The organism is Kingella negevensis, assembly GCF_030177895.1.
Classification (GTDB): Bacteria; Pseudomonadota; Gammaproteobacteria; order Burkholderiales; family Neisseriaceae; genus Kingella_C; species Kingella_C negevensis.
The window spans coordinates 1,017,688-1,132,169 of the sequence record NZ_CP123448.1 but is presented as its reverse complement, the minus strand read 5'-3'; the positions used below and the strand labels follow the sequence as shown (position 1 = coordinate 1,132,169).

Annotated in this window: 110 protein-coding genes, 8 tRNA genes and 1 pseudogene (2 of these 119 only partly in view); 67 read left to right on the top strand and 52 right to left on the bottom strand. The window is 46.6% G+C overall.

The features are described 5' to 3' along the window. The 6 genes from QEO93_RS06295 to QEO93_RS06270 all read left to right on the top strand — a co-directional run. Positions 1–427 carry the 3' portion of a 4Fe-4S dicluster domain-containing protein gene (locus QEO93_RS06295; protein ID WP_032137268.1) on the top strand. Its footprint begins 203 nt before the window's first position, so 427 of the gene's 630 nt are visible here — the last part of the coding sequence; its start codon lies beyond the left edge, outside the window; it ends in the stop codon at positions 425–427. Positions 428–444: 17 nt separating this feature from the next. Then, on the top strand, positions 445–2,073 hold the full coding sequence (locus QEO93_RS06290; protein ID WP_032137267.1) for an FAD-binding protein: 1,629 nt from the start codon (positions 445–447) through the stop codon (positions 2,071–2,073). Further along, entirely contained in the window at positions 2,066–2,191 is a 126-nt protein-coding gene (locus QEO93_RS06285; protein WP_257874985.1) for a hypothetical protein, read from the top strand. Before QEO93_RS06290 ends, QEO93_RS06285 begins: the two co-directional genes overlap by 8 nt. A 36-nt stretch (positions 2,192–2,227) precedes the next feature. Continuing rightward, positions 2,228–3,490 carry a complex I 51 kDa subunit family protein gene (locus QEO93_RS06280; protein WP_032137266.1) on the top strand — a complete coding sequence of 421 codons (1,263 nt, stop codon included), beginning with the start codon at positions 2,228–2,230 and terminating at the stop codon, positions 3,488–3,490. Positions 3,491–3,868: 378 nt separating this feature from the next. Continuing rightward, entirely contained in the window at positions 3,869–5,443 is a 1,575-nt protein-coding gene (locus tag QEO93_RS06275) for a DASS family sodium-coupled anion symporter (protein WP_032137265.1), read from the top strand. A 263-nt stretch (positions 5,444–5,706) separates the two neighbouring features. Next, complete coding sequence (locus QEO93_RS06270) at positions 5,707–7,191, top strand: DASS family sodium-coupled anion symporter (RefSeq protein WP_032137264.1); 1,485 nt, start codon at positions 5,707–5,709, stop codon at positions 7,189–7,191. 46 nt (positions 7,192–7,237) lie between these two features. On the opposite strand, the gene QEO93_RS06265 is transcribed toward QEO93_RS06270, so the two are convergent. Beyond that, positions 7,238–8,122 carry a LysR family transcriptional regulator gene (locus tag QEO93_RS06265; protein ID WP_032137294.1) on the bottom strand — a complete coding sequence of 295 codons (885 nt, stop codon included), beginning with the start codon at positions 8,120–8,122 and terminating at the stop codon, positions 7,238–7,240. Positions 8,123–8,248: 126 nt separating this feature from the next. Between QEO93_RS06265 and hslO the strand changes: the two genes are divergently transcribed. Next, positions 8,249–9,145, top strand: a complete 897-nt coding sequence (gene hslO, locus QEO93_RS06260; RefSeq protein WP_032137263.1) for an Hsp33 family molecular chaperone HslO — start codon at positions 8,249–8,251, stop codon at positions 9,143–9,145. A 75-nt stretch (positions 9,146–9,220) separates the two neighbouring features. Here the strand turns inward: hslO and yidD are convergent, their stop codons facing one another. Beyond that, positions 9,221–9,673 carry a membrane protein insertion efficiency factor YidD gene (gene yidD / locus QEO93_RS06255; RefSeq protein ID WP_052368747.1) on the bottom strand — a complete coding sequence of 151 codons (453 nt, stop codon included), beginning with the start codon at positions 9,671–9,673 and terminating at the stop codon, positions 9,221–9,223. 91 nt (positions 9,674–9,764) lie between these two features. On the opposite strand from yidD, the gene QEO93_RS06250 reads away from it, so the two are divergent. Continuing rightward, positions 9,765–11,435, top strand: a complete 1,671-nt coding sequence (locus QEO93_RS06250; protein WP_032137262.1) for a formate--tetrahydrofolate ligase — start codon at positions 9,765–9,767, stop codon at positions 11,433–11,435. Positions 11,436–11,592: 157 nt separating this feature from the next. On the opposite strand, the gene QEO93_RS06245 is transcribed toward QEO93_RS06250, so the two are convergent. The 4 genes from QEO93_RS06245 to QEO93_RS06230 all read right to left on the bottom strand — a co-directional run bounded on the left by QEO93_RS06245 (position 11,593) and on the right by QEO93_RS06230 (position 14,213). After that, positions 11,593–12,474 carry a tyrosine-type recombinase/integrase gene (locus QEO93_RS06245; protein WP_032137261.1) on the bottom strand — a complete coding sequence of 294 codons (882 nt, stop codon included), beginning with the start codon at positions 12,472–12,474 and terminating at the stop codon, positions 11,593–11,595. Between the two features lie 51 nt (positions 12,475–12,525). After that, on the bottom strand, positions 12,526–12,771 hold the full coding sequence (locus QEO93_RS06240) for a BolA family protein (RefSeq protein ID WP_032137260.1): 246 nt from the start codon (positions 12,769–12,771) through the stop codon (positions 12,526–12,528). 121 nt (positions 12,772–12,892) lie between these two features. Beyond that, entirely contained in the window at positions 12,893–13,891 is a 999-nt protein-coding gene (gene mltG, locus QEO93_RS06235; protein WP_032137259.1) for an endolytic transglycosylase MltG, read from the bottom strand. A gap of 118 nt (positions 13,892–14,009) precedes the next feature. Continuing rightward, entirely contained in the window at positions 14,010–14,213 is a 204-nt protein-coding gene (locus QEO93_RS06230; protein ID WP_032137258.1) for a cold-shock protein, read from the bottom strand. A gap of 211 nt (positions 14,214–14,424) precedes the next feature. Between QEO93_RS06230 and clpS the strand changes: the two genes are divergently transcribed. Together clpS and clpA are read left to right on the top strand one after the other, a co-directional pair. After that, positions 14,425–14,730, top strand: a complete 306-nt coding sequence (gene clpS, locus QEO93_RS06225) for an ATP-dependent Clp protease adapter ClpS (RefSeq protein WP_032137257.1) — start codon at positions 14,425–14,427, stop codon at positions 14,728–14,730. Next, positions 14,727–17,003, top strand: a complete 2,277-nt coding sequence (clpA, locus tag QEO93_RS06220) for an ATP-dependent Clp protease ATP-binding subunit ClpA (RefSeq protein WP_032137256.1) — start codon at positions 14,727–14,729, stop codon at positions 17,001–17,003. The genes clpS and clpA overlap by 4 nt, the downstream gene beginning before the upstream one ends. A gap of 44 nt (positions 17,004–17,047) precedes the next feature. Here the strand turns inward: clpA and QEO93_RS06215 are convergent, their stop codons facing one another. Beyond that, entirely contained in the window at positions 17,048–18,241 is a 1,194-nt protein-coding gene (locus tag QEO93_RS06215; protein WP_085815659.1) for an amino acid aminotransferase, read from the bottom strand. A 166-nt stretch (positions 18,242–18,407) separates the two neighbouring features. On the opposite strand from QEO93_RS06215, the gene lnt reads away from it, so the two are divergent. The 4 genes from lnt (at position 18,408) to QEO93_RS06195 (ending at position 23,442) form a co-directional block, all read left to right on the top strand. Continuing rightward, positions 18,408–19,952: an apolipoprotein N-acyltransferase gene (gene lnt / locus QEO93_RS06210; RefSeq protein WP_032137254.1), complete on the top strand. Its 1,545-nt coding sequence runs from the start codon at positions 18,408–18,410 to the stop codon at positions 19,950–19,952. Between the two features lie 436 nt (positions 19,953–20,388). Next, entirely contained in the window at positions 20,389–21,159 is a 771-nt protein-coding gene (locus QEO93_RS06205) for a (Fe-S)-binding protein (protein ID WP_032137253.1), read from the top strand. Then, on the top strand, positions 21,156–21,845 hold the full coding sequence (locus QEO93_RS06200; protein ID WP_032137252.1) for a LutC/YkgG family protein: 690 nt from the start codon (positions 21,156–21,158) through the stop codon (positions 21,843–21,845). Before QEO93_RS06205 ends, QEO93_RS06200 begins: the two co-directional genes overlap by 4 nt. 148 nt (positions 21,846–21,993) lie before the next feature. Beyond that, complete coding sequence (locus tag QEO93_RS06195; protein ID WP_032137251.1) at positions 21,994–23,442, top strand: LutB/LldF family L-lactate oxidation iron-sulfur protein; 1,449 nt, start codon at positions 21,994–21,996, stop codon at positions 23,440–23,442. A gap of 63 nt (positions 23,443–23,505) precedes the next feature. On the opposite strand, the gene gyrB is transcribed toward QEO93_RS06195, so the two are convergent. From gyrB to QEO93_RS11670, 5 genes and pseudogenes are all read right to left on the bottom strand, one after another. Next, complete coding sequence (gyrB, locus tag QEO93_RS06190; protein WP_032137250.1) at positions 23,506–25,920, bottom strand: DNA topoisomerase (ATP-hydrolyzing) subunit B; 2,415 nt, start codon at positions 25,918–25,920, stop codon at positions 23,506–23,508. Positions 25,921–25,998: 78 nt separating this feature from the next. Continuing rightward, positions 25,999–26,877, bottom strand: coding sequence for a carbohydrate kinase family protein (locus QEO93_RS06185; RefSeq protein ID WP_032137249.1), 879 nt, complete (start codon positions 26,875–26,877; stop codon positions 25,999–26,001). A 220-nt stretch (positions 26,878–27,097) separates the two neighbouring features. After that, the gene (locus tag QEO93_RS06180) at positions 27,098–27,634 is read right to left on the bottom strand and encodes an HNH endonuclease (RefSeq protein WP_032137248.1); all 537 of its coding nucleotides are present in this window, start codon (positions 27,632–27,634) and stop codon (positions 27,098–27,100) included. 26 nt (positions 27,635–27,660) lie between these two features. Next, positions 27,661–28,170 carry a pantetheine-phosphate adenylyltransferase gene (gene coaD / locus QEO93_RS06175; protein WP_032137247.1) on the bottom strand — a complete coding sequence of 170 codons (510 nt, stop codon included), beginning with the start codon at positions 28,168–28,170 and terminating at the stop codon, positions 27,661–27,663. Positions 28,171–28,279: 109 nt separating this feature from the next. Continuing rightward, positions 28,280–28,390, bottom strand: a pseudogene (locus tag QEO93_RS11670) (alcohol dehydrogenase AdhP); the annotation flags it as partial. A gap of 149 nt (positions 28,391–28,539) precedes the next feature. Here QEO93_RS11670 and QEO93_RS06170 point away from each other — a divergent pair. The 3 genes from QEO93_RS06170 (at position 28,540) to QEO93_RS06160 (ending at position 31,623) form a co-directional block, all read left to right on the top strand. After that, positions 28,540–29,946 carry a dihydrolipoyl dehydrogenase gene (locus QEO93_RS06170; protein ID WP_032137246.1) on the top strand — a complete coding sequence of 469 codons (1,407 nt, stop codon included), beginning with the start codon at positions 28,540–28,542 and terminating at the stop codon, positions 29,944–29,946. 143 nt (positions 29,947–30,089) lie between these two features. Beyond that, entirely contained in the window at positions 30,090–30,728 is a 639-nt protein-coding gene (locus QEO93_RS06165) for a trimeric intracellular cation channel family protein (protein ID WP_032137245.1), read from the top strand. A 169-nt stretch (positions 30,729–30,897) separates the two neighbouring features. Continuing rightward, positions 30,898–31,623, top strand: coding sequence for a metal ABC transporter ATP-binding protein (locus QEO93_RS06160; RefSeq protein ID WP_032137243.1), 726 nt, complete (start codon positions 30,898–30,900; stop codon positions 31,621–31,623). A gap of 56 nt (positions 31,624–31,679) precedes the next feature. On the opposite strand, the gene QEO93_RS06155 is transcribed toward QEO93_RS06160, so the two are convergent. The 3 genes from QEO93_RS06155 to QEO93_RS06145 form a co-directional block, all read right to left on the bottom strand. Then, positions 31,680–32,624 (bottom strand): MetQ/NlpA family ABC transporter substrate-binding protein, encoded by a 945-nt coding sequence (locus tag QEO93_RS06155; protein ID WP_044250208.1) that lies wholly within the window; start codon positions 32,622–32,624, stop codon positions 31,680–31,682. 86 nt (positions 32,625–32,710) lie between these two features. Then, positions 32,711–33,376, bottom strand: a complete 666-nt coding sequence (locus QEO93_RS06150; protein ID WP_032137242.1) for a methionine ABC transporter permease — start codon at positions 33,374–33,376, stop codon at positions 32,711–32,713. Between the two features lie 49 nt (positions 33,377–33,425). Beyond that, the gene (locus QEO93_RS06145; protein WP_044250206.1) at positions 33,426–34,163 is read right to left on the bottom strand and encodes a methionine ABC transporter ATP-binding protein; all 738 of its coding nucleotides are present in this window, start codon (positions 34,161–34,163) and stop codon (positions 33,426–33,428) included. Positions 34,164–34,536: 373 nt separating this feature from the next. Here QEO93_RS06145 and QEO93_RS06140 point away from each other — a divergent pair, with 373 nt between their 5' ends. Continuing rightward, positions 34,537–35,286, top strand: coding sequence for a glutathione peroxidase (locus QEO93_RS06140; RefSeq protein WP_032137241.1), 750 nt, complete (start codon positions 34,537–34,539; stop codon positions 35,284–35,286). A gap of 165 nt (positions 35,287–35,451) precedes the next feature. Here QEO93_RS06140 and QEO93_RS06135 read toward each other — a convergent pair whose 3' ends face one another. From QEO93_RS06135 to QEO93_RS06120, 4 genes are all read right to left on the bottom strand, one after another. Further along, positions 35,452–35,913, bottom strand: coding sequence for a chorismate--pyruvate lyase family protein (locus QEO93_RS06135; RefSeq protein ID WP_032137240.1), 462 nt, complete (start codon positions 35,911–35,913; stop codon positions 35,452–35,454). A 77-nt stretch (positions 35,914–35,990) separates the two neighbouring features. Next, a complete protein-coding gene (gene clpP, locus QEO93_RS06130; RefSeq protein WP_032137239.1) occupies positions 35,991–36,620 on the bottom strand; it encodes an ATP-dependent Clp endopeptidase proteolytic subunit ClpP in 630 nt (209 codons plus the stop codon). Positions 36,621–36,704: 84 nt separating this feature from the next. Beyond that, positions 36,705–38,012: a trigger factor gene (gene tig / locus QEO93_RS06125; RefSeq protein ID WP_032137238.1), complete on the bottom strand. Its 1,308-nt coding sequence runs from the start codon at positions 38,010–38,012 to the stop codon at positions 36,705–36,707. A 252-nt stretch (positions 38,013–38,264) separates the two neighbouring features. Continuing rightward, the gene (locus tag QEO93_RS06120) at positions 38,265–40,508 is read right to left on the bottom strand and encodes a nitric-oxide reductase large subunit (protein WP_032137237.1); all 2,244 of its coding nucleotides are present in this window, start codon (positions 40,506–40,508) and stop codon (positions 38,265–38,267) included. Positions 40,509–40,902: 394 nt separating this feature from the next. Between QEO93_RS06120 and nirK the strand changes: the two genes are divergently transcribed. Continuing rightward, the gene (nirK, locus tag QEO93_RS06115; protein ID WP_032137236.1) at positions 40,903–42,420 is read left to right on the top strand and encodes a copper-containing nitrite reductase; all 1,518 of its coding nucleotides are present in this window, start codon (positions 40,903–40,905) and stop codon (positions 42,418–42,420) included. Between the two features lie 406 nt (positions 42,421–42,826). On the opposite strand, the gene QEO93_RS06110 is transcribed toward nirK, so the two are convergent. Continuing rightward, complete coding sequence (locus QEO93_RS06110) at positions 42,827–43,786, bottom strand: class 1 fructose-bisphosphatase (protein ID WP_032137235.1); 960 nt, start codon at positions 43,784–43,786, stop codon at positions 42,827–42,829. Positions 43,787–44,099: 313 nt separating this feature from the next. Between QEO93_RS06110 and QEO93_RS06105 the strand changes: the two genes are divergently transcribed. Next, positions 44,100–44,945, top strand: coding sequence for a substrate-binding periplasmic protein (locus QEO93_RS06105; RefSeq protein WP_085815658.1), 846 nt, complete (start codon positions 44,100–44,102; stop codon positions 44,943–44,945). Positions 44,946–45,026: 81 nt separating this feature from the next. On the opposite strand, the gene QEO93_RS06100 is transcribed toward QEO93_RS06105, so the two are convergent. From QEO93_RS06100 to QEO93_RS06090, 3 genes are read right to left on the bottom strand one after another with little or no spacing between them, the layout of a single operon-like run. Then, positions 45,027–45,164, bottom strand: coding sequence for a FeoB-associated Cys-rich membrane protein (locus QEO93_RS06100; protein ID WP_143445763.1), 138 nt, complete (start codon positions 45,162–45,164; stop codon positions 45,027–45,029). Next, positions 45,161–47,032: a ferrous iron transporter B gene (gene feoB / locus QEO93_RS06095; protein WP_085815656.1), complete on the bottom strand. Its 1,872-nt coding sequence runs from the start codon at positions 47,030–47,032 to the stop codon at positions 45,161–45,163. The genes QEO93_RS06100 and feoB overlap by 4 nt, the downstream gene beginning before the upstream one ends. Before the next feature lie 2 nt (positions 47,033–47,034). After that, positions 47,035–47,310, bottom strand: a complete 276-nt coding sequence (locus QEO93_RS06090; RefSeq protein WP_085815655.1) for a FeoA family protein — start codon at positions 47,308–47,310, stop codon at positions 47,035–47,037. 164 nt (positions 47,311–47,474) lie between these two features. Here QEO93_RS06090 and QEO93_RS06085 point away from each other — a divergent pair, with 164 nt between their 5' ends. From QEO93_RS06085 to QEO93_RS06070, 4 genes are all read left to right on the top strand, one after another. Beyond that, positions 47,475–48,731 (top strand): lipoprotein-releasing ABC transporter permease subunit, encoded by a 1,257-nt coding sequence (locus tag QEO93_RS06085; protein ID WP_032137290.1) that lies wholly within the window; start codon positions 47,475–47,477, stop codon positions 48,729–48,731. Beyond that, positions 48,724–49,416, top strand: a complete 693-nt coding sequence (gene lolD, locus QEO93_RS06080; RefSeq protein WP_032137231.1) for a lipoprotein-releasing ABC transporter ATP-binding protein LolD — start codon at positions 48,724–48,726, stop codon at positions 49,414–49,416. The genes QEO93_RS06085 and lolD overlap by 8 nt, the downstream gene beginning before the upstream one ends. 100 nt (positions 49,417–49,516) lie before the next feature. Further along, positions 49,517–49,592, top strand: a tRNA-Thr gene (locus QEO93_RS06075). Between the two features lie 23 nt (positions 49,593–49,615). Continuing rightward, positions 49,616–49,691 (top strand) — tRNA-Thr (locus QEO93_RS06070). Positions 49,692–49,839: 148 nt separating this feature from the next. Here QEO93_RS06070 and QEO93_RS06065 read toward each other — a convergent pair. Both QEO93_RS06065 and rfaE2 read right to left on the bottom strand, forming a co-directional pair. Then, positions 49,840–51,072, bottom strand: coding sequence for an aromatic amino acid transporter (locus QEO93_RS06065; RefSeq protein WP_032137230.1), 1,233 nt, complete (start codon positions 51,070–51,072; stop codon positions 49,840–49,842). 238 nt (positions 51,073–51,310) lie between these two features. Continuing rightward, positions 51,311–51,802 (bottom strand): D-glycero-beta-D-manno-heptose 1-phosphate adenylyltransferase, encoded by a 492-nt coding sequence (gene rfaE2 / locus QEO93_RS06060; RefSeq protein WP_085815654.1) that lies wholly within the window; start codon positions 51,800–51,802, stop codon positions 51,311–51,313. 57 nt (positions 51,803–51,859) lie between these two features. Here rfaE2 and QEO93_RS06055 point away from each other — a divergent pair, with 57 nt between their 5' ends. Both QEO93_RS06055 and QEO93_RS06050 read left to right on the top strand, forming a co-directional pair. Beyond that, a complete protein-coding gene (locus QEO93_RS06055; protein ID WP_157686313.1) occupies positions 51,860–52,018 on the top strand; it encodes a hypothetical protein in 159 nt (52 codons plus the stop codon). Positions 52,019–52,248: 230 nt separating this feature from the next. Then, complete coding sequence (locus tag QEO93_RS06050) at positions 52,249–52,932, top strand: response regulator transcription factor (protein WP_032137228.1); 684 nt, start codon at positions 52,249–52,251, stop codon at positions 52,930–52,932. Positions 52,933–52,964: 32 nt separating this feature from the next. Here the strand turns inward: QEO93_RS06050 and QEO93_RS06045 are convergent, their stop codons facing one another. Then, entirely contained in the window at positions 52,965–53,135 is a 171-nt protein-coding gene (locus QEO93_RS06045) for a hypothetical protein (protein WP_245190650.1), read from the bottom strand. On the opposite strand from QEO93_RS06045, the gene QEO93_RS06040 reads away from it, so the two are divergent. The 5 genes from QEO93_RS06040 (at position 53,067) to radA (ending at position 59,783) form a co-directional block, all read left to right on the top strand. Next, a complete protein-coding gene (locus QEO93_RS06040; RefSeq protein ID WP_245190649.1) occupies positions 53,067–54,470 on the top strand; it encodes a sensor histidine kinase in 1,404 nt (467 codons plus the stop codon). The genes QEO93_RS06045 and QEO93_RS06040 overlap by 69 nt on opposite strands. Position 54,471: 1 nt before the next feature. Then, entirely contained in the window at positions 54,472–55,236 is a 765-nt protein-coding gene (gene yaaA, locus QEO93_RS06035; RefSeq protein WP_032137227.1) for a peroxide stress protein YaaA, read from the top strand. A 286-nt stretch (positions 55,237–55,522) separates the two neighbouring features. Further along, positions 55,523–57,736, top strand: coding sequence for a RelA/SpoT family protein (locus QEO93_RS06030; protein WP_085815653.1), 2,214 nt, complete (start codon positions 55,523–55,525; stop codon positions 57,734–57,736). A gap of 153 nt (positions 57,737–57,889) precedes the next feature. Further along, complete coding sequence (locus QEO93_RS06025) at positions 57,890–58,318, top strand: hypothetical protein (RefSeq protein ID WP_032137226.1); 429 nt, start codon at positions 57,890–57,892, stop codon at positions 58,316–58,318. An 82-nt stretch (positions 58,319–58,400) separates the two neighbouring features. Next, the gene (radA, locus tag QEO93_RS06020) at positions 58,401–59,783 is read left to right on the top strand and encodes a DNA repair protein RadA (RefSeq protein ID WP_085815652.1); all 1,383 of its coding nucleotides are present in this window, start codon (positions 58,401–58,403) and stop codon (positions 59,781–59,783) included. 390 nt (positions 59,784–60,173) lie between these two features. Here the strand turns inward: radA and vapC are convergent, their stop codons facing one another. Both vapC and vapB read right to left on the bottom strand, forming a co-directional pair. Then, positions 60,174–60,575 carry a type II toxin-antitoxin system tRNA(fMet)-specific endonuclease VapC gene (gene vapC / locus QEO93_RS06015; protein ID WP_032137224.1) on the bottom strand — a complete coding sequence of 134 codons (402 nt, stop codon included), beginning with the start codon at positions 60,573–60,575 and terminating at the stop codon, positions 60,174–60,176. Positions 60,576–60,577: 2 nt separating this feature from the next. Then, positions 60,578–60,802: a type II toxin-antitoxin system VapB family antitoxin gene (vapB, locus tag QEO93_RS06010; protein WP_032137223.1), complete on the bottom strand. Its 225-nt coding sequence runs from the start codon at positions 60,800–60,802 to the stop codon at positions 60,578–60,580. 143 nt (positions 60,803–60,945) lie between these two features. Here vapB and rfaD point away from each other — a divergent pair, with 143 nt between their 5' ends. Further along, positions 60,946–61,947, top strand: a complete 1,002-nt coding sequence (rfaD, locus tag QEO93_RS06005; RefSeq protein ID WP_032137222.1) for an ADP-glyceromanno-heptose 6-epimerase — start codon at positions 60,946–60,948, stop codon at positions 61,945–61,947. Here the strand turns inward: rfaD and QEO93_RS06000 are convergent. Beyond that, entirely contained in the window at positions 61,933–62,115 is a 183-nt protein-coding gene (locus QEO93_RS06000) for a hypothetical protein (protein WP_032137221.1), read from the bottom strand. The genes rfaD and QEO93_RS06000 overlap by 15 nt on opposite strands. Positions 62,116–62,233: 118 nt before the next feature. Between QEO93_RS06000 and QEO93_RS05995 the strand changes: the two genes are divergently transcribed. Both QEO93_RS05995 and QEO93_RS05990 read left to right on the top strand, forming a co-directional pair. Continuing rightward, positions 62,234–62,425, top strand: a complete 192-nt coding sequence (locus QEO93_RS05995; RefSeq protein WP_143445762.1) for a hypothetical protein — start codon at positions 62,234–62,236, stop codon at positions 62,423–62,425. A 61-nt stretch (positions 62,426–62,486) separates the two neighbouring features. Further along, positions 62,487–63,431, top strand: a complete 945-nt coding sequence (locus QEO93_RS05990) for a class I SAM-dependent methyltransferase (protein WP_032137219.1) — start codon at positions 62,487–62,489, stop codon at positions 63,429–63,431. 128 nt (positions 63,432–63,559) lie between these two features. Here QEO93_RS05990 and aat read toward each other — a convergent pair whose 3' ends face one another. Beyond that, positions 63,560–64,279, bottom strand: coding sequence for a leucyl/phenylalanyl-tRNA--protein transferase (gene aat, locus QEO93_RS05985; RefSeq protein WP_085815651.1), 720 nt, complete (start codon positions 64,277–64,279; stop codon positions 63,560–63,562). A 168-nt stretch (positions 64,280–64,447) separates the two neighbouring features. Between aat and murB the strand changes: the two genes are divergently transcribed. From murB to radC, 3 genes are all read left to right on the top strand, one after another. Beyond that, entirely contained in the window at positions 64,448–65,479 is a 1,032-nt protein-coding gene (gene murB, locus QEO93_RS05980) for a UDP-N-acetylmuramate dehydrogenase (protein WP_032137217.1), read from the top strand. Positions 65,480–65,716: 237 nt separating this feature from the next. Continuing rightward, a complete protein-coding gene (locus QEO93_RS05975; RefSeq protein WP_032137216.1) occupies positions 65,717–66,370 on the top strand; it encodes a TetR/AcrR family transcriptional regulator in 654 nt (217 codons plus the stop codon). A gap of 16 nt (positions 66,371–66,386) precedes the next feature. Further along, positions 66,387–67,073, top strand: a complete 687-nt coding sequence (gene radC / locus QEO93_RS05970; protein ID WP_032137215.1) for a RadC family protein — start codon at positions 66,387–66,389, stop codon at positions 67,071–67,073. 42 nt (positions 67,074–67,115) lie between these two features. Here radC and QEO93_RS05965 read toward each other — a convergent pair whose 3' ends face one another. Genes QEO93_RS05965 through QEO93_RS05955 form a run of 3 tightly spaced genes read right to left on the bottom strand, consistent with a single transcriptional unit; the run spans position 67,116 to position 70,049 of the window. Then, entirely contained in the window at positions 67,116–68,006 is an 891-nt protein-coding gene (locus tag QEO93_RS05965) for an ABC transporter permease subunit (protein ID WP_032137214.1), read from the bottom strand. Continuing rightward, a complete protein-coding gene (locus QEO93_RS05960; RefSeq protein ID WP_032137213.1) occupies positions 68,006–68,923 on the bottom strand; it encodes an ABC transporter permease in 918 nt (305 codons plus the stop codon). The genes QEO93_RS05965 and QEO93_RS05960 overlap by 1 nt, the downstream gene beginning before the upstream one ends. A 16-nt stretch (positions 68,924–68,939) precedes the next feature. Next, positions 68,940–70,049, bottom strand: coding sequence for an ABC transporter ATP-binding protein (locus QEO93_RS05955; protein ID WP_032137212.1), 1,110 nt, complete (start codon positions 70,047–70,049; stop codon positions 68,940–68,942). A gap of 354 nt (positions 70,050–70,403) precedes the next feature. Here QEO93_RS05955 and trkA point away from each other — a divergent pair, with 354 nt between their 5' ends. Further along, positions 70,404–71,822 carry a Trk system potassium transporter TrkA gene (gene trkA, locus QEO93_RS05950; RefSeq protein ID WP_032137211.1) on the top strand — a complete coding sequence of 473 codons (1,419 nt, stop codon included), beginning with the start codon at positions 70,404–70,406 and terminating at the stop codon, positions 71,820–71,822. A gap of 8 nt (positions 71,823–71,830) precedes the next feature. Here trkA and QEO93_RS05945 read toward each other — a convergent pair whose 3' ends face one another. Continuing rightward, positions 71,831–71,986: a hypothetical protein gene (locus QEO93_RS05945; protein WP_157686311.1), complete on the bottom strand. Its 156-nt coding sequence runs from the start codon at positions 71,984–71,986 to the stop codon at positions 71,831–71,833. Between the two features lie 11 nt (positions 71,987–71,997). Here QEO93_RS05945 and QEO93_RS05940 point away from each other — a divergent pair, with 11 nt between their 5' ends. Next, positions 71,998–72,777 (top strand): TrmH family RNA methyltransferase, encoded by a 780-nt coding sequence (locus QEO93_RS05940; protein ID WP_085815650.1) that lies wholly within the window; start codon positions 71,998–72,000, stop codon positions 72,775–72,777. 39 nt (positions 72,778–72,816) lie between these two features. Then, positions 72,817–73,671 carry a prolipoprotein diacylglyceryl transferase gene (gene lgt, locus QEO93_RS05935; protein WP_032137209.1) on the top strand — a complete coding sequence of 285 codons (855 nt, stop codon included), beginning with the start codon at positions 72,817–72,819 and terminating at the stop codon, positions 73,669–73,671. A gap of 184 nt (positions 73,672–73,855) precedes the next feature. On the opposite strand, the gene QEO93_RS05930 is transcribed toward lgt, so the two are convergent. Continuing rightward, positions 73,856–75,253, bottom strand: coding sequence for a DHA2 family efflux MFS transporter permease subunit (locus QEO93_RS05930; protein WP_032137208.1), 1,398 nt, complete (start codon positions 75,251–75,253; stop codon positions 73,856–73,858). A gap of 112 nt (positions 75,254–75,365) precedes the next feature. Continuing rightward, the gene (locus tag QEO93_RS05925) at positions 75,366–76,217 is read right to left on the bottom strand and encodes a transporter substrate-binding domain-containing protein (protein ID WP_032137207.1); all 852 of its coding nucleotides are present in this window, start codon (positions 76,215–76,217) and stop codon (positions 75,366–75,368) included. A gap of 257 nt (positions 76,218–76,474) precedes the next feature. Here QEO93_RS05925 and ispE point away from each other — a divergent pair, with 257 nt between their 5' ends. From ispE to QEO93_RS05900, 5 genes are all read left to right on the top strand, one after another. Further along, positions 76,475–77,323, top strand: coding sequence for a 4-(cytidine 5'-diphospho)-2-C-methyl-D-erythritol kinase (gene ispE / locus QEO93_RS05920; protein WP_032137206.1), 849 nt, complete (start codon positions 76,475–76,477; stop codon positions 77,321–77,323). Between the two features lie 80 nt (positions 77,324–77,403). Beyond that, positions 77,404–77,479: transfer RNA gene (locus QEO93_RS05915), tRNA-Gln, on the top strand. Between the two features lie 34 nt (positions 77,480–77,513). Then, positions 77,514–77,589, top strand: a tRNA-Gln gene (locus QEO93_RS05910). Positions 77,590–77,939: 350 nt separating this feature from the next. Continuing rightward, positions 77,940–78,920, top strand: coding sequence for a ribose-phosphate pyrophosphokinase (locus tag QEO93_RS05905; RefSeq protein ID WP_179184688.1), 981 nt, complete (start codon positions 77,940–77,942; stop codon positions 78,918–78,920). 124 nt (positions 78,921–79,044) lie between these two features. Then, positions 79,045–79,611 (top strand): 50S ribosomal protein L25/general stress protein Ctc, encoded by a 567-nt coding sequence (locus QEO93_RS05900; protein WP_085815649.1) that lies wholly within the window; start codon positions 79,045–79,047, stop codon positions 79,609–79,611. An 80-nt stretch (positions 79,612–79,691) separates the two neighbouring features. Here the strand turns inward: QEO93_RS05900 and QEO93_RS05895 are convergent, their stop codons facing one another. Genes QEO93_RS05895 through QEO93_RS05885 form a run of 3 tightly spaced genes read right to left on the bottom strand, consistent with a single transcriptional unit; the run spans position 79,692 to position 81,565 of the window. Further along, a complete protein-coding gene (locus QEO93_RS05895; protein ID WP_032137203.1) occupies positions 79,692–80,639 on the bottom strand; it encodes an SPFH domain-containing protein in 948 nt (315 codons plus the stop codon). 47 nt (positions 80,640–80,686) lie between these two features. Further along, positions 80,687–81,100, bottom strand: coding sequence for an NfeD family protein (locus QEO93_RS05890; protein WP_032137202.1), 414 nt, complete (start codon positions 81,098–81,100; stop codon positions 80,687–80,689). Between the two features lie 48 nt (positions 81,101–81,148). Then, on the bottom strand, positions 81,149–81,565 hold the full coding sequence (locus QEO93_RS05885) for an OsmC family protein (RefSeq protein WP_032137201.1): 417 nt from the start codon (positions 81,563–81,565) through the stop codon (positions 81,149–81,151). Between the two features lie 265 nt (positions 81,566–81,830). Between QEO93_RS05885 and QEO93_RS05880 the strand changes: the two genes are divergently transcribed. From QEO93_RS05880 to ppc, 7 genes are all read left to right on the top strand, one after another. Continuing rightward, the gene (locus tag QEO93_RS05880; RefSeq protein ID WP_032137200.1) at positions 81,831–82,502 is read left to right on the top strand and encodes an HAD family hydrolase; all 672 of its coding nucleotides are present in this window, start codon (positions 81,831–81,833) and stop codon (positions 82,500–82,502) included. Between the two features lie 33 nt (positions 82,503–82,535). Next, the gene (locus QEO93_RS05875; protein WP_032137199.1) at positions 82,536–82,913 is read left to right on the top strand and encodes a hypothetical protein; all 378 of its coding nucleotides are present in this window, start codon (positions 82,536–82,538) and stop codon (positions 82,911–82,913) included. A 63-nt stretch (positions 82,914–82,976) separates the two neighbouring features. After that, the gene (thrC, locus tag QEO93_RS05870; protein ID WP_032137198.1) at positions 82,977–84,386 is read left to right on the top strand and encodes a threonine synthase; all 1,410 of its coding nucleotides are present in this window, start codon (positions 82,977–82,979) and stop codon (positions 84,384–84,386) included. A gap of 288 nt (positions 84,387–84,674) precedes the next feature. Next, complete coding sequence (gene ccoG, locus QEO93_RS05865) at positions 84,675–86,105, top strand: cytochrome c oxidase accessory protein CcoG (RefSeq protein WP_032137197.1); 1,431 nt, start codon at positions 84,675–84,677, stop codon at positions 86,103–86,105. A gap of 3 nt (positions 86,106–86,108) precedes the next feature. After that, a complete protein-coding gene (locus QEO93_RS05860) occupies positions 86,109–86,654 on the top strand; it encodes a FixH family protein (protein WP_085815647.1) in 546 nt (181 codons plus the stop codon). A 212-nt stretch (positions 86,655–86,866) separates the two neighbouring features. Next, the gene (gene hpnC / locus QEO93_RS05855; protein ID WP_032137195.1) at positions 86,867–87,685 is read left to right on the top strand and encodes a squalene synthase HpnC; all 819 of its coding nucleotides are present in this window, start codon (positions 86,867–86,869) and stop codon (positions 87,683–87,685) included. Between the two features lie 483 nt (positions 87,686–88,168). Further along, positions 88,169–90,871, top strand: coding sequence for a phosphoenolpyruvate carboxylase (ppc, locus tag QEO93_RS05850; protein ID WP_085815646.1), 2,703 nt, complete (start codon positions 88,169–88,171; stop codon positions 90,869–90,871). Between the two features lie 53 nt (positions 90,872–90,924). Here the strand turns inward: ppc and QEO93_RS05845 are convergent, their stop codons facing one another. The 5 genes from QEO93_RS05845 to QEO93_RS05825 form a co-directional block, all read right to left on the bottom strand. After that, positions 90,925–91,629 (bottom strand): 5'-methylthioadenosine/adenosylhomocysteine nucleosidase, encoded by a 705-nt coding sequence (locus tag QEO93_RS05845; protein ID WP_167331711.1) that lies wholly within the window; start codon positions 91,627–91,629, stop codon positions 90,925–90,927. Between the two features lie 11 nt (positions 91,630–91,640). After that, entirely contained in the window at positions 91,641–92,120 is a 480-nt protein-coding gene (locus QEO93_RS05840) for an S-ribosylhomocysteine lyase (protein WP_032137192.1), read from the bottom strand. A gap of 64 nt (positions 92,121–92,184) precedes the next feature. Beyond that, positions 92,185–92,844, bottom strand: coding sequence for a YbaN family protein (locus tag QEO93_RS11615; protein WP_342446730.1), 660 nt, complete (start codon positions 92,842–92,844; stop codon positions 92,185–92,187). A 3-nt stretch (positions 92,845–92,847) separates the two neighbouring features. Continuing rightward, a complete protein-coding gene (locus QEO93_RS05830) occupies positions 92,848–93,423 on the bottom strand; it encodes a DUF1415 domain-containing protein (protein ID WP_032137191.1) in 576 nt (191 codons plus the stop codon). Positions 93,424–93,536: 113 nt separating this feature from the next. Further along, a complete protein-coding gene (locus QEO93_RS05825; RefSeq protein WP_085815645.1) occupies positions 93,537–95,525 on the bottom strand; it encodes a transglutaminase TgpA family protein in 1,989 nt (662 codons plus the stop codon). A 196-nt stretch (positions 95,526–95,721) separates the two neighbouring features. Between QEO93_RS05825 and QEO93_RS05820 the strand changes: the two genes are divergently transcribed. Further along, positions 95,722–97,110: an MFS transporter gene (locus QEO93_RS05820; protein WP_032137189.1), complete on the top strand. Its 1,389-nt coding sequence runs from the start codon at positions 95,722–95,724 to the stop codon at positions 97,108–97,110. Between the two features lie 4 nt (positions 97,111–97,114). After that, positions 97,115–97,624 carry a single-stranded DNA-binding protein gene (locus QEO93_RS05815; protein ID WP_032137188.1) on the top strand — a complete coding sequence of 170 codons (510 nt, stop codon included), beginning with the start codon at positions 97,115–97,117 and terminating at the stop codon, positions 97,622–97,624. 110 nt (positions 97,625–97,734) lie between these two features. Here QEO93_RS05815 and QEO93_RS05810 read toward each other — a convergent pair. Next, positions 97,735–97,812: transfer RNA gene (locus tag QEO93_RS05810), tRNA-Pro, on the bottom strand. Positions 97,813–97,957: 145 nt separating this feature from the next. On the opposite strand from QEO93_RS05810, the gene QEO93_RS05805 reads away from it, so the two are divergent. After that, on the top strand, positions 97,958–99,244 hold the full coding sequence (locus QEO93_RS05805; protein ID WP_052368751.1) for a M23 family metallopeptidase: 1,287 nt from the start codon (positions 97,958–97,960) through the stop codon (positions 99,242–99,244). Positions 99,245–99,410: 166 nt separating this feature from the next. Here the strand turns inward: QEO93_RS05805 and QEO93_RS05800 are convergent, their stop codons facing one another. The 5 genes from QEO93_RS05800 to htpX form a co-directional block, all read right to left on the bottom strand. Further along, positions 99,411–100,739, bottom strand: a complete 1,329-nt coding sequence (locus QEO93_RS05800; protein ID WP_032137187.1) for an MFS transporter — start codon at positions 100,737–100,739, stop codon at positions 99,411–99,413. Between the two features lie 256 nt (positions 100,740–100,995). Then, positions 100,996–101,976 carry a DMT family transporter gene (locus tag QEO93_RS05795; RefSeq protein ID WP_081906935.1) on the bottom strand — a complete coding sequence of 327 codons (981 nt, stop codon included), beginning with the start codon at positions 101,974–101,976 and terminating at the stop codon, positions 100,996–100,998. Between the two features lie 140 nt (positions 101,977–102,116). Further along, entirely contained in the window at positions 102,117–103,247 is a 1,131-nt protein-coding gene (locus QEO93_RS05790) for a serine/threonine protein kinase (RefSeq protein ID WP_032137186.1), read from the bottom strand. Between the two features lie 329 nt (positions 103,248–103,576). Further along, positions 103,577–104,701 (bottom strand): bifunctional 3,4-dihydroxy-2-butanone-4-phosphate synthase/GTP cyclohydrolase II, encoded by a 1,125-nt coding sequence (ribBA, locus tag QEO93_RS05785; RefSeq protein ID WP_425337438.1) that lies wholly within the window; start codon positions 104,699–104,701, stop codon positions 103,577–103,579. 67 nt (positions 104,702–104,768) lie between these two features. Continuing rightward, entirely contained in the window at positions 104,769–105,644 is an 876-nt protein-coding gene (gene htpX / locus QEO93_RS05780) for a protease HtpX (RefSeq protein ID WP_032137184.1), read from the bottom strand. A gap of 240 nt (positions 105,645–105,884) precedes the next feature. Here htpX and QEO93_RS05775 point away from each other — a divergent pair. The 6 genes from QEO93_RS05775 (at position 105,885) to QEO93_RS05750 (ending at position 109,603) form a co-directional block, all read left to right on the top strand. Continuing rightward, positions 105,885–105,962: transfer RNA gene (locus QEO93_RS05775), tRNA-Pro, on the top strand. A gap of 33 nt (positions 105,963–105,995) precedes the next feature. Further along, positions 105,996–106,072, top strand: a tRNA-Arg gene (locus QEO93_RS05770). An 8-nt stretch (positions 106,073–106,080) separates the two neighbouring features. Further along, positions 106,081–106,156, top strand: a tRNA-His gene (locus QEO93_RS05765). Between the two features lie 77 nt (positions 106,157–106,233). Further along, entirely contained in the window at positions 106,234–106,866 is a 633-nt protein-coding gene (locus QEO93_RS05760; RefSeq protein WP_032137284.1) for an HI_0552 family protein, read from the top strand. 57 nt (positions 106,867–106,923) lie between these two features. After that, entirely contained in the window at positions 106,924–108,981 is a 2,058-nt protein-coding gene (gene ppk1, locus QEO93_RS05755) for a polyphosphate kinase 1 (RefSeq protein WP_085815644.1), read from the top strand. 76 nt (positions 108,982–109,057) lie between these two features. Continuing rightward, a complete protein-coding gene (locus QEO93_RS05750; RefSeq protein ID WP_085815739.1) occupies positions 109,058–109,603 on the top strand; it encodes a nitroreductase family protein in 546 nt (181 codons plus the stop codon). A gap of 134 nt (positions 109,604–109,737) precedes the next feature. Here QEO93_RS05750 and QEO93_RS05745 read toward each other — a convergent pair whose 3' ends face one another. After that, positions 109,738–110,199, bottom strand: coding sequence for a low molecular weight protein-tyrosine-phosphatase (locus QEO93_RS05745; protein ID WP_032137182.1), 462 nt, complete (start codon positions 110,197–110,199; stop codon positions 109,738–109,740). Between the two features lie 94 nt (positions 110,200–110,293). Between QEO93_RS05745 and QEO93_RS05740 the strand changes: the two genes are divergently transcribed. Together QEO93_RS05740 and dapD are read left to right on the top strand one after the other, a co-directional pair. Beyond that, on the top strand, positions 110,294–110,608 hold the full coding sequence (locus QEO93_RS05740) for a hypothetical protein (RefSeq protein WP_085815643.1): 315 nt from the start codon (positions 110,294–110,296) through the stop codon (positions 110,606–110,608). A 93-nt stretch (positions 110,609–110,701) separates the two neighbouring features. Continuing rightward, positions 110,702–111,523 (top strand): 2,3,4,5-tetrahydropyridine-2,6-dicarboxylate N-succinyltransferase, encoded by an 822-nt coding sequence (dapD, locus tag QEO93_RS05735; protein ID WP_085815642.1) that lies wholly within the window; start codon positions 110,702–110,704, stop codon positions 111,521–111,523. A gap of 173 nt (positions 111,524–111,696) precedes the next feature. On the opposite strand, the gene QEO93_RS05730 is transcribed toward dapD, so the two are convergent. Further along, positions 111,697–112,191 carry a universal stress protein gene (locus tag QEO93_RS05730; RefSeq protein WP_032137282.1) on the bottom strand — a complete coding sequence of 165 codons (495 nt, stop codon included), beginning with the start codon at positions 112,189–112,191 and terminating at the stop codon, positions 111,697–111,699. Between the two features lie 234 nt (positions 112,192–112,425). Here QEO93_RS05730 and QEO93_RS05725 point away from each other — a divergent pair, with 234 nt between their 5' ends. The 4 genes from QEO93_RS05725 to QEO93_RS05710 all read left to right on the top strand — a co-directional run. Next, positions 112,426–113,211: a tRNA threonylcarbamoyladenosine dehydratase gene (locus tag QEO93_RS05725; protein WP_032137179.1), complete on the top strand. Its 786-nt coding sequence runs from the start codon at positions 112,426–112,428 to the stop codon at positions 113,209–113,211. Between the two features lie 188 nt (positions 113,212–113,399). Then, a complete protein-coding gene (locus QEO93_RS05720; protein ID WP_245190646.1) occupies positions 113,400–113,525 on the top strand; it encodes a lipoprotein in 126 nt (41 codons plus the stop codon). A gap of 5 nt (positions 113,526–113,530) precedes the next feature. Continuing rightward, positions 113,531–114,256 carry an endonuclease/exonuclease/phosphatase family protein gene (locus tag QEO93_RS05715; protein WP_032137281.1) on the top strand — a complete coding sequence of 242 codons (726 nt, stop codon included), beginning with the start codon at positions 113,531–113,533 and terminating at the stop codon, positions 114,254–114,256. Beyond that, positions 114,246–114,482, top strand: the start of a protein-coding gene (locus QEO93_RS05710) for a glycosyltransferase (RefSeq protein WP_157686309.1). It continues 732 nt past the right edge of the window; the window shows 237 of its 969 coding nt (coding positions 1–237); its start codon is at positions 114,246–114,248; its stop codon lies off the right edge, out of view. Before QEO93_RS05715 ends, QEO93_RS05710 begins: the two co-directional genes overlap by 11 nt.

Genomic DNA, 114,482 nt, shown 5'->3' with positions numbered 1-114,482 from the left:
AACCAAAATTGAACCTGGTATGCAAGTGAGCTTTTTGGACTACTTCTTGCCTGAACACGTTCATTATTACGATGTGCAAAGTGCTGGCGATGGCTGGAACTGGTTGGAAGAAGTCGATGAAACGTTCCCAGAAGCAAAAAACTGCCGTCATTGCGGTGGCTGCGACACAGCGTGTCCAAAAGGCTTACAAGTGCAAAACGGCGTGGCGCAAGTGGTGGCTGGCGATTTTTCTACTGCGGCAAACACGTTTGATGAATGCGTGATGTGCAATCTGTGTACTTTGGCTTGTCCTGAAAACATCCGTCCGAACCACGTTGGCTTGTTTGCGCGCCGCATGAAAGCCGCTTGCACTTTGCGTCCTGTGGATTTAATGCGCCGCTTGCAAGAAATCGATACTGGCAAAGTTTCTGTGAACACTGATATTTAAGAAAGGCAGCCTGAAAAATGAGTAAACAACAAAAATTCACTGGTGTTCCTTACGAAACCGCGTTGGCAAACTTGCGCGCGAAAACGCCAGAATTAAACGGCACGCTGCCTGAAAAAGAAGTTTTGCTGAAAAACTTCCACCCAGACCATTCAGAATCGGCACACACCACTTTAACCGTGGGCGCAAACGTGGGCGATTCATGCCACCCAGATTTGGCAAAATTATTGACTGCACACCCATTGATTGAAGATGCCGATTTAGCAGGCGCGGAAAACATGGTTACAGATGTGTTAGTCATCGGCGGTGGTGGTGCAGGTGCAGCAGCAGCTTTGACTGCGGTTGAAGAAGGCGCACGCGTCATCATGGCGAACAAATTGCGTATCGGCGACAGCAACACCGTGATGGCAGAAGGTGGCATTCAGGCTGCCGTGGGCGCAGATGATAGCCCACAACGCCACTTTGAAGACACATTCAAAGGCGGTCATCAAGTGGCGAACAAAGAATTGGTTGCTCAAATGGTGATGGACGCACCAAGTGCAATCCGTTGGTTGATTGGCTTGGGCATGGATTTTGACACGCAAGGCGGCGACCGCAACGGCTTGTTAGTCCGCAAAAAAGCAGGCGGCACAACCGCACAACGCATTCTGTGCCACCGCGACTTCACAGGCTTGGAAATGATGAAAGTGTTGCGCGAAGCGGTAGACATTGAGCCACGCATCACGCAACTGAACCGCCACCCAGCCGTAGAATTGTTGTCAGACGGACAAAGTCGCTGCGTGGGCGCAGTTTTGTATGATTTGGAAAAACGCAAATTAGTTACCGTACACGCCAAAGCCGTGATTTTGGCAACAGGCGGTTCAGGTCGCTTGCACTTGCAAGGTTTCGCCACTTCAAACCATTACGGCGCAACCGCAGACGGCTTGGTGTTGGCGTATCGCATGGGCGCGAAATTGCGCGATGTAGACAGCTTCCAATACCACCCAACAGGCGTAGCGCACCCACCACACTTGGCTGGCGCGTTGATTTCTGAAGCGACACGTTCTGCTGGTACAAAATTGGTAAACGGTTTGGGCGAACGTTTTGTGGACGAATTGCAACCGCGCGATGTGGTTGCCGCAGCGATTTTGCGCGAAGTGCAAGAAGGTCGCGGCGTGGAACGTGATGGACAAGTGGGCGTGTTCTTGGATACGCCACGCATCATCGCCGAGCAGCCTGATATTTTGAAACGCTTGGTAACTTTGGGACACGTTGCCCACAAATGTGGCGTGAACCCAGCCGAAGAACCGTTGATTATCCACCCAACGCTGCACTACCAAAACGGCGGCGTAGAAATCAATCGCGATTGCGAAACAGCCGTACAAGGCTTGTATGCAGCAGGTGAAGTGTCAGGCGGCATTCACGGTCGCAACCGTTTGATGGGTAATGCTTTGTTGGACATCATCAGCTTTGGTCGCCGCGCAGGTCGCGCAGCCGCACACGCAGCCCCAGCACACAAAGGTCGCGGCGGTTTGGCGCACGTTCACGATTTTCAACGCGCTATGCAAAAAGCAGGCGTGAAATCAGAAGGCAAAGCCCCTGTGTTGTACCCTGATTACGGCACTTTTGATTGGAAAGAACACGCTGGATTGGTTTGCAATATTGATTGATAAACTTTCAGGCTGCCTGAAATATTTAAATGTAGATTGGATACTCGTATCCAACAAAAAGCAGCCTGAAAAACGCAAACTAATCTTTCAGGCTGCCACCAAACAACACGCAGCCTGAAAACCCAACAAACACCCAAAATACGGAATAAACATCATGAATCCTACCAATGAATTGAACCAAGTATTGCTGCACCCAAGTCGATTAGTCGGTTCAGACTTAAACGCATGGTTAGCAGTAGGCGGTGGCGAAGGCTTGCTGAATGCCTTAACCGCACCCGATAACATCGCCAAAGTATTAGAAGATGCAGGCATCTGCGGCATGGGCGGCGCAGGTTTCCCAACTCACCGCAAATGGACAGCAATGGCAGAAAACCCAAGTGAAAGCGGCGACCGTTACGTTGTCTGCAACGCCAACGAAGACGAACCAGGAACATTCAAAGACCGTTTCTTGCTGGAAAAATCGCCAAACCAAGTGATTGAAGGCGCATTGATTGCCGCTGTTTACACACGCGCAAACAACGTCATCTTGTATATCAACCCACATTTGACCGAAGCCTTGGCAGCCACACGCGCCGCGATTGAACAATGGAAACAACACGATTTGTTCAAACGCATTGAAGCGCACTTGGGCAAACCATTGAACATTCGCGTAACCGAATCATCAGGTCGCTACATTGGCGGCGAAGAAACCGCCGTGATTTCATGGCTCAACGGTGGTTTCCCATTCCCACAACGCAAACCGCCATTCCCATTCCAAAAAGGCGTGGCAGGCGAGCCAACTTTGTTGAACAACACCGAAACTTTGGCGAACATTCCGCACATTTTGCGTAACGGCGCAGAATGGTATCGCGGTTTGGGTCGTGCCAACGGCGTGGGTACAAAATTGTATTCATTGTCTGGCGACGTGTTGAACCCAGGTTTGTACGAATTGCCAATGGGTATCACCTTGCGCGAATTGATTGAAAACTACGGCGGCGGCATGTTGGAAGGTCGCTTGTTTAAAGCCGTGTTTATGGGCGGTCCGTCAAACAATTTGCTGACCGCGAAAGACATGGACGTGCCTTTGGACTTCGTGTCTGCGCGTGAACGTCAATCAGGCTTGGGTACAGGCGCGATGATTGTGATTTCAGAAGGCACAAGCATTGTTCGCAAAACGGCTGAATACATTCAGTTTTTCGCCAACAACTCTTGCGGTCAATGCCCTCCTTGCAAAGGCGGTACGTTCCAATTGGCGCGTTTGGTTGCGCGTGTGGACGACGGTATCAGCACGCCTGACGATTTGCGTGCGTTGCAAAATTTGGTGAACATCATGCCAGGTGCAGGTCGCTGTGGCTTGATTACGGGCGCGGCGACTGTGGTTGCCAGCTCAATGCGTACGTTCGCGATTGAGTACGGTTTGCCAGAGAAAAAAGATTGATGAATTTGCCGTAGGTCGGCTTCTTGAATCCGACCTACGCGGTTTATTCACATAAAAAACTTTCAGGCTGCCTGAAAAAAGTGTTTTGGCGTTTTTTAAAGGCAGCCTGAAATTTATTCTAGAGTGTTAATTTAAGTTACATTGACGCGGGTTTTGTTTAAAATCGCGTTAAATTAAGTTTTTCAGGCAGTCTGAAAATACACGACAAAAAACGCAGAATTGTAGGGTGCGCCTCGCGCACCAAAACCTTTCAGGCAGCCTGAAAGATTAGTTACAGTTGAAAATGGTGCACACGGTGCACCCTACGCAAGAATTGTCGCGTATCTAAACGCAGCCTGAAAACCAAAAGTTTCTTTTTAACTTTCACGAGGTGAAATCATGGGCTTTAAAAAAGTTCCAGCCACCATAGCATTAGCTTTAACGCTAATCATTTGGTTCATTCCAGCACCCGAAGGCGTGTCCGACAACGCGTGGCATTTGCTCGCATTGTTTGTCGGCATTATCGCGGGCATTATCGGCAAAGCCTTGCCCATCGGCGCAATGGCAATGTTGGCGTTTACCATTGTTGCTTTAACGCAAGTGACCGTTGTACCGCCAAAAAAAGAAGCGCCGCCAGCCGCCGCAGCGCAAGCAACGGATAAAGCCGCGCAACCTGCCACCGCTTCCGCACCAGTTGCCGTCAAAGCAGAAGCCAAACCTGCCAAAAAACCAAAAGCCCCACACGTTCAGGCTGCCAACGATGCGTTGAGTTCACTCAATAGCTCGCTGATTTGGATGATTGGTATCGCCATTATGCTGTCGCGCGGTATCTTGAAAACAGGTTTGGGTACACGTTTGGGTTACTTGTTCTTGTCGTTGTTTGGCAAAAACACCTTGGGTATTGCGTACAGCTTGGCTGCGTGTGATTTCCTGATTGCACCTGTCACACCGTCTAACACCGCTCGTGGCGGCGCGATTGTTCACCCGATTATGAAAGCGATTTCTGCCAGTTTCGGTTCAGACCCAGAGCAAGGCACACAAAATAAATTGGGTCGCTATTTGTCTTTGGTGAACTTCCATGCCAACGTGATTTCTTGCATCATCTTCGTTACCGCAACCGCACCAAACCCATTGGTTGTAAACCTGATTGCCGAAGCAACAGGCAACGAAGTGCATTTGTCTTGGACAACTTGGTTCTTGGCAATGGTTGTACCGGGTTTGATTGCTATGGCGATTATGCCGATTGTGCTGTTCTATCTGTATAAACCAGAAGTTATCAAAACCCCAGACGCTCCAGCCATGGCGAGTGAAAAACTGAAAGAAATAGGCGCGATGAGCAAAGGCGAAAAAATCATGTTAGCGATTTTGGGCTTATTGCTGTTGCTGTGGGCAGGTGCAACTGACGCGCTGTTCGGTATCAAAATCGACGCCACCACCACCACATTATTGGGCTTGTCTTTAGCGTTGCTTTCAGGCGTTTTGACTTGGGACGACGTGTTGAAAGAAAAAGGCGCGTGGGACACCGTGATTTGGTTTGCCGCGTTGGTGATGATGGCAGATTTCTTGAACAAATTGGGTTTCATCAAATGGTTCTCTAACCTGATGGGCAGCAACATTCAAAGCATGGGCTTGAGCTGGCAAGCCGCTTGTGCGATTTTGACTGTGGTGTACATTCTGGTTCACTACATGTTCGCGAGTGGTACAGCGCACGTTACTGCGATGCTTGCCGCGTTCTACACCGTGGGCTTGTCTTTGGGTGCGCCGCCAATGTTGTTTGCTCTGATTTTGGCTTCGGCTACTGGCATCATGTTCGGCTTGACTCACTACGCAACAGGCACAGCCCCTGTGATTTACAACTCTGGTTATACAACCATGGGCGAATGGTGGATTGCAGGTTTGGTAATGTGTGTTGTGAATATGGCAATTTTCTACACTATCGGTTTGGTATGGTGGAAAGTGCTGGGTTACTGGTAAACACGTTTTCAGGCTGCGATAGAAATGTAGCAGCCTGAAATATGCTGTTTACGAATAAAACGCAGCCTGAAAATAATGTTTTCAGGCTGCGTTTTGCATGGGTTAGCAGTTCATAGGTCGGATTCAAGAATCCGACCTATGGGTAAGTTTACAGGCTACTGATTTTTGTTAAAAAATGCAAACAAATCCTTTAAAATACGCGCTTTCTTTTCAGGTTGCAGCCTGAAAAAACTCTTCTTCATTTCAACAAAAAAGGTAAACACATGGGTTTCCAAAAAACACCCGCAGCCGTTGCGTTAGCGATTACGCTCATCATCTGGTTCATTCCCACGCCCGAAGGCGTTGCCGCAAATGCATGGCACTTGCTCGCCATTTTCATTGGCATTATTGCAGGCATTATCGGCAAAGCCATGCCCATCGGCGCAATGGCAATTTTGGCGATGACGATTGTCGCGCTGCTGCAAGTAACCGTCCCCGAAATCGACCCGAAAACCAACTTGCCGTTTAAAAATCCGCACGTTCAAGCCGTGAAAGACGCGCTGAGTCCACTCAACAGCACCTTGATTTGGATGATTGGCGTGGCGATTATGCTGTCGCGTGGTTTGCTGAAAACAGGTTTAGGCACGCGCATTGGTTATTTATTCCTATCGCTGTTTGGCAAAAACACGATTGGCATTGCCTACAGCCTGTGTTTGAGCGATTTGCTGATTGCGCCCGTTACCCCGTCCAACACGGCTCGCGGCGGCGCGATTGTTCACCCGATTATGAAAGCGATTGCAACCAGCTTTGATTCTGACCCCGAAAAAGGCACGCAAAACCGCTTGGGGCGTTATCTCGCGTTGGTGAATTATCACGCGAACATCATCACTTGTATCATGTTCGTTACCGCAACCGCACCAAACCCACTGGCAGCGGAATTGATTGCGAAAGCAACCAATAACGAAGTGCAACTGACTTGGACAACTTGGTTTGTTGCCATGGTTGTGCCGGGGTTGGTGGCGATGGCGGTCATGCCGTTGGTGCTGTTTTTTATGTATAAACCTGAAATCGTGAACACGCCTGACGCGCCTGCGATGGCTCGTGGAAAACTCAAAGCGATGGGCAAAATGAGCAGTCAGGAAAAAATTGTGTTAGCGGTGTTTGGTGTGCTGTTGTTTTTGTGGGCAGGTTTGTCCGACACGTTGCTCGGCATCAAAATTGATGCACCTACAACCACATTCTTGGGTTTATCGCTGTTTTTGCTGACTGGTGTTTTGACTTGGGACGATGTGCTAAAAGAAAAAGGCGCGTGGGACTTGGTGATTTGGTTTGCCGCGCTGGTGATGATGGCAAATTTCCTGAACCAACTGGGTTTAATCAAATGGCTGTCTAATTCCGCGGGGCAAGGCATTGAGCATTTGGGCTTGAGCTGGTATTGGGCTTGCGCGTTGTTGGCGGTGGTTTACATTTATGCGCACTACATTTTTGCGAGCGGCACAGCACACGTTACCGCCATGCTCGGTGCGTTTTATGCAGTGGGCTTGCATTTGGGTGCGCCGCCGATGTTGTTTGCGCTGATGTTGGCGGCTGGCACGGGCATTATGTTAAGCTTGACGCACTACGCTTCGGGTGTGTCGCCTGTGATTTTCGGCTCGGGTTACACAACCATGGGCGAATTTTGGACGGCTGGCTTTGTGATGAGTGTGGCGGAATTGATTATTTTTGCTACCGTTGGTTTGGGGTGGTGGAAAGTTTTGGGGTATTGGTAAACAAGAAAAAACGCAGCCTGAAAAATGTTTTCAGGCTGCGTTATTTTTATTTTTCAGGCTGCAATTCTTTAGCCAAAAAATCAATAAAACTGCGCACAGTCGCTTTCATAAACTGGCGTTTGGCATACACGGCATAAAGCGGCGGATTGGTAATCGGTTCAGGCAGCAAATTCACGAGTTTGCCTGTGGACAAGTCTTCATCAGCCAACCACGCTGGCATATAACCAATGCCTGCATGGGCGTAAATCATAGAAGCGACCATTTGTGTGTGGTTGCTCTGAATTTTGCCATGCAACTGAAGCGTGATTTGTTCGCCGCCCAATGCCACTTTTTGCTGACTCATATCGGTGTAAGACGGCAAAATGGCGTTGTGTTGCGCGAAGTCTTCTGCCGTTTTTGGGTGTCCGTGTTTCGCCAAATATTGCTGCGTGGCGACTAAGTAAAACGGAATCACGCCGAGTGGTCGCGCAATAATGTTTTCTGCCAAACTGTGCGACAAACGTAGTGCAATGTCTTCGCCATCGCTGTTCAAATCCACATGGCGGTTGCTCAACGTCAGCACGGGTTCAACTTTCGGATATTGCTCGCAATATTTAGCAATCAGTTGCGCGAACCTATCGCAAGCAAACCAAACGGGTGCGCTGATTCGCAGCGTGCCTTGTGGCATTTTTGTGCCTTGCGTGGCTTGCGCGGCGGCTTGCTCCAGCACGTCCAAAGCGGTTAAGCAGTCTTGATAATAGCTTTCGCCTTGCTCTGTGAGTTTCAGGCTGCGATTGTTGCGATACAGCAGTTGTGCACCCACGTGTTTTTCCAGATGAACAACGTGTTTACTCGTCATCGGAATGGAAATGTCTAGCAAGTCTGCGGCGCGTGTGAAGCTGCCGCTTTGTACAACTTGGCAAAATACTTTCATGCTGAATAATGTGTCCATGCTGCCTGAAACCTTGTGTTGAAAAAAACTTATTTTAACAAATATTTTGCTGCAATCCTTGATTTTCAGGCTGCGTGAAACCATATAAGGGCTATCATAAAACATAACTGATAGAAAGTTCAAAAAATGGCTCAAGATTCTTTTAACCAACGCACACGTTTTATTTTTGATGATTTCCCCGTGCGCGGTTTACACGTTCACTTGCAAGACGTTTGGCAACACATTGTTTCGGGCAAACATTACCCCATTGCTATTCGCCGCGCATTGGGCGAATTATTGGCGGCTGGCAGCTTGCTGTCGAGCAATTTGAAATTAGACGGCACGCTGATTGTGCAAGTGCAAGGGCAGGGCGTGTTGAAAATGCTGGTGGTGGAAGCGACTTCTGAACACACGGTTCGTGCAACGGCACGTTACGATGAAACGGCGCAAATCGCTGATGATACGGATTTAACCACTTTGCTGGGCGAAAATAGCGTGTTTGTTTTGACGGTGCAACCAAAAGAAGGCGAGCCGTGGCAAGGCGTTGTGCCATTGGAAGGCGGCAAAATTTCCGATATTTTGATGAACTACATGGCGCGTTCTGAGCAGTTGGATACTTATATTGTGCTGGCTTCTGATGATGAAAACGTGGGCGGTTTGCTGTTGCAACGCTTGCCTGAGCAGGAATTGGATAACGATTCTTGGCAACACGTTTGCACGCTGTCTGAAACGCTGACGGAAACTGAATTGTTGAATTTGGACGCGCAGAATGTGTTGTATCGCTTGTTCCACGAAACGCCGCCACGTGTGTTTGAACCTGAAGCGTTGGAATTTGCTTGCACGTGTTCACGCGGAAAAGTGAGCGATATGTTGCTGATGTTGGGTGGCGAAGAAGTGGGTGTGGCTGTGGTAGAAGAGGGCAGCATTACCGTGGATTGCGATTTCTGCAACGAGCATTATACGTTTGATGAAACGGATATTAATGCGTTGTTTGGCATGGACGTGGTGGCTGCTGTTAAAGCAAATACGCGTGTAGCGAATTAAGTTTTTCAGGCTGCGATTGTAAAAAAAAGGGACAGGATTGATTACTGTCCCTTTTTGCATTTGCAGCCTGAAAACTCATTCATCATCAGACCCAGCCAAATTCGGCACACGAATAGGTTTCTTTTTCGGCTCACGCGGCTGCTCATCGCGGCAGCTGCCCACTTCTCCACCGCAATTCATGCAATTGCACCCAGCATCTAAACAATCCGACTGCGTGCTGGTCAAACCACAATCCCCGTCGCACGGAATATCACACGGCACATCACAAAAACCACGCTGAAATTTGCCCATGCTCAGCGATTGCGTCGGCTTACAAAAATGCTCATAAGCAAACCGACAATGCGCAAATCGCCGCCGCAACAAAATGCAGCCTGAAAACACCCCAAACCGCCGAATCAAGCGATAACCCACGCCCGAGCAACCGCAGCCGCCGTAAACCACACGATACGCGCAGCTAAATCCCTTTCTCGGCGACACGTATTTTTGATACGCGCGAATGCTCCATAAAACCCATTTTTTCAACATCATTTATCCTTTTCAGGCTGCCTGAAATCATTTTAAATTTAGCAAATTACGTTAAAATAGCCAATCTGTTTTTAATCTACAAAGGGAAAATATCATGCAAACAGACGTAGAAATTGCGCAAGCTGCCGAAATCAAACACATCAACGAAATCGCCGCTAAACTCGGTTTGCAGCCTGAAAATTTGGAGCATTACGGCAAATACAAAGCCAAAATCAACCCAGCCGATGCTTTCAGGCTGCCAGCCAAACAAGGCAAACTGATTTTGGTAACCGCGATTAACCCAACCCCCGCAGGCGAAGGCAAAACCACCGTTACCATTGGTTTGACCGACGCGCTGAATTTGATTGGCAAACAAGCGGTTGTCGCCATGCGCGAACCATCTTTAGGCCCCGTTTTCGGCATCAAAGGCGGCGCAGCTGGCGGCGGCTATTCGCAAGTGTTGCCTATGGAAGACATCAATTTGCATTTCACAGGTGATTTTCACGCGATTGGCGCGGCGAATAATTTGCTTGCCGCGATGTTGGACAACCACATTTATCAAGGCAACGCGCTGAATATTGACCCCAAACGTGTGATGTGGCGACGTGTCATGGACATGAACGACCGCCAATTACGCAACATCATCAACGGTTTAGGCAAGCCGACAGATGGCGTCATCCGCCCAGACGGTTTTGATATTACCGTTGCCAGCGAAGTGATGGCGGTGTTCTGTTTGGCGAAAGATTTGGCGGATTTGAAAACGCGCTTGGGCAATATTTTGGTCGCCTATGCCTTTGATAATCAACCCGTTTACGCCAAAGATTTGAAAGCCAACGGCGCAATGGCGGCATTGCTCAAAGATGCGATTAAACCGAATTTGGTGCAAACGATTTCAGGCAGCCCAGCCTTTGTTCACGGCGGACCATTTGCCAATATCGCGCACGGCTGCAATTCCGTTTTAGCGACACGATTGGCGCAACATTTGGGCGATTACGCGGTAACGGAAGCAGGTTTTGGCGCGGATTTGGGCGCGGAAAAATTCTGCGACATCAAATCGCGTTTGGCGAAATTGAAACCCGATTGCGCCGTAGTCGTGGCAACGGTTCGCGCGTTGAAATACAACGGTGGCGTGGAAAAAGCCGATTTGAACGCGGAAAATGTGGCGGCTGTGGAACGCGGTTTGCCGAATTTATTGAAACACATCAGCAATTTAAAAAATGTGTTCGGTTTACCAGTTGTGGTAGCGATTAACCGTTTTGTGTCGGACAGCGATGCGGAATTGGCGGCGATTCAGGCAGCCTGCAACGTGGCAGGCGCGGAAGTTTCGCTAACGGAAGTGTGGGCGAAAGGCGGCGCAGGCGGCGCGGATTTGGCGCAAAAAGTGGTGGCGGCGATTGAGCAAAACGCACAGCCATTCACATTCGCCTACGATGTAAACGACAGTATCCGCGACAAAATCACGGCGATTGCCACGAAAATTTACGGCGCGGCTGGTGTGGAATTTAGCGCGGAAGCGGCGGCGGAAATCGCGAATTTAGAGCGTTTGGGTTTAGATAAATTGCCGATTTGTATGGCGAAAACGCAGTATTCGTTGAGTGACAACGCGAAACTATTGGGCTTCCCGACTGGATTCACGATTAGCGTGCGCGGTTTGACGGTGTCGGCTGGGGCTGGGTTTATTGTGGCGTTGTGTGGCGCGATGATGAAAATGCCGGGCTTGCCGAAAGTGCCTGCTGCAGAGCGGATTGATGTAGATGAAAATGGGGTGATTAGTGGGTTGTTTTGATTTTCAGGCAGCCTGAAAATGCGCGATAAAACATGGAGCGTCGGTGGCTCGCCGACATCATCGTTAATCATCACGATTTTATTTTTCATTGAGAATGTGTCGGTGAGCCACCGACGTTCCAGTTAAAAGTAGCCTGAAAACTTTTCAGGCTGCTTTTTTATTCTTTCTTTTTGCGATGAGCGCGTGGGTGGCTTTGGTCGTAGACTTCCGCCAAATGGTCAAAATCCAGCTTGGTGTAAATCTGCGTGGTGGACAAATTTTCATGCCCCAGCAAATCTTGCACAGCGCGTAAATCTCGGGAGGCTTGCAGCAAATGTCCTGCAAAACTGTGTCGTAACATATGCGGCGATATGTGTTGCGGACTGCTGCGCCGTTTTGCCCAGTTTTCTAGCCGTTTGGCGATTTGGCGCGCGCCCACTCTGCGTCCGTGTATGCCTGTGAACAGGGCGGTTTCGCCTGTTAATTCGGGGCGGACGGCGAGCCATTTTTGCAAAACTTCTATGCTGTGGCGTGTGAGTGGCACTTGGCGTTGTTTGCTGCCTTTGCCGATGACGTTTACCCAGCCTGCGTCTAAATAGATGTCTTGCACGTTCAGGCTGCAAAGTTCGGCTAAGCGTAAGCCGCTGCCGTACATCAGTTCGCAAACAGCTTGGTCGCGCAGAGAGAGGATTTGTTCATCTGGGTCGCCTTGGTCGAGCAGTTGGTTGAGGACTTCGCGGTCGATAGCGCGTGGGAGGCGTTCTGGGATTTTGGGGGCTTTGATGCCGAGTGTGGGATTGGTTTTCAGGCTGCCAATGCGTTGTAAATAGGCGCAATATTGTCGCCATACGGAGAGTTTTCGGGCGAGTGTGGCTTCGCTGAGTCCGCGTTGGGACAGGCGTTTGAATGCGGCGATAAAATCGGGGCGCGTGGGGTTTTTAGGCAGCAATTCGGCGAGTTCTTGCAAATCGGCTTCGTAGGCTTGCAAGGTGTTGGGGGAGCGGTTGAGTTGCTTTTGCTCTAGCAAATACGCGGATAGGTGGGTAAAAAATGGGTTCATGTTTTCTAGCAAAAAGCAGCCTGAAAGATTGTTTTTCAGGCTGCCTTAATATTATTGTTTCGCTGCCCATTCTGCTGGGGTAGCAGCTACGGAAATCGACAAGGCGTGTAATTCATTGCTTGCCAGTTGTTCTGCTAAACCGTCTTTAATCAGGCGATGACGCGCTAAACGGGCTTTTCCTTCAAATGATGATGATACGATTTTGGCGAAGAAGTGGTGTCCGTCGCCTTCTACTTCAATGTGTTCGCAAGGGGTTACGTTGGCAATCAGTTCTTTTACTTGTTCTGGAAGTAACATGGTTTGTGTCTTTCAAAAAAATTCAATGGAACAAAGATTTTAACATTTTTCAGGCTGCCTTTCAGTACGCGACAGAAATTTTTGCAGTGGAGCGTCGTTTACTAAAACACAGCCTGAAAATTTATTTTTTCTTCAAAATATATTGTCGAACGGCTTGGTTGTGTTCGTCTAACGTGCGACTGAATTGGCTTTTGCCTGTGTTATCCATGCGTGAAACGAAGTACAAATAATCGCTTTTGGCTGGACTGGCGGCGGCTTCTAAAGCGGCTTTGCTCGGCAAGGCGATGGGCGTAGGTGGTAAACCGTGTCGCGTGTAGGTGTTGTACGGCGTGTCGCGCTGCAAATCGGCTTTGCGAATACGCCCTGTGTACGCGCTGCCCATGCCGTAAATCACGGTCGGGTCGGTTTGCAAGCGCATGTTTTTTTCTAATCGATTGCGGAATACGGCGGCAACATCGCGGCGGTCATCTTCATGTGCGGTTTCTTTTTCAATCAGGCTTGCCATAATCAGCAATTCATACGGCATGTTATAGGGCAACGCGGCATCTCGGTCGTCCCATGCTTCTTTCAATTCGCGTTCCATGGCTTTGTACGATGCTTTGAAAATCTGCAAATCGCTGCTGCCTGCTGCAATTTCGTAGCTGTCTGGGAAGAACAAGCCTTCTGGGTTGTCTGAAAGGGGATTGGGGGTAACTTTGTGCAGCAATTCTTCGTCTGTCATGTTTTTCGTGTCGTGGCGAATATTGTCCATTTGGTTCACCACGCGGCGCATTTGTGAAAAACGCATGCCTTCTACAATTTGCACACGCACGGAATCGGGGCTGTTTTTCTGCAATTTCTGCAGAATTTCCCAAGCCGAAACACGTGCTGGCAAGCGATAACTGCCGTTGGTTAATTTGTCATGTACGCCTAAAAAATAAGCGGCTGCCATTAATACGGGGCGGCTATACACTTTTTTGTCATCAGCCAATTTGCGGCTTACAGCAGAAATCCCTTGCCCTTTTTCAACCACAATTCTGTAAGGCAATCCATTGTTTTTCGGATAAAATAACAAAGTTGCCGCCACGCCTATCGCAGCCAAAGGCAAAAACAGTAAAAAGAATTTAACTTTTGCAGACATATTGAAAATAATCCTGTTATTTTTCAGGCTGCCTATTATGGCAGCCTGAAAATATAAAAAAGGCGGATTATATTAATCCGCCTTAGCTGTTTGGTAAAAACCGATAAAGGTTTTAGGATTAAGCTGCTTGGATGTTAGCAGCTTGTTTACCTTTAGGACCAGTTGTTACATCAAAAGAAACTTTTTGACCTTCTTTCAATGTTTTGAAACCTTCCATGTTAATCGCAGAGAAGTGAGCGAACAAATCTTCGCCACCTTCATCAGGAGTGATAAAACCAAAACCTTTAGCGTCGTTAAACCATTTAACAGTACCAGTTGCCATAAATCTTACTTTCTTAAAAAATTGATAATACAGCGTAACGTGAGTTATCAAAAAGGGTTTTTGGATTACTGCAAAAATTAACACAATTTAATATATTGCACGATTAACGCTGGTGTTATTTTGACTGTGTTAAAATTTGTAGTCAAGTTTTATTTAGGAAAACGCCGTTTTTTCATTAAAATGCGCATATAAATACCACAGAAGCAAGAAAATGAGCCAATCACAACTAACTCGCCAATCAAATAAACACAAACTTACGCCACCCAAACGCTGGGGCGTATTTTTGTTAAACGACCATTACACACCCATGGATTTTGTTGTGAACATTCTCACCGATGTGTTTGGGCTGCCTGAAAAACAAGCCACCGCCATCATGCTAGAAGTCCACCACAACGGCAAAGGTTTGTGTGGCGCATACACGCGCGACATCGCCGAAACCAAACAATATCAAGTAAACCTGCTCGCCGAAGACGCAGGTTATCCACTGATGTGCACCATCGAGGAACTATCGCTATGATTTCACGCGAACTAGAACACATTTTGCAAATCATGTATGAGCAAGCGCGCAATATGCACCACGAATTAGTGGGCTTAGAGCACCTATTGCTGGCACTGATTCAACACTCGCCCACCATTGACGCAGCCTTGCGCCAATGCGAAGTCGAAACCGCGCTGCTTGCCGTGCAATTGCAAGAAAACATTGACGAAAACACCCCCGTTTTCCCCGATAAACAGCAATTTGACCATTTTGAACCGCAGCCCACATTAGGCTTTCAGCGCGTGATGCAGCGCGCCATGATTCACGTTCAGCATTCATCACAAGACCAAGTGCTGCCTGAAGACGCCCTGATTGCGCTGCTGGACGAAGAAAACTGCCCAGCAGTGTATTTATTGCAACTTCACGGCGCAAACCGTTTAGATTTGCTGCGTTATTTTTCGCACGGCAAACCCCTTTCAGGCAGCCTGAAAAATGCGCAAGAAGAGGAAGAAGATAACGCGCTGGCAGACGCCCCATTAGCCGCCTACACCGTGAATCTAAACGAAGAAGTGCAATCGGGACGCATTGACCCCTTAATCGGGCGCAAAATGGAAATGGAACGCGTGTTGCAAATTTTGTGTCGCCGCCGTAAAAACAATCCGCTTTTGGTCGGCGAAGCTGGCGTGGGCAAAACGGCGTTGGCGGAAGGCTTGGCGTATTTAATTGAACAAAAACAAGTACCTGACGTGTTGGCAAATGCAACTGTTTTCGCGTTGGATATGGGCGCGTTGTTGGCTGGCGCGAAATATCGTGGCGATTTTGAAGCGCGTTTGAAAGCGGTGCTGAAAGAATTGACGAAAGTGGAAAACGCGGTTTTATTTGTTGATGAAATTCATACGGTTATCGGCGCAGGCAGCACGCAAGGCAACAATATGGACGCGAGTAATTTGCTCAAACCTGCGTTGGCGAAAGGGCAACTGCGCTGCATTGGCGCGACCACTTACGAAGAATATCGCACCGTGTTCAACAAAGACCACGCGCTGAGTCGCCGTTTCCAAAAAATTGATGTGGTTGAGCCGACTGTGGCGGAAACGGTGCAAATTTTGCAAGGTTTGCGCCCGATGTTTGAGCAACATCACAGCGTTGAATATTTGGACGAGGCGTTTCAGGCAGCCGCTGAATTGTCGGCAAAATACATCAACGAGCGTTTTTTGCCTGACAAAGCCATTGATATTATTGACGAAGCAGGCGCGGCGCAACGAATCGCGCTGCCTGAAAATCGTTTAACGCAAATCAACAAGGCGGAAATTGAACGCATTGTCGCCAAAATCGCCCGAATCCCTGAAACAACGGTTTCGCACGATGACAAACAGGTTTTGAAAACGCTTGCCGATACGCTGAAACGCAAAGTTTTTGGGCAGGATAATGCGATTGAAGCGCTGGTTTCTGCTGTAAAAATGTCGCGTTCAGGTTTGGGGCTGCCTGAAAAACCGATTGGCAGTTTTTTGTTTAGCGGTCCGACTGGTGTGGGCAAAACGGAAGTGGCGAAACAGTTGGCGACGGAATTGGGCGTGCCGTTGCAACGCTTTGATATGTCTGAATATATGGAAGCGCATGCGGTTTCGCGTTTGATTGGTGCACCACCAGGCTATGTCGGTTTTGAACAAGGCGGTTTGCTGACGGAATGTATTAACAAACAGCCGCATTGTGTTTTGCTGCTAGACGAAATTGAGAAAGCGCACCGCGATATTTACAATGTGTTGCTGCAAGTGATGGACGCGGGCAAATTGACGGACAACACGGGACGCAGCGCGGATTTTCGCAATGTCATCATCATCATGACAACCAACGCAGGCGCGGAAGCGTTGAGCAAACCGAGTTTTGGTTTTATCAGCAAACGCGAGCGCGGCGATGAAATGGTGGACATCAAAAAATTGTTTACGCCTGAATTTCGCAATCGTTTAGATGCGATTATTCCGTTTGCGCCGTTGTCGCCTGAAATCATTGCGAAAGTGGTGGATAAATTTTTGGCGCAGTTGGCAGCGCAGTTGGCGGACAAAAAAGTGGTGGCAGAATTTGGCGACGCGATGCGTAAACATTTGGCGGCAAAAGGTTTTGACCCACAAATGGGCGCACGTCCTATGCACCGTTTGATTCAAGAGCAAATTCGTAAGGCGTTGGCCGATGAGTTGCTGTTTGGCAAATTGACGGACGGTGGTTTTGTGTTGGTGGATTGGGACGAGAAGACGCAGAAAGCGAAATTGTCGTTTAGAAAATCACGCCCACGTAAGAAAACGGCTGTTGCAGCCTGAAAATAGAAAAGCAGCCTGAAAATGGTTTTTCAGGCTGCTTTTTCTTACAACACTTTCACAATGCTTTCACACAAATAACGAATATTGTCATCCGTAATCCCTGCCACGTTAATGCGTCCTGAACGTACGGCATAAATCGCAAATTCGTCTTTCAGTCTGTCCACTTGTTCCGCAGTCAAACCGCTAAACGAGAACATGCCATTTTGTTGCACGATAAAGCTGAAATCTTGTTCCGCGCCGCATTCTTTGAGCAAATCGACAAATTTTTGGCGCATGGCTTTGATTCGTGCGCGCATTTCGTTCAATTCAGCTTCCCATTGCGCTTTCAATTCAGCGTCTTGCAACACTATGGCAACGGTTGTGCCGCCGTGTGAAGCTGGGTTGGAATACAGTGTGCGGATAATGGTTTTTACTTGGCTGAATGCACGAACGGCGGTTTCTTCGTTGGCGGCAACCAAAGTGAATGCGCCCACGCGTTCGTTATACATGCCGAAGTTTTTGGAATACGAGCTGGCAATCAGCATTTCTGGATTGTGTTGGGCGAATGCGCGTAAACCGTATGCGTCTTCTTCCAAGCCGTTGGCGAAACCTTGATAGGCGAAGTCAAACAATGGCAACCAGCCTTTTTCTGCGGACATTTTTGCTAAGTTTTCCCATTGTTCAGGCGTTGGGTCGATGCCTGTTGGGTTGTGGCAGCAGCCGTGCAATAACAGCACATCTCCGCGTTCTGCTTGTGCCAAATCTGCCAATAAGCCGTCCCAGTCTAGGCTATGAGTGGTTTTGTCGTAATAACGATAATCGGCAATTTCCATGCCAACCGCTTTGAAAATGGCGTTGTGGTTTGGCCATGTTGGGGCGGAAATCCACACTTTTTTCGCACCTGATTGGTGTTTGATGAATTCGGCTGCGATACGCAATGCGCCTGTGCCGCCTAAACTTTGCGCAGTTTTGGCGCGTTTGTTGGCGATGATTTCGTGGTTTTCGCCAAATAATAAAACTTGTGTCGCGGCGTTGTAAGCAGCCACGCCGTCAATGGTTAAATAATTTTTGGTGTTTTCTTGTGCCAATAGGCGTGTTTCGGCTTCTTTAACGGCTTTTAAAATCGGGGTTTTGCCTTGCGCGTCTTTATACACGCCAATGCCTAAGTTTACTTTTTCGCTGCGTTGCTCGGCTTTGAATGCTTCGCCTAAGCCTAAAATAGGGTCAGCTGGAGCAGCCTGAATATGGTCAAAAAACATGATGAAACATCCTTAAAGTGAGTAAAAATTTAAGCTCATATTATAGTTTGGATTTTGGATAGGCAGATAGCATTTATTGCAGCCTGAAAACCTATTTTCAGGCTGCATTTTTTATATTCACGCTATAATTTCTTCTTTTCTTTAATCCTCACGCAGCCTAAAAACCATGTTCGCAAAACTAGATTCCTTTTGGCAAAAACCGCCAGTTTATTTCTTCGTGCTAACGCTAATCGCCGCCGCTACACCGTTTACCTTCGCACCGTATTACCAATTCTGGCTCATGCCGCTGTTGTTTGGTGCGCTGATTCGTTTGACGGAACTGAAACCGCATCGCCGCGTATCGTCTGCATATTGGTTTGGCGTGGTGGCTTACGCGACACAATTTTGGTGGATTCACACGGCTTTGCATGATGTTTCAGGTTTATCCAACGTCTTCGCCATTCCACTTACATTTTTGCTGCCGATGTTTTTAGCGTTGTACCCAGCCGCCACATTTTGGGGGTTGGGAAAATTTGACCATTTGCCACGCGGTTGGCGCATTGGCGTTGCGCTGCCGATGATTTGGACGTTGGCGGAATTTGCGCGCGAACGTGTCTTAACAGGATTTGGCTGGGGCGCGTTGGGTTATTCGCAAATCGCAAGCGGCAGCCCGTTGGCAGGATTTGCGCCAGTGAGTGGCATTCATTTGGTTACGTTGCTAACCGCTGCCGTGAGTGCGTGGTTGGTTTTGCTTGTGGACAATTCTTTTGTGAAACAGCGTATTGCGGCGGCTGCGGCGATTGTGGGTGTGTTGTTTTCAGGCTGCATTTTGAAAACGGTGGAGTGGACGCAACCGATTGGCGACACAACGACAGTCGCGCTGGCGCAGGGCAATATTTCGCAGCAATTAAAATTTGATGAAAACGCGCTGCCTGAAACGTATCGCCGTTATTACAACCAAGTTTCACAGAGCAAGGCGCAAATTATTGTGCTGCCTGAAACGGCGTTTCCGCAATTTTTGCAAAACACGCAGCCTGAAATTTTGAATGCGTTTGCGCGAGCGGCGAAACAAAATAGCAGCGCGTTGGCGGTGGGCGTTCCTGTGTTTACAGCGGACGAGGCGAATTATTTGAATGCGATGGTTTTGTTGTCGCAATACGATGAAACGCAGCCTGAAAAAATGGCGTTGTATGCGAAAAATCATTTGGTGCCGTTTGGGGAATACAAGCCGTTGCCTGCTCTCACAAATCCGTTATACAAAATCATGAACATGCCGTTGGCGGATTTTCAGCGCGGTGGCGTGGGGCAAAAGCCGTTTGAAATGGCTGGGCAGAAAGTGGCGTTTAATATTTGTTATGAAGACGGGTTTGGCGATGAATTGATTGCTTCGGCGCGTGAATCGACACTGTTGGCGAATGCGAGCAATATGGCTTGGTATGGCGCGTCTAATGCGATGTGGCAGCAGTTGCAGCAATCGCAAACGCGGGCGTTGGAATTGGAGCGCACGATGATTCGCGCAACCAATACGGGGGCAACGGCGATTGTGTCGCACAAAGGGGAAGTGGTGGCGCAAGCGCAGCCTGATACGGAAGCGGTTTTGGAGGGCGCGGTGCAGGGGCGAAGTGGGGAAACGCTGTATATGAAATTGGGTGGAAGTTTACCGTTGATTGGCTTGCTGGTGTTGGTTTTGGTGGGGCTGAAATTTGTGTTCAAATCGCAGCCTGAAAAATAAAAATGCACGGTTTTCAGGCTGCCTGAAAACCGTGTTTTGATTGTAGTTTAATATCACAAGAAAACAGGCAATGTAGTAAATTTAATATTGATGAATTTAAAATCTGTTTTTAATCGTGGCTAATGATTTGGTTTGTAAGATTTAATTTTTAAATGCAAATTTTAAATTGCAGCCTGAAATTTCATTCCAACTACATACTTGTTTTTATTGAAACGAAATTACAAAACAACCGACTATTGTAATTATCTCCAATCTAATTCTTTATAACTAATTCATTGTTGCGTAAATAGATTTATTTAAAATGACTTTATTATTGCGCTATTAAATATAAGGTTATTCTGCCTTGACACCTTACACGTAATTACATAAAGTAGCGCAAAATTACACGCCTAATCAGGCATTTTCCCCAAAACATAAACCACCCAGAATAATCAAAATGAATAATCTAAACACTCCCCCAATGGACAAACCTAGCGACGTGTATTTTTTCGGTACATGTGTAGTAGACATGATTATGCCCGAAGCAGGCATGGACGCGATGACGTTGCTTGAGCAACAAGGCATTACCGTGCATTTCCCAATGGGACAAAGCTGTTGCGGTCAGCCTGCGTATTCTTCTGGACACCCAAAAGAAGCGTTTGAAGTGGCGAAAGCGCAACTGGACTTGTTCCCTGAAAACTATCCGATTGTTGTACCGTCTGGCTCTTGCGGCGGCATGATGAAACACCACTGGCCAAATCTGTTTAAAGACAGCGAATACGAATCACGCGCTAAAGAAGTGGCGGGTCGTATTGTAGAATTTACTAATTTCTTGGTGGCGATTGGTTATCAGCCTGTAGACAAGAGTGGCGATAAAATCAAAGTTGCCGTGCATACTTCTTGTGCTGCTCGCCGTGAAATGGGCGTTCATAACACAGGCTGGAAATTGATTGATAGCTTGGAAAATGTGGAACGCGTGGTGCATGACCATGAAAGCGAATGCTGCGGTTTTGGCGGCACGTTCTCTGTGAAACACCCTGATATTGCGGGTGCGATGGTTACGGATAAAGTGGCGGCATTGAAAGACACGCAAGCAGTGGAAATTGTGAGCGCAGACTGCGGTTGCATGTTGAACATTGGCGGCAAAATCGCCAAAGATGAACCAGATATGCCTAAACCAAAACACATTGCCACATTCTTGTTGGAACGCACGGGAGGTAAAGCATGAGCGCGCGCGATAATATTTTAGCTAAACTACGTAAAGCGAATGCGTACCCAATGGCTGAACCACAAACTGAAGAGTACTACCAAGAAATGTCGCCTGAATGGGAAAACGATGTTGAACGTTTGAAGCACTGGGCAAAAGCCATGCGCGCGGTGAAAACAGAGATTTTCTGGGTGCATGAAAACGATTGGGAAACGGCTTTAGTAGAAGTTGCCAAGCAAAAAGAATTGAAAAACGTGTTGTTGCCACAAACCGCAGATGGCACACGCGCACAAAAAGCGTTTCAGGCTGCAAATATTGCCACTAAAGCGTTTGATACAGCGATTGATAGCTGGAAAGATGAAATGTTCTTGGATATTTCGGCAGGTTTCAGCGCAGCGCATTGCGGTATTGCAAACACTGGCACATTGATGTTGTTGTCTTCACCAGAGCAACCGCGCACTTTGAGCTTGGTTCCTCCTGTGCATATTTGCTTGTTTGATACCAGCAAAATGTACGGTACGTTCTACGCTGCGTTGCAAGGCGAAAAATTGGCTGACAATATGCCAACCAATGCGATTTTGGTGTCAGGTCCGTCAAAAACGGCTGATATTCAATTGACGCTGGCTTATGGTGCGCACGGTCCGCGCGATTTGGTGGTGTTGGCTGTGTTGCCAAAACACATCAAAGCGGAAGACTTAGCAGAATAATAGTTGCTTAAAATTTCAATGATACGGCGTTGCCAATGTCCTTATATGCTATTCGCACACGGCGGACATTGTCGCCTTGTCTCATTTTCATTTTAAACAACTATAATTTTCAGGCAGCCTGAAAAATAATAAAAGAAAGAACACAATCATGAACCAACAAACCGTTCATTTTCATCCCCGTCCAGAAACGTTCAAACAAAATTCAGAAGCAGCCCTAGCCGATTTGCCGTTGCGTAAAAGTTTGCGCACCGCGATGGACATGCTGATGACACGCCGCAAAAACATCTTGTCAGACGAACAAGAATTGCAAATGTTGCGTACTTTGGCAGAACACGTGCGCCAACGTTCATTGGCTCGTTTGCCTGATTTGTTGGAACAACTGGAATCTAATTTAACCAAGTTGGGCGTACGCGTTCACTGGGCAGAAACTGTTGAAGACGCACAACAAATCATCTACGGCATTATGGAAACACATAATGGCAAATTGATGGTTAAAGGCAAATCCATGGTCAGCGAAGAGATTGAGCTAAACCATTATTTGGAAAGCAAATCTATACGCGCTGTGGAAAGCGATTTGGGCGAATTTATTGTGCAAATGGCTGGCGAAAAACCGACTCACATTGTGATGCCAGCAATTCATAAAACCAAAGAACAAGTCAGCGAATTGTTCCACCAAAACTTAGGCACACCATTAACAGATGATGTGGACCAATTAACAGGCTTTGCACGTAACGCCTTGCGCGATATTTACCGCAGCGCAGACGTAGGCTTGAGCGGTGTGAACTTTGCCGTAGCCGAAACAGGTACATTGTGCTTGGTGGAAAACGAAGGCAACGGTCGCTTATCGACAACTGTCCCGCCTATCCACATCGCCATCACAGGCATTGAAAAAGTGGTGGCTAAATTGTCAGACGTTGCACCATTGTTCAGCTTGTTGCCACGCAGCGCGATTGGTCAGCCAATCACCACTTATTTCAACATGATTACAGGTCCTCGCCGCAGCGAAGAGCTGGATGGTCCGCAAGAAATGCACTTGGTGCTGTTGGACAACGGTCGTACACAAGCCTTCGCAGAAGACCAAATGCGCCGTACTTTGCAATGTATCCGTTGCGGTGCGTGTATGAATCACTGTCCTGTTTACACGCGCATTGGTGGCGCAGCATACGGCACCACTTACCCAGGTCCAATCGGAGAAATCGTGTCGCCACATATGCTTGGCTTAGATAAAACCCGTGATTTGCCAACCGCTTGTTCAATGTGTGGCGCATGTGCAGAAGTTTGCCCAGTGAAAATCCCGATTACTGAGCAAATGATGAATTTGCGTATTGAAGCGCAACGCTCGCCAAAAGAAGAAGTGAAACACCCAATCAAAGGGCAGGGTGCATCACACAGTTTGGGCGAACACATGGCTTGGCGCGTGTTCAGTGGCTCGTTTAGTATGAACAAAGCCTACCGCACATTAGGCTGGGCAGCGACGACATTCCGTAGCTTAACCCCACCTTGGCAATTGAGCTGGACGCAAAACCATGTGCCAATCACGCCAGCTAAGAAAACGTTGCATCAATTAGCTGCAGAACGTAATTCCATTAAAAAATAAATAGAAAAACCGTTATTCTGATTTCAGAATGACGGTTTTTTGTTTTCAGGCTGCATTTCGCTTTTAAATATCAATATTTTGCGCGACCAAAGCATTCGCTTCAATAAAGTTACGGCGCGGTTCAACTTCATCGCCCATCAGGGTAACAAACGTCTCATCAGCCGCAATCGCGTCTTCAATGCGCACTTTCAGCAAACGGCGAACCGTTGGGTCCATGGTCGTTTCCCAAAGCTGCTCTGGGTTCATCTCGCCCAAACCTTTGTATCGCTGAATCATCAAGCCTTTTTGAGCTGCCGTCATCAATACGTCCAACGCCGCTTCAAAATTGCGAACTGGCTGCGCTTCTGCGTCGCCTTTTTTCAAGACTAAATCCGCACAATCGCGCCATTCGCGTTGTTGCTGCGATGTTTTCAGCAAAATTTGATAAGCCTTGCTGTCCACAAATTTTTGGTCGAGATACGACACGGCTACATTGCCGTGCAACTGGCGCGTGATTTGCAGATAATGCTCGCCGTCATTGCCCGCCACATATGCCAAAGAAACATCGTTGTCTTGCGTTAAATGACTGTTCAACGCCGCCAAAGCCGCTTGCGCGTGTTCCGCAGACGACAAATCAATCGCGTCGATTTCCAGCAGCGCGTGCAGCACGCCAGCGTCAATCACGCGGCTTTCTTCCGCAATCGTGTTTCGCGCGCGCAAGAATTGTTTTGCCACGCGTTCCAATTCCGCACCTTCCAAAACACGGCTGCCTGAAACGATTTGCGCCTTATCAATTGCCAAACCGAGCAAAAATTCATCTTTCTCTTGCTCGTCTTTCAAATAACGCTCAGTTTTGCCAGCCTTGGCTTTATACAATGGCGGCTGCGCAATATAAACGTAACCGCGTTCCACCAATTCAGGCATTTGGCGATAGAAAAACGTCAGCAACAACGTGCGAATGTGCGCGCCGTCCACGTCCGCATCGGTCATGATGATGATGCGATGATAGCGCAATTTTTCCAGATTAAATTCTTCCTTGCCAATGCTCGTCCCCAGCGCAGTAATCAGCGTCGCCACTTCCTGACTCGCCAACATACGCTCAAAACGCGCACGTTCCACATTCAAAATTTTACCTTTCAACGGCAAAATCGCTTGGAATTTGCGGTCGCGCCCTTGTTTTGCCGAACCGCCTGCCGAATCGCCCTCCACAAGATAAAGTTCTGATAACGCAGGGTCTTTTTCCTGACAATCTGCTAATTTGCCAGGTAAGCCCAAACCGTCCATTACACCCTTACGGCGCGTCATTTCACGCGCTTTTCGTGCTGCTTCACGCGCACGCGCCGCTTCCACGATTTTGCCGCAAATGATTTTCGCGTCATTCGGATTTTCTTCCAAAAACTCAAACAAGGCTTGCGATAACACCTCATTCACAACAGGCGCGATTTCACTAGACACCAATTTATCTTTGGTTTGCGAACTGAATTTCGGATCAGGCAATTTCACCGACAACACGCAAGTCAAACCCTCGCGCATATCATCGCCCGATGTGTCAATTTTCGCCTTTTTCGCGATTTCATTTTTATCAATATAATTGTTGATGGTGCGCGTCATCACTTGGCGCAACGCGGTTAAATGCGTACCGCCGTCTCGTTGCGGAATATTGTTTGTGAAACATTGCACCGATTCTTGGTAACTTTCGTTCCATTGCATCGCGCATTCCACAGTCATGCCGTCTTTTTCGCCAATCGCGTAAAACACTTTGTCATGTAACGGTTTTTTGCTGCCAGTCGTGTATTGTACAAAACCGACTACACCGCCACTTTCGGCAAAATTTTCGTGTTTGCCGTCGCGTTTATCAAACAATTCAATTTTGACACCATTGTTTAAAAATGATAATTCGCGGATACGTTTGGCGAGCGTTTCAAATTTGTATTGCACCAAACCAAACGTTTCTTCGCTGGCTAAAAATTGAACGCGCGTGCCGTGTTTGTTCGGGTCGCAATCGCCCACGACTTTGAGCGGCTCTACCGTTTCACCGCGATGAAATTCCACAAAATGCTCTTTGCCGTCGCGCCAAATCGTCAATTTCAGCCAATCCGACAGCGCATTCACAACAGACACGCCCACGCCGTGCAAACCGCCTGACACTTTGTAGCTGTTGTTATCAAATTTACCGCCCGCGTGCAAAATCGTCATAATCACTTCGGCAGCAGAACGCCCTTCTTTGGGGTGAATGCCTGTGGGAATGCCGCGCCCGTTGTCTTCAATCGTGATGGATTCATCGGCGTTAATCGCTACGGTGATGTTGTCGCAATGCCCTGCGAGTGCTTCATCAATGGCGTTATCCAGCACTTCAAACACCATGTGGTGCAAGCCCGAGCCGTCTTGCGTGTCGCCGATGTACATACCGGGGCGTTTGCGGACGGCTTCCAAGCCTTCTAATACTTGAATGCTGTCTGCGCCGTATTCTTGTTGGGGGTTTTGTGTTTGTTCGGTCATGTTTTGGGTACTTTTTAATGAATTGTGAAATTTTATGTTTTCAGGCTGCCTGAAAGTTAAAACGCAGCCTGAAAACCATTATTGCGGATTCATAAACGTCAAAATATCGTTCATGGAAACTTCTGGGGTTGCGCCGCGCTGTGAAGCGACAATCGCACCTAATGCACAGGCAAAGGCAAGCATTTCTTTGGGTTCTTTGTGTTGCAGGAATTGGTAGATAAAGCCTGCTAAAAAGTTATCGCCTGCGCCGACTGTATCGATAACGTTCACGCGATAGCCGTGGTGGGCGAAGATTTCGCCGTTGCGGTAATACAGTGCGCCGTATCCGCCTAAGGTAATGCAGAAATGCTGCGTTTGCGTGTGTTCGGCGAGATAGTGAATGTGTTGTTCTAAACCGTGATAGGGCGAACCGAGTGCGGCGGCGATTTCGTATAACTCGTCGTCGTTGAGTTTGATGAAATCGGCTTGGTTCATCATCTCGTGCAAGTGGTTGATGTCGTAATGCGGTTTACGCAAGTTGGCGTCGAATATTTTGAATTTGGCGTGTGGCAATAGTTCGTTCAGAGCTTGGCGTGAACGTTCGTCGTGGACACCTAGGCTGCCGTAAATGAATGCGTCTGATTGGGCGATTCGGGTTTTGGCGGCTTCGGTGGCGGCGATGTTGTCCCACGCGCAGGGGTAAACGACGTCGTAACTGGCGTTGCCATGTTTGTCTAATTGAACGTTTACGAGGCTGGTGGGGTATTGGTTGTCCACTTGGATTAAATCGGTGGCGATGGTGTTTTGAACTTGCTTGAGCAATGCTTCGCCGTCTTGGTCGTTGCCGCAGCGGCTGATTAAGCTGCAATCTGCGCCTAATGCGCTGAGTCGGACTAATACGTTTAGGGGTGCGCCGCCTAGGACTTTGTAGTTGGGAAAGTTGTCCCAAAGGACTTTGCCAAAACTGGTGATTTTCATCATTTGTCTTTCAAAATGCTGTGGGATTTTTCAGGCTGCGATAGGGGTAAATGCTGCCTGAAACGAACGCGCTATTATATCTGAAAATGGGGTTTTCTGCTTGATAACAAAGCGTTTAGGTAGTTTGAAAAGTTAATAAGCGGTATAGGGGAAAATGTCGGTGAGCCGCCGACGCTCCAAGAAATTGCAGCCTGAAAAATTGTTTTCAGGCTGCGTTTGTTTACAGTTGCTTCTTTTTAACCATTCGGTGCTTATAGTGCTGATTGCCTGCGCGGATGCTGCATTTGAAGCACAAACACATGGCGTTTTCTCTGAAACGGGTTAGTTTGTTGTTTTTACGGCGTAAAATGGAATTTCTGAGCGTGATTTCTTTGTGGCAAAAAACGCATTTGTGTTGCTGACAATCCCATACGCTTTGTTTCATGGCTTTGTATTCTAAAACGTGACTTTTTACGCTTTTATAAAGCTGATGAATATCGGCACGTAGGGCTTCGTTGATGGGCAGTTCGTCAATCAATTTGCTGGTGGGCAGGCTGGAATCTTTTTGGAAATTGCAGTAGGCGTGTACGATGAATAAATTATCAATGCTTTCTAATTTGTTTTTTAGCTCTTGATTGTCTATCCATTTGTAAATGGCGCGTGGTATGTAATGCTCTACCGACCATTTTTCGCTGACGCCCACTTGTCTGCCGCAAATAATGCACACCCCTTGGGTTTTGTCGTAGGCTTTTTGCTTTTTTATTTCTGAAATGCTCATGACAATCCTCTTTTTTCAGGCTGCGTTTATTTGTGAATATTATCCGCCAATATTTTTTGATAAACGGGGTCTGGGACATACCGATGAACGATGTCGCGCCAGCCTTTTGGCCCGACCAATCCTTTTACCATAGTGGACGAAATTTCGGCAATTTCGCGCGGTGGCATCAGGAAAACGGTTTGAATAGACGGCTGTAAATCGGCGTTGATGTAGCGAATGGCGCGTTCGTATTCGTAGTCCGTTGCGGAACGAATGCCACGTACGATAAAGGTTGCGCCAACGTCGTGGGCGTAGTTCACGAGAAACTCGTATTCAAATGATGCAACGCGCACGTTATCAAACGGGGCAACCATGTCTTGCAAAAACGCCATGCGTTCGGCGACGGTGTAGCTGCTTTTTTTGTCGGGGTTTACGCCAATGGCGACAATCAGTTCATCAAATAATTGTTGTGCTTCGGTTATCATCCATAGATGACCGTTGGTGGGTGGGTCGAAGCTGCCTGCGTACACGGCGCGGCGGAAGGTGCGTTGGGGCATGAAAGTTGTCCAAATGAAAAACAGTTGGCAAGGTTAAACAGTATTGAAACGTGGGTCAATAAAAATGCAGCCTGAAAGATGTTTTCAGGCTGCATTTATCTATTGATAATTAGTGTCCTGCACCGCCACAAGTCCCACAGTAGCCTGAAGAAGTTTTGTGCATATCAATCACCATGCGACCTGAAATTTTGCCTTCACGCATTTCGTCAAAAATCGCAGGGTTTATTCTGTTTGATTGAGATTTTAGCTCATGCTATTTTTCAGGCTGCAATACAAGATATAATTCAGATTAAATCTTTTAATTAAAAGTTAATAAAAATCCATTTAGAATGGTTCCACTTTATTAATTTAACTTAATAGGAAAACATTATGAAAAAAATTAACGCAGATGTAGTGGTGATTGGTGGCGGCACGGCAGGCATGGGCGCGTATCGCAATGCTTTGTTGTACACAAAAAACGCTTATTTGATTGAAAGCCATGTATTTGGTACGACTTGTGCGCGTGTCGGCTGTATGCCATCAAAATTGCTGATTGCCGCCGCAGAAGCACGTCATCACGCTTTGCATACTGACCCATTCGGCGTTCATTTGGACAAATCCAGCATTACTGTAAACGGCGAAGAAGTGATGAACCGCGTGAAATCTGAGCGCGACCGTTTTGTCGGTTTTGTGGTGTCAGACGTGGAAGAATGGGACGCGGATAAACGCATTATGGGCGCGGCAAAATTCATCGATGAACACACGATTCAAATTGACGACCACACGCAAATCATGGCTGACCGTATTGTGATTGCCACAGGTTCGCGCCCTATGGTATTCCCACAATGGGAAGTATTAGGCGATAAATTAATCGTGAACGATGATGTATTTTCATGGGAAACGCTTCCTGAAAGCGTGGCGGTGTTTGGACCAGGCGTGATTGGTTTGGAACTTGGTCAAGCGTTGGTGCGTTTGGGCGTGCGCGTGGAAATCTTCGGCTTAGGTGGCATGATTGGCGGCATCAGCGACCCTGTGGTACGCGATGAAGCAATTGCAACATTCAGCGAAGAATTGGTTTTACATTTAGACGCAAAAACAGAAGTTTCTCTGAACGCGGACGGCAAAGTGGAAGTGAAATGGGAACAAGATGGCGAAAGCGGCGTTTTTGTGGCGGATTACGCGTTGGCGGCGGCAGGTCGTCGCCCGAATGTGGATAATTTGGGCTTGGAAAACATCAACATTGAAAAAGACCCTCGCGGTGTTCCCGTTGCCAATCCTTTGACGATGCAGACCAGTATTCCACACATTTTCATTGCGGGCGATGCATCTAACCAGTTGCCATTGCTGCACGAAGCGGCTGACCAAGGCAAAATCGCAGGTGAAAATGCGGGTAAATTCCCAAATATCACCGAAGGTTTGCGTCGCAGCATGATTGGTGTGGTGTTTACTAATCCTCAAATTGCGTCAGTGGGTGCGCGTTACGCAACTTTGCAAGCGCAGTATGGCAATAAATTTGAAAGCGATGTGGTGATTGGACAAGTGTCGTTTAAAAATCAAGGTCGTAGCCGCGTAATGTTGGTGAATAAAGGTCATATGCGCGTTTATGCGGACAAGAATACAGGTCGTTTCTTGGGTGCAGAAGCCGTTGGCCCTGCTGCAGAACACATCGCGCACTTGCTCGCTTGGGCGCATCAAATGCAAATGACGATTCCGCAAATGTTGGACATGCCGTTCTATCATCCTGTGATTGAAGAAGGTTTGCGTACCGCTTTGCGTGATGTAGCAGCGAAACTGTAAGCAGTCTGAAAAATGCAGCCTGAAAGTGGTTTTTCAGGCTGCATTTAAAATCTAGTTATAAAACACAAACGCAGCCTGAAAACTATTTTTCAGGCTGCATTTTCATTAAAATACCGCCTTTTATTTTTCAGGCTGCCTGAAGCATGATTTACGACACCTTACCCCAAATCAATACCATTATTTACGCGCTCGACATGGTAGGAGTGAGCGCGTGCACCATTGCTGCAACCGTGTTAGCCAAACGACTGAGCTTTGACCTCACAGGTGCGTTTATTATTTCCGTGCTAGGCAGCATTGGCGGCGGCACATTGCGTGATTTGCTGATTAACCGCCACCCCATTTTTTGGCTGCACGACTTGAATTACTTGGGGCTGATTTTGGTTTTGTGCATCATCACGTTGATTTTTTATCACACGTTTGAACGCATCGACCACACCTTGCGCTGGTTTGATGCAATCGGTTTAGCCGCGTTTACCGTGATTGGCGTTCAGGCTGCGTTAAGCCGTGGCATGAGCGCACCAATTGCCATTTGCATGGGCGCGATTACAGGCGCAGGCGGCGGCGTGTTGCGCGATATTGTTTGCCGACAAATTCCGCTTGTGTTGCAAAAAGAAATTTACATCACCGCTTCCGTGCTGGGCAGTTTGTACTATATTGTGATGTCGCACACGCAGATGAACCGTTGGTTGCTGGGGATTAGCAGCATTGCGTTAATTGTGGCGATTCGCATGCTGGCAGTGTATCGAAACTGGAATTTACCCAATATCACGATTGAGCGTTAGCTTGTTCACACGCGTGTTATAAAGTATCATTATTGCATTATTTTTAGGCAGCCTGAAACATGAAAAATTCTTTGTTACTAACGAGCGTTTGGGTTCGTTTACTCATCGCCTTTGTGGTGCTGTCCCTGCTGTGGGGCATTTATTTTTGGGCAACGGCTGAGGTGAGCGTATGAGCATTGTGGTCAATAATTTAACGGTGAGTTACAACGTGCGCCCAGCCGTTCATCATGTGGACATGGAATTTCCACAGCATTGCATGTATGCGATTTTTGGGCCCAACGGCGCAGGCAAATCCACCTTGCTCAAAGCGATTATGGGCTTATTGCGTTGCGACACAGGTTCAGTACAATGGCAAGGCATGACGCGCCGCGATATTGCGTATCTGCCGCAGCAATCCGATGTAGACAGAAGCCAGCCGATGACGGTTTTTGAATTGGCGGCGATGGGTTTGTGGTATGAAATTGGCTTTTTTGGCGGCGTAACCGCAGCGCAACGTGAGCGTGTTCAGGCTGCGTTAAATCGTGTGGAAATGGGCGAATTTGCAGAGCGAGGCATTGGCGAGCTGTCGAATGGGCAATTTCAGCGCGTGTTGTTTGCGCGAATGCTGGTGCAAGACGCAAAGTTTTTGCTGCTGGACGAGCCATTCAATGCGGTTGATGCCAAAACCACTTATGCGATGTTGGAATTACTGAGACAGGAAAATCAGGCGGGGCGCGCGGTTGTGGCAGTGTTGCATGATTATGAGCAAGTTCGCGCGTATTTCCCGAATACGTTTTTGATTGCACGTGAAAAAGTGGCGTGTGGGAAAACGGAAACTGTGCTGCAAGATGAGTGGTTGAATAAGGCGAATATGTTAGCGCAAGCTGCTGATGAAGATGAGTGGTGTGCGGTTTAAAAATTTTCAGGCTGCGTTTAGATAACTAAACGCAGCCTGAAAATTTTTATAGCTGATTATTGTGCAGCAGAAGCAGCAGACGCTGAAGAAACCGCTACAGCAGAGGCTTCAGCTTTCGCGCCTTCAACGGCACTTTCACCCCAAGTTGCTGGGAATTTGTAACCTGCAAAACGAGTTTTCGCATAAGTTTTAAATTCGTCAGAGTTGTAAGCATCCGCAACGTCTTTCACCCATTTGCTGTCTTTGTCTGCGGTGCGGACTGCGCCCCAGTTTACATAAGCAAAACTTGGCTCTTGGAACAAGGCTTCAGTCAATTTCATGCCACTAGAAATCGCAAAGTTACCGTTTACCACTGCAAAATCAACGTCTTGACGGCTGCGTGGCAAGTTCGGTGCTTCAATCTCTACCAACTTGATGTTTTTCAAGTTTTCAGCGATGTCTGCTTTGCTGGCAGTCAATGGGTTCACACCGTCTTTCAATTTAATCCATTTTAGGCTGTCCATCATCACCAACGCACGCGCGAAGTTTGATGGGTCGTTTGGCACGGCTACTGTGCTGCCGTCTTTCACTTGGTCAAGCGAAGTCAATTTGCCTGAATACAAGCCCAATGGCGCAGTTGGCACTTGGTAAACTTCAACCAAATCCAATTTGTGTTCGGCTTTGAAGTTGTCCAAATAAGGTTTGTGTTGGAACACGTTTACGTCAATCGCGTCTTCAGCTAAGGCTTTGTTTGGGGTGACGTAATCAGAAAATTCTTGTACGGTAACTTTGTAGCCTTTTTTCTCCAAAATCGCTTGAATGCTATCTTTGATTTGGTCGCTGAAATCGCCAGGGGTTGTGCCGAAGCGGATTTCTGTTTTCTCAACGACTGGGGCTGCGCTGGCTGGTGCTGAACCTGCGCCTGATGCGGCTGCTGGTTTCGCTGCTTCTTGCTGACCGCCGCAAGCTGACAATGTCAATGCGATGATGCCAGCCAAAGATAATTTGAATGTTGTGTTCATGGTTTTCTCCCAAGATAAGATAAGTTGAAACTACTGAGTTATTTTTCAGGCTGCATTTTATAAGAATTGGCAGCCTGAAAACTGAATTAACGTTTATTCAATTTTGCTGACAAGAAGTTACCTGCCGATTGAATAACCACCACTAAAATCGTCAAAATCACGACAACGGCAATCATCACGTCCACCATATAACGCTGGTGTCCGTAGCGAATACCCAAGTCGCCAATACCACCGCCGCCAATCATGCCTGCCGCCGCACTGGCTTCCAGCAAACCAATCAGCAAAATGGTAATGCTCAAAACCAAACCTGAACGGGCTTCGCTCAGCAACACTTTAAAAATAATGGTAGCTGGCGACGCGCCCATGGCTTGCGCGGCTTCCACCACACCGCGTGAAACTTCTTTCAAATTCTGTTCCACCAGTCGTGCAAAATAAAAACTGCCTGCAATGCTCAACGAAACGCTGGCGGCGAATGGTCCAAATGATGTGCCGACAATCAGGCGCGTTAGCGGCATCACAACAATCATCAAAATCACAAACGGAAACGAGCGCATAAAGCTGACGGCTGTTCCTAATACGCGATGAACCAATCGGTTGGCAAAAATTTGTCCGTGTCCGCTGGTAAACAACCACACGCCAAGCAAACCGCCGATAATCACGCTAATTGTGGCAGAAACACCCACCATGGTTAAAGTTTCCAAAATGGCTTGTTTAAAATCGGGTAGTAATTTGGGGATATTATCAAATTCCATGTTTTTTCTTCTTTTTCTGGTTTACAAGATTTTCAGGCTGCCTGAAAAATTAATCGTCTCGCAATAATTCTTGACCGATTTCAGATTTTGCCAAAATCACGCCGTCTTTTACTTCTGCCACTTCTAATAATTGCCCCAAGTGCAGTAGGGCGGTGCGGTTGCATAATTTGCGAATCACCGACATTTCGTGGGTAACAATCACGATGGTTACTTTGAAACGCTCGTTGATGTCTTTTAAGCATTGCAACACGCTGCGTGTGGTAATTGGGTCGAGCGCGGAAGTGGGTTCGTCTGCCAAAATCACGCTGGGGTTGGGGGCAAGTGCGCGGGCAATGCCGACACGTTGTTTTTGTCCGCCTGATAATTGGGCGGGGTAGTGTCCTGCGCGTTCGGTTAGGTTCACGATTTCCAAACATTCTGCCACGCGTTTTTCAATTTTTTCTTTGTCCCAACCTGCAATTTCTAAGGGAAACGCGACGTTTTCAGCTACGGTGCGGTTGCTCAATAAATTGAATTGCTGAAACACCATGCCGATGCTTTGACGGGCTTGGCGTAGCTGGCTTTTGTTCATGGCGGTTAAGTCTTGGTTATCGATTAACACTTTGCCTGTGTCTGGGCGTTCTAATAGGTTAATTAGGCGCAAAAGAGAAGATTTGCCTGCGCCTGAGTAACCCATTAAGCCAAACACTTCGCCTTGTTCAATCGTGAGGCTGGTTGGCTGAACGGCAACAAATTGCTTGTTGTCGCGCGTTTGGTAGGTTTTGTAAACGTTCTCTAAGGTAATCATAATTTGGCTTCTTTTAAATACAATAAAACCCGATGTTTGCGAGAAACAACGGGCTAAAAATACAGTCAATTCTGTATGCTTAGCTGTTTCAGGTCAGGTGTCCTGTTGCCCGCAAGCGATATGAAATCGGCGTGATGAAGTAAATGTGATTTAACTTTATTTAACGGTATCTGTCAAGTTGATTACTATGAAAAATAATTCTTTGCATTATGAAGGAAAGTAATAAATGCAGCCTGAAAATGGGTATTGATAAATTTTCACAATTAGAATTTATAAACTTATATAATTTTCCTTATTGAGAATATAAATTGCAGAATTTTCAGCAAGATTTATAATTCGCCCTATTCTTAACCAAACTTATTGGAGTTTAAAAATGTCTGTTCAAATTAAAACTGCTGCTGAATTAGAAGGTCAAAACGTTCCTTCAGTTGTGTTCCACACTCGCCAAGATGATGCTTGGGTTGATGTTTCAACTGATGATTTGTTCAAAGGTAAAACCGTTGCTGTGTTCTCTTTGCCAGGCGCGTTTACCCCAACTTGCTCTTCTACTCACTTGCCGCGTTACAACGAATTGGCTGCTGAATTTAAAGCGCGCGGCGTGGACAGCATTGTTTGTATTTCTGTAAACGACACATTTGTGATGAACGCTTGGTTGGCTGACCAAGAAGCAGAAAATATCACTGTTGTACCTGACGGTAACGGTGAATTCACTAAAGGCATGGGCATGTTGGTAAGCAAAGAAGCATTGGGCTTCGGCGACCGTTCATGGCGTTATTCTATGCTGGTTAAAGATGGCAAAATCGAAAAAATGTTCATCGAACCAGTAAAAGATGGCGACCCATTTGAAGTGTCTGACGCTGACACAATGTTGAAACACATTGATCCAACTTGGATGCCACACGAGTCTGTTTCTATCATCACGAAACCTGGTTGCCAATTCTGCGCGAAAGCTAAAGCATTGTTGAAAGAAAAAGGCTTTGCTTACGAAGAAATCGTTTTGGGTCGTGATGCTTCTATCACTTCAGTTCGTGCAATTACTGGCAAAGCAACTGCGCCTCAAGTGTTTATCGGTGGTAAATACATCGGCGGCAGCGAAGATTTAGAAGCATACTTTGCAAAATAATTATTTGTGATATAATCCACCTAATTATTTGGTATAATACATCTTCATCCTTGGGATACGACAGTTTTCTCCTCCTTTTCTGGCGTATCCCCCTGAACAACTTTCGGGTTGTTCAGGCAGCAGAATTTTTATAGTTTTGCTGCCTGAACAACCCGTTTTTTGTTTTCAGGCTGCGTTAAATTGTAAAATCTCAGGCAAAAAATGTTCCATTAAATACAAGCGTTCGCCTTGCCATTCAAACCAAGACCGCCGCGAAACAACACCATTTTCAGGCAGCCTGAAAGTGATTTCGCTGCGTGTTAAGCCTTTCAGGCTGCCTGAAAACAAGATTTTCCCCAGCGGTAATGTTCCACAATTTAAAATTTCGCGCCACGCGGAATCTGCCGCACAAATACTCTGCGCATGAACGACTGGTATTCCATCTAAGCACAGCAAAACTTCGCGCTGAAATAGCATTTCAGACAGCCTGAAATCAGTAAAATATGCGCTATTTTGCGTCTCGCCCAGAGCCAATAGTTTCACGGAAAAGGTTGCGTTCAAATCTGATAAAGCGGCAGTGAGCGAAGAGGCGGTGGCTAAATGCTTAATTTTTTCTGCTTGCTGTGGATAATTTTGTTGCCAAGTCATGTTTCTCTCATTAAAAAACGTGTTTACATTTCGTGTGATTAAAATGCAAACACGCTGATTTTCAAGCTGCAAGTGTATTACGCTTCGTTTGCAGCATCTGCGCGAGTGGTAATTACTTTGTCAATCAAACCATATTCCATGGCTTCTTGCGCCGACATGAAATTATCACGGTCAGTATCACGTTCCACTTCAGCTAAAGTTTTGCCTGTGTGGTCGGCAAGCATTTGGTTTAATTTTTCTTTCAGTTTCAACAACTCACGCGCGTGAATTTCAATATCAGACGCTTGACCGCCCAAGCCGCCGCTAATTAATGGTTGGTGAATCATTACGCGGCTGTTTGGCAAGGCAAAACGTTTGCCTTTTGTGCCTGCGGACAACAAGAACGCACCCATGCTTGCGGCTTGACCCAAGCACAAAGTTTGCACATCTGGCTTGATAAATTTCATCGTGTCATAAATGCTCATGCCTGCAGTTACGCTACCACCGGGGCTGTTGATGTAGAAATAGATGTCTTTATCTGGGTTTTCGCTTTCCAAAAACAGCAGTTGCGCAACCACCAAATTAGCGGTTTGGTCGTTTACAGGACCAACCAAGAAGATGATGCGTTCTTTCAACAAGCGTGAGTAAATATCAAATGCGCGTTCGCCGCGTCCGCTTTGTTCAATCACGGTTGGGATTAGGGTGTTATTTTGAATTTCGGGAAACATAGGTTTTCTTTCAAAAATAGTTTTTCAGGCTGCCTTGAAAATAAAGCACCAAAATCGCTTTGGTGCTTTATCTTATTCACAAAATTAAGCGTTTGCGCCCATTACTTCATCAAAGCTCAATGCTTTTTCAGTTACTTTTGCTTTGCTCAATACGTATTCAACCACGTTTGCTTCAACTGCCAAGTTAGTTGGGCCAGCCAAGCGAGTGCGGTCTGCGAAGTACCAATCAATCACTTCAGTTGGGTCTTCGTAGCTGTCTGCGAAGTCAGCAACGATAGCTTTTACTTGTTCGTCAGTTGCTTGCAATTTGAATTCTTCAACCAAAGCTGGCAACAACAAGCCCAATGCTACGCGTTGTTCAGCGTGTTCTGCGAACATTTCAGCAGGCAATTCCAAATCTTTCGCGTCCAAACCTTGTTGAGCGAATTGTTGTTTCATTTCGTCAGCCAAGCGTTGAGATTCGTCTGCAACAAATGCTTTTGGCAAGTCAAATGTGTGAGCAGCGCGCAAAGCGTTCATCACAGCATCTGTGTTTTGTGCATCAACGCGACGTTTCACTTCACGACCCACGTTTTTCTTCACTTCTTCGCGCATTTTTGCTACGTCGCCGTCAGCGATACCCAATGCTTTAGCAAATTGTTCATCAACTGCAGGCAATTCTGGTTCAGCCACGTTGCGAACAGTGATAGTGAATACTGCAGTTTTACCTGCAACATCTTTGCCGTGGTAATCTTCTGGGAAGTTTACTTCAACGTCTTTGCTTTCGCCTTCTTTCAAGCCAACCACGCCAGCTTCAAATTCTGGCAACATTTGACCTTGACCCAAAACGAATGGGTAGTTTGTAGAAGAACCGCCGTCAAATGCTACACCGTCAATTTTGCCTTCAAAGTCAATAATCACGCGGTCGTCATTTTTTGCTTCGCGTTCAACACGGTTGAAACGAGTGCGTTGTTTGCGCAAGATTTCGATTGTGCTGTCTACTTCTTTGTCGCCCACTTCTGAAGATACTTTTTCAATTTCCAAAGCAGACAAATCAGCGATTGTGATTTCTGGGAATGTTTCGTAGATGAATGCTACTTTGAATGAGTCTTCGTTTGCTTCACCTTGAACTGGCTCAATACCTACAACGGCAGCAATGCGCAAGTTTTGTTCTTGTGCTTCTTTGTTGAATGCTTGTTGTGCCAAATCGTTCAATACGTCGTTTTGAATGCTTGCACCGTACATTTGTGCAACCATTTTCAAAGGTGCTTTACCTGGGCGGAAGCCATCAACTTTCACGCGTTTTTGTGCATTTTTCAATTCTTTATCAGTGGCTTCGTTGATGTCCAACCAAGATACTGATACGACAATTTTACGTTGCAAATTTTCTAAAGTTTCAACTGTTGCGCTCATGGCATTCTTTCTTTCGTTAGTTAAATGGGTGGGTAAATAAAACGTGCAAGTGTATCATAAGGCTGCTTTATCCGCATTATTTTTGCGCGTTGCTTTGATAGTTAATGCACTTATCGTTTGCTACTGCGTTGCCAACGCCCTTATGTGCCACGCGTACACGGCGGGTGTTGTCGCTTTGTATCAAAAAATAATTACATCAACTATAAAAAGCAGCCTGAAAATGTTTTCAGGCTGCTTTTTATTGAAACAAAATTATTGTTTATCTTTGCTGATTGACATACGAATCACTTGATTAGCGAACAACAATGCGCCGCCAATGAAGATGAAGTCTGCAATCGTACGAATCCAACGGAACATTTCCAAGTAGCCTTGTTGCAAGAATTCTTCGCTACGTGCATACCACAAACCTTGTGTGATAGATGCGTAGGCTTGGAAAATACCGATTGGTAACAGGCTTGACACAATCATCAAGGTTAAGCCTGCATTCATCATCCAGAAGCCGTAAGTCATTTGTTTGCTGTCGTAAGTGAAGCCAGGTTTGATGTAGCAACCTACCAACAAAACAAAGCCTAAAGCCAAGAAACCATACACACCAAATAATGCTGCGTGTGCGTGAACAGCTGATGTATTCAAACCTTGCAAGTAGTACAAGTTAATTGGTGGGTTAATCAAGAAACCGAATACGCCTGCACCCAACATATTCCAGAATGCCACTGCGGTAAAGCACATCAAAGGCCAACGCAGACGTTGCATCCAAGGGGCTTTGTGTTGGTAAGACCAGTGTTCATACGCTTCATGACCCAACAGAATCAATGGCACAACTTCTAAAGCTGAGAATGATGCACCCGCTGCCATTACTGGAGTGGTTGTACCTGTGAAGTACAAGTGGTGGAATGTACCAGGTACACCGCCAACCAAGAACAAGCTACCTGCTACCAAAGAAGCGGTTGTTGCAGATTTGTAGCTTACCAAGCCCAAGTTGTAGAAAATGAATGCCAACGCTGCGGTCGCGAATACTTCAAAGAAGCCTTCTACCCACAAGTGAACCACCCACCAACGCCAGTATTCCATTACCGCCAAAGTCGTGTGTTCGCCGTAGAACAAACCTGGTGCGTAGAACGCGCCCACTCCTACGATTGAAGCCACGAAAATCGTCAGTAAGTTTTTGTCGCCACCTTGACGGAACGCTGGTACTGCGCAACGCAACATCAGGAACAACCACAACAAGAAACCCACTGTCAGCAATAATTGCCAGAAGCGACCTAAGTCTAAGTATTCATAACCTTGATGACCGAACCAGAAGTTCGCGCTGTCTGAAAGTTTGTTCAATACCAAAGAAACGAAGTTACCAGCATAAGAACCAGCCACTACGATGAACAAGGCAACATACAACAAGTTCACGCCCAACGCTTGGAATTTAGGGTCTTTGCCGCCGTTCAATACAGGGGCAATAAACAAACCAGCCGTCAAGAAACCAGTCGCAATCCAAAACAATGCTGATTGCAAGTGCCAAGTACGTGCCAATGAATAAGGCAACAATTTTGACAATTCAATACCGTAGAACGTTTGACCTTCCACTGTGTAGTGAGCAACCAAGCCGCCTAACAAAATTTGCACGATGAACAAAATCACAGTTAAAGCAGCGTATTTCCATAAGGCTTTTTGTGAGTCGGTCAAAACGATTTTTGCTAATGGGTCTGTTTCTGGAACTTTTGGTTCATCATTGTGCGTACGCAAGAAATGGTAGCCCCAAACCAAGAAGCCGATACCCATCAACAAGAATACGAATGATGCAAACGACCACATATAGTTTTCAGCAGTTGGCACGTTGTCAATCAAAGGCTCATGTGGCCAGTTGTTGGTGTACGTTGCGATGCTGTCTGGACGATTTGCTGATGCTGTCCAAGCTGTCCAGAAGAAGAATTGCGTTAAATGTTTACGCGCTTCTAAATCTGGCAGGGTATTGGTTTTCATAGCGAAAGATTCGCGTGATTTGTCCAACTCAGGTTTGTCGCCATACAAATCAATATAGTATTGAGAAACTTGCTCAATCGCTTTGGCGCGTGTGTCTGATAATTTCACCACGCCATTGCCATCAACTGCGCTTTGGTTGCGGTATTCGTCTTTCAAACGTGCGCTGATGACTGCTTTTTGGTCAAAAGTCAATTCATCAAATTTTTTGCCGTGTTCTTTTTGTGCGGTTAAGTCTAACCATACTACTAATTCACGGTGCAAGAAATCAGCTGTCCAGTCTGGGGCTTGGTATGCACCATGACCCAATACAGAGCCTAATTCCATACCGCCTGTGCTTTGCCAAGCGGATTGACCTTTCAAAATATCGTCTTTGGTAAACAGTGTTGTGCCGTCTGCCGAAACGTATTTTTCAGGGAATGGTGGCGCTTGGCGATAAACTTCTGTGCCAAGGTAGCCGAGTAATGAAAAGGTTACGATTAACACGCTAATCAGCGCGTACCATAACTTTTTATATTCACCCATTTTTGTGCTCCTAAAGATAAAAATAAAGGGAAGTGGTTTAAAAATTCATTATTTTTGAATGTTAAAAATTGTATCACGCTTGCTTTTAAATAGGTATAGTTTTTTTAAGAAATTTATTTTTAAGTTAGTATGTTGTTTTTTAAATGAATTAGAAATAATGTGGCTTTTTTGAGATAACTGGTTTTCAGACTGTAATTAAATAAAATTTTATTTAACAATAACTTATTTTTTTAAAGAATTATTTAATATGAATTTTGACTTAAGTCAAAACAAACGAAGTTTATTTAACTCACAATAATGATTACAAAATCTTACAAAAGGCTTATAAATTATTAACAATAATAAAAGCAGCCTGAAAAACCATTTTCTCCCTTTTCTATTTAAGGACATAACCATGAAAGTACGTACTTTAGCAGTATTAATTTCTTCGATGTTTATGGTTTCTGCATGTATGAAGCCCAAAGGTAACGAGTCTAACGCTTCGCCTGCACCTGCTGCTTCAGCTCCAGCACCTGTTGCCGCTTCTGCTGCTGCCGAAACGGAAACGCAAACTGGCGAATTGCCAGTGATTGATGCCGTGATGACTCATGCACCTGAAGTTCCTCCACCAGTAAACCGCAACCACGCGGCACGTGTGAAAGTGAACATTGAAGTGCAAGAAAAAGTGATGAAAATGACTGATGCTGGCGTTGAATACAAATATTGGATGTTTGGTGGCGATGTTCCAGGTCAAATGATTCGCGTGCGTGAAGGCGATGAAGTGGAAGTCCACTTCTCTAACCGTTCTGATTCTACTGTTCCGCACAATATCGACTTCCATGCCGTAACAGGTCCTGGTGGTGGTGCAGCGGCTTCGTTCACGGCGCCAGGTCATACCAGCGTATTCAGCTTTAAAGCGCTGCAACCTGGTTTATACATTTATCACTGTGCAACTGCGCCAGTGGGCATGCACATTGCGAACGGTATGTACGGTTTGATTTTGGTTGAACCAAAAGAAGGCTTGCCAAAAGTAGACCGAGAATTTTACGTTGTTCAAGGCGACTTCTATACCAAAGGTAAAAACAGTGATTTGGGCTTGCAACCATTTGACATGGAAAAAGCTGTTAGAGAAGAACCTGAATACGTGGTATTCAATGGACACGTGGGCGCGATTGCAGGCGATAAAGCATTGAAAGCTAAAGTGGGCGAGACTGTTCGTATGTATGTGGGTAACGGTGGTCCAAACTTAGTGTCTTCATTCCACGTGATTGGCGAGATTTTCGACAAGGTTTATGTTGAAGGTGGCGATTTAATCAACAAAAACGTTCAAACCACCATTATTCCAGCAGGTGGCGCAGCGATTGTTGAAATGAAACTGGACGTTCCAGGCAGCTATACTTTGGTTGACCACTCAATCTTCCGCGCGTTCAACAAAGGTGCGTTGGGTCAATTGATTGCAGAAGGTCCTGAAAATAAAACTATCTTCTCTGGTAAAACTCAAGAAGAGGTTTATCAAACTGAAGGCGGCATGTTGCAAGACCAACCGTTGAACGCTAGCGACACTGCTAAAGTGAACGCAGGTGCGCCAAAAGCAGGCAGCAAAGAAGAACGTATAACGGCTGGTAAAGCATTGTACGAAGCCAACTGTATTGCTTGCCACGGTTCAGAAGGTAAAGGCGTGGAAGGTGCATTCCCTCCATTGGCAAAATCTGACTACTTGAACGAAGACCCTAAACGCGGTATTCGTGCTGTTGTGAATGGCTTGAGCGGTAAGATTACCGTGAATGGCAAAGAGTACAACAACGTGATGCCACCATTGGGCTTTACCGATGAAAAAGTAGCCAATGTGATGACTTATGTGTTGAACAGCTTTGGCAACAAAGGCGGCGAAGTGAAACCTGAAGAAATCGCTGCAGAACGTGGTAAAAAATAAGAGTTCCTTGTAAGGTAAGCTGTCTGTAATCGTTACGATTCAGGCAGCTTTTTTAGGCTGAAACCTTTGCAAAATCAAGAAATCTTTACTTGGTAGGGACAAGGTTTATCCTTGTCCAATTCTTAACCTATTGGAAATTTTGATTTTTCTGAAAAGTGAAAAAGGACAGGGATAAACCCTGTCCCTACTAAATGGTAGTTTTGCAAAAGTTTCAGGCTGCATTTTGAAATGGAGCGTCGGCGGCTCGTTGACAAAAATATAGTGGATTAAATTTAGATTAGGACAAGGCGACAACGACCGCCGTGTACATCTAGTACATAAGGGAGTTGGCAACGCTGTACTAATCTAAATTTAATTCACTATACAATTGAAAAGCAGCCTGAAAACATTTTCAGGCTGCTTTTTCTTATTTGTGCAATTCCTTCACATATTCCACTTCTTCTTTGCTACCCAACACCACCGCAATACGCTGATGCAACCCTGTTGGGCAAATCGACAAAATCTCTTCACGCACATTATTCGCCGCACCGCCAGCCTGTTCCACCAGTAAACTCATCGGATTGGCTTCATACATCAAACGCAATTTGCCCGCCTTGCTCGGGTCTCGCCCATCTTTGGGATACAGGAACACGCCGCCGCGCACCAAAATCCGATGCACTTCCGCCACCATGCTGGCAACCCAGCGCATATTGTAATTTTTGCCACGCACACCGTCTTTGCCAGCCAACAATTCGCCGATGTATTGCTGAACAGGCGCTTCCCAATGGCGTTGGTTAGATGCATTAATGGCAAATTCAGCGGTTTGTTTGGGAATGGCTAGAGTAGGGTGGGTCAGCACAAATTCGCCTTGTTTGTTCAGTGTGAAGCCGACTACACCGCGTTTCAGCGTGAAAACCAGTAGCGTTTGCACGCCATACAATACATATCCTGCGGCGACTTGCTCGCTGCCTTTTTGCAAGAAACTTTCGGTTTTCAGGCTGCCTTCTGGTTTGGCTAAAACAGAAAAAATCGTGCCAATAGAAATGTTTACATCAATATTGGACGAACCGTCTAACGGGTCAAACAAAACCAAATATTTGCCCGATTCGTTGGCAGCAACAAAGGTGTCTTCTTCTTCGCTGGCTAAACCTGCCACGTTTGGGTTTTGGCGCAGCGCGTCAATCAGCGTTTGGTTGGCAATCAGGTCTAATTTTTTCTGCGCTTCGCCTTGCACGTTACCTGTGCCAGCTTCGCCCAATACGCCAGCCAATGCGCCCAAGCGGACGTTTTGGCTGATGGTTTTGCAGCCTGAAATAATGGTTTGCAAGGTGCTGATGAGTTCGGCAGGGGCGGTTTGTTGTTGCAGATATTGGTTTAAGGTTTGCATGGGTTTGTCCTTTGTAGTGAGATGTAGTGAAGTGTACTGCGTTCAAAATTTAGGCGCAAATATTTTTCAGGCTGCAATTTATAGGCATAATCTAAAAAGAAAATACGTATTTATATAAATTAGATACAATAAATCTACAAACTTTAACAATATTTGACTTGCGTCTAGAAAATTAAAAACTTTCAGGCGTAGAATGATTTTATTGTTACCTTAGCTGATAATTTCATGGCGTGGGCAAACGACCAAACAATAAGAAATCTTCATTTAAGAGAACGATTTATCAAGTCTTAGAGAATATAACGAGAAATAAAAAATGAAAACTACTATTCGTACTCAATTAAGCGTTTTAGCTTTGGCATTATTGGTGGCTTGTTCCAATCAAGAGGCTGCGAAAACTGAAACCCCTGCAAAATCAACCCCTGAAGCAACGTCTTCAGCAACGCCTTCAGCAGCACCTACAGCAACAGATGCTTCAGTGGTGAAAGTAGCGATTTCTGGCGATTATCGTCCGTTTTCTTTCTATGAAAGCCAAAAAGCACAAGGGATTGAAGTGGAGTTGTTGCAAAAAGTGGCTGAGAAACAGGGATTTAAAGTGGAATTTAATACCACAGTTTGGAGCAAAGCTTATCAAGACGTTAAAAATAAAACATTTGATGTGATAGCAATGGGGACAGCGGTCGATGAAGCTGATACCAGCGTGGTTGTGCCAACTAGCACCTATATGCATTCGGGTGACTGTGTGGCGACGCTGCATGATAAAAAATTGCCTGATTGGACAAAAGGTCGGGTAACTGTAGCCGATGATGAAACAATGAAAGAGGAAGTTATGAAAGCGAATGGTATACCTGCTGAAAAAATCAGCATGGAAAAAACCAGCTTTTTGACTTTAACTGCTTTGGTAAAAGACAAGGCGGATGCAGCGGTAGGGGACTGCTCAGTTTTGAAATACTATTCCAAAGGCGACACTTTGAAATCTTATACTTTTAATATTGTGGACTACAACCACGCGGGTCAAACAGAAGAAAGTTTTGCTATGACGTTGATGGTGAGCAAAGATAAACCTGACTTGGTAAACAAAATCAACGCAGGTATTGCAGATTTGAAACAAAGCGGTGAATTAGATGCGTTGGTGAAAAAACACACGAATCACGGTGCATAATAAAGAAAGGGCAGAAATCATTTCTGCTCTTTTTGTTTTTCAGGCTGCAATCAAACAATCGCAGCCTGAAAACTTGGTTACTCAAGAACAACTCCCCTTATCACACCCACCGCAGTTCCCACAGCCGCCTGAAGCCTTTTTGCTTTTCCAAAAATATTTCCGCACCACAAAAGCCACCGCCGCCAACACGATAGCACCGACAATAATTTCCTGAATCATGATTGCACCCATGAAGTAATATGATAAGCCACAAAGGCAAAAAAGTAAGCCAAAGCAAAGAGATAACCCGTAATCAACCAAGTTTTCTTCGCAGAATTGGTTTCCCGTTTAATCACAGCGAGCGTTGCCAAACACATCGGCGCGAACACATACCACGCTAAAAACGCAAATGCAGTTGCCAAGCCCCAATCTTGCGCCACAATCGGAGACAGCGCATTTTGAATCGCATCTTCATCAGCCGCTTCAACTGCGTACACCGTACCCAGCGCCGCTACCACCACTTCACGCGCTGCCATACCAGGAATCATGGCAATGCACATCTGCCAAGTGAAGCCAATCGGCGCAAAAATCGGCTGAATGGCGCGTCCCAACATACCCGCAAAACTATAATCAATCGCTGCGCCCGTTGCGCCTTCTGGGGCGGCTGGGAACGTGGTCAAAGCCCACAAAATCACGCTCAGCGCAAAAATCACCGTGCCAGCGCGTTTCAAAAACGCTGCCACGCGTTCCCACAATGAACGCAAAATGTGGCGCAAGTTGGGTGTGCGGAAAGTCGGCAATTCCATTAGCAATGGAAATTGTTGCACGTTGCCTTGTCGGCGTGCCAAGCGTTTCATCACATACGCGGTTAAACCTGCTGATACAATCCCGAAAACGTACAACCCAAACAGCGTGAGCCCTTGCAGATTGAACACGCCCCAAACGGTTTGCTCGGGAATAATTGCGCCGATAATCAAGGCGTAAACAGGCAACCGCGCCGAGCAAGTCAGCATGGGCGCAATCGCAATCGTAACCAAGCGTTCACGCGGGTCGCTGATGGTTCGTGCGGACATCACGGCTGGCACGGCACACGCGAAACTGGAGAGTAGTGGGATAAACGCGCGTCCTGATAAACCGCTTTTTGCCAACACGTTGTCCAACATAAATGCGGCGCGTGGCAAATAACCTGAGTCTTCCAGCAGCAAAATAAACGCGAACAAAATCGTAATTTGCGGCAGGAAAACCAACACGCCGCCCACGCCAGCAATCACGCCGTTCACAATCAAATCGTTCAACACGCCTTCAAGCATTTTGGTGGCGACTTGTTCGCCCAGCCAACCAAACGCGCCTTCAATCCTGTCCATTACAGGCGCAGACCATGCGTACACAGCCTGAAAAACCAGCAGCAAAATCAGCAATAAAACAGGAATGCCAAACAATGAATGCAGCGATAACGCGTCTAATTTCGTGTGCCAACTCGGTAACTGCATGGGGCGCAAAACCACGTCTTTCAGGATTTCATCAACTTGCGCGTACAGTTTTTCCGTGTCTATCCGCGAAACGGCGTGTTGCTGCAAATCCGCTTGATTGACGGTAACTTGACCATTTTGTCGCGGTAATTTGGCAATTTCATCGCGCACAGCCTGAATGTCGCGTGAATGAATTGCCACTGTTGCCAATACAGGTACGCCGAGTTTTTCGGATAATTTCGCCACGTCCAATTTCAGCCCACGCGCTTGCGCCACATCAATCATGTTCAGCGACACAACCATGGGCAAGTTGAGCTGTTTCAGTTCCAAAATCATGCGCAGCGTCATGCGTAAATTGGTGGCGTCTGCCACGGCGATGATTGCGTCTGGGCGTTTGTCGCGTTTGCCTAGCACCACATCGCGGGTAACTTCTTCGTTTGGGCTAGTGGTGTGCAGGCTGTAAGTGCCAGGTAAATCAATGATTTTGATGTTGGGTTCACCTTTCAGGCTGCCTGAACGTTTGTCCACCGTAACGCCTGCGTAGTTCGCTACTTTCGCGTTTGCGCCTGTTAAGCCATTGAATAAAACAGTTTTACCGCAGTTGGGTGCGCCCACTAAAGCAAATTGTGCTGTTGCCATTTTCAGGCTGCCTTTTCTTCAGAAACGGAACACAAAATTTTTTTCGCTTCGGCTCGGCGCAGCGAAAATTGCGATTGATTGTCCAAGCGAACGGCGTAAGGTTCTACGCCAAAAATGCCTGTGGCAATGATTTGAATGCTCGTGCCTGAGTTGAAACCCAAATCAGTTAAGCGTTGGGAGACTTGCACGTCTAGTTCGCCAAATTCTGGGTTGGGCGCGATTGTTTGAATGGTTGCCAAGGTGTTTTTGGGCAGTTTATGTAACTCGAATTTCTCCATTTATTTTTCCTTTTTTGAAACGAGTAAGAACTATTATCAGTTTATTCTTGTCGTAATAAATGTGCAAATTCTCGTTAAATATGATTGATATACGTCAATGCAGCCTGAAAATCTTTCAGGCTGCTATAATCCGCCTTTCTTTATTTTTAACACAATACAAAAAAATGGCAACATTAGAAACTTGGATTGGTCTGCGTTATCTACGCGCCAAAAAACGGAGCGGCTTTATGTCGTTCATCTCGCTGATTTCCATTATCGGCATTGCGCTGGGCGTGATTGTTTTGATTACCGTGCTGTCTGTGGTAAACGGTTTCCAAAAAGATATTCGCGGCAAATTGCTCAACATTGCGCCCCACGCTGAAGTGGGCTACATGATGGGCGATGGCGAGCAAAACCAAAAATGGCAAGACCTGCAAAAAATGTTTGACGGCAAAAACGGCGTGATTGCCACAGCCCCTTACATTGCGGGACAAGGCTTAATCGCCAACCAAGGCGAAGTGCAAGGCATACAGCTGCGCGGCATTTTGCCAGACCAAGAACGCAAAGTGGTGGATTACGCAGATAACCTTGTTTCAGGCAGCCTGAACGATTTAAAACCCGATGAATTTGATATTGTGCTGGGCGAAAGTTTGGCGCAAAACCTAGGCGCAGAAATCGGCAACAAAGTAACCGTGATTACGCCAGAAGGCAACGTAACTCCTGCTGGTGTTGTGCCGCGCTTGAAACAATTTACCGTTGTCGGCATCGTGAAAACAGGCGCAGACGAAGCGGACAACAGCATGGCGATGATTCACATGGCAGACGCGCAAAAACTGTTCCGCGTGGACGATGCTGCCATTTCCTTGCGTTTGCGTTTGGCAGACCCACAAAACGCGCCTGCCGTTATGGAAAAATTACTGTCTGAAAACCAACGCCTAAACATTTGGGCGCAAAACTGGACGGACAATAATCGCAGTTATTTCAACGCAGTAGAAATGGAAAAACGATTGCTGACTTTGTTGCTGGCGTTCATTATTTTGGTTGCTGTGTTCAACTTGGTTTCATCGTTGGTTATGGCGGTTACTGAAAAACAATCTGATATTGCGATTTTGCGAACTTTGGGCATGTCACCACGCGGCGTGATGAAAGTGTTTGTGGTACAAGGCATGGTGGCAGGCGTAGTCGGCACAGCAAGCGGCACGATTTTGGGGCTGGCTTTGGCGGCAAACGTGGGCAAAATTGTCGCGTTTATTGAGCAAAATATGGGGCGCAAATTGGTTTCATCAAAAGTGTATTTTTTGGACTATTTGCCGAGCGATATTCACGCGTCTGATGTGATTAGCGTGATTTGTATTTCGCTGACTTTGTCTTTCCTTGCAACACTTTATCCAAGTTGGCGCGCGGCGCGTACCCAACCTGCGGAGGCTCTGCGTTATGAATAATATTCCTGTGATTGATTGCCAAAATGTTGCCAAAACGTATCGTGATGGCAGCCTGAATGTGGACGTTTTGCATGATTTAAATGTGCAAATTCAAGCTGGCGAAAGCGTGAGTATTATTGGGGCTTCAGGCAGCGGTAAATCCACGTTGCTGCATATTTTAGGCGGTTTGGACACGCCTACTTCAGGCAGCATTTCGCTCATGGAGCATGATTTAGCCACTTTATCGCAAGCGAAATTGGGACAGTTACGCAACCAATATTTGGGTTTTGTGTACCAATTCCATCATTTGCTGGCGGAATTTACCGCGCTGGAAAATGTGATGATGCCGTTGTTGATTGGCAAAATGTCCAAAGCGCAAGCGCGTGAACAAGCGGCAACGATGTTGGAAAAAGTAGGCTTGGGCAAACGCATGGAACATCGCCCAACGGAATTGTCGGGCGGCGAGCGTCAGCGTGCAGCGATTGCGCGTGCGTTGGTGAATAATCCGAAATGCTTGCTTGCCGATGAACCCACTGGCAACCTTGACCGCAAAAATGCGTGGGTGGTGCTGGATATGATGTTGGAATTGCAGGCGGAATTGGGAACGGCGTTGGTAGTCGTAACGCACGATGATGAATTGGCGACTAAATTCAATCGTGTTTTGACTGTACAAGAAGGTTCGCTTGTGCCTTTTCAGGCTGCCTGAAAAAATAAATGTGTTTTATAAATAATGAATTATTGATTTTTTGTAAGACAAGTCTTGTCAAAAAATAAAAAATACAGCATAATTCTCTCTTCTTTGGAATGCCGGTGTAGCTCAGTTGGTAGAGCACCTGACTTGTAATCAGGGGGTCGCGAGTTCGATTCCTGCCGCCGGCACCATTCCAAATAATCCTTTCTTTAAGGCCGGTGTAGCTCAGTTGGTAGAGCACCTGACTTGTAATCAGGGGGTCGCGAGTTCGATTCCTGCCGCCGGCACCATTCTTTATATTCCAGCTTTTTTAGCTGGAATTTTTTTATCTATAGAACACAAAAAAGCAGCCTGAAAATATTTTTCAGGCTGCTTTTGCCTTTTTGTCCAAATCTCTGATTTGGGTATAAAAGGGTATGCTGCAAGGCACTACTATTTCTATCCTTTAAACACCGGCAAAATATCCGCACGGCTGAGTAACTGCGCCAAAATGTTAATCACCCCAAACACAAACACCCAAATCACCAAACCCGTACCGCCATACACGCGATAACCTTTGCCCAAGCCGTGTTTTTTGCGCGAAGCGTACAACAGCAACGCAGGCACTAAACCCGTCCACACAGTTGCCGCCAAACCCACATAACCAATCACAGTTACAAAACCAGTCGGGAACAGCAAGCAAGCCACCAATGGCGGCAAGAACGTAATCGCCGCCGCTTTATTGCGACCAGAGCGCGAGTTATCAAAACCAAACAAATCCGTCAGATAATCCAGCAAACCCAGCGTTACGCCCAAGAATGAAGACGCAATCGCCATGTAAGAGAAAAAGCTAAGAATTTTCGCCATGCTGCCTGTGCTGGCAAATTTAGACAATTCGCCAATCAACACACCAATATCGCCGTCTGCCGCAATCACAGGCGCAAACGCAGAACGCGGCAAATTACCGTGAATCGCCAACTGCCATAGCGCATAAATCACCAGCGCAATCAGCGTCCCAATCCACAAAGCACGAGCCACTTTCGGCGCATCGCCATCAAAATATTTGAACAAGCTAGACACGTTGCCATGAAAGCCAAACGAAGCCAAGCAAACAGGTAAAGCCGTGCCAGCATAAATCCAGTAACGCGTGTCGGCAGGCGCGGCAGAATCCAGCAAAACAGGTATTTTCGCGGTGCTGAGCAAGCCGCTAGTCGCCCAGATAAACGTCAAAATCATGCCGCCGATTAACACGCTAGTAAATCTATCCACCACACGCGCAGACCACCACACGCAGCCTGCAAAAATCAGGAAAAACACCATTTGTCCCACCCATAAATTTTCGGCAGGGTTCAATCCAATCGCGGCTGTAGTTAAGTTGCTGCCCACGAAAATATAGGCGTAAGTAAGCAAATACAACACAAATGCTACCGCCATGCCGTTCACAATATTCCAGCCTTTGCCCAATAAATCACGGACTAAAGTGTCAAAGCTCGCGCCGCTAGGGTAATGCGTGTTCACTTCCAAAATCATCAAGCCTGAAGTGAGCATGGAAAACCATGTGTACAACAACACAAGCAAAGAGCCGAGAAACCACACGCCTGAAGTGGCTGTGGGGTTGGCGAGCATACCTGCGCCCACCACCGTTCCAGTGATAATCATTGCGCCGCCGAGCAGCGAGGGTTGTTTGGACATGAAATTTTTCCTTTCTTAAAAAATAGTTTTCAGACTGCAATTACATTTTGTTAAATTTAACGGTTTGCATGGCGTTGTGCCGCCATACCCACGCTTTTGATTGCAGGACTGTAACGGTTTCAGGCTGCATTAAAGTGGCTTGTAGGGTGTGTGAACGTGTTCACGCACCATTTGAAAAGCCTCATCGGTGCGTGCATACCGCACATACCCTACATTAATCGCAGCCTGAAAACACAAATCAGCCGCGAATTTTCGCTAAAGTTTTTGTAGTAGAAGTTTGGTGCAAAAACGGAATGCTGTGAACGCTGCCACCACGCGCCAGCGTTTCTTTTGCGCCGACAATATTTTCAGGCTGCCAATCGCCGCCTTTTACCAACACATCTGGCTTGATGAGTTCAATCAAATCCGCAGGTGTATCACTATCAAACCACGTTACAAAATCCACGCTTTCCAATGCGGCGGCAACGGCGGCACGGTTTTCCAGTGGGTTAATCGGGCGGTCTTCGCCTTTGCCTTGGCGTTTCACAGACGTATCTGTGTTCAACGCTAAAATCATGCACGCGCCCAATGTTCGGGCTTGCGCTAAATAGGTAACGTGTCCACGGTGCAAAATATCAAAGCAGCCATTGGTAAACACGAGAGGGCGTGGCAATTCTGCTAATTTTTGCGCGAGTTGTTTGGGCGATAGGATTTTGTTTTCAAACGCTGGAGTAGGGTATTGATTGTGCATTGTGATTGCCTTGTTAAAATATGTTTTTTTGAGTAAATATAACCGATTTTAGGGCGTATGGGAACAAATCGCAGCCTGAAAACTACAGATAATTTCAGTCATAAATTTAGTTTCAGGCTGCAAATTTTTGCATTTCACGAATTTGAAGCGTGGGTGTGGCGGCGCAACGCCACGTTCTTTAAAATTGAGAAAATGGTTTTCAGGCTGCATTTTTAAATTTTTTCAGGCTGCCTTGTGCGCTACTTTGCGTGATTTCGTGAAAGAGTCGTTTAAATAAAGGGTTGGCATTTTTTACTATTTATTTGTGTTTTCATTGGTTTAAATTGTAAAGACTGAGCCCAAATATGAAAAAAGCGCAAAACCATTAAACAAACAGCTAGAAATGTAAAGACGATGCTGATAAGATAGCTTTTCTTTCTCAACACTGATATTTAAAGGAAAACAGAATGAGTCGCGTGTTATTGGTAGATGATGATAATGAATTGACCGAATTGCTGACTGAATACTTAACAGCAGAAGGTTTGGAAGTGAATCGCATGCCTGACGGCGAAAGCGGTGTTCAAGAAATCTTGAACAATGGCAGTGAGTACGATGTTGTGGTGTTGGACTCTATGATGCCAAAAATGAACGGTTTGGACGTGTTGAAAACTGTTCGCGCACAAAGCAAAATCCCTGTGTTGATGCTGACCGCTAAAGGCGATGACATTGACCGCATTATCGGCTTGGAAATGGGTGCAGATGATTATGTACCAAAACCTTGCCAACCACGCGAATTGTTGGCGCGTATCAACGCGATTTTGCGCCGTTCGCAAACCGCACCTGAAGCGGCAAACGCTGGTAACAGCATTTCTGCAAGCGGTGTAACCTTGTTCCCATCAAAACGCCAAGCGATGATTGGCGACAATACTTTGGAATTAACCAGCACTGAATTTAACTTGTTGGAAGTGTTGATGCGCCACGCAGGTCAGGTTGTGAGCAAAGACAATTTGTCTCAAGAAGCGTTAGACCGCAAATTGGCTAAATTCGACCGCAGCATTGACGTGCATATTTCTAGCATTCGCCACAAATTGGGCGACGCTTCGTTGATTCAAACGGTTCGCGGTTTGGGTTATTTGTTTGTTAAAAACTAATTTTCCTTCATCAATTTCAGGCTGCTTGTATTTCAGGCAGCCTGAATTTTTTGTATCATTATGATTTTATTTTTCAGGCAGCCTGAAACATTATGAAACTCTTTCAACGCGTCTTTTTTACCTTTTGTACCGTTATCATCTGCACCGTCTTTTTTGTCAGCTTTGGCTTGTGGGCAGTGCAAACCCGCATGAGCGAAACCCACTCGCGCCAAATGCGAAACATGGAAAGCACCTTGTTGCTCAACACACTCATCACCCTGCAAGCACAAGGCGAAGATGGTGTGCGTCGCCTATTTCAACGCTGGGAAGACTTACCCGCTTCTAAAAACATCATCGTGATTTCAGGGCGCGGCAAACACAATATCTTGAATCGCAAAATCAGCGAAGAAGAAATCAACCAAGCCTACAATTATTCCCTGCAAAATCGCAATTCCACACTCGCTTTTGTGTATTACGACCCATTCGGCGAAGAATACCTGCTGTTCGTGCGCCATTTCGACCAGCCAAAAGTAGAGCGCATGCCAACGCTAATGATTCCTGGCTTACCAGTCGCCCCCATTTGGCATGAATTTATCGTTGTCGGCGTGATTTTCGTGATTGGTTTAACTCTTGCCTACTTGATTGCCAACAACGTCGCCAAGCCCATTAGCATTTTAGAAAACGGTATGAACCGCCTAGCATCAGGCGAGCTGACAACGCGCGTTTCACACCAGTTAGACGACCGCAAAGACGAACTTGCCAGTCTAGGCATTCAGTTCGACCGAATGGCAGCACAACTGCAACAACTTGTTGAAAAAGAACGCCATTTGTTACACCACGTATCGCACGAAATGCGCTCACCGCTTGCCCGATTGCAAGCCCTGTTAGGCTTAATGCAAGCCCGCCCAGAAAAGCAAAACGAATACATCGCCAAACTGGAAAGCGAACTCACACGCATGGATAACCTAGTCGGCGAATTGCTCACCCTATCGCGCCTAGAAACCGCCAACATGGCAATGGAAAAAGAGCCGCTGCCTATCGTCCCATTCATGGAACAGTTGGTAGAAGACAGCCAAGCCATTGCCGAACAACGCGGACACCACATCACATTAGACACAGGCAGCCTGAAAGAAGAAGCTCGATTGCAAGCCAATGAAAGCTACTTATATCGCGCCTTCGACAATGTTATCCGCAACGCCATGAACTACAGCCCAGAAGGCAGCACCATCAAAATCCAAATGCACGAAGACCGCAAAAACTTGCACGTGGAAATCACTGACAACGGACCAGGCGTCAAACCCGACCAGTTGCCACACATTTTCACCGCGTTTTACCGTGCCGACAGCAGCGCGAACAAACCAGGTACTGGCTTAGGCTTAGCCATCACCAAACACATTGCCGAACAACACTGCGGCAAATTGTTCGCCGAAAACGTGCAACCCAACGGCTTAAAAATGCACTTCGTGTTCCCCAAAACCACCGTGCCCAAACACAGCAAAAAAAACGAAGAGCCAACAGAAGAATACCAACCAGACCATTCAGGCAGCCTGAAAGAATAATATGTATTTTTTAATTTCTCCCGCCAAAAATCTCAACGAAAAAGCAGAAACGCTGCCAGCACAATACACACAGCCTGAAATGCTTGAACAGTCCGAAATTCTCATGCAAGACGTGCGACCACTCGCCCCGCAAGACATCGCCAAACTCATGCACGTTTCTGACAAAATCGCCTTGCTGAATGTGGAACGTAACCAAGTCTGGCAGCCCCCGTTTACCCCAGAAAACGCCAAACAAGCCCTGTATCTTTTTAATGGCGATGTGTACGACGGCATAGACGCACGCAGCCTGAAACCTGAGCAAATTCAATATTTACAGCAAAATTTGCGCATGCTTTCAGGCTTATATGGCTTGCTGAAACCACTCGATTTAATGCAACCGTATCGCCTAGAAATGGGCACCGCACTTGCCAATTCACGTGGCAAAAATCTGTATGAATTTTGGGGCAACCGCATTACTGAGCGTATCAACACCGAGCTGCACGAAAAGCAAGAAAACACCATTGTGAACCTAGCCTCACAAGAATATTTCAAAGCTGTGCAGCCTGAAAAACTGAATGCGCGAATCATCACACCAGTCTTTAAAGACGAAAAAAATGGCGTGTATAAAATCATCTCGTTTTACGCCAAACGCGCGCGTGGCTTGATGGTGCGTCATGCCGCGCAAAACGGCGTTACCGATGCTGAACAGCTCAAGCAATTTAATTTGGATGGCTATCAATTCAACGCCGCTGCGTCTTCAGAAAACGAATGGGTGTTTTTGCGATAAATGCAGCCTGAAAGAAACCGATTAAACAAGCTCGTTTAATTGGTTTCTTTATTTTTCAGGCTGCAATTTTTACAAAACTCATAAGGTGGGATTTATCCCACACCATTTTTGAACGATTTTGCAGCCTGAAAATAAATTGTGCTGATATTTTGCTATTGTTTTGGCGAGATAAATCCCACCTTGCGCAAGTTTCGCAAAGATTTCAGGCTGCAAAACCCTAGCCCATTGCTTTACATAAGGTTACAATGCTTTTTTACCTTTTAAACAAAAAAACAGGAGCAAACGTATGAGCGACATCAGTGACTTACAACAAGCCCTACAAGACTATGAAGCATACACCAGCAAGCAGCCTGAAAACACACAAAAACAACTGCGAAATGCCCTAGCGTACGCCCAAAAACACTACGCTAACTGCACCCATTTCATGGGCGAACCCGTTTTAACGCACGTTTTAGCGTCTGCCAAAATGGTTGCCGACATGGATTTGCTGCCTGAAGCCGTAGCCGCCACCGTGCTATCCGAATTCCCCGTGATTGCCAAACAAAAAGAATCCCCACTGGCAGCCGAGGCATGGGGCGAAATCATCACCGAGCAATGCGGCAACGCCATTTTTGAACTGGTACAAGGCATCGGCACGATTCACGAACTCACCGAATTTGCTCGCAGCGACAACCCTAAAACCCCCGAAGAACGCGCCGCCAAATCCGAAACCATGCGCAAAATGTTGCTCGCCATGGTGTCCGACATTCGCGTTGTGTTAATCAAACTCGCCTTGCGCACGCGAACCATGCAATATATGGCGTATGTGCCAGACAACCCCGAAAAACGCGCCATCGCACAAGAAACGCTGGACGTGTTCGCGCCGCTTGCCAACCGCTTAGGCGTGTGGCAACTCAAATGGCAGCTTGAAGACTTAGGTTTTCGTCACCAAAACCCAGAAGAATATAAACGCATCGCCAAATTATTGGACGAAAAACGCGTGGAACGCTTGGAATATATTGAAAATTTCCTGAACACCGTTCGCAGCGAAATGGACAAAATTGGCATTCAATACGATGTTGCGGGTCGCCCCAAACACATTTATTCCATTTACAAAAAAATGGTAAAGAAAAAGCTGGATTTTGACGGTTTATACGACATTCGTGCTGTGCGGATTTTGGTGAACACCGTGCCAGAATGCTATTCCACGCTCGGCATTGTTCACAGCTTATGGCAACCGATTCCGGGCGAATTTGATGATTACATCGCCAACCCGAAACCCAACGGCTACAAAAGTTTGCACACCGTGATTATCGGTCCTGAAGACAAAGGCATTGAAGTGCAAATCCGCACTTTTGAAATGCACCAATTCAACGAATTTGGCGTTGCCGCGCACTGGCGATACAAAGAAGGCGGCAAAGGCGACAGCGCATATGAACAAAAAATCGCATGGTTGCGCCAATTATTAGACTGGCGCGAAAACATGGCGGAAAGCGACAAAGAAGACTTAGCGTCCGCGTTTCAAACCGAATTGTTCAGCGACACGATTTACGTTTTATCGCCCAAAGGCAAAGTATTTTCTCTGCCCGTGGGTTCAACCGCGATTGATTTTGCCTACGCCATTCACACGGATTTGGGCGCGCGCTGCCGTGGTGCAAAGATTGACGGCAAAATTATTCCTCTGTCCACCCCTTTGGAAAACGGACAGCGCGTGGAAATCATCACCGCCAAAGAGGGCGAACCGTCTGTAAGTTGGTTGTATGAAGGCTGGGTGAAATCAACCAAAGCCATCAACAAAATCCGCGCCTACATTCGCCAACAAAACGCTGAAACCGTGCGCGAAGAGGGCAAAAACCAGTTTGAAAAAGTGTTGGCAAAAAGCAGCCTGAAACCAAATTTGAGCAAATTGTGCGAAAAACTCAATTTCAAAACGTTGGACGATTTATATACGGCGATTGGACAAGGCGAAATCACACCGCGCACCGTGCAAAAAGCCTGCGGCACGTTGGTAGAACCGCAGCCTGAACCCGTGAGCGAAACCACGATTATTAAAAAGTCCAAAATCAAATCGGGCGGACAAAATGGCGTCCTGGTAAACGGCGAAGGCGGTTTGCTGACCAATTTGGCGCGCTGCTGCAAACCTGTGCCGCCTGATGAAATTGTCGGCTTTGTTACGCGCGACAAAGGCGTGTCGATTCACCGTTCAGGCTGCCCTGATTTGCTGCACCTTGCCGAGCAATCGCCCGATAGAATTTTGTCGGCAAGCTGGGCGGAATTGGACGCAAATCAGATGTTTGCTGTGGATATTGAAATCCGCGCACAAGACAGAAGTGGTTTGCTGCGCGATGTGTCGGACGCATTGGCGCGGCATAAGCTGAATGTAACTTCGGTGCAAACCCACAGCCGCGATTTGGAAGTGAGCATGCGTTTTACGCTGGAAGTGCGCCAAATCAACGAGTTGCCACGCGTGTTGGCAACGCTGGCTGATGTGAAAGGCGTGAGCAGCGTGGCGCGGATTTAGAATGGTTTTCAGGCTGCGATTTGTGTTTTATCGCAGCCTGAAAATATTTTTGTAGGGTGTGCCACGCGCACCATTTTTTCAAATAAAACAATCTTTCAGGCAGCCTGAAAAATGTCCGCACTGCTATTTTCCACCCTCTGAAAGGAACCACAAATGAAAACATGGATTTTATTACTCGCATTGAGTTTTCCCATTTTCGCGCAAGCTAAAGCTGCTGAGAAAACTGTTTTCGCTTGCGCATTTGACAACGGCAAAAGCGTTCGCGTTAGCGAGCGTGGCGATGTTTACCGTTATCAATATGGCAAGGCAAACACACCTGAATTGGTGTTTGAAAATAATCGCGCCGAAGCGATTAAACGTTCGCCACGTTGGCAAGGTATAGGGCGAAATTTGTGGATTAATTTAACGTTGAAAAATGGTCAATATCAATACAGTTTAGGTTGGTCAATGGATAGATTAACGGACGAGCATGAAGAGAGTTATTTTTTAACAGTAGAACGCAATGAACAATTTGTTACACAACAAACTTGTCGTGCTAAACCAAAACCTATTTTTAATCCACCCGAAGAATTGCAATTATAATTTTCAGGCAGCCTGAAAATTCACACGAATAAAAACTTGTCGGGTTGCCAACCCGACCTGCACGACACAAGGAAAAAACCAAATGGCAAAAGCCCCAAAAATCCAATTCCAATGCACCGAATGCGGCGGCACAACACCCAAATGGGTTGGCAAATGCCCGCATTGTGGCGAATGGAACACGCTTTCTGAACAGCTAACCGCACCCGAACCCAAAAACGCGCGTTTCCAATCGTGGGCGGCGGAAACCACGCAAGTGCAAGAATTATCCAAAGTTACCGCCATGGAAGTCCCACGCGAAGCCACTGGCATGGGCGAACTTGACCGCGTGTTGGGCGGCGGTTTGGTGGACGGTGCGGTCATTTTGCTCGGTGGCGACCCAGGTATTGGCAAATCCACTTTGTTGTTGCAAACCATTGCTTTAATGGCGAAAAAACGCAAGGTGTTGTATGTGTCGGGCGAGGAATCGGCGCAACAAGTGGCGTTGCGTTCGCAGCGTTTGGGGCTGAATGCGGACGGCGTGAATTTGTTGGCGGAAATCCGTTTGGAGGCGATTCAGGCTGCCTTAAAACAGCACGAGCCGTCTGTAGTCGTGATTGACTCGATTCAAACGATGTATTCTGACCAAATCACGTCCGCGCCTGGCTCGGTGTCGCAGGTGCGCGAATGTGCGGCGCAACTGACGCGAATCGCGAAACAAATGGGCATTGCGATGATTTTTGTTGGACACGTTACCAAAGACGGCGCGATTGCGGGCCCTCGGGTGTTGGAGCATATGGTGGACACGGTGCTGTATTTTGAGGGCGATCAGCATTCCAATTACCGCATGATTCGGGCGATTAAAAACCGTTTTGGAGCGGCGAATGAATTGGGCGTGTTTGCGATGACGGAAACGGGCTTGAAAGGCGTGTCCAATCCGTCCGCGATTTTTTTGGCGAGCTATCGCGATGATGTGGCGGGTTCGTGCGTGTTGGTTACGCAAGAGGGTAGTCGTCCGCTTTTGGTGGAAATTCAAGCACTTGTTGATGATGCGCACGGTTTCACGCCGAAGCGTTTAACGGTGGGTTTGGAGCAAAACCGTTTGGCGATGTTGCTGGCGGTGCTGAATCGCCACGCTGGAATTGCGTGTTTTGACCAAGATGTGTTTTTGAATGCGGTGGGCGGCGTGAAAATCAGCGAACCTGCGGCGGATTTGGCGGTGATTTTGGCAATGTTGTCTAGCTATCGCAATAAGCCGCTGCCTGAAAAAATGGTGGCGTTTGGGGAAATTGGTTTGAGTGGCGAAATTCGTCCTGTGCCACGTGGGCAGGAGCGTTTGAAAGAGGCGGAGAAATTGGGCTTTAAACGCGCGATTGTGCCGAAAGCGAATTTGCCGAAAAACTTAAAAGAATTTCCAAATTTGCAGATTTATGGGGTGGAGAATTTGCAAGCGGCGGTGGGGTTGTGTCGGGATTTGGAAGATGAATAAATATTTTCAGGCTGCCTGAAAATATATAAGTTATTTATTACTTTTTATATTGCGTGATTTTTGTAGCTTTTCCTTCTATAAAACAGTTGTAGCTATACTTGTTGTCTTTTAATTGTACAGGATAGTTGCAAATTAGTTGATATTGTTGAGGTGTTTCACTTGGAGCAAAAGAAAAACCTATTTCAAGTGGTAATAGAATAGAAATTGCTGCAAATATAAAAGCAGTTATTAAAAAAATAGGAATAAAAGTTGTTCGTAGAAATTGCTAAAGACCAAATTGATTTTTGGTATTATTGTTTAGAGAATTATTCATAAGGATTCTTCCATAAATAACTAATATTAGAATAATATATTTATAGGTAAATGCACATTTCAGGCTGTCTAAACCATTCACTCCACCCAATTTTCCGTCCGCAACCCAGCCACGCAATTAAATTCACGCAAATTATTGCTAACCAAAATCAAGCCCTGACTGCGAGCATGAGCGGCAATCAACACATCATAAGCCCCAATTGGCGTGCCAGCTTTTGCCAATTCCGCCCGAATTTCTGCCGCGTGAGCCGCCGCTCGTTCATCAAAATCCAACACGTCCAAACGTGCCACCAAACCTTCCACATCAGCAAACGCTCGTTCACGATTCTGCGATTTTTCCGCCCCAAACAGCAATTCAGACAACACCACCGAGCTAATACACAGGCGATTACTATTCGCTTTGAAATGTTCGCGAACTTCGGCAGGGCGGTTTTTAATCGTGTAAATGCAAATATTCGTATCCAGCATATATTTCAACATAATCAAAAACTTTCACGTTCTGCTTGTGTGCAAATTTCACGCTCTGGAAAATCGCTTAATGGCGTTTGGTCAAACCAATCGTCCCACAAATTTTCCGCTGGCGTGAGTAAACGCGATTTGCCCAACACGACTACATTCACTTTTTGCACGTCATCAGGAAACGCAACTGCTTTGGGCAATCGCACGGCTTGGCTTTGATTGTTTTTAAATACAGCAGCTTGAGTCATGATTTTTTCTTTGTATATAGATGAGAGATATACAAATTTTAACGGTAAAATAATGGTTTGACAATTTTCAGGCTGCCTAAAAACTCCTTCAGGCAGCTTGAAAAATTATATAATGCGCTATTTCAAAATAAGGAAAAAACACCATGACCATCATCGTAACAGGCGCAGCAGGTTTTATTGGCAGCAACATCGTCAAAACTTTGAACGAGCGCGGCATTACCGACATCGTTGCCGTGGACAACCTAAGCAACGGCGACAAATTCCGCAATCTCGCCGACAGCGACATCGCCCATTATCTCGACAAACACGAATTTATCCGCCAAATCCGCGAACACCAATTCCCGTTTGACGACATCAAAGCCGTGTTCCACCAAGGCGCGTGCAGCGACACTATGAACTACGACGGCAAATATATGTTAGAAAACAACTACCAATACACATTGGACTTGCTAGACTGGTGTCAAGACGAGCGCATTCCGTTTTTGTACGCATCAAGCGCAGCGGTTTACGGCAAAGGCGAAACCTTCCGCGAAGAACGCCCATTAGAAAAACCGCTCAATGTGTACGGTTATTCCAAATTCTTGTTTGACCAAATTCTGCGCCAACGCATGGAAAAAGGCTTAACCGCCCAAGTTGTAGGCTTCCGCTATTTCAACGTGTACGGCATGCGCGAACAACATAAAGGACGCATGGCATCCGTCGCGTTCCACCACTTCAACCAATACCGTGAACAAGGCTTCGTAAACTTATTTGGCGCGTATGAACAATACGGCAACGGCGAACACAGCCGCGATTTTGTCAGCGTAGAAGACGTGGTAAAAGTGAATTTGCACTTCTTCGACCACCCCGAAAAATCAGGCATTTTCAATCTCGGCACAGGATGCAGCCAACCGTTTAACGACCTAGCCGCCGCCACAGTAAACGCCTGTCGCGTTGCCGAAGGTAAGCAAGCTCTGAGTTTAGAAGAATTGGTTGACCGTGAGCTAATTCGCTACATTCCATTCCCTGATTCACTCAAAGGTAAATACCAAAGTTTCACGCAAGCCGACATTAGCAAATTGCGCGAAGCAGGTTATGAAGACAACTTCTTTGACGTGGACGAGGGTGTGAGCCGCTATGTTCATTGGTTGTTAGAAAACCAATAATTCAAAACTTTCAGGCAGCCTGAAAAAGGAACAATCATGCACGAATGGCGTTACACCGTCCCCGCTTGCCCCGAAGCCTATCAACGCGCAAGTGCGGTATTCAATCAGCACGTTGTCCGCAGCGATAAAAAATTCTTGCGCAATATTTGGGGCATTTGGCTTATCCATACGCTAATTCTCGTGGTGTGCGCTATCGTGATTGGCTCTGCAACAGGGAAAATTCTTGGTGTGGCTAGTGTTCTGTATGATGCCGACCTAATTGATTGCGCAGATATACTTTATCAAAATGCAAACAGTATTCTGCCCACGATTGCTGTCACCATTGTTTTTTTTCCTTATCAAGCAAAAAGTAGCCATGCGCTATTATTTGCATCATGTCTATCATCGCGGCTATCTTATGAATAGCAACCAATTCATCGCCAATGAACAGGGCGTGCAAAATATTTACACCGCCGATGAAAAGCAACAATTTGTTTAACAAGCACAGAGTTGGCAGCAACAAGCTCATATTCAGGCAGCCTGAAAAACAGAAAGACACCATGACCAACACCACCGACCTCATTAACCGCCTAGGCAAAAACCTCAAACACCAGTTCAAATGGGCAAAACGCCAAAACATCGAAGCATGGCGCATTTACGATAAAGACATTCCCCAATTCCCCTTCGCCATAGATGTTTACGGCGAACACATCCACCTGCAAGAATACGACACAGGCTGGCTCATGCACGAAGACGACTACCAAGCATGGCTAGAAGACGTGTGCGAAGCCGTTCAATTCGTAACAGGTTTTCCGCGTGAAAATATCCATTTAAAACAACGCGCCCGACAAAAAGGCACAGCCCAATACGAAAAAACAGGCACAACAGGCGAAGACTTCGTTATCCACGAAAACGGACGGCAATTCATCGTCAATCTCGACAAATATTTAGACACGGGCTTATTTTTAGACCACCGCAACACACGCAAAAAAGTGGGCGAAACCGCCGCAGGAAAACGCTTTCTGAATTTGTTTTCCTACACAGGCAGCTTCACCGTTTACGCAGCCACAGGCGGCGCAACCAGCAGCGAAACCGTTGATTTATCCAACACCTATTTAGATTGGGCAAAACGCAATTTTCAGCTCAACGGCATGGATTTAGACAAGCACCAAATCGTCCGCGCAGACGTGTTCCAATACCTAGCCGAAGCCGCGCAGCAACGCAAACAGTTTGACCTAATCGTGCTAGACCCTCCAAGTTTCTCCAACAGCAAAAAGATGTTGGACATTTTGGATATTCAGCGTGACCAAGGCAAACTCATTCACGGCGCAATAAATTTGCTGGACAAAAACGGTGTGTTGTATTTTTCCAATAACCTACGCACATTCACGCTTGATGACGAAATCACCGCGAAATACAACGTGAAAGATATTTCCAAACAATCTGTTCCCGAAGATTTCCGCAATAAGAAAATTCATCAATGTTGGGAAATTAAGCATAAATAACGCGCTTGTAGGGTGTGCCACGCGCACCATATTTTCAGGCAGCCTGAAATCGGTGCGCACAGCATACCCTACGTCATTCCACATAAAGTTTCAGGCTGCGTTTTATTCCTAAAACGCAGCCTGAAAACTTATCTTTCCACAATTATTCCTTGCCCAATCTCACGGCGCAACCCCACATCATTCAGCACACTTAACTTCTCCCGAAACACCCCAAACGGCAACACCTGAGACCCAAACCGTTTCATATGCTCCGAATCCTGCTGGCAATCAATCAACTGCACTCCGTAGTCCGCCAAAAACGGCACCGCACACGCAAACGCAATCTTAGACGCGTCATTCTGCCGTGCAAACATCGATTCCCCATAAAACACGCTGCCAATCTGTACTCCATAAAACCCGCCCACCAAACACCATTCCCCCGAATCATCAGGCAACCAACACTCAAAAGAATGCGCGTTTCCCAGCTTATTCAAAGCCGAGTACGCAGCCTGAAATTCGGGCGTAATCCACGTACCACCTTGCCCAACACGCGGCACAGATGCACATGCCGCAATCACATCATCAAACGCCTGATTCACTGTTACCCGATAAGATTTATTGCGCAGCACCTTTGCCAGCGAGCGATGAATATGCAAGTTTTCAGGCTGCAAAACCGCGCGAGGGTGGATAGAAAACCAGTAAAACAAACCGTCTTGCGTGAACCAAGGAAACAGCCCTTTGCGATACGCGTTTTGCAGCAAAACAGGCGACAAAGTTTGTGTTACGCACACCAAGCCATCGTTTACATCACGTTCCGGGGAATATTCAGGAAACCGCGGATTTTTTTCTGATACAAAAGCAATAGACATAACAAACACCTAAAATCATCAAATCAAGCCTATTTTAACGTAGGGTGCACCATGTGCACCAAAACTTTCAGGCAGCCTGAAAATTGCCCAAATGGAGCGTACTCAAATGCTGCCTGAAAAATCCCAAATCCCTTATAATTCCCCTTTTCATTTGCAGCCTGAAACCCCATGTTTACCCTACAACAGCACCACAATCTCGTCCCATACACCACCTTTCGTCTGCCCGCCAAAGCCGCGTATTATACTGAACTGACCGACAGAGCAGACCTCCCTAAACTCTGCCAACTGCCCCAATTCAACGCGCAAACCGTCTGCTGGCTCGGCGGCGGCAGCAACGTCTTATTTATGCGCGATTATCCCGATTTAGTCGTACGCATGGTAACGCGTGGCATTCGTGAAGTGTCCCATTCAGGCAGTCAAGTTTTGATAGAAGCACAAGCAGGCGAAGTGTGGCACGATTTTGTTCAAACCACTTTGCAAATAGGTTTGAGCGGCTTAGAAAATCTCAGCCTAATCCCCGGAACAGTCGGTGCAAGCCCCGTGCAAAATATCGGCGCATATGGCGTGGAAGTGAAAGACCGCATTCACAGCGTAGAATGCTTTGATTTAGCCACGCAAACATTCATCACACTTAGCAACGCCGATTGCCAATTTGCCTACCGCGACAGCCTGTTCAAACACGCAGGCAAAAAACGCTATGTCATTACCGCCGTTACTTTTGCCCTGTCCACAGAATTTGTGCCACACGCAAAATATGGCGACTTGGCAGCCGTTTTGCTGGAAAACTGCGGTGAACGCACACCAACTGCGCAAGATGTTGCGCAAGCTGTTTGCCAAATCCGCAGCAGCAAATTGCCAGACCCTGCCGTGCTAGGCAACGTGGGCAGCTTTTATAAAAACCCAATTGTTTCCGCCGAACACGCTGCGCGTTTACAGGCTGCGTTCCCTAATATGCCGCATTATCCGCAAGCAGATGGTTCTGTGAAACTTGCTGCAGGTTGGCTGATTGACCAATGCAGCCTGAAAGGTTATGCAATTGGCGGCGCGGTGGTTCACGAGAAACAAGCCCTTGTGATTGTGAACCAGAATCACGCTACAGCAGACGATGTGCAAGCCTTGTCAGACCACATTTGCCAAAGCGTTTGGCAAAAATTTGAAGTGACGTTGCACCCAGAGCCTAATTGGCTGCCTGAAAATTGATAAGCAGTTTTCAGGCTGCCAATTCAATATTCCCCCCCGAATGTTGGATTCAAGAATCCAACCTACAACCTGAAGCCTTTGCAAAATTCTAGATTTGAGCAGTTTTCAAAGCCATAGCAGCACAGCAAGCGACTACGTACATCAAGTACGTTGAGTTTGCGAGCAGCGCATGGCGAAGAAAAATGCCAAAGATAGAGATTCTGCAAAGGTTTCAACTCAAAAAAAGAGAAATAATACATGACCAAAAAAACAACCAAACCAAACACCTACAACCGAATCATTGACGCCAGCCTTGTGCTGTTCAACGAACAAGGCGAGCGCAACATCAGCACCAACCACATCGCCAGCTACATGGGTATTAGCCCCGGCAATCTGTATTATCACTTTACCAACAAAGATGAAATCATCGTCCAACTATTCAAACGCTACACGCAAGCACTGGTTACTTACGTTGCGGAAGAAGACAAGCCGCAATCTGTGCGCGATGCGTTTGAGTTTATGGCTGGTGCGTATGATATTTTGTGGGAATACCGCTTTTTGTTCAGCGACATCAATACCTTGCTGGAACGCGGCAAAGATTTGCTGGGCGAACACAAATTGTTTAGCCACGAACAAATTTCGCCGATGATGAAGTGCGTCTTGAGCCATTTGCGTGAAAGCGGCATCATCAAAATGGATGACATCGCCTTGAATGATTTAACGATTAACATCTGGTTAGTCAGCAAATACTGGTTTGATTTCCATAACTCACTTTATGGCGCAGACAACGCGCAAGGTCATCAAATCAAAGCGCGTGGTGTGGCGCGTACATTGAGCTTGTTGCGCCCATATTTCGCGGAACAATATTTGGCGGAATTTGACGCGCTCAATCGTGAATTGTTAAACAATTAATTTTTCAGGCTGCGATATGAGTATTAAAGATTGGGCAACAGGTGAGCGTCCGCGTGAGAAATTGCTGGAACGCGGCGCAAATGCGTTGAGTGATGCGGAATTGCTGGCGATTTTGTTGCGTGTTGGTACACAGGGTATGAGCGCGGTGGATTTATCACGGTCGCTGTTGGACACTTACGGCGGTTTGGGCGGCGTAATGCACGCTTCGGTTAATGAACTGAGCAAGCACAAGGGCATGGGTTTGGCGGCTTATGCCCAATTTGCCACGGTGCTGGAAATTGGTCGGCGCGTGTTGAGCGAGGAATTGCGCCAGTTGCCTGTGTTCAATAATCCACAAACGGCGGCGGATTATTTGCGCTTGAAAATAGGGCGTGAACGCGTGGAAGTGAGCGTTGCACTGTTTTTGGATACGCAAAATTGTTTGATTGCGTGTGAAGAATTGGCGCGTGGCACGGTGGCGGAGAATGTGGTTTATCCACGAGAAGTGGCGCGATTGGCATTGCAACATCAAGCGGCAAATGTGTTGTTTGCGCACAATCATCCTTCAGGCAGCCTGAAACCTTCGCCTGAAGATTTGGCGTTTACGCAGCGATTGCAAGCGGCTTTGAAACTGCTGGATATTACGCTGATTGACCATATGATTGTAACGGTGGCGGATACGTTTTCGTTTATGCAGCATGGGTTGATTCGACATGCAGCCTGAAAATAAAAAAGCAGCCTGAAAATATTTTCAGGCTGCTTTTTGTTATGCAGACAAGTTTTCCAATGCTTTTTGCTCTGCTTTGTAAGCTGCTTGCATTTCGCGCTCTAGCTTAGTCGCTTGGCGAAGCATGAAGTAGTTTGCCACAATCACCAACGTGCCAACCACCCCGATGATAATTGTTGCCAACACGTTCATTTGTGGGTCTAAGCCGCGACGGATTTCCGAGAAAATTACCAAAGGCAAAGTAGAAGACCCTGGCCCTGACAAGAATGACGCAATCACTACATCGTCAAGCGACAGCGTAATCCCCAGCAAGAAACCCGACATAATCGCTGGCGCAATCAATGGCAAAGTAATTACAAAAAAGATTTTGAGCGGACGTGCGCCCAAATCCATTGCGGCTTCTTCCAAAGATTGGTCCAACTCAGCCAAGCGCGAGCGAATCACAACGGTGATATACGCCATGCACAGCGTGGTATGCCCCAAGAAAATGGTGAAGAAACCACGGTCTAGCCAAGTGATGTCGCTGCCTAATGCGCCTTGCAACATGGTTTGCACTTGAATAATCAAGAGCAGCATGGACAAACCTGTAATCACGTCTGGCATCACCATTGGCGCAGAAATCAAGCCTGCAAACAGGGTGTTACCACGGAATCGCTTGATACGCGCCAGTGCATAGCCTGCCAGCGTACCCAACACCACCGCCGCAAACGATGAACACGCGGCAATCTGTAACGACAACCAAGCCGCGTCCAGAATTTGGCCATTGTTCATCAATTCGCCATACCATTTGGTTGAGAAACCACCCCAAACGGTAACCAGTTTTGAATCGTTAAATGAATAAACCACCAAAATAATCAATGGAATATACAAAAACGCTAAACCCAGCACCAGCATGAGTTTCAAAAACGGAGACATTTTATTTCCGTGCATTATTTGTCCCCTTTCGCTGCTTCACGGTTATCAAAATATTGTTGCAAACCAATCGGTACAACCAGCAACAACACCATAATCACGGCAATCGCTGCGGCTAAAGGCCAGTTGTTTTGGTCTGAGAAGGCTTGCCATAACACTTTACCAATCATCAAATTGCTTGGGCCACCAACCAATTCTGGAATCACATACTCGCCCACAGACGGGATAAACACGAGCATTGAGCCTGCAATAATGCCTGATTTAGACATCGGTAAAGTAATCGTTAAAAAGGCTTTGATTGGGTGTGCACCCAAATCTGCTGCGGCTTCCAATAAGCGTTTATCCAGTTTCACTAATTGGGTGTACAACGGCAAAATCATGAACGGTAAATAGGCGTAAACCATCACTAAAGTCAGCGAGAACGAGTTGTAAAATAATTCTAGCGGCTCTTTAATGATACCCCATTTAATCAAATAGTTATTAATAATCCCATTGCTGCCCAGCAAGCCAATCCATGCGTATACGCGCAATAGGAACGATGTCCAAAATGGCAACATAATCGCGAGCAATAAGCCGTTGCGAATGTTGGGGTTGGCGCGTGAAATCGCGTATGCCATTGGGTAGCCCACCAGCAAGCAGATGATTGTGGTCATCAGCGCGGTTTTGATGGATAACCAATAAGTTAGCAAATAAATGTTTTCGCCGTCATCGCTGCTAAAAATCTCTTTGAAGTTTTGCGTTACCACATGCAACGCGCCTGTTTCAGGGTCAAACAATGGCGTGAACGGCGGAATGGAAAACGCTTGTTCTGCAAAACTGATTTTGAACACGATGAAAAAGGGGATTAACACCAGCACCGCCAGCCATGCAAACGGTACACCAATCACAAACCGTGAACCTGGACGTTTACGGCGTTTAATATTGACAGAAGACATTTTCAGGCTGCCTCCTTTAGCGTGTTAATGGGGTAGGTTGGTTTTCAGGCCAATCCAAATACACTTCATCGCCCCAAGTTGGCGGTTCAATGCCACGCACATACCAATAAGGTGCTGGCACTTGGCTTTTAATAATGCGACCGTTTTCCATTTGAACGTGGTAAATCGCAAAGCTGCCCAAATAGGCGATTTCTTTCACTTTGCCTTTTGCCCAGTTGTGCGTATCGCGGTGCGCTGGTTTTTCTTTGTGCAAGTCGATGTCTTCAGGACGGATTGACACCCACATGGTTTGACCGTCTTCCGCTTCAAATTTTTGGTCGGTGTAAACTTTGCTTGGCAATTCAGGGCATTCAATCAACGCGTGTGCGTCGTCTTTGTGAACCAGTTTGCCTTCAAAAATATTGGTTTCGCCAATAAATTCTGCGGTGAATTTGCTGTTTGGATAGTCATACACATCTGCTGGTGTGCCCACTTGTTGCAGTTCGCCGTGAGACATAATCGCCACGCGACTTGCCATGGTCATCGCTTCTTCTTGGTCGTGGGTAACCATAATGCAGGTTACGCCCACTTTTTCCAGCGTGTTCACCAATTCAAATTGCGTTTGTTGGCGCAATTTTTTGTCCAACGCGCCGAGTGGTTCGTCCAGCAGCAATAATTTTGGGCGTTTTGCCAACGAGCGTGCCAAGGCTACGCGTTGTTGCTGACCGCCTGATAATTGGTGTGGTTTGCGTTTGGCAAATTGTGGCATTTGCACTAAGCGCAGCATTTCATCTACTCGCGCTTGAATTTCTTCTTTGGGTAATTTATCTTGTTTTAAACCGAAGGCGATGTTTTCTTCTACAGTCATGTGTGGAAACAGGGCGTAGCTTTGAAACATCATGTTGATTGGGCGGTCGTAAGGGGCAAGTTTGGTAATATCTTGACCGTCTAGAATGATTTGTCCGTCTGTTGGGATCTCCATGCCTGCAAGCATGCGTAACAGCGTGGATTTGCCGCTGCCTGAACTGCCTAATAAGGCAAAAATTTCGTGTTGATTGATGTCTAAATCAATGTATTTTACTGCGAGATTATCGCCATATTTTTTAGCCAATCCTTTGATTTGCAAATAAGGTTGGGTTGTAGTCATGAGCAATACTCCAAATGAGTGGGGTTTGAAATAGTGCTGTTTGATTGCTTTGGACAGTGGAGCTGTTTAGCGGCGTTCGGGCAGCAAGAAAATTTTAAAAGCGCGTGATTGTAGTGGACTAGGGGGCTGGGGGCAAGTGTATGTTAATCATTTATTAACACAATTTGGTTTTCAGGCTGCATTTTTTTCAGGCTGCAAATATTGGGCATAAATGCGTAACCTACCAATTTTGCAGAAAATCAAATAATCGCAGCCTGAAAACCCTGTACTCAATAAACTTTCAGGCTGCATTTTCATATTCCAACCAAAACCCACTATAATTCAACATTCTTATTTTAATACAACAAAAACACTGTGAAAATTCTGATTTTAGGAAGCGGTCAAGTAGGGGCTGCGATTGCACAAGAATTGGCGAGCATGCCCAACCACGACGTTACCATTGTGGACACGGACGAAACCGCGTTGAAAAACCTCGGCAGCCGTTTAGACGTGCGCACGCTGGTGGGCAATGCCGCCTCGCCCATGGTTTTGCAAAACGCAGGCGCGGAAGATACCGATATGCTGCTCGCCCTCACACGCAGCGACGAAACTAACCTAGTCGCCTGCAAACTGGCGGCAGATTTGTTCAACATACCGCAACGCATTGCACGAGTGCGTTCCGCAGAATATTCCGAATTTGGTGCTGAAGACGATGATGAAGACAACCCCAACCACATTCCACGCAGCCTGAAAGCCTTTTCCGTAACCGATTCCATTCATCCTGAAAACTTGGTTACAGAGCATTTGGCAGGTTTGCTCAGCCACGTCCGCGCCTTGCAAGTGCTGCCATTCACGCATGAAAAAGTAAAAATGGTTGTCGCGCAAGCACGAGCGGAAGACTGGATTATCGGCAAAAGTTTGCTGCAAATTGCCGCACGGCTGCCTGAAAACACCGATTGCCAAATTTGCGCCATTTACCGCAACACGCGCCTTATTGTGCCGCAGCCTGAAACCGTGATAGAAGAAGGCGATGAAATCACATTTGTTGTCGATTCCCGTTGCCTATCCAGCGTGATGTACGTTTTGTTTGAATACAACAAAAGCAATCGCCGCGTGATGATTGCAGGCGGCGGCAACATCGGTTATCGCCTCGCCAAAAAAATGGAAAACCAGTTCAACATCAAAATCATTCAGCACAACGAACAACGCGCAGAATGGCTCTCTGAACATTTGGATAACACACTCGTATTGCACGGCTCAGGCACAGATGAAGACCTATTGGCGCGTGAATACATTGACGAAGTGGATATTTTCCTCGCGCTGACAAACGATGATGAAAACAACATCATGTCCGCCTTGCTGGCAAAAAACTTGGGGGCGAAACGCGTCATTTCCATTATCAACCGCTCGCGTTATGTGGACTTGCTCACAGGGCATCAAATCGATATTATCGTGTCGCCCCACCAATTAACCATTGGCGGCGTGTTGGCACACGTTCGGCGCGGCGATATTGCAGAAATGTATCCCTTGCGACGCGGCGCGGCAGAAGCCATTGAAGCTGTGGTGCATGGCGACCACAAAACATCATCATTAGTGGGGCGGCGCGTGGACGAAATCAAATGGCCATCAGGCTGCCACATCGCCGCGATTGTGCGTGGTGATGAAGTGATTATGGGGCGCGACCACAGCCAAGTGCTGCAAGACGGCGACCATATTATTTTCTTTGTTTCACGCCGCCGCGTGTCGCGTGAATTGGAAAAACTGATTCAAGTGAAAATGGGATTTTTTGGATAAAACTGTTTTCAGGCTGCGATAGAGATTGCAGCCTGAAAAATAAAAGGAACAAAATGAGCCACATTAGCTAAATTTTTATATTGACCCAAACTGTCATTTTCAGGCAGCCTGAAAATATCTAAAACAAAAACGCAGCCTGAAACCCATTTTTCAGGCTGCAACATTAAGAACCACTATGCAAATCCAATCCCCACAAAACCCACAAATCAAGCACCTATCCAAACTGTTAGCCGAGCGCAAACACCGCCGCGAACACGGACAAACCGTTTTAGAGGGCGCACACCTACTTACCGCCTATCTAGACGCAGGCAAACAACCCGAGCGCATTTACATACCCGAATCCCGTTTAACGCAGCCTGAAATCCAAAAGCTGCTTTTCAGGCTGCCAACAGAGCAAGTAACCACCGTATCAGACGGTATCTTGAAAAAAATCAGCAGCCTAGACAACGCAGACGACATCATGGCATTGATAAACCTACCACCCCAAACGCAGCCTGAAAACACCGATTGCATTGTATTAGAACGCGTACAAGACGCAGGCAATGTCGGCACAGTTTTACGCAGCGCAGCAGCCAGCGGCATACGCACCGTCATTCTCGGCGAAGGTTGTGCCGACGCATACGCGCCCAAAGTATTACGCGCAGGCATGGGCGCACATTTTCTGCTGAATATTCACGAGCGCGTCAATCTCGCCCAATGGCGTAGCCAGTATTCCCACCGCGTATTAGCCACCGCGCTCACCAAGCAAAACAACTATTCGCTGTATGAACTCGATTTGCGCCAACCCAGCGCATGGTTATTTGGCAACGAGGGCGCAGGCGTTTCCGCAGAAATGCTTGCTGCCGCCACCGTCAGCGTGAAAATCCCCATGCTTGGCGAAACCGAATCGCTCAATATCGCCATGGCAGCCACCGTTTGTCTATTTGAACAAATGCGCCAACGAATCGCAGCCTGAAACTGTTATAATTTTTCCCTTTTTGAAACCGAATAAACCATGATAATCCACCCACAATTCAACCCCGTCGCCCTGCAACTTGGACCGCTTGCTATTCGTTGGTACGCACTCAGCTACATCGTCGGCTTTATGCTGTTCATCTGGCTCGGGCGCAAACGCATCAAAGCAGGCAATTCCCCTTTCACCGTTGAAATGCTCGACGACTTACTCACATGGGGCGTAGTCGGCGTGATTTTGGGTGGACGAATTGGCTATATTTTGTTCTACAACCTAGACCAATACCTTGCCAATCCGATTAGCATGCTCAAAGTGTGGGAAGGCGGCATGTCGTTTCACGGCGGCTTTTTGGGCGTGGTGTGCGCCATTTTCCTGTTCGCCAAAAAACACGGCTTGCGCTTTTGGCAAGCATTGGATTTTGTCGCACCGCTTGTGCCGACTGGCTTGGCATCTGGGCGCATTGGCAATTTCATCAACGGCGAATTGTGGGGGCGCGTAACCAACCCAAACAATTTCTGGGCAATGGGTTTTCCTCAAGCGCACGAAGCCGACCAAGCACTTGCCGCCAGCAATCCACAATATTTAGAATGGTTTAACCAGTTTGGCATGCTGCCGCGACATCCGTCTCAACTGTATCAATTTGCGCTGGAGGGTTTGAGCCTGTTTGCGATTGTGTGGCTGTTTTCCAAAAAATCGCGCCCTGAGGGGCAAGTTTCCATGGTGTTTTTGGGCGGCTACGGCATTTTCCGATTTATCGCGGAATATGCTCGCCAACCAGATGCGCAACTGGGCGAATTGGCGTTAGGTATGTCGATGGGACAATGGCTCAGTTTGCCAATGATTGTTTTGGGTGTGATTGGGTTTATCTATTTTGGTAAACGCAGCCTGAAAAAATAAAACAAAAAGCAGCCTGAAAATGATTTTTCAGGCTGCTTTTATACTGAACTATACACAGTTTGATAACTTCCTTGGATACTCGTATCCAACAATCATGGAATTTTGTGAAATGTTGGATTCAAGAATCCAACCTACAGCAGAAAGCAGCCTGAAAACTACAAAATCAGTTTTCAGGCTGCTTTTTTTATTTCTGAATCAAATTCGCCCCGTCGCGCCAATGCAATCGTGCAAAAATTAGGCTAGACAACATCGTTAAACCGCCCATTGCCACAAACGTATAACGGAACGCTGTATGCACCGTTGGCACGATTTCAGGCTGCGTGTTAAACCAGCGCACCAACGCGGCGGCAATCGCCGTACCAAAACCCACAGCAAGATGCTGATTTACGGACATCAAACTGGTGCCACTTGCTGCTTGGCGTGGGCGCACATCTGCAAGCGTAATCGTGTTCATGCCTGTGAACTGCACGGAATTGCACGCGCCCATCAAAAACAACAAAGGCAGCAGCGTCCACAATGGCATAGACGGTGTGGGTAATGCCATAGACATAATCAGCAACCCGCCAGCACACGTGTTCCACATCAACATTTTTCGATAGCCCAGCTTAGTCGCGATGGGTTTAACCAGTGATTTGGCGATGATAGATGCGAATGCAATCGGCGCAAGTACCCAACCTGCTACGGCTGCGCTGCGTCCAAAACCGACTTGCAGCAGCAAAGGCAGCAAAAATGGCATGGAACTCATCCCCAAGCGGCTGACTAGGTTGCCCATTAAACCCAGTCGGTAAGTACGCACATCAAGCAAATCTTTTTCATACAAGGGTTTATCAGATAAATGCGCGTGCCAGCCGTAACCAGCCAACGCCAAAATCGCTAAAATCCCTGTGGATAATGCTAACCAACCTGATTGTGGATGTTGCGCCAGTTCTACTGCCAAACTTAGCCCCACCACGCTGCAGCCAAATAACAAAAATCCCAGCAAATCAAACGGTTTTCTTTCTGTAACTAACGGAAAATTGGGCATGATTTTTAATGTGAACGCGGCGGCAATCAAACCAAACGGAATGTTAATCAAAAAAATCCAATGCCATGAAGCGTAGTCCACCAAATAACCGCCGATAATTGGACCAATAATTGGTCCAACCAAGGCGGGCATCACGACATAATTCATCATGCTAATCAATTGGCTTTTGTCGTAAGCGCGAACCATAACGAGGCGCGGAATGGGGGTCATCATTGCGCCGCCAATGCCTTGAACCACACGTGCGACAACCAATAAGGGTAGGGTGGGGGCAGCAGCGCAAAGTGCTGAGCCTGTTACGAATATTAGCATGGCGGCAAAGAAAACTTGACGAATGCCGAAGCGGTCGCAAAGCCAGCCGCTTAATGGCATGAGTAACGCTAAAGTCAGCGAGTAAGACACGACTGCTGATTGCATTTGCAAAGGGGATTCGTGTAAGTCTTTTGCCATGCTGGTGAGCGCGGTGTTTAAAATGGTTGCGTCCAGCAGTTGCATGAAAATGGCGAAGGCGAGCAAGAGGGGGAGAAATTTGTGTGGTGGGGGATTGAACGGGGAGGACATTGTGGGCTTTTGAGAAAAGGGGATATTTTAATGCAAAACGGGTTTTCAGGCTGCGTTCTAATAAAATGCAGCCTGAAAATAGAAAAGCCCCTTATTCAGGGGCTTGAGTGGTTTATTGTTTCACGCGCAATGAATCGTTATCGCCGAACCATTTTGCATAGATTTTGTCGTAAGTGCCGTCTTCTTTAATGGCTTTCAAACCATTGTTCAGTTTTTTCTGCAATTCAACATTGCCTTTTTTCACTGCAAAACCTACGCGAGCGTCTTCAGTTTTGTCGTAGATAGAAGTATATAATTTAGGTTTGCCTGCTTCTTTGTTTTCTGCGTGGTGGTAAGACAATACACCCGCATCGCCTACGATGTAATCCACGTTGCCACGCAATAAATCAGAGTAAGCAGCAAAAGCTGTTTTCTCTTCTTTAACATCGGTTACTTGTGCTTTCTTCAGAGCTTCTGTGCTGTATGAACCAGCCTGAATGGCTACTTTTTTGCCGACTAAGTCAGTTAAAACTTGTGCTTTTGCACCATCTTCTTTACCCATAATCACGTTTGGTGAGAAAATATAAGGGTCTGACATTTCTGATTTAGACAAGCGGTCTGGATTGATGCCCAAACACGCCGCCAAAATGTGGTACGCATCTGCGTTTAAGTTGGTGAACAAATCAGAGCGTGGCGCAGAAATGAAAGTAACTGAGAGACCTTGTTGTTTGGCAATTGCAGTCAAGATGTCTATATCGAAACCAACGATTTGACCATTGTTGTCTTTGAAATCAAATGGTGGGAAGGTTGCGTCTGTACCTACGATTAAGGTTTCTGCGTTAGCTGTTGGTGTTGAAGCTGTGGCAGCAGGTGCAGAAGCAGCTGGTTTGTCTGCAGCAGGTGCAGCATTGTTTGAAGATTGTGTGTTGTCGCCACAAGCAGTCAATGCCAATAAGCAAGAAACGAATAAAGCCGTTTTTTTCACGAATAAAACCTCTTTGTGTTGTGTGAAAGAAAATATGTTGCTCTTAACAAGCAGCCTGAAAGAAATATTGCCTTATATTTGGAAGATGGCAGCAGCTTGGTATAAATATTAACTTTTCAACGAATATTAATCGATAAAGTGGATATTTTATCCTATTTTTTTCATTATAAATAGAAATTTATAAAAAACTTTATCTTGATTTTGCGTATCGAAATAAATTTAAGATACTATGAAATTTTATTATCCCTTAATCTATCATGCAGCCTGAAAATATCTATTTATCCCCAGCAAAATTAAATTTAGATTTGCGCATTATCGGTAAATTACCCAACGGTTATCACGCGTTAGAAAGCATTTTCACGCTGATTGATTTATACGATACGCTAAAAATTCAGCCGCGCAACGACACGCAAATTGTGTTGCACACGCCCACAGTTGGCGTACCAACCGAGCAAGATTTAACGGTTCGCGCTGCAACATTATTGCAACACTTTTCAGGCAGCCTGAAAGGTGCGGATATTTGGATTGAAAAACGCATTCCGATGGGGGGCGGATTGGGCGGAGGTAGTTCCAACGCGGCAACGGTTTTGCTGGTATTGAATCATTTGTGGGGCTGCGGATTGAATCAGCAACAGTTGATTGACATTGGCGTAACGTTGGGCGCAGATGTTCCCTTTTTTATCTTCGGGCAGACTGCGTTTGCGCGTGGAGTGGGGGAGCAATTACAAGCAATTGATGTGCCAGCGCAGCATTATGTTTTAGTTCGCCCAGAAGCACATGTTGCCACGCCAAAAATTTTCGCGCACCCTGATTTGCCACGAAATAGCCTAAGCAATCCCAATCCTACTTGGGTAAACTTACAGCCTTTGCGAAATGATATGCAAGCCGTTGTTCTACAAGATTATCCGAAGGTTCAGGCTGCGTTTGCGGAATTGGCAAAACATGGTGAGCCGAGAATGACGGGTTCGGGTGCGTGTTTGTTCTTACCTTGTGAATCCGTTGAACAAACGCAGGAAATTCAAAAAATGTTGTCTGAAAGTTTACAAAGCTGGTGTGTGCAAGCGATTGATAAACACCCTTTATATCCATTATTATCAAATAGATAAATTAATATTCAAGAAAAAAGCTTGACGCAAAGTAACAAAAACAGCATAATTCGCGCTTCACTAATTTTGTGAAAACAAGTTGGGGAGTCGTCAAGCGGTTAAGACACTGGATTTTGATTCCAGCATGCGAAGGTTCGAATCCTTCCTCCCCAGCCAAAGCCCTTTCTTATTGGGGTGTCGTCTTTCTTATTGGGGTGTCGTCAAGCGGTTAAGACACTGGATTTTGATTCCAGCATGCGAAGGTTCGAATCCTTCCACCCCAGCCAGATTCAAGCGTGTATGTTTTTTCATACGCGCTTATTCTTTTTTCAGGCTGCCTGAAAATATCAAATCGTTCCTACTTCAATGCAATCACACAATCGCGTATAATATCGGCTGCCCAAAAAAAGGGTATGAAACCTTTGAAAAATCTTCATCTTTAGCATTTTTCTTTGCCACGCGCTGCTCAAAAGCTCAACGTACTTGATGTATGTAGTCGCTTTTTGCGCTGCTATAGCTTTGAAAACTGCTCAAATCTGAAGTTTTACAAAGGTTTCTGTGTGTAACATTTGTTGTGAAAGGGAAACCAATGTTCCCCAATCCTAAAAACCCAATCAAACACTCAGGTGACGAAGAAATGGCTAACGATAGCTTAATGGTGTTCACAGGCAACGCCAACCCAGAAATGGCTGCAAGAGTGGCAAAACACTTAGATACCACTCTAGGCAATGCTTCTGTAAAAAAATTCTCCGATGGCGAAATCGCTGTTGAATTGTTGGAAAATGTGCGCGGTCGCGATGTATTCATCTTGCAACCGACTTGCGCACCAACAAACGATAACCTGATGGAAATCTTAACGATGGCAGATGCGTTACGTCGTGCATCAGCAGGGCGTATTACCGCTGCCATTCCTTATTTTGGTTATGCTCGCCAAGACCGTCGTCCACGTTCAGCGCGTGTGCCGATTTCAGCGCGATTGGTTGCCAATATGTTAGAAGCAGGCGGTATTGACCGCGTTTTGACTGTGGACTTGCATGCCGACCAAATTCAAGGTTTCTTTAATATCCCTGTGGATAATATTTACGCAACGCCAACTTTAACGCAAGACATCATGGCTCAACGCATTGATAACTTGCTGGTGGTTAGTCCTGATATTGGCGGCGTGGTGCGTGCGCGTGCGGTTGCTAAAATGTTGGATACAGATTTGGCGATTATTGATAAACGTCGTCCCAAAGCCAATGTTGCAGAAGTGATGAATATCATCGGTGATGTGAGCGGCAAAACATGCTTGCTGGTGGATGATATGATTGATACGGCAAACACTTTGTGCAAAGCAGCTTCAGCATTGAAAGAGCGTGGTGCAGAACGCGTGTTGGCTTATGCTACACACCCAGTATTCTCAGGCGGTGCAGTTGAACGTTTGAATACTTCTGATATTGACCAAGTGGTGATTACGGACACTATTCCGTTATCAGACGCTGCAAAAGCCAGTCCAAAAATTCGCCAAGTGTCAATTGCAGGATTGTTAGCAGAAACAATTCGCCGTATTTCTAACGAAGAATCAGTGTCTTATCTATTTAATGAAGATTTAATGCAATCTAATCCATTATTTCTGTAGTATAATGCGCGGTTCATAAATTTCAGGCTGCCTGAAAATGTTTTCAGGCAGTTTGTTGCTTTGTCGCAGAGTTGGTCGCAGCTTGGTGGCGACATTTTTTTAACTAACCCTTTAAGGAATTAACATGACAGTTATTCAAGCAACTATCCGTTCAGAGCAAGGTACTGGTGCGAGCCGCCGCCTGCGTCATGACAGCAAAGTGCCAGCCGTTGTTTACGGTTTGGGCGAAACTAAAGCGATTACAGTAGACCACAAAGAAATGTACTTCGCTTTGCAAAAAGAAGCATTCTTCACTCAAGTGTTGAAATTGAGCATTGATGGTAAAGAACAAGACGTTATCGTTCGTGATTACCAAATGCACCCAGTTAAACGCCAAGTAACGCACATCGATTTCCAAGCAATTGATGTAAACCAACCTGTACGCATGAAATTGCCTGTGCACGTTGTAAATGCAGAAAAATCTCGCGCAGTTAAATTGCAAAGCGGTCGCGTATCATTGTTGGTAACAGTGGTTGATGCAATCGTTAATCCTAAACAAATCCCTGCTGGTTTGGAATTGGATTGTGAAAAAGTGGTAGCTGGCGACATCTTGCACTTGTCTGATTTGACTTACCCAGAAGGCGTTCAAAGCGTTGCATTGAAACGCAACAGCAACTTGGCAGTAGCTACTGTAAGCGGTAAAAAAATCTAATTTAGTTGATTAAACAAGATTTAAACTAACTATAAAAAAAGCAGCCTGAAAATAATTTTTCAGGCTGCTTTTTCATTTGTTTAAGACTGCTTAGTCTGATTCACAATACTCATACCAGCCGCGACCAAACTTCCCACATCTGCCACATTCGCAGGCATAATCATCGTATTGTTTTCTTTGGCTAATTTGCTAAACGCTTCCACATATTGCTCAGCCACTTTCAATTTCACCGCTTCATTGCCACCTGGCGATTGAATCGCAGCCGCCACAATTTTAATCGCGTCCGCACTGGCTTGAGCCACCAAACGCATTGCCTCAGCTTCACCCTCCGCGCGATTAATTTGCGCGATTTTTTCACCTTTAGACGCATTGATAGCCGCTTGCGCTTCACCCTCAGATTTTTTAATTTCAGACTCACGTTCACCCGAAGCCAAATTGATTTGCTCAATTTTCAAACCCTCAGATTGAGCGATACGCGCCCGTTTTTCACGTTCTGCTGTGATTTGCGCCTGCATAGAACGCAAAATTTCTTGTGGCGGCACTAAGTCTTTAATTTCGTAACGCAACACTTTAACGCCCCAGGAAACCGCCGCCTCGTCCAAAGAAGCCACCACCGTGCGGTTAATATCATCGCGTTCCTCAAAAGTTTTGTCCAATTCCATGCGACCAATCACAGAGCGCAAAGTAGTCTGTGCCAACTGCGTAATCGCCAAAATATAATTGCTTGAACCATAAGACGCACGTTTTGGGTCAGTTACCTGAAAATACAAAATCCCGTCCACCGTTAATTGCGTATTATCACGCGTGATACACACCTGACTTGGCACGTCCAAAGGAATTTCTTTCAGCGAATGTTTATACGCCACGCGGTCTAAAAACGGCACAAGAATATTCAACCCAGGGTTCAGCGTTTGATGAAATTTCCCCAAACGCTCTACAATATGTGCCTCTTGTTGCGGCACAACTTTGAACGATTTGAAACCCAATACCACCAAAGCCACCAAAATCACTAACGGCAACAATCCCATAAAACTCTCCTTAAAAAATAAAAAATATTTCAGGCAGCCTGAAAAAATCAAACCGCTTTAATCAGCAAAACAATGCCATCTTTCCCACAAATTTGCGCAGAATCGCCCATTTGAAACTCCTCGCCTCGAATAGGACGCGCCTCCCAAGTCGTGCCGCGATAAAACACACGCCAGCGACCATTGCCCAAAGGCTGCTCAATCTGCACCAATTCGCCCACATCAAAATCATCACCATGTTTAGACAATCGACTACCGCGCCCAAATTGCACCAAGCAAATGCCCATCAAAGACAAAAAACCCGTGTAAAGCAAAGCCGTTGAAACACCCAAATCCAGCAGCCAAATCAACGCACCAGAGCAAGCCAAAGCCCCAGCCAACACCAAAAGATATACAGTCCCCGTAAACATTTCCGCCGTGAAAATCAAAGCCGCAGCGATTAACCAAATTGTCCAAAGTGCCATGATGATACCCTCATTATTTTGTAGAACTACTTTTCAGGCTGCTTTTAATTAGCCTATTACAATTTCATGGCTATAAGACATTTTTGCCGCCTTGCCCAAAGTTGCGCAAGCCGAACAATATTTATCCGCCGATTCCTGCACCGCTTTAGCCACCAATTCAGGCTGCAAATTGCGTCCTACTACCTTGAAATGCAAATGAATTTGAGTGAAATAGCGTGGCGATGTTTCCGCGCGTTCGCCTTCCACCGTTGTGATGCAATCTAACACATCTTGCTGTTGCTCTTGCAACGCGCCAATCACATCAATGCTAGAGCAACCTGCCGCGCCCATCAGCAAAACTTCCATCGGACTCGCGCCACGCTTCAGCCCTTCGCTGGCAGGTGTGCCGTCCATCACAATGCTGTTGCCGTGTTCATTTGCCGCCACAAAGCAGCGTTTTTCTAACCATTGACTGGTAATTTTCATGTTTATCCCTTTCGTATGTGAAATTTTTTCAGGCAGCCTGAAAGATTTAAATTTAACATACTTTGCCAACAAATTTTCAGAAAAATCAAATGCAAAACACAATTACAACACTTTGAAAATTTGTGCTTAACGCAGAATAAATTGTGTATTAGAATGAAAAGTAACGCGGTCTGAAAAACGCAGCCTGAAAAGAGTTTTCAGGCTGCGTTTAGTATTTGAATTAAGCTACAATTTTGCAGCCTGAAAACTCTTACAAGGAATAATAATGCCCCAAATCCAAGCCATTTTTTTTGACCTAGACGGCACACTTGCCGACACCGCATTAGACTTAGGCGGCGCACTTAACCACTTATTGCGCAAACACAATCTTCCCGAACAGTCCATTGAAAAAATCCGTCCCATCGCCAGCCACGGTTCAGCCGCCTTTCTCAAACTTGGCGCAAATATCACGCCAAGCCACCCCGATTTTGAGCAATGGAAACAAGCCTATCTTGCCGAATACGAACAATGCTTAGACCACGAAACCGTGCTGTTTCCTGAAATCAACACCGTGCTGGCAGAGTTGCAAAAACAACACATCGCATGGGGCATCATCACCAACAAACATCAAAATTTCACCAACCGCCTTGTCCCCAAACTCGGCTTTATCACGCCACCAGCCGTGATTGTGAGCGGCGATACTTGCGCCGAAGCCAAACCCAGCACCCAGCCTATGTTATACGCCTGCGAACAAACCCAAGTGCAGCCTGAAAACTGCATTTACATTGGCGACGCAGAGCGCGACATACAAGCAGGTCGCAACGCAGGCATGAAAACCATTTTCGCCGCGTGGGGCTATATTGGCGCAGACGATAAACCCGAAACATGGGGATATGATTTTGTCGCAAACAAACCTTTGGAAATTCTTGATATACTTCATACCATTCAGGCAGCCTGAAAATTTCCATTTTTTAACACAGGAAATCAAAACATGAAAAAAATCGCAACAACCCTAATCACAGCCATTTTATTGTCAGCATGCGCCAGCGGCACATCAGACACAAGTAGCACGGGCGGCTTGAGTGCCAGTAGCTTAGGCAAATCAGCCGTACAAATGTACGTGCAAAACAAATGCACTACAGAATTGCAAGGTCGTTCAGAATGGCGTTTAGCAGCTCTAGCCATGAGCCAAGCGCAACAAACAGAGTGGGAAAACAAAATTTGCGGTTGCGTGAGCGAAGAAGCACCTAATCAAATTACCGCCGCCGACTTGCCACAATTGCTGACTGAGACAGGTCGCGTGAAAGTAGCCACAGACGTAACCACCAAAACCGTAACTGCTTGCTACAAAAAATTGTTCACAAAATAAACCACACGCAGCCTGAAAACTTTTCAGGCTGTATTTTCAAACCCATTTCAGAAAGACAACCCCATGAACTTCATCAGCACACGCGGACAAACCGAACCCAAAACCTTCAGCCAAGCCCTACTCATGGGGTTAGCACCAGACGGCGGCTTAATGATGCCTGAAACCTATCCACAAGTTTCCGAAATCATGCTGAACAACTGGCGCAACTTAAGCTACAAAAATCTCGCCTTTGAAATCATCAGCCTATTTGCCACCGACATTCCTGCCCAAGATTTGCACGACATTCTCGCTCGCACCTACATCGAAGAAACCTTCGGCACAAGCGAAATCACCCCAGTACGCAGCCTGAAAGACGGCATCAAAATCGAAGCCCTGTCCAACGGCCCAACCCTCGCGTTTAAAGACATGGCAATGCAATTTTTAGGCAATATGTTTGAATACGTATTAGCTAAAGAAAACAAAACCTTAAACATTCTCGGCGCAACCAGCGGCGACACAGGTTCAGCCGCAGAATACGCCTTGCGCGGCAAAAAAGGCGTGAACATATTTATGCTTTCACCAGACGGCAAAATGTCCGATTTTCAACGAGCCCAAATGTATAGCCTGCAAGACGAAAACATCATTAACATCGCCGTGCGCGGCATGTTTGACGACTGCCAAGACATCGTCAAAGCCGTGCAAAACGATGCCGAATTTAAAGCGAAATACCATATCAGCACCGTAAACAGCATTAACTGGGGACGCATTGTCGCGCAAGTGGTTTACTACTTCGCAGGCTATTTCCGCGCCACGAAAAACAACAGCGAACGCGTCAGCTTCTGCGTGCCAAGCGGCAATTTTGGTAACATCTGCGCAGGACACATCGCCAAACAAATGGGCTTGCCGATTGACCGCTTAATCGTTGCTACCAATGAAAACAACGTGTTAGATGAATTTTTCAAAACAGGGCAATACAGCCCACGCGACACCGCGCACACTTATGTCACTTCTAGCCCAAGCATGGACATTTCCAAAGCGTCCAATTTTGAGCGTTTTGTGTTTGACTTAATGGCGCGTGATTCTGCCAAAGTACAAGATTTGTGGACGCAAGTGGCGCAAGGCAACGGCTTTAATTTGAAAGACCAGTTGCCAGAAATTCGTGAAAAATACGGCTTCGTTTCAGGCAGCAGCACCCACGCAGACCGCTTAGCAATCATCAAATCAGTTTACGAAACAGACGGCGAATTGCTCGACCCACACACGGCGGACGGTGTGAAAGTGGCGCGTGAATTACGTCAAACAGCCGAAACGATTGTTTGCTTGGAAACTGCGTTGGCAGCGAAATTTGATAAAACGATTCACGAAGCTGTGGGCGAAGTGAACATTCCGCGCCCTGAGAAGTTGAACGGTTTGGAAGATTTGCCGCAACGTGTGCAAGTGATTGATGCGAATGCGGATATTGTGAAAAATATTATTCGTGAGAAATTGGCGTAATCCAACATAAACGCAGCCTGAAATTTGGTTTTCAGGCTGCGTTTTATATTTTCAGGCTGCAAATCTTGCGAAATCTCGTAAGGTGGGATTTATCCCACCATTTTGAACGATTTTGCAGCCTGAAAATAAATTTTGCTATTGTTTTTGTGGGGTAAATCCCACCTTACACAAGTTTCGCAAAGATTTCAGACTGTTTTTTGTTATGTAATCCAGCTATGAAGTTAATTTATTTTTACACAATTTAATCAGAGTATAATTTGTACATTAAAAAACACAGGAGCACAAACCATGTCTAAAACAGAACAAAAAAAACCTGTTAAAGAACAAACCATTCAGCTCTATCAAGGCGCAAAACGCATTCACCCGAAAATGGCAAAAGGGCGTTTTGCCAACGCGCGCGTGTTGATGATTGCCGCCACGCAGCTCTTTTTCTTCGGCATGCCGTGGATTAACTGGAACAATCGCCAAGCCGTGCTGTTCAGCCTTGAAGACGTGCATTTTTATATTTTCGGCATGGTGCTAGAAGCCGCCGATTTGCTGTATCTCACAGGTTTGCTGATTGTGTCCGCGTTTGGCTTGTTTTGGTGGACAACGATTGCAGGGCGTTTGTGGTGCGGTTATTCGTGTCCGCAAACCGTTTACACAGAAGTGATGTTGTGGATTGACCACTTGGTTGAGGGTGACCGCAACAAGCGTTTGAAATTGGATAAAGAGCCATGGAATGCGCGCAAAATTCGTATCAAAGCTCTGAAATATTTGCTGATTTTTGTCGTGTCTGCGTGGACAGGGATTACATTCGCAGGCTGGTTCACTCCGATTCGTGAATTTGTGCCAGCGATTTTCAACGGTACGGCAGGCTCGGTTGCGTTGGGAACAGCGGCATTTTACGGCTTTGTCACATGGTTGTTTGGACACATTATGCGCGAACAAGTGTGTTTGCACATGTGTCCATATGCCCGTTTCCAAAGCGCGATGTTTGACCACGATACTTTGATAATTTCATACGACACCGAACGCGGCGAACCACGCGGTGCACGTAAGAAAAACGCAGAACGCGGCGAAAACAATATGGGCGATTGCATTAACTGTACCGCTTGCGTGCAAGTCTGCCCAACAGGGATTGATATTCGAGACGGCTTGCAATACCAATGTATCGGCTGCGCAGCGTGTATTGACGCGTGTGATGAAATCATGGACAAAATGGGCTATCCACGCGGCTTGATTCGTTACACCACCGAAGCGGTTTTGAAACACGAATACGAAGACAAAGACATTAAAAAACGCTTAACGCGCCCGAAAGTGGTGTGGTATGGTGGCTTTTTGGCGATTGCCGTGATTGGCTTGTTTACTGGCATTGCTACACGCCAAACCATTCAAATTGACGTGATTAAAGATCGTGGCGTAATGGTGCGTGAGAACAAGCAAGGTCTGCTGGAAAATGCGTATAACTTAAGTATCAGCAACGCCAGCGACAAAGTGCAAGTGGTTACTGCCAGCGTGGCAGGTTTTGAAGACATTGCCGTAACAGGTTTGCCAGAAGGTGGCGTGGTGCTAAAAGCAGGCGAAATCATAACCGTGCCTGTGCAAGTGGTTACGCAGCCTGAATATGCAGACAAAGGCAGCCACCCGATTGTCTTCACGTTTAAATATCGCATTCAAGGGCAGCCTGAAAGCGAAGCGCGTGAAATCACAGAAAAATCGATTTTTATTGGGGAATAAGGTATGACAGATAATAACGCGCCGTGGTTTAAGCAACCCATTTTCTGGATGTTGATGACAGGACCGATTATTGTTGTAATTGCAGGTTTCGTAACCTTTTGGATAGCGCAAAACGGGCATGATGACATGGTTACTGACGACTATTACAAAGAGGGCAAATACATCAACATGCAAATTGAGCGTGATGTGGAAGCCAGTAAACGGCACATTACCGCGCAAGTGTTGTTTAACGATGACGGCTCAGCCGCGAAAGTATTTGTGAGTGGCGATTTTGACCGTACACAGCCGCTTAATCTGCTCATGCAACACCCAGCCCAAAAAGCACTCGACCAAATTGTGCGCTTGAAAGCCGCCAATTCGCCCACTTCAGGCGACAAAGCAGAATATTTGGCGGTATTGAAACCGTTGGGCAAAGCCATTCACTGGTATGTGCGCGTGGAAGATGAAGCAGGCAAATGGCGCGTTGAGAAAAAATGGCTGCCCAGCCAAGGCGCGGCTGTGAATCTTGAGCCAGAGCAACGCACTTCAACGGATTCAGTTGCGAAGTAATCCAATAACAATGCAGCCTGAAGATAGTTTTCAGGCTGCATTTATATAGTTGATGCAATTATTTTTTAAGACAAGGCGACAACGCCCGCCGTGTACGAATAGTATGTAAGGACGTTAGCAACGCCGTATTAAAAGATAAGTGCATTAACTATATTTTATTTTCAGGCTGCGATATGATAAAACGCAGCCTGAAAAACAAGGAGTAATCCCAAATGACCACCCCAAACCATTACGAAAACTTCCCCGTCGGCTCAATCATCTTGCCGCGCCGCTTACGCCGCCCCATTCACGCCGTGTACGCATTCGCGCGCACCGCAGACGACATCGCCGATGAAGGCAATGTCACCACAGCAGAACGCCAAGCCGAATTGCAAAAACTCATTGCTGAATTAGACAAAATCGCCACACACACGCAGCCTGAAACCGAACTCATGCGCCAATTAAACGAACGCGCCGTTCAACCTTTCAGGCTGTCATTGCAACCGTTTTACGATTTACTGTCCGCATTCTCGCAAGACACTGAAAAAACACGTTACCAAAATTTCGGCGAGTTGATTGACTACGCGCGCCGTTCTGCCAATCCAGTAGGGCGGATTATGCTGCATTTATACGGCGAAACCAGCGCACAATCCATCGCCCAAAGCGACGGTATTTGCACCGCCTTGCAGCTCATCAATTTCTGGCAAGATGTAGGCATAGACTGGCAAAAAAATCGCGTGTATTTACCGCAAGATGATTTAGCAAAATTTGGCGTAACAGAAAGCGATATTGCCGCCAATAAGATGACCCCAAACCTGCGCAAACTGCTTGCTTACGAATGTGACAAAGCACACAAAATGCTGCGAGCAGGTTCGCCATTGGGAAAAACTCTGCGCGGCAGATTGGGTTTTGAATTGCGCATGATTATTTTGGGCGGCGACTGCATTTTGCAAAAACTTGCTGCTGCGCAATACGATGTATTTTCACAGCGTCCCGTGTTGGAAAAACGCGACTGGTTACGCATTATTTGGCGTGCCATCATAAAAAAATAATTTGCCCAAACGTACATAAGTGTTTATATAAAATACCACAAATAACGGCAAATTCTTTTTGATTTTATTATTTTCTTTCATTGGAAAGAATATTCTGCTTTTTGGAAATGAAAAAACACTTATTCTTTACATAAACATAAAGAATAAGTGTTTGACAGGATTGAAACAATCCAACATAATACGAGCATTCAAACGCGATAGCGATTGAATATTTCCCCTCTATTTCTCCTTCGTAGACTTTGCGCATATCCCTCCATGGATATGCGCCTTTTTTTAATTTCCGCTATTGTAGCGTTTCATTAAATTGCATGCCTTGATTAAACGCAAACTTTATCAAGAAATTATACAATTTGTCCTTTCTTCATTCATCATCTTGTTTGAAAACAAATAAATGGCATAGAAATACCAAAATTCCATCAAATCGCGCTAAAATCTTCCCCATTAATTTTGTAAAAAATCATCAAGAACAACAAGGAAGATTTTATGCAACTCTCATTACTCAACAACCCAAAAGACGCAGAACTGGTCGCAGATGCCAAAGTGATGACCGAATCACTCTATCGAATGCTAGAAATTCATGCAGATGAAATCGTGGTTAATGCGCTGAAAATTTTAGCCACCGCGCAAGACAGCAGCAAAGTCATCACAGAATTGCTGCCGTCTTTATCCGATGAGCAAACCGAAAATTTGATTACCGCCGTGGGCATGTTTGCGCAGATTTTGAACATTGCCGAAGATGTACACCATGAACGCCGCCGTTTGGTACACGAAACCGCAGGCAACGCCAGCTATGACGGCAACATCGCCATTACGCTGCAAAAATTCAAAGCGCAACAGCTAGATAGCCAAACCGTTCAGGCTGCGTTAAACCACACGCAAATCAACCCCGTTTTAACCGCGCACCCAACTGAAGTGCAACGCCAAGCCACGCAAATTTCGCACCGCAAAATCCGTGCTTTGTTGCCACTCCGAGAGCATTGTCGCAGCGCAGAAGAGCTGGCTGAATGGCAGCGCGAAATGGATATTGTGCTGCTGACTTTGTGGCAAACTAGCGAAACGCGCCATTTCAAATTAAGCGTAACCAGCGAAATCATGAACGGCGTGAACATTTTCCCACGTAGTTTTTTCCAAGCCATTCCGCAACTGTATCGCCATTTAGAAAAACATTTTCAGGCTGCATTTCCTGATATTTCTGTGCCAAATATTTTGCAAATTGGCGGCTGGATTGGTGGCGATAGAGACGGAAATCCGTTTGTATCCGCACAGACTTTGCGTGAAGCGTTCCGTCATCATGCAGACGCAGCGTTTCATCATTATCGCCGAGAACTGGAAGCTCTGTACCAAGAATTGCCGCTTTCCGTGCGCCGTGTGAAAGTGGATGATGGCGTGTTGGTGTTGTCTGCCAAATCGCCCGACACAGAAGTGGCACGACAAGAAGAGCCGTACCGCCGCGCGATTGCTTACATCATGTCGCGTTTGGTTGCCAAAGCACATTTGCTGGGCATTCCGTTGGGCTATCGTTTTGAATTGGGGCAAGCGTATGAAAACGTAGATGAATTTCTGCAAGACTTAACCACATTACAACGCAGCCTGAAAAATAACGGCAGCGAAATTTTAGCAAACGGGCGCATTGCGGACATTATCCGCACGGTTTCGGTTTGCGGTTTCCATTTAATGCCGTTGGATTTGCGCCAACACGCCAATAAACACGCCGATGTTGTCGCAGAATTACTCCAACACGCAGGTTTGGAAGACTATCAATCGCTGCCTGAAAACACGCGCCAAGCGGTTTTATTGCGTGAATTGGGCAACCCACGCCCCTTGTTCAACCAATATGTTGAATACAGCGAACCGTGTCGCCATGAATTAGATATTTTCTTTGAAGCGAACAAAATCAAACGCGAATTTGGCGAAAGCGCCGTTTCACAAAGCATTATTTCCAACTGCGAACGCCCAAGCGATTTGCTGGCTTTAGCCTTGATTTTAAAAGAAACAGGCTTGATGAATTTGCAAAACGGCAAACCCGTTTCACGCATGAACATCGTGCCATTATTTGAAACGATTGAAGCCTTAGAAAACGCCTGCCCTGTTATGGAATTATTATTCAGCAATGAATGGTATCGTGCATTTTTGAGCAGCCGCGACAATATTCAAGAAATCATGCTAGGTTATTCAGACAGCAACAAAGACGGCGGTTACATCAGTAGCACATGGGGCTTGTATCAAGCCGAGCAAGGCTTAGTGAAATTGTTTGCAGAACACTGCATTCGTATGCGCTTGTTCCACGGGCGCGGCGGCAGCGTGGGGCGTGGCGGCGGTCCGTCTTACCAAGCGATTTTGGCGCAACCTTCAGGCAGCGTGGCAGGACAAATCCGTATTACCGAACAGGGCGAAGTCATCACAGCGAAATACGGCGACCCAAGCAATGCAGGGCGTAATTTAGAAGCCTTAGTCGCCGCCACCTTAGAAGCAACTTTGCTGCCAGCTCCTGCCGACCCTGACGCGGATTTGATGAATGCCTTATCACAAAGCGCGTTCAAACATTACCGCGCCTTGATTACGCGAGACGGTTTTATTGACTATTTCTTGCAAACCAGCCCGATTGAACAAATCGCCAGCTTGAATTTAGGCAGCCGTCCAGCCAGCCGCAAAACGTTGGCGCGGATTCAGGATTTACGCGCGATTCCGTGGGTGTTCTCGTGGACGCAAAACCGTTTGATGTTGCCAGCGTGGTATGGTTTTGGTAGCGCGGTGGAAGAGTTGTGTAAACAAAATTCAGGCAGCCTGAAAGCCTTGCAAGAACACGCACAGAACAATCCGTTTTTCCGTGCGATGTTGTCAAATATGGAACAGGTAATGGCGAAAACCGACTTGATTTTGGCGGAACACTACGCGGCGTTGAGCCAAGATGAACAGCACGGCGCGGAAATTTTTGCGGCGATTAAAGCGGAATATCAACGCAGCCTGAAAGCCTTGTTGGATATTTTGCAAACCAGCGAATTGCTGACGGATAACCGCGCATTGGCGCGTAGTTTGGCGTTGCGGATTCCGTATCTGAACGCGTTGGGCGGCTTGCAAGTGGCTCTATTGCGGAAGTTGCGCCAAGAGCCGAATAATCAGCACGTTTTGCAAATGGTTCATCAGACGATTAACGGTGTGGCGCAGGGGTTGCGGAATACGGGTTGATTGTTGTGCATAAAAATGCAGCCTGAAAATATTTTCAGGCTGCTTTTTATTGTTTACAAGGCTTCAATCATTTGATGAACCATTTTGGCGGAATGCTGTGCAGCAGTCGCTAAAAATTCATCAAAACTGATATTGGCGTTTTCATCTGCGCTATCGGAAATGGCGCGGATAATCACAAACGGCATTTTCAATAAGAAGCAGGTTTGCGCGATGGCGGCAGCTTCCATTTCAATGGCTTGAATTTCTGGGAAATGACGGCGAATTTGTGCAATCTTGTCTTGCCCATTGATGAACTGGTCGCCACTCACAATCACGCCGCGGAAAATGTGCGCGTCTTTGAAATTAACGGCGGCGGCTTCTGCGGCATAAGTCAGCGTGCTGTCGCAAGTGTAAAACGCGGGCATTTGTGGCACTTGACCGTGCGCGTAGCCGAAAGCGGTTACATCAACATCGTGATGAGCGATTTGTGTACCAATCACGACATCGCCCACTTTCAAGCCTTTGCCCACGCCGCCCGCGCTGCCTGTGTTAATCACGCAATCTGGGCTGAAATGTTCAATCAACAGCGTGGTGGCAACGGCGGCGTTTACTTTACCAATACCGCTTTGGCACAGGGCAATATCTTTGCCTGCGTATTTGCCTGTATACATGGTGATGTTTTTGCCGATTTTGTGCGTGTGCAACTGGGTCAAACTATCGCGAAGGGTCAGCACTTCGGTTTCCATTGCACCAACGATGCCGACGGTTTCTGGGTGCAAAATTTCGCGACTCATGCAAATACCTCTTCCCACTCGCTTCGTTTGTCTAACAGATATTGAGCGATTTTTTGTGCGCCTTCTAAGCTGTGGCTGGCTGCCCAACCGCATTGAATGATGTTACACGCTGGCACTTCTGTAGCGGCTAACACGTCTTTTAATGTGGCTTCAATTAGGTTTACTGCGTTTTGGTATTCGGGCAAGTTCAGCAGGGTAACGTAAAAACCTGTTTGGCAACCCATTGGGCTGATGTCCACGATTTTGTCTGAATGGTTGCGTGAAAGCTCTGCCATTAGGTGTTCCAATGAGTGCAGGGCAGGCATTTTCATGTGGTCTTGGTTCGGTTGGCATACGCGCAAGTCGTATTTGTAAATCACGTCGCCGTGGTCGCCATCTGTTACGCTGGCTAAACGAACGTATGGGGCTTTAACTTTGGTGTGGTCTAAGTTAAAACTTTCTACGTTCATTTTTTTTTCTGTGGTAATGGTGTTCATGATCAGAAGCCTTAAAAATGAAAAGGGTGGATTATAAAGGGTTTTCAGGCAGCCTGAAAATGATTTAGGCATCGGGTAATCGGGACATCCAAATGCCCACGCATAGGCAAATGAGACCTGTTCCTAAGCCGACATACCAACGCTCTGGAAATTTCAGCAGCAAGCCGATGGAGGAAATGCTCATCATGGTCCAAGCGGTGTATTTGCCGCGTTTGGAAATGGCGCGGCGTTCTTCCCAGTTTTTGACCATTGGTCCGAAGTATTTATTTTGGTGCAACCAATGGCTGAAGCGTGGCGAAGCGCGTCCCCAGCAGGCGGCGGTGAGTAGGATAAAGGGAACGGTGGGCATCACGGGCAAAAATGCACCGATAATGCCAAGTATCAAGGAAATTGCGCCTGCGATCCAGAGTAAGCCGTTAATTAGCAAGGTTTTCAGGCTGCTTTTGGGCAGGAAAAACATCATTACGCTGGGTATGCCGAATAATAGCGTGGTCATCAGCCCGAATGTCCATGCGCTGAGCGATTGGGAATGCGGCAGGTATTGGGGCAGCACGGCAATCAGTAGGCATAATGTGCCAACGGCAAGCAGGACGATGCCAAACAAGCTGCGGAGATAAATTTCGCGTGTGCGACTGGGGGGCATGGTCCAAATCAACAGGGCTGGCAATACGGGCATGAGTGCAGTCATTGCCCAGAATAGCCATTCGCGTTGTATGGGGGTCATAGGTTAGTCCTTATTGTGATGAAACGGGCAGCCTGAAACGCCTAATTTTTCCCAGCCTTCGTGCCCCATTTCTTCTAACACTTTGATGTTGCGTTCAAAGATAACGGCTGGGTCTGGAAAGGCTTGAGCGGCTTTTTCAATGCTGTCTTCGCGGATGAGGTGCAGCGTGGGGTAGGGGCTGCGGTTGGTGTAATTGCTGATGTCGTTTGGTTCGGTGTCTTCAAATTGAAATTCAGGGTGGAATGGGACAATTTGAATAATGCCTTCTGCGTGGTTGTCTACAAGGGCGTTGTCTGCCATGTCTAGCACGTCGTTGAATACGCTGAAATCGGGAAATAGGTTGGGGTGGACGAGCAGGGTGGTTTCCAGTTCGCTGGCTGGTGTGTTCAGCAAGGTTTGCAATTCACGGTCTAAGTCTTCCAAAAATGCATCTAAATGTTTGGCGTGGCTAACGGCGATGCGGATTTGCCCTTTGGCGTGTGGGGCTTTGGCAAATGGGCAAAGGTTGAGACCTATCACGGCTTTTTCTAACCAGTTAGTTGTATGTTGGATAATGGTTTGTTCGTTGATTTGTGTCATGGCGTTTTGTGTGTAATAAGGTGTTGGCGGATTTTATCATGCTTTGGTTTTATGGCAGCCTGAAAATGGTTTTGATTTGTGGCATAACAAAAACGCAATCTGAAAAATCGTTTTCAGGCTGCATTTTTCAAGCGATATTTCCGCGCCAATTTCCGTGCGCGGCGATACCAACCTTGCGCCACACGTTTGCTGGGCGACTGGCTGCTGGCGTAATTCAAGCGAATATAATCATCAATCAACTCCGCCAAATCAGGCGACAAGCGTTGCTGCGATTGCAATTCTTGCTTCAATTCCACCGCGCCCAATGCGCCCAAATTGGCAAATTTTTCGCTGAGCAAATGATGTTTCAGCAGCATAAAACCGTCTGCCAACGGCGAAATATCTTCACGGCGCGAGCGTTTCCACCACAAGAAAACAGGAATTAACGCAGGCACAAGTCCCAGCAGCAACACAGTCAGCAACGCGCCGCCTGTTACTTTGCTGAAACCAAACCATGAAAACAAATTTTTCTGCTGTTCGCCGTCAAAATTGACTACCCAGCGTTCCCAATAAACTTGGCTTTTGCCTGTGAGCTGACTCCACAAGCCCAGATTGCTCACTAGTTCATTGATTTCTTCGGCAGGCAACGCGCTGTCCAAACCGCCTTCCACGCGCGTGATGGACACGGCGGCGGTTGGGTCGTAGCGTTTCCACACTTGTTTTTCAGGCAGCCAAATTTCCGCCCACGCGTGCGCGTCTTTGCTGCGGATTTGCCAGAAGTTGCCTTGCTCGTTCCATTCGCCGCCTTGGTAGCCTGTAACCACACGCGCTGGCACACCTGCGGCACGCATCATCACCACAAACGCGTCGGCGTAATGCTCACAAAAACCTTGTTTGGTTTTGAACAGAAATTCATCGGTGGGGCTGCTGCTCAATAAAACGGGCGGTTTGAGTGTGTAAGCAAATTTTTGTTGCGAGAAATAACGCAAAACGGCATTGGCGAAATTTTCTGCATGACTGCCATTTTGTTCAAAAAGTTGTTTGGCAAATATGCGCGTCCGCAAATTCGTTTTTTCAGGCAGCGTGGTGTATTCACGGATTTCGTTTTCGCGCAATTTTTGCGGCAATTCGTCTGTGATAACGGAACGTAAGTTGATACCGCGCACCCCTTGGCGACTATACACGCGCATCACGTCGCCCAATTCGCGCATTAAGCCATGGCGTTGGCGGTCGGCTGGGTAATCCAGCGCGGGAATACGCCCCTTTTCATCTGCCAAAACCACTTGATAGCGTACAGTTGGATTTTTCGGCGTGGAAACAGGGACTGCGCTGTCTACAAAACCTCTCACCGCTTGCCATTCGCCAGAGCTGTTTTGCTCGGACATAATCATCACGCGCCAGTACAAATCTTTAGGGCGAGGGGTAAAACCGTCATCAAAAGTGGCGGAAAACGCGGGTTCGTTGCTTTGCACCAAGTTGCCAATGCTGCCAGGTTTCATGGATTCTGATAAACCCGTGGTGGATTGGGCAGACGGATTTTGTGGTAAGCCCCAAAGTGGTGCGTCGCGTCGCGGCATGGTGATGAACAGCAACACAGTTGGCAGTAATGTGAGCAAAAATGCCATGCCACTTTGTTTGATGGCGTTTTTAATGCTGACATCGTTCAAAATGGCGAGCGATACGCTGATGAGCATCAGGCAAACGAGTACCCATAAACCAACGGCTAAATCTTGATTGAACAGCACTGCGCCTGAGAGCAAGAAAATCATGGATAGGGCGGACACTTGTCTGTCGCGGCGCGAATAACCTTCGTAGGATTTGAGGGCGCACAGCAGCAGTAAAAACGCTGTGCCGCCTTGTAAACCGATAAATGTGCCGACTTCCGCGAACACAAGCATGCCTACAACCAGCAGCATAAGCATAAGTTGCCATTTGGGTAGTTTTTTCACGCCGAATTTCATCAGCGCAACGCGTCCCAATGCAAATGCGGCAAATACGGCGGTTACGGGCGTGGGCAGTTCTTTCAGCAAGGGAAGGGATACGGCAATCAGGGCGATTTGGTTGAACAGCAGGGCTTTGAAATCGACTTCTGTATTGAGATAGGGGGTTTTGGCAATAATCATTGTGTGTGGTTTTGTATTTTTTCAGGCTGCGTATTTTCGCAGTTTCGCTTTATTCTGCCAAATGATGACAATAAGCAGCCTGAAAAAATATCTATCGGTTTAGCAACATGAAAACAATCCAATCAATGCTATAATCGCAGCCATTTTATTTCTTTCAGGCTGCCTGAAAATCGCAGCTTGAATATGTGGGAAGACAATGTCTAAAAAAATAAAAATTCCTATGTTGGCGCATGAATGGCGTGCGGCTACGTCTTTGGCTGGTGTGTATGCGCTGCGAATGCTGGGCATGTTTTTGGTGCTGCCTGTTTTGTCGCTTCATGCACACAGCTTATCGGGCGCGGACGAAGTCGCAAAGCTGAAAATGGTAGGGCTGGCAATGGCGGCTTACGGACTGACTCAAGCCTTGCTGCAACTGCCACTGGGTATGTTGTCCGACAAGATTGGTCGCAAAAAAGTGATTTACTTGGGCATGGGCGTGTTTGCGCTGGGGAGTTTTATCGCAGCGTTTACAAATGATGTTTATATGCTGATTGTGGCGCGGGCGATTCAAGGCGCGGGGGCGGTGAGTGCAGCGGTAACGGCTTTGCTGGCGGATTTAACACGCGAAGAAGTGCGTACTCGGGCGATGTCGCTGATTGGCTTGAGCATTGGGCTAACGTTTTCGGTGAGCTTGGTGCTGTCGCCTGTGTTGAGCCAATTTATTGGTGTGCAAGGTTTGTTTGCGCTGACGGGTGTGCTGAGTTTGGCGAGCATTGCGCTGGTGCGGTTTTACACGCCCAATCCTGAACAATCACGACACCATGAAGACGCGCAAGTGTCGGTTCACAGAATTGGCGAAGTGCTGAAAAATGGGCAATTATTGCGTTTGAACTATGGCATTTTTGCGCTGCAAGCTGGGTTGATGGCGATTTTTACGGCGTTGCCGTTTGCGCTGAAAAACTTGGGTTGGGATAAGTCAGAGCATTGGCTGGTTTATTTGCCTGCGACTGTGATTGGCTTGGTGCTGATGGTGCCTGCGATTGTGATTGGCGAAACGCGTAATAAATTGAAACAGGTGTTTGTGCTGGGGATTGCGTTGGTGTTGTTGGCGCAGTTTGCGTTGATTTTTAGCGTGTCGTCTGCGTGGCTGATTGGGCTGACTTTGGTGGTTTATTTCATCGGCTTCAATATTTTGGAGGCGAGTTTGCCGTCTTTGGTGTCTAAAATTGCGCCGACTGATTTGAAAGGCACGGCGATGGGTGTGTATAACACAACGCAATCGCTGGGCGTGTTTACGGGAGGTATGATTGGCAGCCGAATGTATGCGGTTTATGGTTTTTCGGGCGTGTTTGGGTTTTGCTGTGTGATTATTGGCGTGTGGTTGTTGATGGCGATGTCTGCACCTGCGCCGCGTCCTGTGAAAAATGTGATGTTTGCTGTGCCTGATAGTTGGCTGGCGGATTTGGCGGGATTAACGGCAAAAATTCAGGCTGCGTCTGGCGTGGAAGAAGTGCGATTGAGCGCGGATAATAAAACCGTTTTTGTAAAAGCCTTGCAGCAAGGTTTTGATGAAGAATATGTGAAACAAGTTTTAACAGGAGTATGAAAGTATGTTGAATAAAGTGATTTTGATTGGACGCTTAGGGCGCGACCCTGAATTGCGTTATATGCCCAATGGTGAGGCGGTGTGCAATTTTTCGGTGGCAACCAGCGAAACGTGGACTGACCGTAATAGCGGACAACGCCAAGAGCGCACGGAATGGCACAATATTACGATTTATCGTAAATTAGGCGAAATTGCTGGGCAGTATTTGAAAAAGGGTAGCCAAGTGTATTTGGAAGGGCGCATTCAGTCGCGCAAATATACTGACAAGCAGGGTATGGAACGCACGGCTTACGATATTATTTGCAGTGAAATGAAGATGCTGGATTCGCGCAATAGCCAACAAGGTGGTGCGCAAGGTTATGATAATGGTGGTTATCAACCTGATTATGGCAATGCACCACAGCAGCAATCGTATCCGCAACAATCTCAACAACCGCCTGCTGCGCCACAGCGTCAAGCATCAACTGCTCCTGCTGCGCCTGTTGATGATATTGATGATGACATTCCGTTTTAATTGCTGAATGTGAAAATGCAGCCTGAAAAACAAGTTTTTCAGGCTGCATTTTTGTTCTCAAACGACAAATGAAAAACCTCATTGGCTAAAAACCAATGCGGTTAAATTTTTGGTCGGGGCGGTGGGATTCGAACTCACGACCCTCTGCTCCCAAAGCAGATGCGCTAACCGGGCTGCGCTACGCCCCGACTTAAGATGCGCATTGTAGTGAGATTGTAGTTTTTCGTCAAGCAAATTCTGGTGGATTTTTGTGAAGTTTTGCTTTTTGGGCTATGTTGTTGTGGCAAAAGTGATAAAATCGTGCCTATTTTGTTATTTGAATTTGATTTGAACATGAAGAAAAATGTGGTCAGGAACAGTTGTATTGCAGTAGCTGTGTTGGCAGCTTTGGCGGCGGCTGGTTGGGCTGGTGTGCGTGCTGTGGAGCAGAAACAGTTTCAGCAGCATAAGGTGGTGGAAAAGTTAATGCTGCCCAAAACAGGCGAACAATCTGTCCCTGTGAGTTATTGGTATGATGAGGAAGTGCAAACGGGCGATAATCTGAGCATTGTTTTGGAGCGTTTGGGTGTGAGTGAACACAGTATTCAAACGTTTTTGAAAGAAAGCCCGATTGATACGAAGATGTTGCAACTGCGTGCTGGGCAGATTATCAGTGCGCGTGTAGATTCGAGCAATGAAGTAACGGATATTCAATTTTTCAACGCTGATGATGACGGTGAACGCAATCTGGTGGCGATTGAGAAATTGAATGGCAAATGGCAGTTACACGCTGGTGCGGTGGATACGGAAACGTTGCCGTCTTTGCGCTCGGTGGTGGTAACAACTTCGTCTTCTGGAGCGTTGGCGCGTGCTGGCGTGCCTGTTGAAATTCGCACGGCTTTGAAAGAGGTGTTTGCGGATAAGTTTGACTTGGATAATTTGCACGCTGGCGATAGTGTGCGCGTGTTGTATGAAAGTTTGTTTTTCCGTGGTCAGGAAGTGGCGACGGGTAATGTGTTGGCGGCGGAAATCACAATGGGCGGTAAAACGTATTATGGCTATTATTTTGAGAATGGCGACCAAGATAGCGGCGGTAACTATTATGACGAGAAGGGCGAGGCTCTGAAAAAGGGTTTTGATGGCTTGCCTGTGGAAACGTACACGAGGATTTCTTCGCCTTATGGGATTCGTGTTCACCCTGTTTTGCACACAGTTCGCATGCACACGGGGATTGACTATGCTGCACCAATGGGGACAAAAGTGCTTGCGCCGAGCGATGGTGTGGTGAGTTTCCGTGGTTGGAAAGGCGGCTATGGTAACGCGGTGATGATTACGCATGGCAATGGCATGGAAACGCTTTACGGGCATTTGAGTGCGTTTGTGGACGGTGTGAATGTGGGTTCTTCTGTGGGTGCTGGCTCTGTGATTGCGTTTGTGGGCTCTACGGGGCGTTCTACTGGTCCACATTTGCATTATGAAGTGCGGATTAACGGTCAGCATGTGAACCCTGCTTCTGTAGCTTTGCCTACACCTAAATTGTCGGCGACGGATTTGGCGGCTTTGAAGAAATATCGTGTGAAAACAGATGAGATTATGAAGTCGGTTCGTGGTTTAGATGTGATGGTTTCGCAAGTGGATTAATTTTATTGCAGCCTGAAAATAGACTTCCTGCGAAATCCGTAGGCTGGGTTGCGACCCAGCAAATTCATGCAGCCTGAAAACTTCTGGGTTATAACCCAGCCTACAAGTTTCGTAGTAAGTCTAATAAAAGCAGCCTGAAAATATTTTTCAGGCTGCTTTTTGTTTATCACAATTTTTTATTAGCGGTTTCTTGGCTAAATCGCAGCGCAATCAAAGCGATAACGGCGATGCCAGATAAATACCATGCTGGGGCTAAATCGCTGCCTGTGTGTTTAATCAAAAGTGTGGCAAGCAGAGGCGATGTGCCGCCCAGTAATGCGTTACCCATGTTGAAACAGAGGGCAAAACCACTAAAGCGCAAATGCGTTGGGAAAGCCTCGGTTAAGAACCCCGGCAACGTGCCGTCATTCATGGCAAGAATAACGCCAAAGCTCATCATCACAAACAGGCTAACGGCAAAGTGATTTTGTTCCAACAAGGCAAACAGGGGAACGGATAACAGGATAAACAAAACGCACGCGCCTGTTAGCATGGTTTTGCGTCCGTATAAATCGGAGAAATGTCCCATGACAAAAATGAATCCGATGTAGGCTAACAGGGCGACGCTGGACGCCATAAACGAGTAGGTTTCGCTCATGCCCAGTTCTGAGCTGAGATAAGTGGGCATGTAGCTGAGTGTGGTGTAAAACGCTACGGCGTTGAGCGACACGACACCGCAAGCAATCAAAACTTCTTTGCGGTATTTGGTCAGCAAAATTTGAATGGGTAAATTGCTGCTGCGTTTGCTTTTATCCATTTTGGCTTCCATTTCTCGATAGACAGGGGAGTCCTCAAGATGCAAGCGGATATAGCGTCCGATTAAACCGAAAGGTCCAGCCATGAGAAAGGGAATGCGCCAGCCCCATGAGTGCAAGTGTTCTGGGCTGAGAACGGTATAGAGTAGGGCGGCGAGCAGTGAACCCATCAGCAAACCTGTGGCGGTGCTGGCAGGGACTAGGCTGGTGTATAAACCACGTTTGCCTTTGGGGGCGTATTCTGCTAGGAATGCGGACGCACCTGCGTATTCGCCTGATGCGGAGAAGCCTTGTACCATGCGGACGAGAAGCAGCAATATGGGCGCGGCGATGCCTATGCTAGTGTAAGACGGAATAAGGGCGATACAGAAAGTAGAAGCGGACATGACGAGAATTGACCATGATAAGGCAAATCGCCTGCCGTATCTGTCGCCCCAATAGCCCCATACAATGCCGCCGAATGGGCGAATGATGAAGGAAATGGCGAAAACTGTGAATGTGGCAATCAGCTCAGTTTGTGGGTCGCTTGAGGGGAAGAAGACTTTGCCGATAATGGCGGCTAGATAGCCATACGCGGCGTAGTCGAACCATTCGACAAAGTTGCCAATGAAACTGGATGTGGCGGCTTTGCGTAATGCTTGGCGTTCTTGCTCGGATAATTCTGGCGTTGATGAATGGAAAAAAGTGGTGGTTGTGGACATAATTCTCTCCAATCAAAAGTTTATTGAATATTTTAAAATTTTTGCAAAATCGGCATTTTCAGGCTGCCTGAAAGATTTTCGGAAAGACAGATAGGTTTTGATGATGCGTACAACTTGATTTTGTAAAAATTTCAGTGGTGTAACATCTTGATAAAAAGATAGATTGGCGATAAGCGATAGTATTTTTCAGATTGCAGCCTAAAAAAGGAAACTATAACTTATCGCCAATGTTTTAAATAACTTGATGACTAGGTTTTCAGGCTGCTTGAGCAGGGGGAGCAGAACCATCATTGGTTTCATTGCTGCCTTTGCGAGAGAACAGGCTCACAACCACTTCACTCATACCGCCGATAATAATCAGTGCGCCACCGATGATTTGTGGCATGCTCATGGCTTCGCCAAAAATCAGCAAACCTACGAAGACTGGCGCAACCACGCATTCCCAGTATGAAACGCAAGCAAATTCAGAGGCTTTCAAGTGGCGTGTGGCGATAGAGCAAGTGCCTAATGCACCAAAACCGCACACGAAACCAATCGCAATCCACCAAATCCAGTCGGAAGAACCCATTTGAGCAATGGTTGGTTGTGTGATAGGGAACAGAGCCAAAATACCTAGCAAGGCAAACAGGAAATTCCAGAATGCGCGTGTATCACCAGGGACTTCAGTACGGAAGCGGTTGAAGAATAAGAACAAGCCATAACCCACACCAGAATACAATGCCAGCATATCGCCTTTGAATGTTTCTGCTTTAAATTCGAATCCGAATTTCAGGCTGCCACCTTCAAAACTTACCAAGCCCACAATCAGCAGCATGCCGATAAATACACCTGCCATAGATACCCAAGTGCTTGCCCTCATTTTTTCTTTCAAGAAAATCACGGCGAGCAAAGTGGAAATAATCGGACCGATGTAAATAAAAAACACAGCGTTGGCAATGGAAGTCAGTTTAGTCGCCATCACATAAGCCGATAAGCAGTTACCCATGAAAAAACCACTTAAAATCATGGGGAAAGACAGTTTGTACGATTTGAGTTCGTGCAACCTACCTTTGTATGCCAAGATAGCGAAAAATGCGATTGTGCCGCACATCATGCGCGATGACGCGATAAAGTCGCCTTGAGCGTTGATATGACGAGCGAAGAAACCAACAAAACCCATCAGAGTTGCTGCGATGAAGGCATTGATAAAGCCAACTTTTTTGTTGATGGGAGCGCTAGTTGTTGTAGGGGTACTCATAGCGTAACTCTCCATAAATTAAGGGGGCAAGTCGTAAATGACTGCCCCCTATTTTTGGACAACTTGATACAGGCTGATGCGAAACAAAAGGAGGCATCAAGCGAATTATCTTTTCATCTTACATCAGCGCGAGTTTTAAATTAAACCAAAGTCAAGTCATTGAAGTTGCGATTTGGGAAGTAATCTTCGCAGCCACCTTCGCGATATACATCGGCAGTAGCGCAGTGTAATGCACCACCGAATGGGTAAGCATCGCGGAATGGAACTGGGATTACGTTCATACCTAATTTGTCGAATTGCTCTTGTTGGTTCACTTCAGAAGCTTCGCAAATCACTGTTTTGTGGTCTACTACCAAGCAGTTCATAGACAACCATACTGAGCTGTAGCATAGTGGAGGAGGTTCTTTATGAGCAGGTTGAGCAGCAGGCACAATTTCCCAACCGTTTTTCTCGAAGATTGCACGTTGTTCTTGTGGCAATGGACGAACGGGGTTGTTGATAATCAAACCTGGACGCAATGGAACAAATGTTGCATCAATGTGGATTGGATATGGGTCACCTGGGAAGTTAACGGCGTGAACTGTCAAGTTTGGATAGTAGCGTTTGAACCATTCCATTGCAGTGCGGTTGGTAGTCAAGCCATGTTGGATAAACAAGTCTTTACCAACACGCATTACGTCAGCAGCATCCCACATTGGTTCTTCTTCAGTTGTAACGAAGTCTTTGTTCGCAGTACGAACTAAGCGTTCTTCCAAAGAGATTTTTTCATCATAATAATTGTGTTTATATGATTTATCTGTCAAACGTGGACGAGGTGCTTGAGTCCATTTGAATTCTGGGTCTTCATCAAAATATTTTTTCATCAGAGGCCAGAATGCCAAATATTCAAAGTAACGGCAGCGGAATGAGTTAGCAGAAGCCATAATTTCATTACCGATGGTTAAAAGAATATCGCGTGGAGGCATACAAGTCATCATAGAGCCAGTACGGAAGTCTGGAGTGATGACAGGTTGGTTCCATTGCAATGGAGTTGGACGGTCAACGATGACACCGCGGTCTTCCAAAACTTTAGCCAAGTAGTTCAATTGTTCGTTAGCTTTTTCAACGGTTTCTAGGGGACGAGGACCCCACATGCCGCGCATTTTGCTATCTACAGGCACTTTTTCAGAAGTTGCAGGTTCTTCTGGAGGAATACAACTATGGTCTGCCACACCAACGATGATGCGTTTCAGAGGGTCAAAGTCGTTCCAAGAATTGACGATTTTAGTCATGATAATTCTCCTTAAAATACTACACATATTTGATACAGCACTAAGGGAAGTCTAGTGTTTTAGAGATACGCTAGAGACTACAAAATACAAGCTAAAAATCAAAAAATACCGTTATATAAGAATAACTTATTTCTGTTTCCCATGTTTTTTGTATGCATGTATATTGCGCTTCATGACATCGGTTGTCAAACAAAATTTCACAAAAAAAGTGTAAAAGTTAAAATTTTTTGATTTGTGTCAAGAGGGAAATATGGGATTTGTGTTTTCCTACAAAACAAAATGCAGCCTGAAAAGAAACTACTTTTCAGGCTGCATTTAATCATTTGATTTTATTGATTAACTTCTTCAAAACCGACAATTTCTAAGCCAAAGCCAGTTAAGCCATTCAATGCAGAAGGCGTACCCAAAACGCGCATTTTTTTCACATTCAGATTAGCCAAGATTTGCGCACCAATGCCGTACATTTTGCTGTCCCATTTTTTGGTTTGCGATGGTTTTTTTGGCGCGGTTCGGGATAACAAAGCCGCACCGTCTTCTGTTCTGTGTAACAAAATAACCACACCGTTTTCTGTAGCCTGAACGCGTTGCAAGGCTTGCGGCAGCGACCAAGAGTGGCTTGAGTCGGGCTGGATAAAGTCCATTGCGCTGAATGGTTCGTGAACGCGTACTAAAGTTTCAGTGGCTTCGGTTGGATTGCCTTTCACTAACGCCAAATGCGTTTCGCCGTTCAGTTTGTCCACATACACGCGTTGGCGGAAATCGCCCCATTCGGTGTGAATCATCGTATCGCCCATTTCTTCTAATAGGCTTTCTGTGCGACTACGGTATTCAATCAAATCGGCAATCGTGCCAATTTTCAAGCCGTGTTGTTTGGCGAACTCTTGCAATTCAGGCATACGCGACATGGTGCCGTCATCATTGATGATTTCGCAAATCACGCCTGCGCCTGATAGACCTGCCATTTGCGCCAAATCTACCGCCGCTTCCGTGTGTCCTGTACGCATTAACACACCGCCTTTTTGGGCGCGAAGTGGGAAAATATGCCCAGGTTGCACAATGTCTTCAGGCTGCACATTCGCTGAAACGGCGGTTTGAATAGTGTGGGCGCGGTCTGCAGCGGAAATGCCCGTGCTGATGCCGTTTGCCGCTTCAATGGAAACGGTGAAGTTTGTGCCATATTGTGCGCCGTTGTGTTGCGTCATCATCGGCAAGCCCAGTTTGTCAATCAATGCGCTTTCCATCGGTAAACACACCAAACCGCGTGCGTGCTTAATCATAAAGTTGATGGCTTCTGGCGTAACAAATTGCGCCGCCATCACCAAATCGCCTTCGTTTTCACGGTCTTCAGCATCGGTGATGATGACCATTTTGCCCGCTTTGATGTCTGCCAAAATTTCAGGAATAGTTGAGATTTGCATGAGTGTGTTCCTCTTGTAACAAAAAGTAGGCGAGATTGTACGCTTAAAATAAACTTCAGGCAGCCTGAAAATATCTTTCAGGCTGCCTGAATGATTGAAATTATCACATCATTTGTAAACGCGCAATGCGGCTATCTAAACTTGGATGCGTACTCAATAAAGAATCGCGCTCTTCGCTGGCAATGCCCATCGCTGCCATATTGGCTGGCAACTGACTACCTTGACCTTTTAGTCGTTGCAATGCTGCAATCATTTTGGTTGCGCCAACTAATCTTGCAGCGCCAGCGTCTGCGCGATATTCACGCTGACGGCTGAACCACATCACAATAATACTGGCAAGGAAACCGAACACCATTTGCAAGACCGTGTAAACCAAGAAATATGTGCCGCTATTGCTTGTATTCTCAGTTTGTTCACCATTTTCATCATGTTGCGGAGAGAGACCTTGCGCCACCATGCCTGCAATGATTTTCGATAGAAACACCACAAATGTGTTTACAACGCCTTGAATTAACGTGAGTGTAACCATATCACCATTGCCAATATGCGCCATTTCGTGCGCCAAAACGGCTTCCACTTCATCACGTGTCATGCTGCGCAATAAGCCTGTGCTGACTGCGACTAAAGAACTGTTTTTTGTTGCGCCTGTTGCAAAAGCGTTGGGTTCAGGCGAATCATAAATCGCAATTTCAGGCATATCAAAGCCCCATTGGTGCGCTTGGCTTTCAATCGTACCAACCAACCACGCTTCAATTTCATTTTGAGGTTGCGTAATCACTTCCGCATCCACCGAAGCCTTCGCCATGGTTTTAGACATTAGCAAAGAAATAATTGAGCCTGTAAAACCGACAACAGCCGCCGAAGCCAAAACCTTACCCATGCCGCCATTTGCGTGGTTCAAGCCCAGAAAATTCATCAAAATACTGATAACCAGCAGCACCGCCATATTGGTAGCGAGAAAAAGAAAAATGCGTTTCATAATGATTGTGTTCCAATTTTGAAATTATTGTGCGGATTATCGCAAGAAAATCAATAAAAAAATGTGCAATAATAGAAAATATGTGCAAAGAGATGTTGTTGAGTTGAGAAAAGAGAATAAAAGCAGCCTGAAAAAATATTTCATTAAATTTCAGCTATCTAGTTTTCAGGCTGTAAAAAAATAAAATAAACGATTGACTGAAACTAAAGTAATCTCTATAATTCAAATCTTTCAAGACGTCGGGGCGTAGCGCAGCCCGGTTAGCGCATCTGCTTTGGGAGCAGAGGGTCGTGAGTTCGAATCCCACCGCCCCGACCATTTTGAAAATACAGATTATTCGACCGACAGTATGCACCCGTAGCTCAACTGGATAGAGCACCGACCTTCTAAGTCGGGGGTTACAGGTTCGATTCCTGTCGGGTGTGCCAGTTTTATGGTGGCTATAGCTCAGTTGGTAGAGCCCCGGATTGTGATTCCGGTTGTCGTGGGTTCGAGCCCCATTAGCCACCCCAAAATGAAAACCGCATTAGTTTTTACTAATGCGGTTTTTTCACATATTCATCACGCAGCCTGAAAGAACACTATTATGATACTCACCCCAGCTCATTGCGATTTATTCAACCGCCCATTTTTCCAATTCTCACAACTCAAAAAATATGCACCCGAAACCATTACGCAACTCAAAGAAGACTACAAAAGCGCATGGCAAGACTGGCAAGCCATCATCAAACAAGTTTCCGGCAATCTTGCACAAGAAAATCCCCAATTCGCCGCGCCACATATTGAACGCTGGTGCAATGGCTGGCAAGTTCGCGCCCACTTTTTCGCCTACTTCAAATACGAGCAACACCACAATGACGCAGCCATTTTATCAGTGCTACTCAATCGCCGCCGACTTACTGTTTCGCTGGATTGGCATTGCTACAAAGCCGACCGCTCCACCATTGCCCTGCAACAATACAACCAATGGACAGACAACCTAAACCGCCAACAATACGCCGATTTTGACATATGGCAGGGCAGCGAAGACGAATACGCAGATTATCAAACCTTAAAAATGCAGCCTGAAAACACATTCGTCCCACAAAATGCCGAAGATTTTTACTGCATAGGCAAACATTTAGAGCGCGACACAATCCAACAATACGACAGCGCAGAATGGATAACCAAACAAATTCAAGCACTCACACCCTTATACGAACAATGTTTTCAGGCAGCCTGAAAAATCCCAAAAGCGCGTTATAATCACACATCATTCCCATAGAAAAAGGACAACGCCATGCCACAATCCAACCGAATTTTGTGTCGAGAACTCAGCCTGTTAGCTTTTAACCGCCGCGTACTCGCCCAAGCACAAGACAAACGCGTTCCCCTGCTCGAACGCTTACGTTTCGTGTGCATCGTCTCTTCCAATTTAGACGAATTTTTTGAAGTGCGCATGGCACATCTCAAACGCAAACAGCGCACGCGTCCCAACCACATACTCGATTCAGGGCTCACCCCCAGCGAAACCATCTCCCGAGTGAGCGAAGAAGCCCAAAAACTCATTACCGAACAATATGCCATATTAAACAAAACCTTGCTGCCCGAATTAGAAGCGCAAGGCATCGTTTTCTATCGCCGCAGCACATGGAGCAACGTTCAACGCGAATGGATTGAAGACTACTTCAACCGCGAACTGCTGCCCATTCTCACCCCAATTGGCTTAGACGCATCGCACCCATTCCCAAGACTGCTCAACAAATCACTCAACTTTGTCGTAGAGCTAGACGGCAAAGACGCATTCGGACGCGCCTCAGGCATGGCGATTGTGCAAGCACCGCGCATTTTGCCACGCGCCATCAAATTGCCCGAAGAAATCTGCAACGGCAAAAGCGGCTTCGTCTTCCTATCGTCCATTCTGCACGAATACGTTTACAAACTCTTCCGCGGCATGACCGTCAAAGGCTGCCACCAATTCCGTCTCACACGCGATAGCGCACTCACAGTCGATGAAGACGATTTGAGCAACCTACGCACTGCCGTTCAAAACGAATTGCGCGACCGCGATTATGGCGACGGCGTGCGCCTAGAAGTTGCCGATAGTTGCCCCAACCACATCAGTGAATTTTTGCTCGCCCAATTTCAATTAACCCGCAGCGAACTCTATCAAGTTCACGGACCTGTGAATTTAGTACGACTCAATTCCGTCCCTGATATGCTCGACCGCAAAGATTTGAAAGACAAACCCTACGCGCCGCAATACCCTAAACCGCTCCGCAAAATCCGTTGCATTTTGGACGAAATTGCCAAGCAAGACATTTTGCTGCACCACCCGTACCAATCTTTTGAACCCGTCGTCCGCTTTATCCGCGATGCTGCACGCGACCCCGATGTTGTCGCGATTAAAATGACGATTTACCGCACAGGCAGCAATTCCGAGCTGGTTCGCGCACTTATGGCGGCATCGTTGGCAGGCAAACAAGTAACCGTAGTCATGGAACTGATGGCGCGTTTTGACGAAGCCAACAACGTGAACTGGGCAAAACAGCTTGAAGAAGCAGGCGCACACGTGGTTTATGGCGTGTTTGGCTACAAAGTTCACGCCAAAATGGCATTGGTTATCCGCCGCGAATCAGACAGCCTGAAAGCCTACGCGCATTTAGGCACGGGCAACTATCATCAAGGCACTTCACGTATTTACACCGATTTCGGTTTGTTCACCGCAAACGAAGCGATGACGCGCGATGTGAACACTTTGTTCATGGAAATCACAGGTTTAGGTCAAGCCAACAAGTTGAAAAAACTGTATCAAAGCCCGTTCACGTTGCACAAAATGGTGCTGGACAATATTCAGCGCGAAACGGAAAATGCCAAAGCAGGCAAACCTGCCAAAATCATCGCCAAAATGAATTCGCTGGTTGAACCGCAAGTGATTGAAGCCTTGTACGCAGCTAGCGCGGCAGGTGTGCAGATTGATTTGATTGTGCGTGGCATGTGTGCGTTGCGTCCGCAAGTGGCTGGTTTATCAGAGAATATTCGCGTGCGCTCCATCATTGGGCGGTTGCTGGAGCATTCCCGCGTTTATTATTTTTATAACGATGGCGCAGAAAATGTGTTCATCGCCAGCGCGGATTGGATGGGACGCAATTTCTTCAGCCGAATTGAAGTGTGCACCCCGATTGAAACAGGCAGCCTGAAAAAATGTGTGATTCGTGAGGGTTTAACGCTGGCGTTGGCGGACAATATCCGCGCTTGGGAAATGCACGGCGATGGCACTTACACGCGGATTACGCCGAAGAAAGATGAAGAAGAAATTGGTTTGCAGGAAACGCTTTTGGCGGAATATGCAGCCTGAAAACACAGTTAATCAATTTTCAGGCTGCAAATATAATCGCAGCCTGAAAAATCACTTTTTAAAACAAGGAAACTTTATGGACATTTTAGAATTATTAACCACACGCCGTTCATGCAAAACATTGTCTGCGCCTGCGCCTGATGAATTGCAATTAGACACGATTTTTCAGGCTGCAACACAAGTGCCTGACCACGGCGATTTGAAACCGTGGCGTTTTGTCGCCATTCAAAGCGAAGAAGGTATGCAGCGTTTTCAGGCTGCGTTGCGTGAAACGGCGATTACTTTAAACATGGGCGAAAAAACACTGCAAAAAGCGGAACGTATCGGTAAATTTGCGCCGCTTGTGATTGGCGTGATTGCCAGTCCAAAAGAGGGTAAACCCGAATGGGAACAACATATGAGCGCGGCTTGTGCAGCGTATGCGATTCAGTTGGCAGCGAAAGCGCAAGGCTTTGATAATGTGTGGATTACGGGCTTGTGGACAAACGCGCCTGTTTTGCAACGTGAATTTGAATGCACGGAAAAAGAGAAAATCATTGGTTTGATTATGATTGGCACGGCAGAAAATGCGTCTGATGAGCCGAAGAATTGGGACGTGAGTGAGTTTGTTACTAACTGGTAAACAATAAGTTTCAGGCTGCGTTTCAGAGATAAAATGCAGCCTGAAAGTTTATTTGGGAAGATTTCTTAAACATGGAGCGTTGGCGAGCCGCCAACGCTCCACTTTTTGTCGTGTATTAAAAAGTAGCCTGAAAATTACATTTCACCTGTTGCCAATCGCTCAACCAAAATATCGCAGCATTGGGTGAGAATATCTTTGGTTTCTTTAAAATTACCTGTGTACCATGGGTCTGGAACATGGTCGTAGGCGGCAGGTTGGGGCAGCAAGTCTGTGATTTTGAAAATTTGTTTGGGGTGTTTGCCGAACAGTTTTTCAACATCGCGTAGGTTGTTGCTGTCCATCACAATCAAGTAATCGTAAGTTTGCAGCGCATCGCTGGGGACTTTGCTGCTGACGAAATCATTTGAGGCGATGCCCATGCCGTCTAATATGTCGGCGGTGCCGCAGTGCATGGCTTCACCATCGTGCCAGCCGCTGGTGCCTGCGCTGTCTGATTGGACGTTTAAACCGCGTTCTTGGGCTTTTTGGCGGAAGATGTATTCTGCCATGGGGGAACGGCAGATGTTGCCGAGGCAAATGAAGAGGATTTTTTTCATAACTGGGTCTTTCTGTGTTTTTTTAAGTTGTTACATAATGAAATTATATTTTCAGGCAGCCTGAAATTTATTTCAACTTTTATGGAGGTGTATCATGAGTGTGATTGGTGGTTTCATTGCGTTGAATGTGGTGGAAAAAGACGGCGGTGTTTTTCCGATTATGGTGGCTGGGCAAGAATTTCAGCTAGAAGAGGGCGGCGAGTTTGTTCAAAACGAACACGGCGAATGGTTAGGTGGTTCGTTGCACATTGCGTTTTTTAGTGAGTTTGATTTGATGTTGCACGTGGAAACGAAAGGGCAAGAGGTGGTTCACTATCAATTCGGGGTGCGTTTGAAGAATCCTGATGTGCTGCGTGTAGACGTGGTTCAGGACAATTTGGACACAAGCGGTTTATTGCCGAGAGAATAAATTTTCAGGCTGCGTTTTAGGGATAAAACGCAGCCTGAAAATGTTTTTTGATATACAATCATTGTTTTTTCAACCGACAAAACAGGATAAATCATGTCTTTGCAACAAATCATTGAAGCGGCATTTGAAGACCGCGCAAACATCACACCAACAACTGTAACCCCTGAAGTGAAAGCAGCCGTTTTGGAAACCATGCGTCAGTTAGACAACGGCACTTTGCGCGTGGCAGAACGCGAAAGCGTTGGCAAATGGAAAGTGAACGAGTGGGCGAAAAAAGCCGTATTGTTGTCGTTCCGCATTCAAGACAACGTGAAACAATCAGACGGCGTGAACCAATATTTTGACAAAGTGCCAACCAAATTCGCTGACTGGACGGAAGAAAACTTCCGCGATGCAGGTTTCCGCGCTGTGCCAGGTGCGATTGCTCGCTACGGTAGCTTTGTCGCTAAAAATGCCGTGTTGATGCCATCTTATGTGAACATCGGTGCGTATGTGGACGAAGGCACGATGGTGGACACTTGGGTAACCGTTGGCTCTTGTGCACAAATCGGTAAAAACGTGCATTTGAGCGGCGGCGTGGGCATTGGCGGCGTGTTAGAGCCATTGCAAGCTGCGCCAACAATCATTGAAGACAACTGCTTCATCGGTGCGCGTTCTGAAATCGTGGAAGGCGTGATTGTGGAAGAAGGCTCTGTGATTTCTATGGGCGTGTTCATCGGTCAATCAACCAAAATTTTAGACCGCGAAACTGGCGAAATTTTCTACGGTCGCGTACCTGCTGGCTCTGTGGTGGTTTCAGGCAGCATGCCGAGCAAAGACGGTTCGCACAGCTTGTATTGCGCTGTTATCGTGAAAAAAGTGGACGCGAAAACACGTGCAAAAACCAGCGTGAACGAATTGTTGCGCGGTGTGTAAACAAAATTGATGAAAAGGGCAAGGCGTTGGTCTTGCCCTTTTTTTGAAAGGTGCAAAATGAAAAAAACGGTATTTTTGCTGACTTTATTGCTGACGAATGGTGCATTTGCCAAAGAAACCCAAATAAAAATGCAGCCTGAAAACCCATTTTCAGGCTGCATTCTTCAAATCACTTATTCGCCAGCAACAGCTTCATCTTCATCATCTTCTTCACGATACACGCTGCGAATCACCAGCAAAGGCAAATGGCTTTGGCGCATCACCGTTTCCGCAAAGCTACCCATCAGCAAGTGCATCAAACCTGTGCGACCATGCGTACCAATCACAATCAAATCCGCGCCATGGCTATCCGCATAATCCACCAAACCTTGCGCCATTTCTTTCGCGCCTTTAGCTGCCACCAGCAGATGCATATTCACTTCTTTCACGCCAGCCGCTTTTGCTGCCACGCCAGCTTCAGCCAAAACTTCATTACCGCTAGCAATTGCTGCAGCTTCATAGCTTTCATGTTGCAAAAACTCAGGCGCAAGCGTCATATATTCGCTTGGGTTGGCAACGGTTACCAAAGTCAGTTTAGCATCGCCAGCAATCGCCAAACTAGCGGCGTGTTGCAAAGCGTTTAAAGAAGTGTTACTACCATCAACAGCGACTACGATATGTTTGTACATAATGCGCTCCTTACCAGAACGGGTTGAGAAATAGATTGAAATTGCAAATTTAAAATTTGTTTGCAAAGGTTTACTTTGTGCTTGAAGTATAATCCAACTCAAATCATTTTTCAGCAAATTTTTTAGGTTTCAGGCTGCATTTAACATTTAACAAAAATGGAGCGTCGGCGGCTCGCCGACAATCTCACAAACAGCAAATAAACGCAGCCTGAAACCCCATACACAAGGATTAACATGACATCATCAACAGAATACAACCGCCGCTTCGGAGGTATTGCCCGACTATACGGCGAACACGGATTACAAGCCCTGCAAAAAGCCCACGTTTGCGTGGTGGGTGTGGGCGGTGTTGGTTCGTGGGCGGTGGAAGCACTGGCGCGAAGTGGCGTGGGCGAACTCACGCTGATTGATTTGGATAACATCGCTGTTTCCAATGTAAACAGACAGTTACACGCGCTAACCTCCGATTTTGGCAAACCCAAAGTAACCGCGTTGCGCGAGCGAATTGCCGAAATCAACCCCGATTGCGTCGTGCATGAGATAGAAGATTTTGTTGATGAAGACAACTTGGCAGAGATTTTCAGGCTGCCTTTTGATTTTGTGATTGACGCGATTGACCAAGTGCGTGTGAAAGTTGCCATGGTGGCGCATTTTGTTCGCAAAAAACAAGCGTTTATTATGAGCGGCGGCGCAGGTGGACAGCGCAATCCAGCCTTGATTGAATTGGCGGATTTGAGCGAAACCACGCACGACCCGTTATTGTCTAATCTGCGTTACACCTTGCGCAAGAAACACGGTTTTGCGCGAACAGGCAAAATGCGCGTGCCGTGCGTGTATTCGCGTGAACAGATTACGCCGCCGCAAATTCAGGCTGCGTGTGATGTGGATAACGCCGCACCGCAAGGATTATCGTGTGCAGGGTATGGTGCGAGTATGCTGGTAACAGCCAGTTTTGGTTTGCATTGTGCGACCGCCGCGATTGAGCATATTGTGAAACAGGCGAATAAAAAAGCAGCCTGAAAACGGTAGGGTGTGCCACGCGCACCACTTCACCATTTTTCAGGCTGCAATTTGCATTGAAATTGCTTTGAGATTGGGCAAAATGTTACCGTAAACGTAGGGTGTGCCACACGGACCGTTTTTTAAAAAAATACACTTTCAGGCTGCATTCACACACAAAATGCAGCCTGAAAACAGGAATAATCAACATGAAAAAACTATTTTTTATCGCCACATTCTGCGCCATTCTTTCAGGCTGCGCGAACACCCACGCAGCCATCAACGCCAACAATAGCGGCGTATCAGGTGCAATCGGTTCAGGCTGGCGTTGGTAAGCAAAATGCGTATTTTGAGCTACAACATTCAGGCTGCGATTGCGTCGGACAGTTATTTTAGCTACGTTTCGCGCTTGCACCGCCAAGTGATGCCCAGTCCTGCCAAAGCGCAAGTATTGGCAAATATTGCGAAATATATCAGCGATTTTGATGTGGTTTGCCTGCAAGAAATCGATTTGGGCGGCTTTCGCAACGGCTTTCAAAACCAAGTGCAACAGCTTTTGGCACAAACACCATTTTCACACCATATTTGTCAGACCAACCGCGTGGTGGGTAAATTATCCGTTCACGGCAATTTGATTTTGAGTAAATTGCCGTTACGCGAAGTGGTGAATGAGCCGTTGCCGTCCAAAATCAAAGGGCGCGGAATGTTGGCGGCGCAGGTGCAAACGCCAAACGGCGATTTTGTGGTGGCGAATGTGCATTTGAGTTTGGGCGCGGTAGACCAGTTTCATCAAATGCGGTTTATTCGGCAGAAATTGGCGGATTTTGACAATGTGTGCGTGATGGGCGATTTTAATTGTCCGCCCGAAGCAGAACAGCTTTGTTTGCTGACGGATTATGATTACACGCGTTTGAGCGATGGTTTGCCAACGTATCCAAGTTGGAAACCGCAGCGCACGCTTGACCATATTTTTGTGAAAGGCAGACTGAAAGGTCGTTGCCAAGTGAGCCAATTTACGGCTTCCGACCATTTGCCTGTTATTTTGGAGATTGATGATGCAGCCTGAAATTAGTTTTGTTATTCCTGTTTACAATGTGGAACGTTATTTGGCGAAGTGTTTAGAAAGTGTGCTGGCGGTGCCTGTTCACAAGGAAATTATTATTGTGGACGATGGTTCTACGGATAATTCGGCAGAAATTGCGCGTGAATTTTTCAGGCTGCATTCTGAAGTGATTTTTTTGCAGCAACATAATTGTGGCGTTTCGGCGGCGCGAAATCGTGGCTTGAGCGTA

Excerpts from the sequence above, each read along its gene's own strand:
- QEO93_RS06290 (WP_032137267.1), top strand. The coding sequence starts at position 445 with ATGAGTAAACAACAAAAATTCACTGGTGTTCCTTACGAAACCGCGTTG.
- QEO93_RS06280 (WP_032137266.1), top strand. The coding sequence starts at position 2,228 with ATGAATCCTACCAATGAATTGAACCAAGTATTGCTGCACCCAAGTCGA.
- QEO93_RS06275 (WP_032137265.1), top strand. The coding sequence starts at position 3,869 with ATGGGCTTTAAAAAAGTTCCAGCCACCATAGCATTAGCTTTAACGCTA.
- QEO93_RS06270 (WP_032137264.1), top strand. The coding sequence starts at position 5,707 with ATGGGTTTCCAAAAAACACCCGCAGCCGTTGCGTTAGCGATTACGCTC.
- QEO93_RS06265 (WP_032137294.1), bottom strand. The coding sequence starts at position 8,122 with ATGGACACATTATTCAGCATGAAAGTATTTTGCCAAGTTGTACAAAGC.
- hslO (WP_032137263.1), top strand. The coding sequence starts at position 8,249 with ATGGCTCAAGATTCTTTTAACCAACGCACACGTTTTATTTTTGATGAT.
- yidD (WP_052368747.1), bottom strand. The coding sequence starts at position 9,673 with ATGATGTTGAAAAAATGGGTTTTATGGAGCATTCGCGCGTATCAAAAA.
- QEO93_RS06250 (WP_032137262.1), top strand. The coding sequence starts at position 9,765 with ATGCAAACAGACGTAGAAATTGCGCAAGCTGCCGAAATCAAACACATC.
- QEO93_RS06245 (WP_032137261.1), bottom strand. The coding sequence starts at position 12,474 with ATGAACCCATTTTTTACCCACCTATCCGCGTATTTGCTAGAGCAAAAG.
- QEO93_RS06240 (WP_032137260.1), bottom strand. The coding sequence starts at position 12,771 with ATGTTACTTCCAGAACAAGTAAAAGAACTGATTGCCAACGTAACCCCT.
- mltG (WP_032137259.1), bottom strand. The coding sequence starts at position 13,891 with ATGTCTGCAAAAGTTAAATTCTTTTTACTGTTTTTGCCTTTGGCTGCG.
- QEO93_RS06230 (WP_032137258.1), bottom strand. The coding sequence starts at position 14,213 with ATGGCAACTGGTACTGTTAAATGGTTTAACGACGCTAAAGGTTTTGGT.
- clpS (WP_032137257.1), top strand. The coding sequence starts at position 14,425 with ATGAGCCAATCACAACTAACTCGCCAATCAAATAAACACAAACTTACG.
- clpA (WP_032137256.1), top strand. The coding sequence starts at position 14,727 with ATGATTTCACGCGAACTAGAACACATTTTGCAAATCATGTATGAGCAA.
- QEO93_RS06215 (WP_085815659.1), bottom strand. The coding sequence starts at position 18,241 with ATGTTTTTTGACCATATTCAGGCTGCTCCAGCTGACCCTATTTTAGGC.
- lnt (WP_032137254.1), top strand. The coding sequence starts at position 18,408 with ATGTTCGCAAAACTAGATTCCTTTTGGCAAAAACCGCCAGTTTATTTC.
- QEO93_RS06205 (WP_032137253.1), top strand. The coding sequence starts at position 20,389 with ATGAATAATCTAAACACTCCCCCAATGGACAAACCTAGCGACGTGTAT.
- QEO93_RS06200 (WP_032137252.1), top strand. The coding sequence starts at position 21,156 with ATGAGCGCGCGCGATAATATTTTAGCTAAACTACGTAAAGCGAATGCG.
- QEO93_RS06195 (WP_032137251.1), top strand. The coding sequence starts at position 21,994 with ATGAACCAACAAACCGTTCATTTTCATCCCCGTCCAGAAACGTTCAAA.
- gyrB (WP_032137250.1), bottom strand. The coding sequence starts at position 25,920 with ATGACCGAACAAACACAAAACCCCCAACAAGAATACGGCGCAGACAGC.
- QEO93_RS06185 (WP_032137249.1), bottom strand. The coding sequence starts at position 26,877 with ATGAAAATCACCAGTTTTGGCAAAGTCCTTTGGGACAACTTTCCCAAC.
- QEO93_RS06180 (WP_032137248.1), bottom strand. The coding sequence starts at position 27,634 with ATGAGCATTTCAGAAATAAAAAAGCAAAAAGCCTACGACAAAACCCAA.
- coaD (WP_032137247.1), bottom strand. The coding sequence starts at position 28,170 with ATGCCCCAACGCACCTTCCGCCGCGCCGTGTACGCAGGCAGCTTCGAC.
- QEO93_RS06170 (WP_032137246.1), top strand. The coding sequence starts at position 28,540 with ATGAAAAAAATTAACGCAGATGTAGTGGTGATTGGTGGCGGCACGGCA.
- QEO93_RS06165 (WP_032137245.1), top strand. The coding sequence starts at position 30,090 with ATGATTTACGACACCTTACCCCAAATCAATACCATTATTTACGCGCTC.
- QEO93_RS06160 (WP_032137243.1), top strand. The coding sequence starts at position 30,898 with ATGAGCATTGTGGTCAATAATTTAACGGTGAGTTACAACGTGCGCCCA.
- QEO93_RS06155 (WP_044250208.1), bottom strand. The coding sequence starts at position 32,624 with ATGAACACAACATTCAAATTATCTTTGGCTGGCATCATCGCATTGACA.
- QEO93_RS06150 (WP_032137242.1), bottom strand. The coding sequence starts at position 33,376 with ATGGAATTTGATAATATCCCCAAATTACTACCCGATTTTAAACAAGCC.
- QEO93_RS06145 (WP_044250206.1), bottom strand. The coding sequence starts at position 34,163 with ATGATTACCTTAGAGAACGTTTACAAAACCTACCAAACGCGCGACAAC.
- QEO93_RS06140 (WP_032137241.1), top strand. The coding sequence starts at position 34,537 with ATGTCTGTTCAAATTAAAACTGCTGCTGAATTAGAAGGTCAAAACGTT.
- QEO93_RS06135 (WP_032137240.1), bottom strand. The coding sequence starts at position 35,913 with ATGACTTGGCAACAAAATTATCCACAGCAAGCAGAAAAAATTAAGCAT.
- clpP (WP_032137239.1), bottom strand. The coding sequence starts at position 36,620 with ATGTTTCCCGAAATTCAAAATAACACCCTAATCCCAACCGTGATTGAA.
- tig (WP_032137238.1), bottom strand. The coding sequence starts at position 38,012 with ATGAGCGCAACAGTTGAAACTTTAGAAAATTTGCAACGTAAAATTGTC.
- QEO93_RS06120 (WP_032137237.1), bottom strand. The coding sequence starts at position 40,508 with ATGGGTGAATATAAAAAGTTATGGTACGCGCTGATTAGCGTGTTAATC.
- nirK (WP_032137236.1), top strand. The coding sequence starts at position 40,903 with ATGAAAGTACGTACTTTAGCAGTATTAATTTCTTCGATGTTTATGGTT.
- QEO93_RS06110 (WP_032137235.1), bottom strand. The coding sequence starts at position 43,786 with ATGCAAACCTTAAACCAATATCTGCAACAACAAACCGCCCCTGCCGAA.
- QEO93_RS06105 (WP_085815658.1), top strand. The coding sequence starts at position 44,100 with ATGAAAACTACTATTCGTACTCAATTAAGCGTTTTAGCTTTGGCATTA.
- QEO93_RS06100 (WP_143445763.1), bottom strand. The coding sequence starts at position 45,164 with ATGATTCAGGAAATTATTGTCGGTGCTATCGTGTTGGCGGCGGTGGCT.
- feoB (WP_085815656.1), bottom strand. The coding sequence starts at position 47,032 with ATGGCAACAGCACAATTTGCTTTAGTGGGCGCACCCAACTGCGGTAAA.
- QEO93_RS06090 (WP_085815655.1), bottom strand. The coding sequence starts at position 47,310 with ATGGAGAAATTCGAGTTACATAAACTGCCCAAAAACACCTTGGCAACC.
- QEO93_RS06085 (WP_032137290.1), top strand. The coding sequence starts at position 47,475 with ATGGCAACATTAGAAACTTGGATTGGTCTGCGTTATCTACGCGCCAAA.
- lolD (WP_032137231.1), top strand. The coding sequence starts at position 48,724 with ATGAATAATATTCCTGTGATTGATTGCCAAAATGTTGCCAAAACGTAT.
- QEO93_RS06065 (WP_032137230.1), bottom strand. The coding sequence starts at position 51,072 with ATGTCCAAACAACCCTCGCTGCTCGGCGGCGCAATGATTATCACTGGA.
- rfaE2 (WP_085815654.1), bottom strand. The coding sequence starts at position 51,802 with ATGCACAATCAATACCCTACTCCAGCGTTTGAAAACAAAATCCTATCG.
- QEO93_RS06055 (WP_157686313.1), top strand. The coding sequence starts at position 51,860 with ATGGGAACAAATCGCAGCCTGAAAACTACAGATAATTTCAGTCATAAA.
- QEO93_RS06050 (WP_032137228.1), top strand. The coding sequence starts at position 52,249 with ATGAGTCGCGTGTTATTGGTAGATGATGATAATGAATTGACCGAATTG.
- yaaA (WP_032137227.1), top strand. The coding sequence starts at position 54,472 with ATGTATTTTTTAATTTCTCCCGCCAAAAATCTCAACGAAAAAGCAGAA.
- QEO93_RS06030 (WP_085815653.1), top strand. The coding sequence starts at position 55,523 with ATGAGCGACATCAGTGACTTACAACAAGCCCTACAAGACTATGAAGCA.
- QEO93_RS06025 (WP_032137226.1), top strand. The coding sequence starts at position 57,890 with ATGAAAACATGGATTTTATTACTCGCATTGAGTTTTCCCATTTTCGCG.
- radA (WP_085815652.1), top strand. The coding sequence starts at position 58,401 with ATGGCAAAAGCCCCAAAAATCCAATTCCAATGCACCGAATGCGGCGGC.
- vapC (WP_032137224.1), bottom strand. The coding sequence starts at position 60,575 with ATGTTGAAATATATGCTGGATACGAATATTTGCATTTACACGATTAAA.
- vapB (WP_032137223.1), bottom strand. The coding sequence starts at position 60,802 with ATGACTCAAGCTGCTGTATTTAAAAACAATCAAAGCCAAGCCGTGCGA.
- rfaD (WP_032137222.1), top strand. The coding sequence starts at position 60,946 with ATGACCATCATCGTAACAGGCGCAGCAGGTTTTATTGGCAGCAACATC.
- QEO93_RS06000 (WP_032137221.1), bottom strand. The coding sequence starts at position 62,115 with ATGGATAAGCCAAATGCCCCAAATATTGCGCAAGAATTTTTTATCGCT.
- QEO93_RS05995 (WP_143445762.1), top strand. The coding sequence starts at position 62,234 with ATGCAAACAGTATTCTGCCCACGATTGCTGTCACCATTGTTTTTTTTC.
- QEO93_RS05990 (WP_032137219.1), top strand. The coding sequence starts at position 62,487 with ATGACCAACACCACCGACCTCATTAACCGCCTAGGCAAAAACCTCAAA.
- aat (WP_085815651.1), bottom strand. The coding sequence starts at position 64,279 with ATGTCTATTGCTTTTGTATCAGAAAAAAATCCGCGGTTTCCTGAATAT.
- murB (WP_032137217.1), top strand. The coding sequence starts at position 64,448 with ATGTTTACCCTACAACAGCACCACAATCTCGTCCCATACACCACCTTT.
- QEO93_RS05975 (WP_032137216.1), top strand. The coding sequence starts at position 65,717 with ATGACCAAAAAAACAACCAAACCAAACACCTACAACCGAATCATTGAC.
- radC (WP_032137215.1), top strand. The coding sequence starts at position 66,387 with ATGAGTATTAAAGATTGGGCAACAGGTGAGCGTCCGCGTGAGAAATTG.
- QEO93_RS05965 (WP_032137214.1), bottom strand. The coding sequence starts at position 68,006 with ATGCACGGAAATAAAATGTCTCCGTTTTTGAAACTCATGCTGGTGCTG.
- QEO93_RS05960 (WP_032137213.1), bottom strand. The coding sequence starts at position 68,923 with ATGTCTTCTGTCAATATTAAACGCCGTAAACGTCCAGGTTCACGGTTT.
- QEO93_RS05955 (WP_032137212.1), bottom strand. The coding sequence starts at position 70,049 with ATGACTACAACCCAACCTTATTTGCAAATCAAAGGATTGGCTAAAAAA.
- QEO93_RS05945 (WP_157686311.1), bottom strand. The coding sequence starts at position 71,986 with ATGTTGCAGCCTGAAAAATGGGTTTCAGGCTGCGTTTTTGTTTTAGAT.
- QEO93_RS05940 (WP_085815650.1), top strand. The coding sequence starts at position 71,998 with ATGCAAATCCAATCCCCACAAAACCCACAAATCAAGCACCTATCCAAA.
- lgt (WP_032137209.1), top strand. The coding sequence starts at position 72,817 with ATGATAATCCACCCACAATTCAACCCCGTCGCCCTGCAACTTGGACCG.
- QEO93_RS05930 (WP_032137208.1), bottom strand. The coding sequence starts at position 75,253 with ATGTCCTCCCCGTTCAATCCCCCACCACACAAATTTCTCCCCCTCTTG.
- ispE (WP_032137206.1), top strand. The coding sequence starts at position 76,475 with ATGCAGCCTGAAAATATCTATTTATCCCCAGCAAAATTAAATTTAGAT.
- QEO93_RS05905 (WP_179184688.1), top strand. The coding sequence starts at position 77,940 with ATGGCTAACGATAGCTTAATGGTGTTCACAGGCAACGCCAACCCAGAA.
- QEO93_RS05900 (WP_085815649.1), top strand. The coding sequence starts at position 79,045 with ATGACAGTTATTCAAGCAACTATCCGTTCAGAGCAAGGTACTGGTGCG.
- QEO93_RS05895 (WP_032137203.1), bottom strand. The coding sequence starts at position 80,639 with ATGGGATTGTTGCCGTTAGTGATTTTGGTGGCTTTGGTGGTATTGGGT.
- QEO93_RS05890 (WP_032137202.1), bottom strand. The coding sequence starts at position 81,100 with ATGGCACTTTGGACAATTTGGTTAATCGCTGCGGCTTTGATTTTCACG.
- QEO93_RS05885 (WP_032137201.1), bottom strand. The coding sequence starts at position 81,565 with ATGAAAATTACCAGTCAATGGTTAGAAAAACGCTGCTTTGTGGCGGCA.
- QEO93_RS05880 (WP_032137200.1), top strand. The coding sequence starts at position 81,831 with ATGCCCCAAATCCAAGCCATTTTTTTTGACCTAGACGGCACACTTGCC.
- QEO93_RS05875 (WP_032137199.1), top strand. The coding sequence starts at position 82,536 with ATGAAAAAAATCGCAACAACCCTAATCACAGCCATTTTATTGTCAGCA.
- thrC (WP_032137198.1), top strand. The coding sequence starts at position 82,977 with ATGAACTTCATCAGCACACGCGGACAAACCGAACCCAAAACCTTCAGC.
- ccoG (WP_032137197.1), top strand. The coding sequence starts at position 84,675 with ATGTCTAAAACAGAACAAAAAAAACCTGTTAAAGAACAAACCATTCAG.
- QEO93_RS05860 (WP_085815647.1), top strand. The coding sequence starts at position 86,109 with ATGACAGATAATAACGCGCCGTGGTTTAAGCAACCCATTTTCTGGATG.
- hpnC (WP_032137195.1), top strand. The coding sequence starts at position 86,867 with ATGACCACCCCAAACCATTACGAAAACTTCCCCGTCGGCTCAATCATC.
- ppc (WP_085815646.1), top strand. The coding sequence starts at position 88,169 with ATGCAACTCTCATTACTCAACAACCCAAAAGACGCAGAACTGGTCGCA.
- QEO93_RS05840 (WP_032137192.1), bottom strand. The coding sequence starts at position 92,120 with ATGAACACCATTACCACAGAAAAAAAAATGAACGTAGAAAGTTTTAAC.
- QEO93_RS11615 (WP_342446730.1), bottom strand. The coding sequence starts at position 92,844 with ATGACCCCCATACAACGCGAATGGCTATTCTGGGCAATGACTGCACTC.
- QEO93_RS05830 (WP_032137191.1), bottom strand. The coding sequence starts at position 93,423 with ATGACACAAATCAACGAACAAACCATTATCCAACATACAACTAACTGG.
- QEO93_RS05825 (WP_085815645.1), bottom strand. The coding sequence starts at position 95,525 with ATGATTATTGCCAAAACCCCCTATCTCAATACAGAAGTCGATTTCAAA.
- QEO93_RS05820 (WP_032137189.1), top strand. The coding sequence starts at position 95,722 with ATGTCTAAAAAAATAAAAATTCCTATGTTGGCGCATGAATGGCGTGCG.
- QEO93_RS05815 (WP_032137188.1), top strand. The coding sequence starts at position 97,115 with ATGTTGAATAAAGTGATTTTGATTGGACGCTTAGGGCGCGACCCTGAA.
- QEO93_RS05805 (WP_052368751.1), top strand. The coding sequence starts at position 97,958 with ATGAAGAAAAATGTGGTCAGGAACAGTTGTATTGCAGTAGCTGTGTTG.
- QEO93_RS05800 (WP_032137187.1), bottom strand. The coding sequence starts at position 100,739 with ATGTCCACAACCACCACTTTTTTCCATTCATCAACGCCAGAATTATCC.
- QEO93_RS05795 (WP_081906935.1), bottom strand. The coding sequence starts at position 101,976 with ATGAGTACCCCTACAACAACTAGCGCTCCCATCAACAAAAAAGTTGGC.
- QEO93_RS05790 (WP_032137186.1), bottom strand. The coding sequence starts at position 103,247 with ATGACTAAAATCGTCAATTCTTGGAACGACTTTGACCCTCTGAAACGC.
- htpX (WP_032137184.1), bottom strand. The coding sequence starts at position 105,644 with ATGAAACGCATTTTTCTTTTTCTCGCTACCAATATGGCGGTGCTGCTG.
- ppk1 (WP_085815644.1), top strand. The coding sequence starts at position 106,924 with ATGCCACAATCCAACCGAATTTTGTGTCGAGAACTCAGCCTGTTAGCT.
- QEO93_RS05750 (WP_085815739.1), top strand. The coding sequence starts at position 109,058 with ATGGACATTTTAGAATTATTAACCACACGCCGTTCATGCAAAACATTG.
- QEO93_RS05745 (WP_032137182.1), bottom strand. The coding sequence starts at position 110,199 with ATGAAAAAAATCCTCTTCATTTGCCTCGGCAACATCTGCCGTTCCCCC.
- QEO93_RS05740 (WP_085815643.1), top strand. The coding sequence starts at position 110,294 with ATGAGTGTGATTGGTGGTTTCATTGCGTTGAATGTGGTGGAAAAAGAC.
- dapD (WP_085815642.1), top strand. The coding sequence starts at position 110,702 with ATGTCTTTGCAACAAATCATTGAAGCGGCATTTGAAGACCGCGCAAAC.
- QEO93_RS05730 (WP_032137282.1), bottom strand. The coding sequence starts at position 112,191 with ATGTACAAACATATCGTAGTCGCTGTTGATGGTAGTAACACTTCTTTA.
- QEO93_RS05725 (WP_032137179.1), top strand. The coding sequence starts at position 112,426 with ATGACATCATCAACAGAATACAACCGCCGCTTCGGAGGTATTGCCCGA.
- QEO93_RS05720 (WP_245190646.1), top strand. The coding sequence starts at position 113,400 with ATGAAAAAACTATTTTTTATCGCCACATTCTGCGCCATTCTTTCAGGC.
- QEO93_RS05715 (WP_032137281.1), top strand. The coding sequence starts at position 113,531 with ATGCGTATTTTGAGCTACAACATTCAGGCTGCGATTGCGTCGGACAGT.